Source organism: Pseudomonas guariconensis, from assembly GCF_040822035.1.
Taxonomy (GTDB): domain Bacteria; phylum Pseudomonadota; class Gammaproteobacteria; order Pseudomonadales; family Pseudomonadaceae; genus Aquipseudomonas; species Aquipseudomonas guariconensis.
Genome location: NZ_CP162012.1, coordinates 1,915,001 through 2,028,748, shown reverse-complemented (window position 1 = coordinate 2,028,748; position 113,748 = coordinate 1,915,001). Strand labels below are relative to the sequence as shown.

The window sequence follows — 113,748 nt, the reverse complement described above, 5'->3', positions numbered from 1 at the left end:
GGGCCAGAGCGCCTACAGCCCCAGCACCCCCGAAGAACTGCTGCTGATCGCCATCGACTTGTTGGTCCGCGACCGCGGCAGCGAAGCAGCGCGCAGCTTCATCGAGCAGGTGTTCGAGCGCTACGCCCCGCACGCCGCTATTGCAATCGAGCCAAGCGCTCGCTGAGCAGGTCGAAAAAGCCCTGGGCATCGCCCTCGTTCAGCCACAGCACATTGGCCGGACGCTTGAGCACCGCGTACCAGTCAACGACGGTCTGGCCAAAGGTCGGGCCTTCACGGCTGTCGACCTCCAGGTGGGCCCGCCTGCCGCTGAACAGCTCGGGCTTGATCAGGTAGGCGATGACACTGGCATCGTGCACCGGGCCTCCGGGCATCCCGTACAGGTCCATGTCGTGCTTGACGTAGGCGTCGAGGATATCCACCACACGCTGGCTGGCCTGATTGTTGATGGCTGCCAACTGCTTGAAGCGCGCTTCACTGGTGATCACCTTGTGGGTCAGGTCCAGGGGCACGTAGGTCAGCTTGACGCCGCTGGCCAGCACCACCTGCGCAGCATGGGGGTCGGCGTAGAGGTTGAACTCGGCCACCGGGGTGATGTTGCCGCCATTGAAGTGAGCACCACCCATTACCACCACTTCCTTGATGCCTTTGGCGATCTCGGGCTTCTGGATCAACGCCAGGGCCAGGTTGGTCTGCGGACCGAGCATGGCCAGGGTGATGCTGTGAGGCTCGGCGTGGGACAGCGTATCGACCAGGTACTGCACGGCATTGCCCTGGGCCAGGCCCTGTTTGGGCTCGTGGACCTTCACCCCTTCCAGGCCCTCCCGACCATGGATATCGTCAGCGTAGATCGGCTTGCGCACCAGCGGGCGCCCTGCCCCGGCGTAGACCGGGATGTCTTCGCGCCCAGCCCATTCCCGCGCGAGGCGAGCGTTGCGTGAGGTCTTGTCCAGACGCACGTTGCCGGCCACGGTGGTGATGGCGCGGATGTTCAAGTCCTCGGGCGAGGCCATGGCGAGCAGCAGCGCGACGACGTCGTCGGCACCCGGGTCGGTGTCGATGATCACATCCCGCGTAGCGGCCTGGAGGGAGGTGGTGACCACGGCTGACATGAGGACGACTCCTTTGAGGAGGTGTTTGAACATAGGGCACTCCTTGTTGCCTTCGATAGTGGGGCCGCGTTGCGGCCTTTCGTGGGTAAACCCGCTCCCACAGGGTTCGGCGCAGGACCGGGTTTACCCGCGAGTGGGCCTTGACCTCAGAACGTGACACCCGCCACTAGCGCGATGTTGCTGTAGGGTTTGCACTCCCCGGTTCGCACCACGGCCTTGGCCTGGCGGCACAACTCTTTGAACGCTTGATGGCTCAGCAGCTCGCGCACGCCCAGCTGTCCTTGCAGCCCCTGTACCTGCGCCAAGGCTGGCGGCGCTACCTCGAGCATCTGCTCGGCCAGCACATGCCGCTCCACTTGCATCTCTCCCAGCACCGCCTGCAACACACTGGCGAAATCCGGCACACCGGGGGTCACGGCCAGATCGATCAGTTCTACGCCCGGCGGCACCGGCAGCCCGGCATCGCCGATCACCAGGATGTCACCGTGGCCCAGCCCGGCGACCACCCTGGACAACGCCACGTTCAACAATCCGGTCTTCTTCATGGCGCAAGCTCCGCCAAATAGGGAATCGAAGGCTGGGCGCCCACGCGGGTCACCGACAACGCCGCGGCCCGCTGGCCGAAGGCGATGGCCTCGCCCTCCTCCAATCCGCGCACCAGGCCGGCAGCGAAGCCGCCGATGAAGGTATCCCCTGCCGCGGTGGTATCCACGGGCTTGACCACCGGGGCGGGAAAATGCCGGCTACCCGCAGGGCTGAGGAACAACGCACCCTGCGCCCCCAGCGTGACGATCACCTTGCCCGCGCCCAGCTGCAACAGCCGTTCACCGGCGCGGCGTGCACTGTCGATATCGGTCACCGGCAGCCCGGTCAAGGCTTCGGCCTCGCTCTCGTTGGGCGTGAGGTAATCGATATCGGCGAACCAGTCCGACGGCAGCGGGCCGGTGGCAGGCGCGGGGTTGAGGATCACTGTCTTACCCAGTTCACGCCCACGGGCCAGCGTCCAGGCCACCGTGGTCATGGGCACTTCCAGCTGGCAGATGATCACCTCGGCCGCTTGCAACAGAGCGTCGTAACGCTGCACGGACGCCGGCGTCAGCTGGCCGTTGCCGCCGGGGATGATGACGATGGAGTTCTGGCTGGCGGCATCGACCATGATCAGCGCCACGCCGCTGGAGACGCCTGGGCATACGCCCACCGCTTGGCAATCGATGCCCTCATGCTCCAGGGCCTTGCGCAGTTGATGGCCATAGGCGTCGTCGCCCACGTTGCCGACCATGGCCACCCTGGCCCCAAGCCGAGCCACGGCCACCGCCTGGTTGGCGCCCTTGCCGCCGGGCACGGTGAAGAAGCTGTCGCCGGCCAGCGTCTCGCCGGGCCGGGGCAAACGCTGGGTGCGGGCCACCAAGTCCATGTTGAGACTGCCGACCACCACGACCTTGGCGCTCATGGTCACTCCTTAGCGGTAATCATTGAACAGGTCCGGGCGCGGCCCGGTGGATTCACGCAGCACGATGCGCGGGGCGACGATGCGCTGCTCCACGCCGCCGCTGCGGGGGGTGGCGATGCGCGAGAGCAGCAGCTGCGCGGCGCTTTCGCCCAGCTCGCGGATCGACTGGCCGACCGTGGTCAACGGCGGATACACATAGCGGCTGAGCTCGATGTCGTCGAAGCCGACCACCGACAACTCGCCCGGCACGTGGATGTTGCGCTCGGCCGCCGCACGCAACACGCCAAAACCGATCATGTCGTTGCCGGCGAAGATCGCCGTGGGCCGCGGGCCGTCGAGCAGGTGCACCGCGGCGTCGTAGCCACCGGGGCTGCTGAAGTCACTGTGCAGAATGCGATTTTCACCCTCCGCCACGCCCTGCTCGGCCATGGCCCGACGGTAGCCCGCCAGGCGTAACTGGGCAGGCCCTGAGTCGGCCGGCCCGCCGATGCAGGCGATGTCACGGTGGCCCAGGTCCAGCAGGTGCCGGGTGGCGAGGTAGCCGCCCTGTTCGTGGTCGATGCGTACCAGGTCGGCATCGATGCCATCCAGGGCGCGATCGACGATGACCATTGGCGTGCGCACGCAGGCCAGGCTTTCCAGCAGGTCGCTGTCCTGGCCGACCGAGGCGACGATCAGGCCGTCGATGCGCTTTTCCAGCAACACCCGCAGGTAGCTGCGCTGCTTTTGCGGGTTGTCGTCGGAGTTGCAGAGGATCACGCAATAGCCATTGCGCTCGCAGCCGTCCTCGATACCCCGGGCCAACTCGGCGAAGTACGGGTTGACGCTGTTGGGCACCAGCAGGCCGATGGTGGCGGTGCTGCGGGCCTTGAGCGAACGGGCCACGGCGCTGGGCACATAGTCGAGCTCGGCGATGGCCGCCTCGACCTTCAGGCGCACATGCTCGCTGACCGGGCGGGTCTTGTTCAGTACATGGGACACGGTGGTATAGGAAATACCTGCCAATGCCGCGACGTCTTTGATGGTTGCCATGGGTTCAGTTCCGCCGGCCTGCGCGCCGGCTCCGGTAAGTGTCGAGCACCACGGCGATCACGATGACCGCCCCGGTGATGATGCGTTTGGTGGGTTCGGAGGCACCGATCTGCGCCAGCCCCGCGGCCAACACAGAGATGATCAGCACACCGAAGAAAGTGCTGATGACCGAGCCGCGCCCGCCCATCAGGCTGGTGCCGCCGATGACCACGGCGGCGATGACCTGCAGCTCCAGGCCAGCGCCGGCATTGGGGTCGGCGGCTTCCAGGCGGGAGATCTGGAACAGCGCGGCCAGGCCCGCGAGCAGCCCCATCAAGGCGAACACCAGCACCTTGTAGAGGCGCGGGTCGATGCCTGCCAGGCGCACGGCCTCCTCATTGGTGCCGATGCCGATCAGGTAGCGGCCGAACACCGTGCGGGTCAGCGCCAACTGGGCGACGACGATGACCAGCAAGGCGATGATGAAGGCTGGCGAAATACCGAAGGCGATGGGGTTGGAGAACCAGGCGAAGGCATCGCCGATGTAGGCGGTGCGCGAGTCGGTGAACTGGTAAGCCAGGCCTCGGGCCATCTCCAGCACGCCCAAGGACACGATGAACGATGGGATGCGCCAGGCCACGGTGATGCCACCGGTGACGCTGCCGGCCAGCGCCGCCACGGCCATGCCCAGCAACGCCGCAGGCAACGGGCTCCAGCCCCAGCCCAGGATCGCCACGCTGACCGCCGAGGCGGCCAGGGCCAACACCGAGCCCACCGACAGGTCGATGCCGCCGATGATCAGCACGAAGGTCATGCCCACCGCCAACACCATGAGGTCCGGGATCTGGTTGGCCAGGGTACTGAAGGTGGCGTAGGACAGGAAATGGCTGCTCAAGAACGAGAACAGCACGATCATCGCCAGCAAGGCGCCAGCCAGGCCCAGGTAAGTACCCAGGCCGAAGTAATTGGCGCTGCGGCGCGCGGGGGCGCGGCCCGGGGTGTCGAGGGGTGTGGTCTTCATGGGTCCATCCTGGGAGCTGCTTCATGCAGCAGTGCGTCACGTTTCTGATAGCCGGCGAAGGCGGCGGCGAGCAGTTGATCCTGGCTCCAGCGCTCGCGGTCGAAGGTGTCGATCAGCCGGCCCGCCGAGAGCACAGCGATGCGATCGCAGATCAGCATCAACTCGCGCAGGTCGCTGGACACCACCACCAAGGCCTTGCCCTGGCGCGCCAGCTCGGCCAGCAGGCCATAGATGTCGAACTTGGCGCCGACATCGATGCCCCGGGTCGGCTCGTCGAACAACAGCACCTGGCAATTGCGCTCCAGCCAACGGCCGATCACCACTTTCTGCTGGTTGCCGCCGGAGAGCTCGCCCACGGCCTGGGCCGGGCTGGCGCTGCGGATGCGCATGGCATTGATCTGGCGCAGCGCCTGGGCGCGCTCGGCTTCGGCGTCGAGTATGCCCGCGCGGGACACCGCCCCCAGGTTGCCCAGGGCAATATTGGCGCTGATCGATTGAGTGAGCAGCAGGCCTTCGCCCTTGCGGTCCTCGGTGATCAACGCGATGCCCGCGCGCACCGCCGCCTTGGGCGAATCGAGGGTGACCGGCTGCAAGGGCTGGCCAAGTTCGATCTGCCCGCTGTCGGCGCGGTCGGCGCCGTAGATCAGGCGCAACAGCTCGGTGCGTCCGGCGCCGATCAGGCCGGAAATACCGAAGATCTCCCCTGCCCTGACCTCGAACGACACCTCGCGCACCTTGTCACCACGGCTGAGCTTGGTGACCTTGAGCAGCGTCTGGCCGATCTCGCGACGACCGAGGTCGATATGCTCGCCCAGCTCGCGACCGACCATGAGGTTGACCAGCTCGGCGCTGCTGTAGCGCTGGATCGGCTCGACGCACACCAACTTGCCATCGCGCAGCACGGCGATGCGCTGGGCCACGCGCTGCAGCTCTTCCAGGCGATGGGAGATATAGACGATGGCCACGCCGCGCTGGCGTAGGCGTTCGATCTGAGTGAACAGCAGCTCCACTTCGCGAGCGGTGAGCATCGCCGTGGGCTCGTCGAAGATCAGCACATGGCAATCGCCAATGAGGTTGCGGGCGATCTCCACCATCTGCTGATGGCCGATGCCCAACTCGCCGACCGGGGTGTCCGGGTCGATGGCATCCAGGCCGACCTGGGCCATGGCGGCGGTAGCCAGTTGGCGCAGGCGTTTCTGACTGATCCAACCGGCGCGGCTGGGCAGGTTGTCGAGGAACAGGTTCTCGGCCACGGTCAGGGTGGGCAGCAGGTTGAGCTCCTGCATCACCATGCGCACGCCCAGGCGCTCGGCCGCGCTGCGACTGCCGGGCGCGTAGGGCTCGCCGCGATAACGCATCTGCCCTGTGGTGGGCGTTTCCAGGCCGCTGATCAGCTTGGACAGCGTGCTCTTGCCCGCGCCGTTCTCGCCGGTGAGCGCCAGCACTTCGCCGGCGCGCAGCTCCAGCGTCACATCGCCGAGCACCGGCTGGGTGTAAGTCTTGCCCAGGCCGCTGACGGCAAGGGTGACCTCATTCGCTTCTTTCATGGCAGACACCCCGCCCCAGGGAACGCAGCGGTCTTGTATTGGCTGTGCTGGCCTCCTCGCGGATGAGCCGGTGCCCACAGACCTTGCGCAGGCCTGGAAAACCCTGCTGTACCTGTGGGTGCGGTCCTACCGGCGAAACCGGCGCCGCGATGCCGCATCTTCATTCGGTAACCAGTTCGACCGGGGTCTGGATGACGTTGTCGGCATCCACCGCAGGCTTTTCGCCCTTGAGCATCTGCAAGGCCGCCTGGATGCCGAACACTGCCTGGTCGGCGCCATGCTGCTCGAGGGTGGCAAGCACACGGCCGTCCTTGAGCATGGGCTTGATGGCGCGGATGTTGTCGTACCCAACCACTTGCACCTGGCCAGTCTTGCCTGCCGCCCGCACCGCCGACACAGCGCCCAGGGCCATGCTGTCGTTGCCGGCCAGCAATGCCTTGAGATCGGGGTATTCGTTGAGCATGGCGGCGGCGACGGCGTTGCCCTTGTCGATCTCCCAGTTGCCCGACTGCACCGAGACCACGTTCATCTGCGCAGCTTCCATGGCGTCCTTGAAGCCTGCGGTGCGCTGCTGGGCGTTGGTGGTGGTCGGCACGCCTTCGATGATACCGACCTGGTCCCCGGCCTTGAGCTTCTGCTGGGCCAGGTAGTCGCCGACCAGGCGAGCGCCCTTGCGGTTGTCGGGGCCGACGAAGGGCACGCTCAGGCCTTTGCTCTTGAGCACGTCGGGGTCGAGGCGGTTGTCGATGTTGACCACAGTGATGCCCGCGTCCATGGCCTTCTTGATCACCGGCACCAGGGCTTTGGAGTCGGCCGGAGCGATGACCAGGGCGTTGACGCCGGAGACGATCATCTGCTCGACGATGCGGATCTGGTTGCCAGTATCGGATTCGTCCTTGATGCCGTTGGCCACCAAGTCGAAATCATCAGCGTGGGTTTTCTGGTAGGTCTTGGCGCCGTCTTCCATGGTCAGGAAGAACTCGTTGGCCAGGGATTTCATGACCAGGGCGACCTTGGGTTTGTCCTGGGCCTGGGCGGCGGACACGGGGAGTGAGAGGGCAAGCGTGGAGAAGACAGCCAGGGCCAGCAAGCGGCCAGGGAATGGCAATTTCATGAATTTGACTCCGAATCTTGTGTTTTTTATCGGATCGCAAACGTTTGCGTTGCCTAACTATGGAAACAAGACCTGCTTTTGTCAAATCCCTCACGCGGTTTTGCCCAGGCCGCGTACGTCGGGATTATCCGGAAAATTTCCGAAAAACCGAACACCTTTTCCTACTCTCATTCGGGATACCGAACGGAACAGGCTGTCATGCAGCCCGAACCAGTCTCACAGGTTTGTCGTAACGCGCCCTGATCACGGCTTCATCCAGCCCTTGCTGGGGCCACGGCCCCCGCTGGTACGAAACCTGCCTGCTCTAGGGCGCGACACAGCCAACCGTCTCATTTGGAAGAGAGAAAATAAAAACATGAATGCTGCAGTGAAAACCTTCGCCCCAAGCGCCCTCGCCCTGTTGCTGATCCTGCCGACCGGCCTTAGCGCCAAGGAAGCCGAGCAACAGCAGAAACTGGCCAACGTGGTCATCCTCGCCACCGGCGGCACCATTGCCGGCGCCGGTGCCAGCGCCGCCAACAGCGCCACCTACCAGGCCGCCAAGCTCGGTGTCGACAAACTCATCGCCGGCGTACCGGAGCTGGCCACCTTGGCCAACGTGCGCGGCGAGCAGGTGATGCAGATCGCCTCCGAGAGCATCAGCAACGACGACCTGCTCAAGCTTGGCAAACGCGTCGCGGAGCTGGCCGACAGCAAGGACGTCGACGGCATCGTCATCACCCACGGCACCGATACCCTCGAAGAAACCGCCTACTTCCTCAACCTGGTGGAGAAGACCGACAAGCCAATCGTGGTCGTCGGCTCCATGCGCCCGGGCACTGCCATGTCCGCCGATGGCATGCTCAACCTGTACAACGCCGTAGCAGTAGCCAGCGACAAGCAGTCCCGCGGTAAAGGGGTGCTGGTGACCATGAATGATGAGATCCAGTCCGGCCGTGACGTGAGCAAGTCGGTCAACATCAAGACCGAAGCGTTCAAGAGCGCATGGGGCCCGATGGGCATGGTGGTCGAAGGCAAGTCCTACTGGTTCCGCCTGCCGGCCAAGCGCCATACCGTCAACTCGGAGTTCGACATCAAGCAAATCAGCGCCCTGCCCCAGGTGGACATCGCCTATGGCTACGGCAACGTGACCGACACCGCTTACAAGGCGCTGGCGCAAAATGGCGCCAAGGCTCTGATCCACGCCGGCACTGGCAATGGCTCGGTATCGTCGCGGGTGGTGCCAGCCCTGCAAGAGCTGCGCAAGAACGGTGTTCAGATCATTCGTTCGTCCCACGTCAATCAGGGTGGTTTCGTGCTGCGCAACGCCGAACAGCCTGACGACAAGAACGACTGGGTCGTGGCCCATGACCTGAATCCGCAGAAGGCGCGGATCCTGGCGATGGTGGCGATGACCAAGACCCAGGACAGCAAGGAGCTGCAGCGGATCTTCTGGGAGTATTGATTCGTTGCCATGACGTCGGGCCGGCGCGTTGTATGAGCCGGCCCCTTCGCGGGTAAACCCGCTCCCACAGGGTCCAGAGCGGACGTGGGAGGAGCGGGCTTACCCGCAACTGCATTCACCCGTGAGTGAACCAATTCCATCCCTGCGGTCATAGACGCTTTCGACTTACACGCTGTTGCGAAATGCCTTACAGTGAAATACTGTATGCACATACAGCAAAACAAGGAAAAGCCCCGTGGCCAGTACCTCTGCAGCATCCCCTAGCACCTACGAACAACTGGGTCTGCGCATCCAGAAGATCATCAACAGCCCCATCGCCCAGCGCAGCCGCGCGGCCTTGATCTTCCGCCTGGAGCACGAGTCGCCCGACGACTGGGAAACCCTGCTCGAGGAAATCGCCGAAAACGACAACGTCACCCTCGCCCACCGCGATGACGGCGGCGTGCAGATCTTCTGGACTGTGCCCAAGGAAGACTGACCGCGCATGAGAGTTTCGCTTTTCGCAGGCCTGTGCCTGCTGTTCACCGCTGTCACTGCCCACGCCGACGCCCCACGTACCTTCCAGGAAGCCAAGAAGGTCGCCTGGCGCCTGTATGCACCGCAATCCACCGAGTTCTACTGTGGTTGCAAGTACAAAGGCAACAAAGTGGACCTGGCCTCTTGCGGCTACACCCCGCGCAAGAATGCCCAACGCGCTTCGCGCATCGAATGGGAACACATCGTGCCTGCCTGGCAGATCGGCCATCAGCGCCAATGCTGGCAGAATGGTGGACGCAAGAACTGCTCGCGCCACGATGAGGTGTACAAACGCGCCGAAGCCGACCTGCACAACTTGGTACCGAGCATCGGCGAGGTCAATGGCGACCGCAGCAACTACAGCTTCGGCTGGCTGCCGCAGCAACAGGGCCAGTACGGCAGCTGCCTGACTCAGGTGGACTTCAAGGCCAAGAAAGTGATGCCGCGCCCGTCGATCCGCGGGATGATCGCGCGCACCTACTTCTATATGAGCAAACAGTACAACCTGCGCCTGTCCAAGCAAGACCGGCAGTTGTTCGAGGCCTGGAACAAGACCTATCCACCGCAGACCTGGGAGTTGCAGCGCAACCAACAGGTGGCGTGCGTGATGGGCCATGGCAACGACTTCGTCGGGCCGGTGAACATGCAGGCCTGTGGCTGATCAGTTGAGGGTCTGCAGGTAGGCGCTGGCCTGCTGGTAGCGGCAAAGCCGGGCCAGGTCCGCCGGGCCCGGGCATGGGATACGCGACAGGTCACTGTTGTCGGCCAGGTCCGCCAGCTTGACCTGCCGCGCCAGCGGGTCGCCGCCAAGGCGCACCACGAACGCTTCGTAGCTCTCGCCTTCACGCCGGCTCAACGCCAGCACGGCGGCGAGGATCTTCAGGGGGAAGCCTTCGCGCGCGAGGTCCGACAGGGTCAGCGGGGTGTCCTCCAACACGTCGTGGAGCACCGCGACGATCCGCTGCTCGGGCGTCGAAACCCGCATCATCACCCGCAACGGGTGGAGAATGTAGGCCGCCCCACCCTTGTCGTATTGCCCTTCATGCGCCCTGGCAGCGACGGCAATGGCCCGTTCCAGCGTAGACATGAGGCCTTTCCCCCTCAACCACCTGCTTCCCTGCAAGCATAGCCGCACACGCCCCGGACATGCATTTTTGACGCCCTGGAGCCGCTGTGCGGCCCGTGCCTTAGCGCTGTGCGCCGTGCTGGATGACGATCGAGTCCGTGCCCAGGCGCGCCATGACATCGGCCTTGCGTGCCTCGGCCTCGGCCTTGGTGGGGAATGGCCCCATCAACACCACCGGCTTGCCATTGCGATACTCGACCGAGGACGGGATGCCCTTTTCGATCAGGCGGGCAGTCATGTCGGTCAAGGCGCCCATGTTGGCCCCTTGGATCACTTCCACATCCCAGCCTTCCGGGGCCGGCTGGTCAGCCAGGGCATCGGCGCGGCGTTGCAGCTCGGCACCGCCGCAGACCTCACGGATGCGCAGGTTGTTGCCGGTGTCATCGACGAGGATTTCATACTGGCCATCGTGCTTGATCGCCACATAACTGCGGTACGCCTCGTACTGCCCGGCGTCGTCCTTGCCGCGCACCTGGCCGCAGATCGAGCCCTGGGTGTCGATCCGCACGTTGGCGAACTTGGCCGTCTTGGGGTTGTGCAGGTGTTCGGCCACCTGTTTGTGGACACCCTCGACCTCGTTCTCACAGCCCGCCAGGGCCAGCACTGCCATTACCACTGCCAGTTTGCGCACGCGTCTACCTCCTGATTCGAAGCGGCGGATTCTAGCATGAGCGACACCTTGATCTGACTCAGCAACAGGACATCGACCCGACAAATGCACTGTCGGACAACACTTTGTCCGGCAACTTCGGCAACTGTGCGCTACATATCATTGGAGGGCGCGCGACCTGGCGTTTCCACGACACCGTCACACGAACTCGAAACCAAGGCCACCGCGCACTGCCAATGTCCCAAGGAGAACCTGAATGAACTTGAAGTCGTTCGCTACAACCTTGTGCCTGTCCTCGCTACTGCTCTCCGGTTGCGCGAGCAAATACGTGGAGTCCGATCAGTATTCCGGCTTTCTGAAGGACTACAGCATCCTCAAGGAAGAAAAGTCCCCCTCCGGTGCGCCGGTGATGCGCTGGATCAAGCCTGGCGTCGACGTCAACGCCTTCCGCAGCGTCTACATCGAGCCCAGCCAGCTCTATCCGCGGCCGCAGCCGACCGAGAAGGTTCCGCAGTCCACGCTTCAAGGCATCACCCAGTACTACGACCAGACCTTGAAATCACACTTCTCCAAGGTCCTGCCGCTGGCCACCAGCCCAGGCCCAGGCGTGTTGGTCGTGCGCCCGGCGATCACTGCGGTCAGCGCCTCCACCAAGAGCCTGCGCCCGTATGAAGTGATCCCGATCGCCCTGATCGCCGCGGGTATCAGCACCGCCACCGGCATTCGCGACCAGGACACCAGCATCGCCACCGAGGCGGCCTTCATCGATGGCAGCAACAACCAGGTAGTGGCCGAGGTGGTGCGCAAAGGCGCCGGCACAGAGCTGGAGAACTCATCGCAAGTCATGCAGGCCAAAGATGCCAAGGCCGTGCTCGACGGTTGGGCGCAGGACATGGTCAAGTCGTACCAGGCCCTGAAGAAATGATCCTTGTCGGCGCTGCCCTTCTGCGTGGCGCCCGCTTCGCGGGTGAATCGGTTCGGTGTCCGGTTTACCCGTGAAACCTGCATGACCTCACGGTTTTGTCGCGGGCACGGCTTCGAGAAGCGCGCTCACGGCATCCAGATCACAGGCTTCGGCCAATGCACACATATGGGCCGCCAGCATCTCGAGCTCCTGCGGAAGACCTTGCACCCATTCGAACAGGTCCGTGACCGCCCCCGCCTCGAGCAACACACGTAACTCCCGCAAACGATGCGCCTCCAGGCTGCTCAATTGGTGGATCAGCAGCACCCGGTCGCACGGCACATCCTCCCTGCCTTCTATGCGATAACCCAGCCCCAGTAGCTGCGCCAGCGTCTGGCGCAATGTCGCCAGATTGACCGGCTTTATCAGCGCAGCGTCGAAGGCGGGGTGCGGTGGGCTGGGCAGATGCTGGCTGTGCTGGGTCGCCGAAATCAACACCACAGGCAGCGCGGGCCAACGCTCGCGCAATGCTCGCAGCAACTGCGCGCCGTTGAGCTTGGGCATCAGGTAATCGGTCAGGACCAACGCTGGCGGCTGGGAAACGGTCGCGGCGAGCCGTGCCAGGCAATCCTCGCCATCCACCGCCGCCTGGACAGCGAACCCGCAAGTGAGCAGTTCATCTACCAACAAATTGCGGATGTCGTCGTTGTCTTCGACCACCCACACCGTGCGCCCCTCCCCCAGGACCGGCGGTACGGCAATCGAGAAATCCAGCCATTGCGGCTCGGTGATCTGGCTCTCGCAAGCGACATTGACCGTCAGGCAAAACCCGATGCGCGTCCCTTCTCCAACGGCGCTGTCGACCTCAACGTTCGCGCCCATCAGCCCCAACCAGTGATCGACGATGGCCAAGCCCAGTCCACTGCCCTCCACTTCGTGGGCGTGGCTGCGAAAGAAAGGCGCAAACAGGTTCGGCAAGTCTTCTTTGGCGATGCCAAGGCCGGTGTCGTGCACGCAGAAATGCAGGTCCACGCAGCTCGCCTTGCCCGGTGTATCCGTCGCACGCACCTTCAGGCCGATCATGCCGTCTCGGGTGAACTTGGCGGCGTTGTCCAGCAGATTGATCAACACCTGGCGCAGGCGCTTGGCATCGACTTCCACAACGGGCGGCACAGCCCCGGACAGGTCGAACGAGAATTTGTTGTTGCGTCGCAGGGCCAGGACTTGCGCCTCCATGACCACCGAGTCCAGCACACCATGAAAGTACACCGGCGCCACGAGCAAGGTTTGTCCCGAGGTGCCTTTGGCGTAATCGATCAGGTCGCTGACCAGCGCCAGCATGTGGTTGGCGCTCTTGAAGATCACCCCCGCCTTTCGTGTGATCGCGCCCCCTTCGGCTTGCAACAGTTGCGCGTAGCCGATGATCGAGGTCAGCGGCGAGCGCAGATCATGGCTGACCCGACCGAGAAATTCGATTTTTGCCTGGCTGGCGTTGTTGGCTTCGACCACGGCGGCCTGAAGCGCCCGTGTACGCTGGGTCACGGCCTTTTCCAAGCGGTGCTTTTGCTGGCGTTCGCTCTCGAGCAGCTCCTGCTCGATCTGCTTGCGCCTGACCTGCTGCTCGAGGGCGAACAAGCCAATGATGCCGATAATGATGCCCAACCGGATGAGCATGGCCGAGATGTTGAACAGCCCGTCATAGTTGATGGCAAAGGTGTAGTTGAAGGTGAACCACAGGCTTTCCAGCCAGCTGAACAGGAACAGCACCAACAGCACCTGGCGATAGGGGTTGCCGCGCAAGGCGACGCGCGATAACGAGAAAGGCCATGCCAGCAGCACGGTCAGGCTCAGGTAGGCGCTGAGCGTGCGCAGCGTATTGTTGTCCCACAATGCCTGGCTCAGGACCAACGCCCCTATGAGCACCACGCTCGGCCAATAGAAGTACCGCCACGCCCGGCGCTGGCGAAGGTCGAGCAATAGCAGCGCCGAGGTCAGGAAGCTGAACAGCGCGATCTGCCAGAACGTCGTGCGCAGGGCCAGCCCCATGGATTGCAATCCATCGAACAGCTGAAAAGTCAGGTAGCCTTCCTGTTCGGCCTGCATGGCGAAGGTTGCCAGCAGCCACAGGGCAAGTGTCATGAAGGCCAGCTTCAGCCGCAGTAGCAGGATCGCCACCAGCGCCAGCACACACCCGAACAGCACGGCATGCTGCAACTGCTCGAGGCGGTCCTGGGCCTGCACGGCGTCCGCCTCCCATAACCTGAGTGACAGCGTGGGCCTGTGTTCGCTTTGCACCCGAATCAACAGATCGCTCGGCGTTGCGCCGACGAAAGTGATGGGCAGCAGATTCCGCTGACTGTGAATCGTCCGCGCCTCGATGGGCAGCGAAGGGCCGGTGCGCTGATGGTCGATCACTTCGCCGGTACGGGCATCGAGTTGGTAGAGATCGATGTCTCCGACTCGCCAGGGCGCAACTTCCAGCCAGCGCTCGGTGACCGGCAAGTCCGGTGCCTGGACCTTGAGCCTCAGCCAGAGCGCGGAATGACGACGCGGCGCGCTCAGAAGCGCTTTGCTGGCTGGACGCCAGCGTGCCTGTTGCAGGGCCTGCTGCGCTTCGAGGGCCTGTCCGGGGGGCTCTTCGAAGACTTGGGCACTACCAGTGAGCGCTTGGAACGGGGCGTGGAAACTGCGCTGATCGAACACCGCCACCGAGCCGAAGGCCAGCAACAACAGCAAGGCCCCGAAAAAGACCGTGCATGCGCTACGAGCGTCAGTCGACATCGCCCGACTCCAAGTTGCCGCGCGACTGGCGAAACTGATTGGGCGAGAGCCCGTAACGGTCGCGAAACGCCGTCGAGAAGCTGGCGCCGCTGGTGAATCCCACCTCCAGGGCGATCGCCTGGGAGGCAAGGCCGGTGTTGGACAGCAGGCGGCACGCCTCCTTCATGCGTTCCTCTCGCAGGAATTCGAACACCGTCACCCCGGCGCACTGGCGGAAGGCTTCGTTCAGGCGTTTGCTGTTGGTGCCCACCTGCGCGGCCAGCTCGTGCAGGTCAGGGGTCGTGCTCAACGCATTCACCAACACGTTGCGCGCGGTCTGGAACAGTATGTTGTCGAGGTTGCGCACTGGTGCGGCCTGATGCTCATTCACCGAAGCGTTGTCCAGTTTGCGTCGAAGATGAATCACCAGCCGCAGACGGATCTCTTCCAGCCTGAAGGGTTTGACGATGTAGTCGACCGCGCCGCACAGCAGGCCTTGCACCCGCTGGTCAGGCATGCCCGCGCCTGTCAGGAAGATCACGGGGATCTGCCGGGTCAATGCCGAGGCCTGCATCATTCGACAACAGGTCAGGCCATCGCAAACCGGCATCAGCACATCCATCAACACGATGTCCGGATTGATCAGCTGAACCTTCTTGAATGCATCCTGGCCGTTGCGTGCCAGATACACGCGGCAACCTTGCTGCTGCAGGTAGTCGGCGAGCAGCATCCGCTCATTGTCGACATCATCGACGACCAGGATACGCTGCCCTTGGAGAACGTCTGGCGCAAGATTTAGCGTCTCGATGAAACTCCCTCCTCTACCGGCCGATTACAGAGCCGGCCCGCACCATCACGCAGGCCTGTACAGCCGTTTTATCGCATGCCACTTTTGCGCGCTTCAACTGCGGATACTTCGCGAGCGCGTCTGCGCCAACAAAAATTTCCCGCCAGCGAAAGACGCGGCCCTCCGGGCAAAAGCCACGCCCACCCAATGGCTTGATAATCCACGGTACACCGTGCTCGAAGTGCGACGTCCTCTTGACCGTGGAGCCTCTCCCCATGAATTTACGATCCCTCGCCATCGGAAGCCGCTGCGCGCTTATTTTCTCGCTCATCGCCTTGTTGACGCTGGCGATCGGCGTGACTGCCATCCTGCAAACCCGATCCATGAACGCCTCGGCCGAACAAGTCCGCCAGCACTGGCTGCCCGGTGTGATGGCCACCGGCGATATCAGCAACCATCTGGGGCGGATACGTTCGCTGGCCCTGCGCAATTTCATCGAGCAAGACGTTGAAGACGTGCGCAGGATCGAATCGCTCAAGGGCGATGTTTCCAGCGCGTTGGCCGAATACGAGAAAACCCTCCACAGCGAAGAAGACCGTGCCCTCTTCACCGCCTTCAGCCGCGAATACGCAAACTACCTGACGATACTGGACAAGGTCCTCGCAGCCCAGGGCGACAAGGCGGCGACCATGAACACCATCAAGCATGAGCTGTCCCCTCAGGCCGACAGCATGATGGCCGCCCTCAATGCCCTGCGAATCTTCAACTCCGACAGCGCCGACCGCGCAGCCGAAGCCAGCGAAAAGGCTTACTACGAGGCGTTCTTCGCCATCGTCGTAGCCTTGGTGGTCATCCTGCTCGTGATGCTGCTCTGCTCGTTCTTGCTGACCCGTAGCATCGTGCGCCCGCTGGCGGATGCCATTGCGGTCGCCCAGCGGATTGCCGGCAACGACCTGACCCAAGAGCTCCGTATCAAGGAGCGCGACGAGCCGGGCCAATTGCTGGCATCGCTCAAGCACATGCAGGACAGCCTGCGCCAGACCTTGCAGCACATCGCTCAATCCTCCGACCAGCTCGCCTCCGCGGCCGAAGAGCTGCACGCGGTGACCGAAGATACCAACCGTGGATTGCACCAGCAGAGCGCGGAGATCGAACAGGCCGCAACCGCTGTCAACGAAATGACCGCAGCCGTCGAGGAAGTGGCCAGCAATGCAGTCAATACTGCTCAGGCCTCCGAGGACGCCGACAGCACCACGCGCCAGGGCCGCGAGAAAGTCGAACAGGCACTGGGTTCGCTCCAGCAACTGGTGGGCGATGTCAGCACGACCTCTGGGCAGATCGCCGAGCTGGCGCACCGCGCCAACGAGATCAACCGCGTGCTCGAGGTGATCGGTGAGATCGCCGAGCAGACCAATCTACTGGCCTTGAACGCCGCGATCGAGGCGGCGCGGGCAGGCGAAGCCGGGCGTGGCTTCGCGGTGGTAGCCGACGAAGTACGCGCCCTCGCCCATCGCACCCAGCAGTCCACCGGCGAGATCGAACAGATGATCAGCGGCATCCGCTCCGGCACTGCGCATGCGGTCGATGCCATGCGCGCAAGTGAAAGCCGCGCCAACAGTACGCTGGAAATCGCCCAGGCGGCGGGCCACGCCCTGACGGTTATCTCCCAGTCCATGTCCACCATCAACGACCGCAACCTGGTGATCGCCAGCGCCTCCGAACAGCAGGCTCAGGTCGCCCGGGAAGTCGATCGCAACCTGGTCAATATCCGTGACCTGTCGATGCAGACCTCCGCGGGCGCAAACCAGACCAGCGCGGCCAGCCAGGCGTTGTCCCAACTTGCAATCGAACTCAACGGCTTGGTGGCGAACTTCAAGATCTGACCACGGAAGGGTTTGCGACGATGAACGACATTCAATCACCGGAATTTGCCTTGTGGTCGTCAAGGCACGTGCACTTGAAGGGGTTCACCGAATCCGAGTACGACGAGGCCATCCTGGAGGCCCAGTTGCTCCGGCAGAAGAGGTTGGTGACCGAGCAGGAGTGGATTCAAATGGTGAAGACGGCAAACCTTCTCCTGGCCCGGGCCACATCCTGAACGTGCTCTGGGTCACGGCTCACGGCGGTGGAATCAAATCCAACGTGCGCTCCACTTCCTCGATGTCGATCCTGAAACCGTCGCCATCGGGGGTACCGACCACATAAGCGAAGTGCTGGTTGTCTCGGTCGGTGTGGTACTTGTAGTAGCTGACGAAGCGATTGGGCGGTTGCAGGGCGAGCAAAGCACCGCCCGGTTGCAGGACATTGACCCCATGCACCAGCTGGCTGCCCTCGACACCGATCACCACCTGCGCCCCGGCGCAGGCCGCAACGATGGACGGCACGTCGCTTTTCAGCGGATCGACCACGTGAAAACCACGGGTTCGACGCAGGTGCTCGGCCAACTCCAGTTCGTTGCGCAGCAAGCGCAGGTCGCCGTCGCCACCGCGCAGCAAGAACACGCCGGGGTGAGCCTGATAGTTCACCCGCGACAGCAGCTTGTCGCCCATGGCGCGAAAACGCAGATACTTGTTGCGGTTGTTACAGAAGTCATCGAACAGCACCAGTTCATGGAAGTAGGCGCCACTCAGGCGCCTTGGCTTCATGCCGAGCCAGTCTTCGTAGGGCGGCGCCTGGGTGTAGATGGGAAACCGCACCGACGGCCCGACAGTGACCGGCACACCTTCCTCGGCGGCCAGGGGATAGGTCACGCAGTCTTCGACCATCCAGTTGCCGAACCAGGTATTGCCGTTGACCGAACAGTAGATCGCCCCGCGGTCGATCTCATGCTCCACGACCACAGGCGGGAATGCCCTGGGCCGTTGGGAAAGCCAGAAACTGGCCCGCCCCTTGTACAGCACTCCGTCGATCAACCAGACGTCCTTGAGCAGATAGCCCCGGGTCGGGCCCTGCACCACTTCGCCCAACCCTGCCATGGTGCGGGCCGGGTGCTCATATGGATAGAAGCGTTTTTCCTCCCAGCCGGTGACGCGCTCCAGCTGGCCGGGCAGCGCAATGGCTGGCGGAGAGAACGACAGGCAACCTGGGGCGATGTCCCAGCTTTTTTCCGCGATGCTTTTCAGGCTGATATCGACATGACGAGCCAGCCGTTTTCGCGCGATGTATTTATACGCGGCCAATGTCCAGTGCCGACGATGATGGGAATCCAATTGACTGAACGCCGACACCTCACTTTCCATGAACAGTCCTCCCCACTGAGCGGGACCCGTCAGGAACGGCAAACCCATAAAGGATGTAGCCACCCTTTATGAACCTGACAAATAGGCCGGAATATCAACGCGAAACGTCAATGCACCCTTTAACTCATTGATATGAAAGCCACGCTTCATTGAAACAGCGCCCCTTATATCCAGTAACAAGTAAAGGTGCCAACAAATGACTTTGCAAGCGCTCTACCTCGGGTATTTGCCAATTATTTTATGGCGTCAAATTAATCACCCGACTTAAATAGTTTGCACTTGCAATGAACATTCAGACTCCGCTTCGCGCCGTCAGTCGATATGAGGATGCTGTTGCGCCAAACGTGCGCGCTGGGCTTGAAGCTCGGCAATCTTCGCGTCGATGTCTTCGATCTTCTGCTCCAGCGTGTCGTGGTGTTCCTGCAGCAGCTCGCGCGCTTCTTCGATGTCCGAGGCAGCGGGGGCAGCGCCGTGCAGGGGCTTGTTGGCCGTCTCCTTCATCGACACGCCCGTGGCCAATCCCACCAATGCGATCACCATCAGGTAGTAGGCCGGCATGTACAGGTTTTCGGTGCTCTCCACCAGCCAGGCGGCGATGGTTGGGGTCAGCCCGGCGATCAGCACCGAAATGTTGAAGGCGCTGGCCAAAGCGCTGTAGCGGATATGGGTGGGGAACATCGCCGGCAAGGTAGAAGCCATCACCCCGATGAAGAAATTGAGCAGCACGGCCAGGATCAGCAAACCGGCGAAGATCACCCCGAGCACGCCGCTGTTGATCAGCATGAACGCCGGAATGGCAAGCACCAACAGCCCCACGCTGCCACCGATGATGAAGGGCCGGCGGCCGACCTTGTCGCTCAACAGGCCAATGATCGGCTGCACGAACAACATGCCGACCATGATCGCGATGATGATCAGCACCCCATGGTCTTCGCTGTAGTGCAGGTTATGGGACAGGTAGCTGGGCATGTAGGTGAGCAGCATGTAGTAGGTGACGTTGGTGGCGATGACCACACCCACGCAGGTCACCAGGCTGCGCCAGTGCTGGGTGGCGACCTCCTTGAACGACACCTTCGGGCCTGAAGCCAGGCCCTCGCGATCGCCCTGCTCCAGCTTGTCGACATGCTGCTGGAAAGCTGGCGTCTCTTCGAGGGCGTGGCGCAGGTAGAGGCCGATCAGGCCCAGCGGCAAGGCCAGGAAGAACGGCAAGCGCCAGCCCCACTCCAGAAACGCCGCCTCGCCCAGTGCAGTGGAGATGAGCACCACCAGGCCCGCGCCCAGCACGAACCCTGCGATCGAACCGAAGTCCAGCCAACTGCCGAGAAAGCCCCGCTTGCGGTCCGGTGCGTATTCGGCCACGAAAATCGACGCCCCGGTGTATTCGCCGCCCACCGAGAACCCTTGGGCCATCTTGGCCAGCAGCAACAGGATCGGCGCCCAGATGCCGATCGAGGCATAGGACGGGATCAGCCCGATGGCGAACGTACTCAAGGACATGATCACGATGGTCGCCGCCAACACCTTCTGACGCCCATAGCGGTCACCCAACGCGCCGAAGAACAGCCCACCCAGCGGGCGGATCAGGAATGGCACCGAGAACGTGGCCAGTGCCGCGATCATCTGCACCCCGGGGCTTGCGTTAGGAAAGAACACCTTGCCCAGTGCATAGGCAACGAACCCATAGACACCGAAGTCGAACCACTCCATGGCATTGCCCAGCGCCGCGGCGGTGATCGCCTTGCGCATCTTGGCGTCGTCGACGATGGTGATGTCCTGCAAGCCGATCGGCTTGACGGTCTTTTTCCGTGATTTCATGGTCGCTCCCTGTCGCGGATGCACGTTCTATGGCATCAGATACAGCGGAACGTAAAAAAATTCACCGTCAGGCTGTGCAGTCCCCGTGGGGCAGGTTTACCGGCGAATGCCGTTGATGAAACCACTGTCGCATTGGCGGGTAAATTCGCTTCCGCAAAGGGCAGTTTGCGCCCCCTGCAGACCGCAGCACCGGCTTCGTCACGGGCCATCCTGGTTACAGGCATATCGCCAGAGTCTGGCTATGCTTGCTAGGCGCGTGCGCAGCGCACGCCTAACCGGAATCGACGACATGGAAAGAAGCCCGATGAAACTCACCCGCTCCCTCGCCCTTGCTTCGCTGACCTGCGCCGCCAGTTTCACCGTCGTTGCGGCCCCGCTGCCGCTGGGCAGTGAAGCCCTGGAAAGCCACGTCTCCACCCATGTACTGGCGGTGGATGCGCCGAACTACCAGGTCACCGTCGAAGGCCCCAACCAGAAACCTGTGACCTTCCAGCTCACCGAGAAAGCCAAGGCCTTGCCCAACCTCAAGGTGGGGGACAACGTGGACATCTACGTGACCCGGGCGGTCGCCTACGAACTCAATACCGAGGTCGGTGGTGCGCCGAAGATGAGCGAGGAGTCCGGCACCATCCGCGCCACCAAGGACAACCCCAACCCCGGCGGCGAGGCGTTCCGCCAGGTCAAGGTCACTTCCAAGATCAGCAAGATCGACCTGAAGAACCATGAAGTGACCCTGCTGCCGCCGGAAGGCAAGGTGCAGGTGGTCAAGGTCGAGAACCCTGATCTACAAGCGCGCATGAAGAACCTCAAGGTCGGCCAGACGGTCGATGCCATCTACACCGAGGTGCTGCGCGTCGAGACCTCACGCTGAAGGTGTGGCGGTGTTGCAGCCCATCGTAGGCTTTGCCCCACAGGTCCAAGCGCGACGTGGTACCTGTGGGCCTTCATTCGGCGCTCGGCCATTGCGCCTGCAAGAACGCCATCAACGCCCCCGCCGCCGGTGACAGGCTGCGCCCCTTGCGGGTGAGCATGCCGATCTGGCGCTCCACCTTGGGCGCGGCCAAGGGCAGGAAGGCGAGTTTTTCGTTTTCCAGCGGAAACGCCAGGTACGGCAGGGTACTGATCCCTACCCCTTCTTCCAACATCGCGATCAACGAAATCATGTTGGAGACGAACAACCGCCTGTGCTCCAGCAAACACGCTGCATCCGTGCCTTCCAGTAGCCGCGAGGTGCCGTTGCCGATCATCGGCAGGCCCTGCAGCTGCGACCAATGCAAGGCCCCGCCCACTTGCACCAGTGGATGATCGGCCCGGCACACCACGCCCACCTGGTCATGGGCGATCGGCATGAACTCGATCTGCTCGTCCTCCATCCACAGGCTACTGATCCCGAAGTCCACCTGCCCCTTGGTCAACAGTTGCTGGACACTTTCGGCCGTGCCGTCCTGGATGCTGACTTGCACGTTCGGGTGCTCGGCCACGAAACGCGCCAACGGCCCTGGCAGCAAACGGCTGGCCACCGAGGGCACGGTGGCGATGCTGACCTGGCCAATCTCGTGCCGGGCCAGCAAGGTGGCCTCGCGGGCGATGCGGTCGTGGTGTTCGATCAAGCCGCGAAACAGCGGCAGGCAATGCTCGCCGAACGGCGTGAGCTCCACGCGGCCACCGCCCTTCTCGACCAGGGCCTGGCCCAGTTTCTGCTCCAGCTCCCGCACCGCCAGGGAAATGGCCGGTTGGGTGCGAAACGCCTGGCGTGCGGCGGCGTGGAAGCTCTTGAGTTCGGCGACCAGCACGAAATAGCGCAGTTGGGCAATCTTCAGTTCGGGCAGCATGGTTAGCGATCCTTATCAAAGCATTTTTTTTATTAATTTTTATTTGCTGCATATTGCTCGCAAGATGAGAGCCAGGCAAACGGAGGCTTTCATCCATGACGTACAAGAACTACATCGATGGCCAGTGGTGCGAAGGCCAGGCCACCCTGGCGAATCACAGCCCCTCGGATACTCGCGACCTGATCGGCGAGTACCACCAGGCCAGCGCCGAACAGGCCCGCCAGGCGATCCAGGCTGCCCGCGCCGCACAACCCCTGTGGGCCGCCTCGGGCCTTGAGGCCCGCCAGCAGGTGCTGATGGCCATCGGCGACGAGCTGATCGCCCGCAAGGAAGAACTCGGCGAGCTGCTCTCGCGTGAAGAAGGCAAGCCGCTGGCCGAAGGCATCGGCGAGGTCAACCGCAGCGGCCAGTTCTTCCACTACTACGCCGCCGAAGTGCTGCGCCAGATGGGCGAGACCGCCGCCTCCGTGCGTCCAGGGATCGACATCGAAGTGCACCGCGAGCCAGTGGGCGTGGTAGGCATCATCACCCCGTGGAACTTCCCCATGGCCACGGCGGCCTGGAAGATCGCCCCGGCCCTGGCCTTCGGCAATGCCGTGGTGTTCAAACCGGCCAATCTGGTGCCGGCCAGCGCCTGGGCCTTGACCGAGATCATCAGTCGCCAAGGCCTGCCCGCCGGCACCTTCAACCTGGTCATGGGCAGCGGCGCCAGCGTCGGCGAAACCCTGGTCAACTCGGCCGACATCGACGCCCTGACCTTCACTGGATCCCTGGAAACCGGCCGCCGCGTCGCCGTTGCCACCGCCGGCAACCTGGTGCGCTGCCAGCTGGAGATGGGCAGCAAGAACGCTCTGGTGGTGATGGACGACGCCGACCTGGACCTGGCGGTGGAATGCGCGCTCAACGGGGCGTTCTTCGGCACCGGGCAGAAGTGCACGGCGTCTTCGCGCTTGATCGTCTGCGAGGCAATCCACGACCGTTTTGTCGAGGCCCTGCGCCTGCGCATGCGCCAGCTCAAGGTCGGCCATGCCCTGCAAGCCGGGGTGCAGATCGGCCCGGTCGCCGATGCGCGCCAGCTGGAGCAGAACCTGGAGTACCTGCACCTGGCCCAGGCCGAAGGCGCCACCTTGATCGAAGGCGGCGAACGCCTGCAGCTGGACACCGACGGCTATTACATGCGCCCGGCGCTGTTCATCGACAGCCGCAACGACATGCGCATCAACCGCGAAGAGGTCTTTGGCCCCATCGCCTGCGTAATCCGCGTGCGCGACTTCGAAGAGGCCCTAGCCACGCTCAACGACACCCAATACGGCCTCACCGCCGGCATCATCACCCAGTCCCTGCGCCACGCCAGTGAGTTCAAGCGCCGCGCCCAGACCGGCTGCGTGATGGTCAACCTGCCCACCGCCGGCACCGACTACCACGTGCCGTTCGGCGGTCGCAAAGCGTCGAGCTTCGGCCCGCGCGAACAGGGCCAGTACGCCCGCGACTTCTACACCGTGGTCAAGACCACCTATCTGCGGCCCTGAAGGAATACGCGCCATGCACGACCTCTTGATGATCGACGGCCTGCAGTACTCCAACTGGGGCCCGGAGATATTCCAGCAAATGCAGGCCGGTGGCCTGAGCGCGGTGCACGCCACCATCGCCTACCACGAGAACGCTCGCGAAACCCTGTCGCGCCTGGGCGAGTGGAACCGCCGCTTCGAGACCTGGCCCGAACTGATCCGCCCGGTACGCTCGGCCAGCGACATTCGCCTGGCCCATGAAGAGGGCCGCGTGGGGATCTTCTTCGGATTCCAGAACTGCTCGCCGATCGAGGACGACATCGCCTTGGTGGAAGTCTTCCGCCAGCTCGGGGTGTTCGTCATGCAGCTGACCTACAACAACCAGAGCTTGCTGGCCAGCGGTTGCTACGAGCGCGAAGACAACGGCATCAGCCGCTTCGGGCGCCAGGTGATCGCCGAGATGAACCGCGTCGGCATGCTGATCGACATGTCCCACAGCGCCGAACGCAGCACGCTGGAGGCCATCGAGCTGTCGACCCGGCCAGTGATCATCTCCCACGCCAACCCGTCGAGCTTCCACGCCGCCAAGCGCAACAAGTCCGACGCGGTGCTGTGCGCAATCGCCGAGTCCGGCGGGCTGCTGGGCTTTAGCACCTACCCGTTCCACCTCAAGGGCGCTTCGGAGTGCTCCCTGGAGAGCTTCTGCGACATGGTCGCGCGTACCGCCGACCTGATGGGCGTCGAGCACATCGGCATCGGCACCGACCTGTGCCAGGGACAGCCGCTGTCAGTGCTCGAATGGATGCGCAACGGCCGCTGGAGCAAGGAGAAAGACTACGGCGAAGGCTCCAAGGACAACGCCAACTGGCCAGCGCCGTTGCAATGGTTCCGCGACAGCCGCGACTTCCCCAACATCGCCCAGGGCCTGCGCGCCCGTGGCTTTGCCGAGGAAGACGTGCGCAAGATCATGGGGCTGAACTGGTTGCGCCTGCTGGAAACCGCCACCACGGCGCAGGCCTGAGCCCCTCGCACGGACAGCCTTACAAAAACAACAATCACAGGTTCCGGAGGCTAAATGAAAAACCCAACCACCCTGCCGGCTGACGACCAGACCCTGCGCCTGCCGCTGTCGCGGGACATCGACTGGCCGCTGTTTCTGATCAGCGGCGGTTTCCTTGGCGCATTTCTGTTGGCGGCCCTGATCGACATCGATGTGGTCTCGGCCCTGGTCAACACGTTGTTCGCCTGGTCGACCAAGGCCTTTGGCCTGTATTGGCAGGTCTTGATGCTGGCGACCTTCGTGGTCAGCCTGGCCATTGGCTTTTCCAAGTGCGGGCGCGTACGCCTGGGCGGCGTGACCCAACGCCCGGACATCAGCACCTTCAACTGGATCGCCGTGATCATGTGCGCCCTGCTGGCCGGCGGCGGCGCCTTCTGGGCCGCGGCCGAGCCGCTGATGCACTTTGCCAGCCCGCCACCGCTGTTCGCGGGCGTGCAACCGCACAGCGAAGCGGCGGCCACCGCAGCCCTGGCGCAGTCCTTCCTGCACTGGGGTTTCCTGGCCTGGGCGGTGCTCGGCAGCTTGCTGGCGATCGTGCTGATGCACCTGCACTACGACAAAGGCTTGCCACTGGCTCCGCGCACCCTGCTCTACCCGCTGTTCGGCGAACGCGCGCTCAAAGGCCCGATCGGCACCCTGGCCGACGCCACCTCGATCATCGCGGTGGTCGCCGGCACCATCGGCCCGATCGGTTTCCTGGGCTTGCAGATCAGCAGCGCCTTGCATGCGGTGTGGGGTGTCCCCAACGGCATCGTCACCCAATCGATCACCATCGTGCTGGTCACGGCGATGTACACCGTCTCCTGCCTGGTAGGGCTCAAGGGCATCCGCTTCGTCAGCGAAATCAACGTCTGGCTGATGATTGGCCTGGCGGTGTTCATGGTGGTGTTCGGGCCGACGCTGTTCATCCTCGGCGGTTTCCCGCAGGCCTTCGCCCTGCATGTGGAGCACTTCATCCCGATGACGATGTTCCGCGCCGATCCCAAGTGGCTGGACTGGTGGACGGTGTTCTACTGGGGCTGGTTCATCGGCTATGCGCCGATGGTGGCGCTGTACGTCGCGCGGATCTCGCGGGGCCGCACTATCCGCGAGATCATCATGACCCTGTCGATCATCGCACCGTTGGTGACCATGTTCTGGTTCACCGTGGTCGGCGGGACCGGCATTGGCCTTGAGTTGCAGACCCCAGGCATTGTCACCGCTCATGGCGCCCAACCCGAGGACCTGCTGCTGGGCGTGACGCAGAACCTGCCGCTGGGCGGCTTGATCAGCGCGCTGTTCCTGTTCCTGAGCTTCATCTCGGTAGCCACCAACGGCGATGCCATGGCCTTCACCGTGGCGCTGGCGATGTCCAGCAACGATAAACCGAAGAAATGGCTGTGCGGCTTCTGGGCCATCGGCATGGGCCTGGCGGCGGTGGTGCTGATCACCATCGGCGCAGGCGGCGTGACCGCCCTGCAGTCCTTCATTGTCATCACCGCGGTGCCGGTGTCGCTGGTGATCCTGCCAGCGTTGTGGGATGCGGTGCGCATCGCCCGGCACATGGCCCGCGAACAAGGCGTCTGAACATGATGCATCCAGGTACGACAACAATGTCCAACACCGTGCTTGCCACCCCCACGCTGCGCCCTGCCGACCAGGTCATGGACTTGGCCCGGTTGGGCAGCCACTTCCAAAGCCCGCTGAGCTTCGTGCGCAGCAGCATGCGGCGGATGATGAACCAGCGCTGGCAGATCCAGCGCAGCCGCTTCGACCTCGATGGCGAAGGTTTCGGCACTGTGATCTACCGCATCGACACGCCGAGTGCCCATTACCACTGCGTGATCTTCTCGGCCTACCTGCCGCCGGAAAAGCGCAGCGACCGGGTGATCGCCGACCAGTGGGACGTGACCTTCGTGCTGGTGGCCGGGGATGTCGACGCGGCGCAACTGGACGACCTTGCGCGCAACGTGCCGCTGCAGGAAGCCGGTCGCTTCGATGCCCGCGTGCTGGTGCTGTCCCGGGCCAACCGCAGCCTGCGCAACTTCGACCGGTTCCTGGCGGCGCTGGCCGAAGGACAGCAACCGGACCCGCGTCAGCTGGCCGAGGTGGGCTACCTCTACCGCACCACCGCCGTCTACGGCAACGGTAAGTTCGGCATCGCCGACTTTGGTTGCCTGCAAGACAACCCGGACTTCAACCAGCCGTTCAGCGCGCAGATGTTCACGGTGTACCTGCTGCGCCATTTCAGCATCGAGCAGATCGAGCACATGGCCCGTGCGCTCAACCCACAACGGGCGGTACAGCTGGCCCCGGCACTGCAACGCTACCTGGGCGTAGGCAATGCCACGGGCCTGGGCATGGCGCCTTTTTTGATCAATCACCCGCAGCTCGTGGAGCGCTGGATCAGCACGCGGGAAACCGCCCTGGCGCAGGTACTGGCACGATCGGCCGAACCTGCGCATCTGGCCCGCCTTCAGCGGTTGCTCAGCCGCGCCCACCTGCACCTGAGCCAGACCCAGACCGAAGATGTGCGCCAGCACGAGCAAAACCTGCGCACCCTCGCCGAGCTGTCGGCGTTGGCCGACTGGCTCGGTGGCCAGCCGGCGGGCGACGATCTCTGGCCGCGCCTGCTGGCCTGGAGCGAAGCCCACGCCGGGCTAGGTTGCCAGGAACTGCTGGTGAGCCTGTTGCTGGAGCTGTACCCCGAGCAAGTCACGCCGCTGGCCGAGCAGATGGGTGTGGTCGAAGGCCTGCGCCTGGATGCCCAGATGCCCCTTGCGCAGTTGCGTGAACTCATCGAGCGGCAGTACGCCTGGGCCCTGGCCTACGACTTCGGCAATGTCGAAGCCGAGCATTTCTTCTGGTACCGCTCGGCCGAAAAAGAAGAGCCGCGCCTGGGCATGCGCGCCGAGGAGCCGGGCGCCGAAAAAGAGATGCAACTGGGCATCGCCCGCAACATCCAGCGCTGTCATGGGGCGTTAGTAGAGCACCTGCGCGAGCAACCCCAGGCACTGACCGCGCATTTCCTCATCGCCCAACCGGCGTTCAAGGGCACGGTGCGCCGCCTGCAAGGCATGGCGCATACCAGCTATGGCGAAATCCGCGCCAACCTGCTGGCCCAGGACATGCTGCCGATCCACCTGCTGCGCTGCAAACTGGCGTTCTTCGGCGCGGGCAAGTTCGACCCCAAGTCCAGTCGCTGGGTACGCATCACGCTGTTCCAGGGCGCGCCGCTGGTCAGCGACATCGGCCAGCCGTTCGATGACGACTGGAACTTCGCGGTGATGCCGCAGGAGGGGCTGTGACCATGCGCGTATCGCTCAACGAAATCCAGGTGATGTGCCGCAAGGCCTTCGAAGGCATGGGCTTTGCCGCTGGCGACTGCGAGGACGCCGCCGACCTGGTCGGCTGGTTGCACCTGCAGGGGCTGGACGGCATCGGCACGCTGGAAAAAGCCCTGGACTATCTGCAAAGCGAAGCCGAGCAGCCGTTCACCCTGTGCTACGAAGACAGCGCCCTGCTGGTGATCGACGCCAAGGGCCAGAGCGTGCTGCGTTGCGCCGCGACCGTGGTGGAACTGGCGCTGGGCAAGGCCCTGCGCAGCGGTCAGGCGGTGCTGCGTATTCACCACTGCCACAACCGCCTGCTGTTGCTGGGCTACCTGAGCCGGGCGGCCGAAATGGGGCTGCAGGTGCAGGCCCGCTGGGACGATGCCCGCCAGCGCCATGTGGCCAGCTTCGCCGCAGGCGCCAACCATCCTCAACTGCACTGCGACGCCCCGCCCGGTGCCGGGGATGCGATCGAGCAGAGCATCACGGTGTTGTTCAGTCGGCCTGCCCGGGCCATCGCTCCGGTCGCCGCGACCCACAGCCTGCTCAACCAAGGGTTCACGGTCAGCGAACACACCTGGCGCAGGCTCAAGCAGATGGCCGATCACATCCTCGTCGAAAGCACCGAAGCCTCCCGCCGCCATGGCGCGGGCGGCGGCAGCGATGCCGACTGACCCTTACCGAACACTCAGGAATTTCCTTCATGAAACATGCGATCAAGACCAACCTGTTCGCCTCCAAGGCCCCATTGGAATGGGCGATCGTCGGCAATGGCACTCTGTACACCGCACAGATTCCCATCGACGCCCACGGCCAGGTCGTCGCTGGCGGCATCGAGGCCCAGACCCGCCAGACCCTGGACAATCTGCGGCACACCCTGGAGGCGGCCGGCAGCTCGCTGGACGCCGTGACCCAAGTGCTGATCTACGTCACCGACCGCAGTTACCTGGCCACGGTCAACAGCCTGTACACCGATTATTTCCAAGCGCCCTACCCCAACCGTGCAGCCGTGGTGGTGGCCGGTTTGGCGCGGGAGGAAATGCTGGTGGAACTGGTGGTCTACGCCTGCGTGTAAACCCACCCTGAGGCTGCCTGGCAGCCTCGCTCGCGCAAGGCACCGGCCGTGCCGTTCACGGCAGTTCGGTTAACCCGCTCGCACAGGATTCACCGGGACCAGGTGGGTGTCGATTTACACGCGAATGGGCCTCGAAAACCCTGCAAGAACAGGAGTTGGATAGACAGATCGCGCACCGCGCAGACCAATCGCGCACTCATCGTCGTCGCCAGGGGCCTGTGCAATATCGCGGCCCAAGGAACGCGCTAATAGTGGCTAGCCCCTACACAACAACGAGGCTAGATCCGTGTATTCACGCGTCCTGTGTTCCCTGTCCCTGCTCACCCTCGCCATTGGCGCCGCTCACGCCGCCGACCCGCTCAACACTCCGCGCCTGGTGGGCATGGACAACTTCCGCGACCTTGCCGGCACCACCACCGCGTACAGCACCGCCCACAATGGGACCCTGCGCGCCGGCGTGTTCTACCGCACCAACGCCGTGACACCGACCAACGCGGACATGGCCACCCTCACCAGCCTGAACATCGGCAAGGTGTTCGACCTGCGCACCCCCAACGAGATCGCCGTCACGCCTGACCGCCTGCCGCCCGGCGTTCGCTACCAGAACATCGACATCATCGGTGCGACCACCTCGGGGGTGGACATCACCAACACCACGTTCCACAACGCCGACGAGGCGATTGCCATGATGAAGGAGACCAACCGCGCATTCGTCTATGACGCGGGCATGCGTAGCCAGTACACCGTGCTGTTCAACGAACTGGCCAGCGCCGAAGGCGCGACATTGTTCCATTGCACCGCCGGCAAGGACCGCACCGGCTGGACCGCTGCGGTACTGCAAAGCATCGCCGGGGTGGACGACGCCACCATCATGGCCAACTACCTGGCCACCAACGACTACACCGCTGACCGCATCGCGGCGACGCTGGCAGCGCTGCCGCCGAACCTGGCGGCGATCTACGGGCCGATGATCGGCGTGGACGCCAGCTACCTGCAGGCTGGGCTCGATGAGGTCAAGGCGCGCTACGGCACCATGGACAACTACCTCAAACAGGGCCTAGGCCTGTCCCAGGAAACGATCTACGTGCTGCGCGGCAAGATGGTCCGCTATAACAGCCTGCCCGGCCAGGCCAGCCTGCAAGGCAACGCTGCCGCCGGCGCAGGTCTGTTGCAGGACCTGCAGGACAGCTCGCTCTCTGGCACTTACAGCGCCTACAACTACTACCTGCAATCGGCCATCGATGCTGGCACCTTGGGGGGCTTGGAATCCACTGTCGGGGGCCAGGTGCATGCGGATGCGGCCAGCTACCTGCTGCGCCAGGGCGCGATGATCGACCAGGCAGCAGCGCCCTTCACCCATGGCGCGGACCTCAAGCCTGGTCAGTCGCGCCTGTGGAGCACGGCGCTGGCCGGCTATGTGGGCACCGACGGCTCGTCCCACGCACAAAGCAGCAACGAGCACAGCCAGGGTCTGATGATCGGCGTGACCCAGCGCGTTTCCGAGCAGCTCAGTGCCCATGCCGGCTTCGGTTACAGCAACGGCAACGTCGGCGGCGCTGGCGGTGAGGCAGACACCGACCTGACCTTCCTCAGTGCAGGTGCCCGCTTCGCTCCCGGCAGCCTGGAGCGAGGGCTGTTCATCGATGCCAAGGCCAGCGCCGGGTGGTTCGACTATCAAAGCAAGCGCGATCTGGGCGGCGGCCTGGGCCGGGCCAAGGGCGACAGTCACGGCAACCTGGCGGGGGCGAGCGTTGCCTTGGGCTATCGCCTGAACAGCGGCGCGCTGGTGCTGGAACCGAGCCTGGGCGTGAGGGTCAGTCATGTGGACCTGTCGGGGTTCACTGAAAAAGGCAGCGAGCTGGCCCTGGACGTCGATGGCATCGGGCAGACCCGACGCAGCGCCGTGGCCAACCTTCAGGGCAACCTGGCGGCGGTGCACTTGGACAGCGGCTGGCAGCTGGTGCCGGGCTTCTCGGTGGGTTACGAGCATGTGCTTGGGGATCATCAGGTGGACAGCGAAGGTCATCTGCTGGGGCTGGATATCGAACAACGCGCCGCGTTCGACAATCGCGACCAGTTCACCGGCGCGGTCAACCTCATGGCCAACCTGGGTGCGTTCAGCGTGGGCGGTGAAGTGGCGGCCATGGGGGGCGGTGACAGCCATGGGGTGAGCGGGAGCCTGAAGGCCAGCTACGCGTTCTGACCCCCACTGCTCTGCAGAGCGGGGGCTTACACTCCCCGCAGCACCTGAGCGGGGCTCACGCCATAGGCCTGTTGGAAGTAGTGCGAAAACCGCCCGGCGTTGCTGAACCCATGACGCAACGCCACCTCCGACACCGAGCCGGACTCCCCACGTGCCAGGGCTTCATAGGCCCGCTCCAGGCGTACCTGGCGTTGATAATCGACGATCGATGCCCCCACGAACCGCTTGAAGCCCTGCTGCAGAGCCCGCAGGCTGACGTTGGCCAGCGCTGCCAGCTCGGCCCCGCTGGTCAGGCTGTGGGGGTTGGCGCGGATGTAGTCCATGGCCAGCTTCACATGCCGCGGCGCGATTTGCGGCGAGGGCCGGCGCAGCGCTTCGCTGTGGTTGTGCGGCCAGGCCTCGAGCACCGCGTCGACCAGCATTTCCTGCAAGCGCACTGGCATCAGCACGCCCGCGTGGATCAACGAGTCGAACGCGTTCCCCGTGGCCAGCTCGAGCAACGCACGAATGCCCTGGAACGCCGCGACACCCAGGTCCACCACCGGCTCGAAGCGGATCGGTTGTAATACCGGACGGCCCAACAGGATCGCCAGCCGCTCGGTGATCAGCCCCCGGCGGATCGACATGCCGCACTGGGCATGGTCGTCGGCAAAATGCAGGGTCCGGATCGCTCGCTTGTCGATGGCCAGGCCCATACCGGGCCGGCCGGTCGTCTCGACGCCGTGCTCGAAGACGACCCGCCCGGCGCTGGGCAGCACGAAGGTGATCTCATCTTGCGGGGCGCCAAAGGTGATGGAGCAATCGCCCCGGTAGTGCATGCGGCGAAAGCTGACGCCCTCGTGCCGCCCATAGACGCCACTGATGACGATGTCGTCCGACAGCGCCAGCGAGTCGGCATAGAGGTTGTCGAACATCTGCGAGAACAACGCACCGAAAGCGTCGCTGCGCAGGCCTCGGGAGCGGAGGATGATCTGTTTGCGGGGCGTGCCGGAAAACACCTTAGGGTCACCTTCTTGTTGTTTGGACGCATGGGCGCCTGACCTTACCAAGGGGGCATGACAGCGACGTGACCTGCACATGGCCAGGGCTTGAGCAAAACAAAACACAACCGCGGCAACATTTCGAAGTAAATTCCTACAGAAAGTAGCGAATTACCCTCGTAGAATTGTCGCCTGGCGTGTGCTGCGTGCGCCCGGGAGCCTTCCCGAATACGGAGAACATTCATTTGTTTTCCGAGAGCTATTTTCATGTTGCATGCAGCCTCCACACTGTTTTGGCGTTCCCCGCTCCGCCGTGTCTCGGCCGGGCTTTCCAAGCGCCATCCCCTTCCCTTCCTCCCATCCTTTGCTGCAGTGGCCCGGAACGTCCGGGGCCATCGTTTTGCTGTGTCCGCATTCCGACGCGCCGCTGCCCTCGCGAAGGTGACGTCATGAACGAGGACTCCCGTATGAATGCACCTGTGCCCACCCTTGCGCGGCCGTCGCTGCTGCACCGCCTGCTGACCAGCGAGGCCGCTGGCGGCGTGCTGCTGATGATCACCGCTGCCCTTGCCATTGTCCTGGCCAACAGCCCTTGGGCCAGCACTTACCAACATCTGTTGCACTTGCCCGTGGGGCCCACGCTCAGCGACAAGCTCGGCCCGATGACCGTTCACCTGTGGGTCAACGACGGGTTGATGGCGGTGTTCTTCCTGCTGGTGGGGCTGGAAATCAAGCGCGAGCTGGTCGATGGCCGTCTGGCCACCTGGGAGCAACGCCGCCTGCCGGCGTTGCCGGCCTTGATGGGCATGGCCGTCCCGGCGCTGATCTTCCTGGCGGTCTCGCGCAGCGAACCGGGCCTTGCCAGCGGCTGGGCCATCCCCGCGGCCACGGACATCGCTTTCGCCGTCGGCGCCCTGGCGCTGCTGGGGCGGCACGCACCGCTGTCGCTGAAGGTGATGCTGGTCTCGGTGGCGATCATCGATGACATGGGCGCCGTGGCGATCATCGCGCTGTTCTACACCTCGTCGATCAACCTGCTGGCCCTGGCTGCAGCAGGCGGGATCATCCTCGTGCTGCTGGCGTTCAACCGTCTGCGCGTGGTGTCGCTGTGGCCGTACCTGCTGGGTGTCGCGGCGCTGTGGTACGTCACCTTGCTGTCGGGTGTGCACGCCACCATCGCTGGCGTGGTCGGCGCACTGTTGATTCCCTACAGCGCCGGGGTCGGCAAAGCCAGCCCGCTGCTCAAGCTCGAGCACGCCCTGGCGCCATGGGTCGGGTTCTTGATCGTGCCGGCCTTTGGCTTTGCCAATGCGGGGGTTTCCTTCAGCCACTTGAGCGTGAGCGATGTGCTCGCCCCGCTGCCACTGGCCATTGCCCTGGGCCTGTTGCTGGGCAAACAGCTGGGCGTGTTCGCAGGCGTCTGGCTGGCGGTCAAGACCGGCCTTGCGGCCAAGCCGCGCGGCGCCAGCTGGCTGCAGATCTACGGGGTGGCGATGCTGTGCGGCATCGGCTTTACCATGAGCCTGTTCATCGGCGAGTTGGCTTTCCCAGGGCAGCCCGAGCGGATCGACGAGGCCAAGATCGGCATCCTGCTCGGCTCGCTGGTGTCGGCGCTCGTCGCCTGCGCCATCCTGCGCTTTGCGCCCAAGCGCCAAGCCTGAAGCGCGGCACTCACGCGCGCACCGTTCGTCGAGGGCCGCACACATGCGGTCCAACCCCCGATGCCAATGCCCTTCTAACGAGCACGTGTTCAACACTGCCTTGGAGGGCAACCGACGATGAACGAACGATTCCTCGAATCGCTGACGACCACGACGCTCTTTGGCATCTCTGTGCTCAACCTGATGCTGGCCCTGGCGGTCAGCATCCTCACCTTCCTGATCGCTCGCTGGGCGATCAGCTTCGTCAAGCGCCGGGTCCAGCATTGGTCCTCCCACGATGGGCATTTCGCCCAAGTCCTGGCCAAAGTCCTCGATGGCACCAGCAACGTGCTGTTGCTGCTCGCCGCGCTGCTGGTGGGCCTGGGCGTGCTGGACCTGCCCGAGCGCTGGCTGGACCGGGTCGGCAGCCTGTGGTTCGTGGTCGCCGCCCTGCAGATCGGCCTGTGGGCCAACCGCGCCATCGCCCTGGGCCTTGCCCGCTATTTCGCGCGGCACAGCGCCGAGGGCTTCTACCAAGGCAGCGCCCTGGCCACCCTGTCGGCCTGGGGCGCGCGGGTGCTGCTGTGGTCGATGGTGTTGCTGGCGATGCTGTCGAACCTGGGGGTGAACATCACCGCCTTCGTCGCCAGCCTCGGCGTGGGCGGGATCGCCGTGGCGCTGGCGGTGCAGAACATCCTCGGCGACCTGTTCGCTTCCCTCTCCATCGCCGTGGACAAGCCATTCGAGGTGGGCGACTTCATCGTCATCGGCCCACTGGCCGGCACGGTCGAACACATTGGTCTGAAGACCACGCGCATCCGCAGCCTGGGCGGCGAGCAGATCGTCATGGCCAACGCCGGCATGATCAGCAGCACCATCCAGAACTACAAACGCCTGCAGGAACGGCGCATCGTCTTTGAATTCGGCCTGTCCTACGACACGCCCACCGAGGCGGTGAAAAAGGCGCCGGGCATCGTCGCCCAGGTGATCAAGTCCCAGCAGCAGGTACGCTTCGACCGCGCGCACCTGCGCGGCTTCGGCAAGGAGTCGCTGGAGTTCGAATGCGTCTACATCGTGCTCGACCCCGGCTACAACCTGTACATGGACATCCAGCAGGCGATCAACTTCCAGTTGCTTGAGCAGTTCGCCAGCATCGGGGCCAAGTTCGCCGTGCCGGCGCGAGCGATCAAAGTGACCTCCCTGCCCCAGGCTTCGAACCAGATGGGCCGCGAAGCCGGCGTGTTCAAGGCCAAGGACTGATCGGTCCGGGCTTTGGCCGCACCACTTCGAAGTGCCCGCGAAATACCGTTTCGACGATGCGCCACTGACCCGCCTCTCGTCGGTAGCGGTCCTGGTAGAAGCCACCAAGCTGGCGGGTCACGCCGGTTTCAGCGTCGCGGTTCTGGTAGTGCAAGGCCCAGCGCGCCTGGGCGTTGTCTGGGTCTTGGTAGTCGATCTGCGGGTTGGCGGCGTGGTGCAGATCGATCACCCGGGGCACACAGGCCAGTTCGCGGTATAGCGCCAGGAACGGTTCGCGGTCGTTGAACACGCCCAGCGGGCCGTAGTCGATCAGCACCGGGCCTTGAGCGAAACAGTCGCGAATCGCGGCCACGTCCTTTAGATCGCATGCGTTCAAGTAACGATGCTTGAGCTCTCGGATGGCCTCCAGGGCCTCGAGGCGGGCGATGCGTTGCTCCAGTGTCATTGCATCTTGCATGAGGTTCTCCCTGGGATGGTTGCCACCAGACGCTGTTTTCATCTGCTGCACCTTGGGCAGGTGCGCGCCCTCGCAGCCCCCTGCCCTTGAACGTTCCGGGGGCCGCCTGCTGCTTGTCCTGTCGCGGACGGTGCTAGCAAACCTATCCTTACGCGAACGCCCGATGCACCCTCCATTTGGACTAGGTCTGTAGCACAGACCCCGACACCCTCCAACGACATCCCTTTGCCCACTCTCGCCATGCGTCAGCATTCGATTGAGTGCGCGCTTCTTTACACTTGCTTTACATTTGTGAATCGTTACTATTTGCGACAGAAAACAACAACGCGAGTGATTCGTAATGGCAAAAAAGTCTGTCGCCCCAGCATCGCTGTCGATGCTGGGCCTGTTGGTAATCCCTGCCGCCTACGCTGAAACCCAGCAAACGCTGGCCTTGCCAGCGACCCCGGTCACCGGTGCCTACGAGCAGCAAAGCTACAAGGCCAGCGAAAGCAAGAGTGCCCTGAAGATCGATGCGCCCCTGCGCGACATTCCCCAGACGGTCAACGTGGTGCCAGAGAGCGTGATCAAGGATCAAGGCGCACAGTCCATGGAAGACGTGCTCAAGAACGTGCCCGGGGTCGGACTCTCCAACGGCGATGGCCAACGCGACCAGGTCACCATTCGTGGCTTCAGTGCTATCGGCGATATGTACATCGATGGGGTTCGCGACGACGCCTTGTATTTTCGCGATCTGTCCAATATCGAGCGCGTCGAGGTCATCAAAGGCCCGGCTGCCGTGCTCTACGGCCGTGGTTCGTCAGGTGGCTTGATCAACAGCGTCAGCAAGAAACCAGGCTTTGCGCCCAAACACGAAGTGGGGATGACCTTCGACACCGAAGGCAAGCGCCGCACCCAGTTCGACACCGGCTATGCCGACCCGCAGGGCAACCAGGCCTATCGCCTCACCGGCGCGTTCGAGGACAGCGACACCTTCCGCGACGATGGCTACATTGATCGCAAGGCCATCGCACCGTCGGCGTATTTCCGTCTTTCTGACGACTTGGAATTGAACCTGGGTGCCACCTACCTGTACGACAAACGCCTGATCGACTTCGGTATCCCGGCCCTGGGCAACCGCCCGGTGGATGTGGACCGCGACAAGCGCTTCGGCTCCGGCGACGCCGACCAAGACTACGCCCGCAGCGAAGTGTTTTCCTTCACCGCGAGCCTGGACTACCGCATCAACGACGACTTCACCCTGACCAACACCAGCCGCTACTACCACTACGATCTGGACCGCAACAACACCCTGGCCGACAGCAGCCCGACCCGCTTCGTCACCGCGCCGGACGGCGAGCTGTTGGTCAAACTCAACCGCGGCAACGTGGCCCGCGACGAGTACGGCGTGTTCAACCAGACTGAGCTCAAGCAGCAGGCGCAACTGGCCGGCATGCAGCACAACCTGCTGTATGGCGTGGAAGTGGGCTATCAAGACAAGTACCAACGCGTGTTCAGCCAGAACAACGTCGCTCAGGTACCGGTGTATCGCGACGGCCTGGTCCCGGTCCCGGAGCATGCCGCCAACCTGACCTCCAAGGGCACCAATTACCAGCAGACCGCAGGCTTTTACGTGCAGGATCTGATCGAGCTGAACGAGCACTGGAAAGCGCTGGTCGGCGTGCGGTATGACATCTTCGGCCAGGAGTACGACGACATCCGTGCCGACGACGTCGACCTTGACCGTACCGACAAGACCTGGAGCCCACGCGTGGGCCTGGTGTACCAGCCCGACCAGATCCAGTCGTACTACGTATCCGTCAGCCGCAGCTACCAGCCTTCAGGGGAAATGTTTGCCGTCAACGCCAGCAACGCGGATTTGGAGCCTGAGAAAACCACCAACTACGAGTTGGGCGCCAAGTGGGACTTGCTGGACAACAAGCTGGCGGTGACTGCAGCCATCTTCCGCCTGGAGCGTACCAACATGCGGACCCCAGACCCGGTCGTCCCAGGATTGACCATCCTGGCCGGCGAGCAGCGTACCGACGGCTTCGAGGCGACGGTCACCGGTCAGCTCTCGGACAAATGGCAGGTCTATGCCGGCTACGCCTACCTGGATGCAGAAATCATCAAATCCAACGCCAAGACCAACGGCGTTGCCAACGAAGGCCAGACCCCAACGCTCACTCCACGCAACAGCGCCAACCTCTGGCTGGTACGCAGCCTCAACGCACAGTGGCGCGTCGCCGCCGGCGCCAATTATGTGGACGAGCGCTACACCGCCTTGGACAACCGTGTGGTGATGCCTGGCTACACCACCTTCGATGCCGCGCTGCTGTACAGCGAACAGCACTGGGACATGGCGCTGCGCTTGAAGAACGCATTCGACCGCGACTACTACGCCTCTGCCCATGGCTCGGTGGACCTGATCACCCCAGGTGCCCCTCGTACCCTGGAAGCCAGCCTGGCCTACCGCTTCTGATGCCACAGGCTGTCCTGGTGCCTGACCAGGACAGCCTGCCACTTGCCACTCACCCCGACGCCAGCCACCGCTCATTGGCTTTCAATGTCCGGCTGGAAGGCTCCAGTTCCCCGATCCGCTCCAGCCGAGCCCGCACGATGTTGCGGCTGATGCCCAGCAGCCGTGCGGTCTGCAACTGATTGCCATGGCAGTAGCGATAGGCCGTGCGAAACACGGCCTCCTCGATGTGCTCGTAGAGGTCCGGCAGGTTGCGCTCGTACAACGCCAGCAACGCAGCATCCAGGCTCGCTTCGAGGGGCGGGGCGGGCAGCGCCTCATGGCGTGACGCAGGGGTGCGCATGTCGGCCAGGTGCAAGTCGCCCGGCTGAACCCGCTGCTGGCGGCAGACCAGCAGCGCATGGTGGATGGCGTTCTCCAGCTCGCGGATGTTGCCAGGCCAGCTGTGCCCGAGCAGCTTGCGTTCGGCCTCGGGGCTCAAGATGGCGCGCTGGTAGCCCAGACGCTGGCAATGCTCCTCGACGAAGAACCTGGCCAGCGGCAGGATGTCCCCGGGCCGTTCGCGCAACGGCGGCAGGCGGATGGTCGCCACGTGCAGGCGGTAGAACAGGTCCTCGCGAAAATGCCCGGCCACCACGGCATCGGCCAGGTTGACGTTGGTCGCCGCCACCAAGCGTACGTCGATGGGGATAGCGTTGCGCGAACCCAGGCGCACCACTTCGCGCTCCTGCAGCACCCGCAGCAGCTTGACCTGCATGTTCAGTGGCAGATCGCCGATCTCGTCGAGAAACAGCGTGCCGCCATTGGCCGCCTCGAACCAGCCGGCCTTGCTGGAGGTGGCCCCGGTGAAGGCGCCCTTCTCGTGTCCGAACAGCTCGCTCTCCACCAGGCTCTCGGGGAACGCGCCGCAGTTCACGGCAACGAACGGCGCCCGGGCGCGTCGGCTCAACTGATGGATATGGCGGGCGACCAGTTCCTTGCCCGTGCCCGTCTCGCCGATGATCAACGCATTGGCTTCACTGGGGGCAAGGCGCTCGATGCGGCTGAGCAGTTCGCGCGAGCGCGGGTCCTCGAAGACCAACACGGTGGCACGCACCGATTTGCTCAGTTCACGGGCGTGGGGATGGGTGAGCAGCGACATGGCGGCAAGTCCTTTGGCAGGCAATGGGTCGATAGTGCCCGAAAATCCTTATTACAAAATAATTATAAATATGCATTTGCTTATAACCTTAGTGGCACTGTTGCACCAGCAGCACAGCAGCAGCAACCCTTGCTGCCAGCGCAGATCCCCCCAGCCCATGCGACAAGCCCGCCAAAATCAAGAAAATCACAATAAATTCAATTAGTTATCCAACAAAAACAAAAACCGGTACGGTTGTTGCCCTACCCCCAAGGTGTCCTGCCAGACCAGGACGCGCCGGATGCCATGCGCGCCAGCCAACGGACGCACGCACCGTCATTACGACAACGCAGCCACACCGCTGCACGACGTCCGTTCCGAATGCCATTGGGGATCAGCATGTTCAAACGCACCGCACTTTCCATCGCCGTCGCCCTGGGGGGGCTGCCCGCATTGACGGCGCTGGCTGACGAAAGCCTTACGCCCAGTGAGTCGACCACCGTCGACAGTACCGGCTCTACCTTGTCCAAGGTGGTGGTCACCGCGCAGAAGCGCGAGGAGACCGCCCAGGAAGTTCCAGCTTCGATTTCAGTGCTCAGCGGCGACAAAATCCGCGACAGCTCGCTGCAATCGGCCAACGAGGTCACACGCTTCATCCCCAACGCTTCGGCCGGTACTACCGAGGGTCATGGCCGGCCGCGCTGGTGGATTCGCGGCCTGGGCACCGGCGATCAAGGCGCCAATACCGTGAGCCCCGTGGGCATCTATGTCGATGACGTATACATCGCCAACATCAGCGCCACAGGTTTCCCGCTGTTCGACCAGGAGCGCGTCGAGGTCCTGCGCGGCCCCCAAGGTACCCTCTGGGGCAAGAACACCACCGCCGGCGCAATCAACTTCATCTCGCGCAAGCCGACCTTCGAACGCTCTGGCTATGCCAAGGCCGGCTATGGCGACTATGACGATCGTGTGCTCGAAGGCGCCATCAGCGATGCCCTGGTGAGCGATCGCCTGGCCGCACGCCTGTCGTTCCGCCATCAGGGCCGCGATGGCTACAACGAGAACATCGCCGACCACAACGACCAAGGGGCGCTCGAGGACGACGCCGCGCGGTTGCAGTTCCTGGCTTACATCAACGATGATCTGGAGGCCAACCTCAACCTGCATGCCCGCAGCTATCACGACACCGGCGGCTACAGCACCGTGAGCTATGGCCTGCGTCCCGATGGCAGCAACCAGTTCGGCTACCGTATCGATCCCAAGCAGGGCAAGGTCAACTACAACGCCAAATACCAAGTGCAGATCGACCAGGTCGGCACCAACCTCAACCTCAACTGGCAGTTGGGCGACTTGACGCTCACCTCCATCAGCGCGTTCGAGCACTTCACACGCGACGGTTTCAGCGATTCGGACAACACCCCGCTCGAGCTGCAACGCAGCTACGCCTATGCCGACAGCCAGCAGTGGTCCCAGGAGCTGCGCCTGGCCTCGCCGCGCGAGGACCGGCTGAACTGGGTGGTGGGCCTGCACTACTTCAACGAGGACCTCGACTCGCGCAACGCCAGCGCCGCCCTGGACAACCCGTTCATCCCTCGCTACTACAACAACCTCAGCTACAACCAGGGCACCGAGAGCTACGCGGTCTTCGGCAGCAGCACGTTCCGCTTCACCGAGGACTTCAGCATCACCGCCGGCCTGCGCTGGACCCGCGAAACCAAGGACATCGACCTGCGCCGGGTGCAGAACCAGGGCCAGGCTGACTTTTCCAACGGCGACTGGTGGAAGCCTGGCAGCGTGTCCAGCCCGCTGGTGGTCAACGCTGTGCAGGACGAGCACAACACCTGGAGCGACTGGACTTACGATCTCACCCCCGAGTACCAGATTTCCGACAACGCGCGGGTGTACCTGCGCTACGCCTATGGCTTCCGCTCCGGCGGTTACAACACCGGCGCGACCAGCCAGGCGACCGTGGCCACGGTGAACCCGGAATACCTGACCTCCTACGAGCTGGGGGTGAAGTCCGAGTGGCTGGATGGGCGGCTGAACGCCAACGCCGCGCTGTTCTACTACGACTATGAAGACATCCAGCTGAATATCGTCAGCGCGGTGAACAACCAGACCGTCTCGCGCCTGGCCAACGGTGCCGAGGGCGAGGCGTACGGCGCGGAGTTCGAGCTCGAAGCGGTGCCAGTGCAAAACCTGCACCTGAACTTCGCCCTGGGTCTGTTGCACACCGAGTTCACCGACTACACCTCCGGCAGCAACGACTATTCGGGCAACAAGTTCGTCCGCGCACCGAACGTCTCGGCGGTGATCGGCGCGGACTACCGCATCCCGCTGCAAGTCGGCGGCGCACTGGTGCTGGGCACCGACTGGAACACCCGCAGCCGCCAGTACTTCTTCTCCAACGACCAGAGCCAGAACATGCGTAGCGGCGGCTATACCCTGGGCAACGCGCGGATCACCTACGAGCTGCCCGGCGACACCACTCAAGTGAGCGCCTATGTCAGCAACCTGACCGACAAGGAGTACCGCAACCACACCCTGCCGGGCGGCTTCCAAACTGCCGGAGTGATGTTCGGCGACCCGCGCACCTTCGGCGTTTCCGTCACCACCGAATTCTGACCCCAACGCCCGCGGCATGTGCCGCGGGCCTGCTCGAGGAGCCCATCATGCCCATCGCTACCCTGCCCCGGCTGCTGCGTCACCTGCTGCTGCCCGCCGCGTTGCTCACGGCCCAGGCCCAGGCGGCTGAACCACAGACCGTGCGCATCGCCACCGTGGCCTATGCCAATGCCGGCAAGACCATCTTCAATGGCCCGTCCTACGTCATGGATCGGGACAAATGGCTCGAACAGCAGCTGGCCCAGCGCAACATCAAACTCCAATGGGTACCGGCCGCCACTGCCTCGGTGGGGACATTCGTCAACGAAGAGTTCGCTAACCGGCGTATCGATTTCGCCTTCTATGGCGACCTGCCGTCGATCATCGCCAATGCCTCAGGCGTCTCGACCCAACTGATCGTGCCTGGCGGCAGCGGCAACAACGTGTACTTGGTGGTGCCGCCGGGGTCATCGGCCAAATCCATCGCCGACCTCAAGGGTAAGCGCATCGCCCTGCACCGCGGGCGGCCCTGGGAGCTCTCGTTCGCCAAGTTGCTCGACGCCAACCAGCTGCGGTTCGATGACTTTCGCATCTTCAACCTCAACCCCCAGGCCGGTGCCGCAGCGCTCAGTGCGGGGCGTGTCGATGCGCTCTTCACCCTGAGCGATGCGTATCTGCTCGAAGACAAGCAGGTCGGGCGCATCATCTGGTCGAGCAAGCAGGCCCCCGCTGACTGGCGGATGCGCGCCGAACTGTGGGGCGCCAAGGATTTCATCGCCCAGCAGCCTGAGATTACCCAACTGGTGGTCGATGCCTACCTCAAGGCCGCCCACTGGACCGCGCAGCCAGAGAACCAGGCGGCGTACCAGGCCTACCAGGCGCAGTCCGGGCAACCTTTGAGCGTGTTGCAGCGCGAAGCCGAGGGCCAGCCTTGGGCGCAGCATTTCAGCCCCCTGTACGACCAGGCGCTGCGCCAGCATTACACCGACGCCATTGCCTATGCCCTCAAGGCTCGGTTGATTCGCGGCGAGGTGAACGTAGAGACCTTGCTCGAGCCGAAATTCGTGCAGCAAGGGTTGCAGAATCTGCAGTTGCAGCAGTACTGGACAGTGCCTGTGGCTTCGGTCGCCACCCAGCCCTGATCAACACCGCCGGGGCTGCTGCGCAGCCCATTTGCGGGTAGGCCCGCGAATGGGCTGCGCAGCAGCCGCCGGGATCAGGCCACGCGTTCCAGCAACTTTTGGCCCTGTGCCCACAGCCCGGTCATCTTCCACTGCTGCTCCAGCACGCCCGGGCCGAACTCCTGGGAGCCGCCGAACAGTTCAGCCAGCCCTTGGAAGTGCGCGCCCTCCTCGATCAGCAAAATCAACTTGGACACCTGCAACAACGACTCACCCCAGAACGTGGCGCCGCCATTGGCTTCGAGAATGGCCGGTGTATACGGGTTCTGCTCGATACGCTCGACGATGAACGCTTGTTCAGGCTGGCGACGGTCGATGTAGATCGGCAGCTCGCGGGCCAACGTCACGCGCTGGGAGGCGGCATAGCGGATCGGCAGTACCCGGTGCGCACTGGCCCAGCCCCCCAGGTACGGGGTATGCACGTGAATCACCACATTCACCTCAGGACGCCGCTGGAACACCTGGGCGTAACGCTGGCCATTGCCGCCGGCCTTGCGTCCGCTCAAGGGGGAACTGCCGTCGGCGGTCTCGTCCAGCACCACCTCGCCATCGTAACTGGCAACCACTGCGCGAATGGTCGGGTCATCGGCCCAGGGGCTTGGGGCGTGCAGGGCGATCACCAGATCGCTGTCCGGCACACGCAGGTAGGCCTGGAAGGTATTGGTGGCGCTCAGCGTGCGGGTATCGCGCAACACCTGGAAGGCCTTGGCGAAATCGTGCCGCACGCGATCGAGCTGGGCGAGCAGTGCCGGGGTGATTCGATGGGACATGGTGCAACTCCTGTGTAGCGCCTCGGAAAGTCGGGCTAGCACTGTCTGAGCAGAAGTTGTGCCACTCCTGAATTTCAAGTTTTTTCAATCACTTATCCGTTACAAGATCAATTTCCACGGCACGTACGGCCCGCATCTGCTGCGGCGCCAACAGCCGTTGCTGACCAAGTGTTGCTGGATCAGCAATCGCGCTCATGGATGCGGCTTGAACCACGCTGCACCCCTTGCTGCACAAGGCTTCCAGACTTTCGGCACAGCCCTTGCTCAATGACTGGCAAGCCCACGCTGGATGCGTTCGGGCCTTCCTTCATGCAGCCACTGGAGCACAGCCATGAGCACCGAATTCTTCTGGCGCCTACCCTTGGGTAGCGACGGCCCTTACCTGGCCACCGACAAGAACAACCGCGGCGCCCCGACTTACCGTCCGGGCAACATTGCCCCCGGGCGTCTGCCCAACGGCGAGGCCGACGGCTTCACGTACATCGACTACATCGCCCAGGTGGCCAAGGCCGCCGAGCTTGCAGGCTTCGAAGGGGCCCTGCTGCCCACCGGGCCGGAGCCGTGGATCGCCGCCGCGGCTTTGGCCCGGGAGACCCGCCGCATCAAGTTCCTGGTGGCCTTCCAGGCCACCTGGACGCTGCCGGCCTATGCCGCCCAGCAAGCCGCGATCCTGCAGAACCTCAGCCACGGCCGCCTGGAGTGGAACATCATCACCGGTGGCAACCCTGCCAGCCAACGCGCCAACGGCGACTTCCTCGAACACGACAAACGCTATCAGCGCACCGGTGAATTCCTCGACATCATCGAGGGTCTGTGGCGCAACGAACAGTTCAGCTACCAGGGCGATATCTACCAACTGGAGAACGGCGCGCTGCCACCAGGGCTCAAGCACGAGCGCAAGCCGAGCATCTACTTCTCCGGCTTCTCCGACGCCGCGCTGGACGTGGCCGCGCGCCACGCCGATGTCTACCTGAACTGGGCAGAGCCGGTGGACAAGCTCAAACCCCACTTGGACCGTGTCCGCGAGTTGGCCGACAAACAAGGCCGCCAGGTGCGCTTCGGCATCCGCATCGACCTGTTCGCTCGCGAAACCGAAGACGCCGCCTGGCGCGAGCTGCGCCAGCAATACGAGCGGATCGACACCCGCACCAGTGCCGCAATTAAGCACTTCGCCAGCGGCTCCGACTCGGTGGGCGCCGCCCGCCAGAGCGCCTATCACCAGCACCTGGAACGCTTCGACGACCTGATCCTGGGCCCTAACCTCTGGGCCGGTTTCGGCAAGGCCAAGCCAGGGCCCACCGTGGGTCTGGTGGGCAGCCACGAGAACGTCGCCGAACGCCTGGCCGAATACCGCGACGCCGGTTTCTCGACCTTCATCCTGGCCGGCAATCCGCACCTGGAAGAAGCCCTGCGCATCGGCCAGGAAGTGCTGCCGCTGGTGCAGACCCGCCGTCACTCGCAAGACGACCACCCCACCGCGCTGAAGGCCAGCGCCTGACCCTGCAAGGAGCTGCACATCATGAGTCAACCGCTCGATACCCTCTGGTACACCCGCTGCCCCGTGCCCACCGGGCTCGGCATTGCCTTGCAGAAAGGCTGGCTGGAACAGGCCCTGGGCGACCAGGGCACGCGCATCCAGTCGCTACGTGAGTCCGCCAGCCAGGCAGTGCGTGAGTCGCATTTCGATCACAGCCTGCAGAACTCGGTGCGCCACGGGGGCAGCATTCCGGCCATCTGGGCCCGCGCCAGCGGGCGCGAGACTCGGGTGATCGGCTTGTCTTGGGCCGACGAGGTGCAACTGATCCTCAGTTTGCCGGACAGCGGCATCCGCTCCGTCAAGGACCTTAAGGGCCGGCGCTTCGGCCTGCCCCACTGGACTGGCGCACAGATCGACTTCACCCGCGCCCAGGCCATCCGCGGTCTGGAAAATGCCCTGCGTCTGGAAGGCCTGGAGGTCAAGGACGTGGAGTTGGTGGACTTCATCCAGGGCGGCACCTTCAGCGATGAAGCGCCCCAGCGCATCGCCGGTCTCGGGGCCTTCGGCGGCAGCCGCCGTGGCGGGCAGAACCCGGAGCTCACCGGGCTGCTGCGCGGTGAAGTGGATGCGATCTTCCTCAAGGGGGCTCATGCGGTGCAGCTGGCCCAGCAGTTTGGCCTGCACACGGTGATCGACACCGGCTCGCACCCTGAGCCGCTGGTGCGTTCGAACAACGGAACGCCGCGCACCCTGAGCGTCGATCAGCACCTGCTCGACCAGCACTTCGACAGTGCCGTGGGCATCCTCGGTGCGGTGCTGCGCGCTGAGCAATGGGCCCATGCTCACCCGGAGGACACCCGCCGCTACCTCGCTCGCGAAGCCAACAGCAGCGAGTATTGGGTGGTCCAGGCCTACGGCGAGGACGCGCACCTGCGCCTGCACACCGCGCTCGACGAGCGCGCCGCCACGGCCTTGCAGGACTTCACCGACTTCCTGCACCGCTGGGGCTTCATCCCCGAGCGCTTCGCGGTGCGCGACTGGATCGACCCGCGCCCGCTGGACGCCCTGCGCAGCGCCGTCGCCAAGCGCGCCAGCTGAGCATCATCTGGCCCCGGCGCAGGCTGGGGCCGACTGCCCATCCGCACAAGGCTCTTGCATGAACAACCCACTCGACACCCTCTGGTACACCCACAGTCCGGTACCCACGGGGCTCGGCATCGCTGTCGAATCCGGCCGACTGGCCCGGGCCTTCCAGCCCTGGGGTACGCGCATCCAGGCCCTGCGCGAATCCTCCGACCGCGAGGTGCGTGAGGCGCACTTCGACCATCATCTGCACAATTCGGTACGCCATGGCGGCAACATCCCGGCCATCTGGGCCCGCGCCAGCGGGCGCGATACCCGCGTGCTGGGCCTGTCATGGAGCGACGAGGTGCAGTTGATCGTCACCACCGCCGATAGCCCTGTGCGCGGTATTCGCGACCTGCGCAACCGCCGCTTCGGCCTTCCCAAGTGGGCCAACGTGCAGATCGATTTCACCCGTGCCCAGGCCATCCGGGGCCTGGAAAACGCCCTGCGCCTGGAGGGCCTGAGCCCCCATGACGTGGAGCTGGTGGACTACCCCTATGGCGGCACCTACAGCGACGACCCGGTGCGCCACGTGCACGGTGCCCAGGTCAGCCTCGGCGACCGTGTGCGCCAGCGCAACAACGAGTTGATCGGCCTGCTGCGAGGCGATATCGACGCGATCTTCCTCAAGGGCGCCCACGGCCTGCACCTGGCCGACGAATTCGGCCTGCGGGTGGTGGTGGACATCGGCTCGCACCCCGATCCGCTGGTGCGCGCCAACATCGGCACCCCACGCACCCTGACCGTCGACCAGCACCTGCTGGACCAGCACTTCGACGCCGCGATGCTGATCCTCGACAGCGTGCTGCGTGCCGAGCAATGGGCCTGGGCCCACCCCGAAGAGACCCGCCGCTTCCTCGCCCGCGAGCTGAACACCAGCGAGTACTGGGTCGCGGCGGCCTATGGCGAAGACGCCCACCTGCGCCTGCGCACCAATCTGGCCGAGCGCTCCATCGAGGCCTTGCAGGACCTCACGGACTTTCTCGAACGCTGGGGGTTCATTGCGCGCCGCTTCGATGTGCGTCAGTGGATCGAACCCCGGCCGCTGGCGCACCTGCTGGAGAACGTCAATGTCGCCATCTAGGCCGCACGGCTTCATCGCCAGCTTCATGTTCCTGGCGACCTTCAGTGGCGCCACCATCGGCATGGCGAAGATCGTCACCACTCTGTACGCCATGCACCTGGGCGCCAGCCCGTTGCAGTTGGGGGTGATCTCGGCCATGGAGTCGCTGGGCATGGTGCTGCTGACCCTGCCGGCGGGCTTCGTCATCGCCCGCGTCGGTGCACGCCGGGTGTACTTTCTGGCCAGCCTCGGGCCGCTGCTGCTGAACTTGGCGATCCCGCTGTTCGCCCATTGGACCTGGCTGGCCGTGGCTCGGCTGCTGATCGGCCTGTGCATCCCGTTTCGCATCGTGGCCATGAACAGCGCCTTTCTGCGTCAGTTGCGCCACATAGGCCGCGACAAGGCCGGCTGGTATCGCGGCGCGCTGACCCTGGGCATGGGCTTGCTCGGCCCGTTACTGGGCAATGCCCTGAGCGGTGGCAGCTTTACGTTGGGCTTCGTGGTGATCGGGCTGTGCTTCGGCTCGATGGCGGTGTACAGCCTTGGCTTTTGGGAGCACGAAAACCCGGCCGAGACCGCCCTCGAGATTGACGGCGGCATCCTCGCCCAGTCCCGTGCCTTGCTCGGCCATGCCGAGGTGGCCGAGAGCTGCCTGATCGAACTGTTGTCCGGCGCCACCGGTGCGTTGTTCGGCACCTTCGTCATCGTGCTGGCCATGGAGGTCGCACACCTGAGCCAGGAGCGTGCCGTGAGTCTGGTGATGATCCAGGGCCTGGCGGCGGTGCTGGGCCTGTTCAGCCTTGGCCGCTTGGTAACGCGCGCGGGGCGGCGCCTGACCTACCTTGCAGGGCTGGGCCTGGCAGTGACGGGCCTGCTGCTGCTCGGTCGTGGCCAGGGCTATGCCTGGCTGGCCGCGGGGGCAGTGCTGCTGAGCGTGGCCAGCGCCCTGGCGCACTTGGTGAACATGGCGCGGATGAGCGACTCGCCGCTGGACAAGAGCAAGCTCTCGGGCCTGTTCAACCTGGCCGGGATGCTTGGCGGCAGTACCGGTGCCTTGCTAGGTGGGGTGATCAGCCACTGGATCGGCACGGCCAACCTGTTTTTGGCGTGGACCCCGCTGGTGCTGCTCACCGCCCTGTTCTGCTGGCTGCGCCACGTGCGGCGCGGTACGACCCCTGTCATCGTCGTGGAGGGCTGACTCGATGCGCACACTCCCTTGGCATCACCTGACTCTGCTCGTCTCGCCGCTGGCGCTGCTCGCGGCGTGGATAGTGCTGGCCGACAGCGGCGCCTTCCCGCGCCAGCTGCTGGTACCACCGCGCGAGGTCTGGCAAACCTTCGAGCAGTTGCTGGCCAGCGGCGAGCTGCGCGAACACCTGGGCAGCAGCCTGTCGCGCTTGGCCCTGGGCTTCGTGTTCGGCGCCGGCGCAGGCCTTGCCTTTGGCTGTGCCATGGCCCTGTCGCCCGGTGTCGAGGCCTATTGCGGGCTACTCTTCCATACCCTGCGCCAAGTCCCGTCGATTGCCCTGATCCCGATGTTCATCCTGTTCTTCGGCGTCGAGGAGACGTTCAAGATCGTGATCGTCATCAAGGCCACGTTCTTCCCTGTGGCCCTTGCGACCTGCGAGGGCGTGCGCGGCATCCCGCGCAGCTACTTCGAGGTCGCCCAGGTGCAGCGCCTACCCCTGCCGACCCTGCTCACGCAGGTCGCCTTCCCGGCCGCCGCGCCACCGATCCTCACTGGCCTGCGCATTGGCCTGAGCCGCGCCTGGATGGTGCTGGTGGCTGCTGAGCTGCTGGCCGCCGACAGCGGCCTGGGGCAGATGATCGAGATGAGCCGGCAGATGCTGCGCATCGATGTGGTGATGGTCGGTGTGCTGGTGACCGGGCTGGTGGGCTTCACCCTCGATCAAGGTCTAAGACTGCTGGAGCGGCGCGTGCTGCGCTGGAAACCCCTATGAACCGACTGATTTCATTGGCCCGCCGGGGCCGCGGGCTGGTACTGCCCCTGCTGTTGATCGCGGCCTGGGACATCGCCTCGCGCCAAGGCGCCAGCCAGGCCTATGCCTTCGTACCGCTCGAGCGCATCGGCCAAGGCCTGGTCGAGCTGCTGGCCAGCGGCGAGCTGTGGTTGAGCGTGCAGGCCAGCCTGCAACGCACCTGCCTGGGGCTGCTGTTCGGCGTGCTGGCAGGCTTCGCCCTGGGCGCCGGGATGGCCTCGTCGCGCTGGCTGGAGCGGCTCTTCGCGCCGTTGTTCCATGGCCTGCGCCAGGTTCCCATCCTAGGGCTGATCCCCCTGTTGGCGTTGTGGTTCGGCAGCGGCGAAGCGACCAAGGTATTGATCGTCTCTCTGGCGGCGTTCTACCCGATGACGCTCAACGCCTTCGAAGGCTTCAGCCACGTGGAGAAACGCTACCGGGAAGTCGGGCGCCTGTATGCCCTGTCGCCCTGGCAGCAGTTCGCGCAGATCCTCCTGCCTGGCGCTCTGCCCAGCTTGTGCAACGGCGTGTTGCACGCGCTGGCCTTCGCCTGGGTCAGTTCGGTGGGCAGCGAGCTGTTCCTCTCCACCGGCATGGGCCTGGGCAACCTGATGATGAACGCCGAGACCGGCTCGCGCATGGAGGTCATCGTGATCGGCGTGCTGTGCATCGGCTTGCTCGGCTATGCCATGAACCAACTGTTCTCCCGCCTCAGCCGGCACCTGCTGCGCTGGCGCGCTCTTCGTCGATAGGTGACCGTGATGACCGCATTGCTCAATTCCGTTCTACCCGCCTACACCCTCGGCCAACCCGGCGCCTTGCAGATTCGTGGGCTGAACAAGCACTACCAGATCGACGGCAAGCCGTTGCAGGTGCTCAAGGACATCGATCTGCAGGTGCTGCCGGGCGAGTTCGTCTGCATCGTCGGCGCCAGCGGGTGCGGCAAGTCCTCGCTGTTGCGGCTGATCGTGGGGCTGGAGCAAGACTACGCCGGGCACATCCATCTGGATGGCGAACGCGTACAAGGCACCAGCCTGGACCGGGGCCTGGTGTTCCAGGATCACCGCCTGTTTCCCTGGAAAACCGTCGAACAGAACGTGGCCCTGGCCCTCAAGCCCCTGCGCCTGGGCAAACGGGAAAAAGCCGAACGGGTCGCCGAGCATCTGGCGTTGGTCGGCCTGCAAGGCTTCGAGCACGCCTACCCGCACCAACTCTCCGGCGGGATGGCCCAACGCGCAGCCATTGCCCGGGCGTTGATCACCCGGCCTAAGCTGCTGTTGCTCGACGAGCCCTTCGGCGCCCTGGATGCCCTGACCCGCATCCACCTGCAACGCGAGCTACAACGCATCTGGCTGCAACAGGGCAGCAGCATGATCATGGTGACCCATGACGTGGAGGAAGCCCTTTACCTGGGCGACCGGGTCATCGTGATGGACCCTCGCCCTGGGCGCATTCGCCATGAAGTGCGCGTGGAGCTACCGCACCCGCGCGAACGGCACGCGCCGCGATTGCAGAAGCTGCGCGACGAGCTGCTGGCCGAGCTCACGGGGGCCTGACGATATGGCGCCAGGTTGCTACCCAATTGCGTCACCGCGATTGAGACAGCCGCCCGGCTTGTGTTACGAGGTTCCTAGGCCCGCCGACCCGCAGCGGGTGAGACAAGGAATCTCGTACATGCCCACGCCAAGAACAATAATCGCCACCACCGCTCTGCTACTCGCCGCGCCCTTCCAGTTGGCGCTGGCCGATACCGCCCCCGCCAAGCCCAACCTGCTGACTGCCGCCGTCGCCTGGCGGCAGACTGCGGCCGAATACCGTGCCTTGTACTACCAGGGCTTCAACTTGGCCAAGCTGCGCCTGGACCAGGCCCTCGCCGAGCGCAAACCTGGTGCCAAGCCGCCAGCGATCATCAGCGACCTGGACGACACGATCCTCAGCAGCAACACCTACTGGGGCGCGCTGATGAACGAGGATAAGGACTTCTTCGACGATGCCCTGTGGGACCGCTGGGTCGCCGCCAACGGCCCGACCCTGACACCAGGTGCACTGGCGTTTCTCGAATATGCCAAGTCCAAGGGCGTGGAAATCTTCTATGTATCCAGCCGCGATCAGGGCGACAAGACCGACGCGTACGCACTCGAAAACCTGCGCGCACTGAAGGTGCCCTTCGCCGACAAAGAACACGTGACCATCCTGCGCGAAAGCTCCAACAAAGAGCCTGCGCAAAAGGCCATAGCCGAGCACCACGACGTGCTGCTGATGCTGGGCGACAACCTCAACGACTTCAAACGCCGGTACTACGTCGACAACGTCCAGCAGCGCGCCACGTTGCTCGATGAAGACCGTGCCCAGTTCGGCGATAAGTTCATCGTCTTCCCCAACCCGACCGACGGGCACTGGATGAAGGCGATCTTCGGGGAGTCCGAGCCTGCCGACACGCCCGAGAATCGCGCCAAATTCCGCGCGGCAGCGGCCTCGGGTGCCTGGAAGGCCAAGCCATAGGTGCTCGCATTGGGTGGACGCGCAGTGCATGTGCGCACAGTTGAGCGGCGTTTGCCTGCCCCAGAGGCATGACCTTCGGGTAGCTGAGCGCTTCATTGGCTCTCGTTCAAACGGACGATGCGAGGGTTCGACCTCTGGGTCATGGTGGGTGCCTGCGCAGGTAGGCGTCCACTCTCAACCCGACAGAAAACCGAAGATGACGACATCCATTCGTTTCGAAGGCGGTACCGCGGTCATTACCGGCGCGGCCAGTGGCATCGGCAGTGGGCTGGCGCGGCATGCCGCCAAGCTTGGCATGCGCGTGGTGCTGGCCGACTTGGACCGCGACAAACTCGAGGCCGTCGCGGCCACGCTCGACACCGAGACGCTGTGCGTACCGACCGATGTGCGCAATCCGCAAGCGCTCGAGGCGCTGGCCGAGGCCACCTGGCAGCGTTTCGGCGGTGTCGATCTGCTGTTCAACAATGCCGGCATCATGGCCACGGGCTTTAGCTGGGAGATCTCACCGGAGCGCTTCGAAAACAGCTTTGCGGTCAATGTCCATGGCGTGCTCAACGGCCTGCGCAGCTTCGTGCCACGCATGCTAGAGCGCAATGCGCCGGCGCGCATCATCAACACCGCATCGGTGGGCGGGTTTTTGGCAAGCCCACTGATGGCGCCCTACTCGGCGACGAAGTTCGCCGTCGTCGCCCTGACCGAGTCGCTGCATGGCGAGTTGAAAATGCTCGGCACGCCCGTGGGGGTGTCGCTGCTCGCACCGGGCCCGGTGCGTAGTGGCATCTTCGACAATCCCTTTGGCGATGCGCTCGACCGCCCCGAAGTGCGAGGGTTCGTCGACACCATGCGTCAGATGCTGGACGCGCATGGGCTGACCCCGGACCAGTTCGCCGAACGGGTATTCGAAGGAATTCAGGAGGAACGTTACTGGCTCATTCCACAACCGCAGGTGCTCAATGATGCCCTGCAACGACGTGTGGAAGATATTCTCGCCGGACGTGAGCCGGTGATGCCGACGCTCTGACACTTACCATACGCACCGCCAACGGCACGAACGTCCAGGCGGTGCCCATCCCCCTGGTTCAGCCGGGAGCTTGCGCCTATGAATGGCGTGGCGGTATTGGAAACGGGAAAAACAAAAAAGGCCAAAGATACAATCTTTGGCCTTTTCTGGAAGCGTTCCGGGATATCGGGTTACACCCCATGAACGCTGAATTTGGAGCGGGAAACGAGACTCGAACTCGCGACCCCGACCTTGGCAAGGTCGTGCTCTACCAACTGAGCTATTCCCGCGTCGTGATGGGTGCCATTGTAGCGATCTGCAAAACAACGTCAACCCTTTGATTCAAAAAAACTTTTACTTCTGCTCCGAGCCTTCGCGCAGGTGCGGCCAGGCAGCGACCAGGTAGTGGACCATCGACAGCAGCGTCAAGCCAGCGGCGACCAGCAGCAAGGCGTAGCCGAGCACCACCCAGAAGGTCAGCACCGGTGGATTGGCCAGCAGAATGACCAGCGCCAGCATCTGCGCGGCGGTTTTCCACTTGCCGAGGTTGGACACGGCCACATGCGCCCTCGCCCCCAGTTCCGCCATCCATTCACGCAGCGCCGAAACCACGATCTCGCGACCGATGATCACCGCAGCCGGCAACGTCAGCCAGAAATTGGCATGCACCTGCACCAGCAACACCAAGGCGACCGCAACCATCAGCTTGTCCGCCACCGGGTCCAGGAAGGCACCGAATGGCGTGCTCTGCTGCAGGCGACGGGCCAGGTAGCCGTCCAGCCAGTCAGTGGCGGCGGCAATGGCGAACACCGTGCTGGCGGCAATGTAGCTCCAGTGATAGGGCACATAGAACAGCAGGATGAAGATCGGGATGAGCAGGACGCGTAGAACGGTGAGCAGGTTTGGAATATTCATCGGTACGACTGGCTGCGGGTTGAGGGTGGCATTCTACTCGCTATGCAGGCTGGCATAAATCGACTCGGCAAGCTTTTTACTGATGCCTGGCGCCTTGGCGATTTCATCGATGCTGGCGCGGTTGAGCTCCTGCAGGCCGCCGAAATGTTTCAGCAGGTCACGGCGGCGCTTGGGCCCGACCCCGGCCACGTCCTCCAGGCTCGAGGTGCGCCGAGCCTTGCCGCGCCGGGCACGGTGGCCGGTGATGGCAAAACGGTGGGCTTCGTCGCGGATCTGTTGGATCAGGTGCAAGGCCGGTGAATCCCCCTTGAGGGTGAACTCGTGGGCCACGTCGTTGAGGTACAAGGTCTCGAAACCAGCCTTGCGCGTCACACCCTTGGCCACGCCGAGCAAGGTCAGGTCGGTCAGGGCAAGCTCCTGCATGACCTCGCGGGCCATGTTCAACTGTCCCTTGCCGCCGTCCACCAGGAGCACGTCGGGCAGCTTGCCCTCGCCGTCCTTGATGCGACCGAAGCGGCGCGTCAGGGCCTGGTGCATGGCGGCGTAGTCGTCGCCGGCGGTCACGCCTTCGATGTTGAAGCGTCGATAGTCGGACTTGAGCGGTCCTTCCGGGCCGAACACCACGCAACTGGCCACGGTGGCTTCACCGCTGGAATGGCTGATGTCGTAGCATTCCAGGCGCTGGGGCACTTCATCGAGGCCCAGCACCTGGGCCAGAGCCTCGAAACGCGCGGCCATGTGCTGGCGGTTGGCCAGGCGGGCGTTGAGGGCCTGTTCGGCATTGGTGACCGCCAACTGCTGCCAGCGTGCCCGCGTGCCACGCACCCTATGGCTGATGGCCAGTTCCCGGCCACGCAGGGTCTGCACCGCCTCGCTGATGGCGGCAAAGTCTTCGTGGGTCACGTTGACGATCAATTCGCCCGGCAGTTCGCGCTCGGCATTGCCCAGGTAGTACTGAGACAAGAACGCGGCCATGACCTCGGCCACCTCCTCCTCGATGCCCACCTGGGGAAAGAAGTTCTTGCTGCCCAGTACCCGCCCGCCCCGCACGCTGATCAAATGCACGCAGGCGCCACCCGGGTTGACGAAGGCGGCCACGACGTCGACATCCCCCGAGCCACCTTCCATGTACTGTTGGTCCTGCACTCGGCGCAGCAAGGCGATCTGGTCGCGCAACTCTGCCGCCTTCTCGAAGTTCAGGGCCATGGCGGCCATTTCCATTTCGGCATTGAGCTCATTGCCCAATTGCTGGCTGCGGCCTTCGAGGAACATCATCGAATGGCGCACATCCTCAGCGTACTCCTCTGGCGTCACCAGGCCGACGCACGGGCCTTTGCAGCGCTTGATCTGGTATTGCAGGCATGGCCGGGTGCGGTTGGCGTAATAGCTGTCCTCACATTGGCGCACCGAGAAGGCTTTTTGCAGCAGGCTCAGGCTCTCGCGAATGGCGCCAGCGCTAGGGTACGGACCGAAGTAACGCCCCTTGGCCTTCTTGGCGCCACGATGAATGCCCAGCCGTGGGAATTGACCGTCGGAAAGAAAGACATAGGGGTAGGATTTGTCGTCGCGCAGCAGGATGTTATAGGGCGGACGCCATTCTTTGATCAGCGTCTGCTCCAGCAGCAACGCCTCGGTCTCGTTGGCGGTGATGGTGGTCTCGACCTGGGCGATGCGCCCCACCAGGGCTGCCGTCTTGGGCGCAAGACCCGTCTTGCGAAAATAACTGGCCAGGCGTTTCTTGAGGTTCTTGGCTTTGCCCACGTAGAGCAGCCGCGCCTCGGCGTCGAACATTCGGTAGACGCCTGGGCGACCGCTGCAGGTCGCCAGGAATGCACTGGCATCGAAGATTTGAGACATGGGGCCTTACAGACTTGCGTCAACCATACCGTGGCGAACGGCCAGCAAGGTCAGTTCGACGTCGCTGGTGACCGAGAGTTTTTCGAAGATCCGATAACGGTAAGTATTGACGGTCTTGGGCGACAGGCACAACTTGTCGGAGATGATCTGCACTTTCTGGCAGCCCACGATCATCAACGCGATCTGGATCTCCCGCTCCGACAAGGCATCGAATGGCGAGCCCTGGGGCTGGAACGACTTGAGCGCCAGCTGCTGGGCGATCTGCGGGCTGATGTAGCGCTGGCCGGCAAAGGCCAGGCGGATAGCCTGGACCATTTCGTCCAGCCCTGCCCCCTTGGTCAGGTAACCGGCCGCCCCGGCCTGCATCAGGCGCGTGGGGAACGGGTCGTCCTCACACACGGTGACCGCGACCACTTTGATGTCCGGATGGCTGCGCAACAACTTGCGGGTCGCCTCCAGGCCGCCGATGCCTGGCATTTTCACATCCATCAGGACGACGTCCGGCTTAAGCTCCCGGGCCAGCTTCAGTGCCGACTCGCCGGAATCCGCCTCCCCCACCACCTGCAGGCCATCGATATCGGCCAACATGCGCGTGATGCCGGTACGCACCAGATCGTGATCATCGACCACCAAGACCCTAATCAAACAGACACCTCGTCAATGGGGCGATTGGATCCCGCCACCTTAACAAAATTTTTCACTGCTGACCTAGTGACCTGGTTGGCTATTTCGCCTCCTAGCGCGCAGCGGTCACTAGGTCAATGCATCGTCGAAAATCACAGACCGACCCGATGTGCGTACCTGGCCACCATCGCGCTCGCCCGCCTCTCCAGCCAGACGCTGCAACAGGTGGCGCAAGGCAACCTGATCAGCCTCAGGCAGTCGGCGGAAAAGCGCCAGCACGCGGTCTTCATCGACGGTCAGGCTGTCCAGTGGGGCTGGGGTATGCGCACCACTGAGCACATAGAGCGCATCAACGCCCCGCTTGGCCAGCGCGGCCAGATAATCGACCCGCGGCGTGCGCTCACCACTTTCATACTTGCCCTGGGCATTGGGCTCGACACCGCCGATGTCGCCGAACACCCGCTGGGTGAGGCCAAGGCGCTCACGCTCTTCCCGCAGCCGCGGACCAATTCCACTCATTCGACTCCCTTCCCTTGCTGTCCATGAATCCCACGGAAATGGTGACCTTCGAGCAAGTGGCCATCACCCCGGATGGCACTATGCCAAGTGGGATCCAATCCTGGCAAGCCATCATTGCGCCATTGGTCACGATCCGTCTCGACAGTCAGCTTTTCGGCGCGACCCCGCGTTGCATACGCACGAAACAGTCGTCCTCGCCCATCTCGACGAAACCATGTCGCCGATAGAGCTGACGCGCAGGATTGCTCTTGAACACCATCAATCTGAGCAAGGGCAGCCCCCGTTGCCCTGCCCACTGGGCCAGGGTCTCCAATACCCAAGCGCCGACACCACGCCCCCTGTGCTCCGGCAGCAGGTGCAACTCGCGGATGAACAGGGCCTGACGATCCTGGCTGAGGCTGCAAAAACCCAGCACTTGCCCCTCCTGCGTCACCAGCCACTGTTCGCGCCAACCCCAGGCTTCGTCGAAGGCTTCCTCGATCCACAGCAGGTCGAACTCCCGGTAGTAAGGCAGCATGGCGCGCCGGGTCAGATCGCGGGCGAAGGTGCGGTAGGCGTCGGTGGCGGGGGTCAGTTCGAACGGCATGTGGAGTGGTCTTCCAGTCAATCTACGGGGCATAGCACACCGGTGAACTACCCGGTCCACGGCGCTCCAGTTCATCCTCCAGCCACCCGGCCAGCACCACGGCGTTATTGTGCTTGGTGTCCTTGCCGGCATAGAGCAAGGTCAAGTTGCCCTTGGCCGCCAGATCCAGCAGGGGGTACCAATGCTCGGGATGGGCCGCGAGCTCCTGCTGGTAGCGCTGGGTGAAACCGGCGAAATCAACCTCGCCATGATGAAACGCCTTACGCAACTCATCGGAGGGTGCGACCTCTCGCAACCATCGGCCGTGAAGGTCGTCCTTGCGTTTGTTGCGTGGCCACAGGCGATCGACCAGCACCCGCTGACCGTCCTCGGCCTCCATTGGATCGTAGACACGTTTGCAACGGATCACGACGTTCTCCTACGCCAGGCTTTCCCATCAGCCTAGGGCCTTCATTGACCAAGGTCACGTGCAGACTCTGAATTGCCTTCTATGCTTTGCCCGCCTGGCATCTTTGCCCGACGCCACCCGGAGCCCTCCATGGCAACCTCGTCACTGGCCAACCAGACCGACCTGGCCCACTGCGACGTCCGCCCGCCGTTGTCGCACAGACCCGGCCGCGGCACCCTCACGCTGTTCATCGGCCTGCTGCTGGCCGCTGTGGCTTACACCGCCTGGAGCCTGAAACAGGATGTCAGCGCCAGCGGCACCGTCGTTACTACCTTCACTCCCTTCCTGCTGCTGGGCCTGGCGCTGCTGATCGCCCTGGGCTTCGAGTTCGTCAACGGCTTTCATGACACGGCCAATGCGGTCGCCACGGTGATCTACACCCATTCGTTGCCTGCGTCGGTGGCGGTGGTATGGTCTGGCCTGTGCAATTTCCTTGGGGTGCTGCTGTCCAGCGGTGCCGTGGCCTTCGCCATCATTGCGCTGCTGCCGGTGGAGTTGATTCTGCAGGTCGGCTCAACGGCCGGCTTTGCCATGGTGTTCGCCTTGCTGCTGGCGGCAATCATCTGGAACCTGGGCACCTGGTGGCTGGGTCTGCCAGCCTCGTCCTCACACACCTTGATCGGCTCCATCATCGGCGTCGGCGTGGCCAACGCCCTGATGCATGGCCGCGCAGGCACCAGCGGGGTGGACTGGGCCCAAGCCGGCAAGGTGGGCTATGCCCTGCTGTTTTCGCCGCTGATCGGCTTCGCCTGCGCCGCCTTGCTGTTGCTGGCAATGCGCCTGCTGATCAAGCGTCGCGAGCTATACCAGGCACCGCAAGGGCAGACACCTCCCCCCTGGTGGATCCGCAGCGTGTTGATCCTGACCTGCACCGGCGTGTCGTTCGCCCATGGGTCCAATGATGGCCAGAAAGGCATGGGGCTGATCATGCTGATTCTGGTGGGCACCTTGCCAATGGCCTACGCGCTGAACAAGACCATGCCCACCGAGCAGGCACAGCAGTTCTCTGTCATCGCCCAAAGCACCCGTCAAGCGCTGGTGCGCAGTGCGCCTCAAGCAGCACCGGGCGACCCCCGTCAGGCGCTGGTCGCCTTCATTGCCGAGCCCAAGGCGAGCCCCCAGCTGGTCCCCGCCTTGGCCGCACTCAGCGGGATGATCGGCGAACAGGTCAAAGGCTATGGCTCGCTCAACCGAGTGCCAGCCGAAGCCATGGCCAACATACGCAACGACATGTATCTGGCGAGCGAAACCATCCGCCTCATCGACAAGCAACAGTTGGCACGCTTCGACGCCGATACCCACCGCCAGATAACGGTGTTCAAACAGCAACTGGACGATGCCACCCGCTATATCCCGCTGTGGGTCAAGGTGGTGGTCGCCATTGCATTGGGCCTGGGCACGATGGTGGGCTGGCGACGCATCGTGGTCACGGTGGGGGAAAAGATCGGCAAGACCCACCTGAGCTATGCCCAGGGCGCCTCGGCAGAAGTGGTGGCCATGTGCACCATTGGCGCGGCGGACCTGTTCGGTCTACCGGTGTCGACCACCCACGTGCTCTCATCCGGTGTCGCGGGGACCATGGTGGCGAACGGCTCAGGCGTCCAGCGCCGGACGCTGTTCAATCTGTTGATGGCCTGGGTGTTGACCTTGCCGGCAGCAATGTTGCTGGCCGGATGCCTGTACTGGCTGCTGTGCCAGGTATTCTGAAGGTTCAGGGCCGCGTCGCGACCCTGAACACCTGCAGACTCAGCCCGGAATCTTCAGGCCCCGCTGCACGGCAGGCCGGGCCAGGAAGGCCTCCAGCACTCGCTGCACCTGCTTGAACTCATCGAACCGCACCAGCTCCCGTGCGTTGTAGCGCTCCACCAGGTTGCGCACCCAGGGGAAGATGGCGATGTCGGCGATGCTGTAGTCATCAACCATCCATTCGCGTCCGGACAGATGCCGGTCGAGCACGCCCAGCAGACGCCGGGATTCATTGACGTAGCGGTCCCGCGGGCGCTTGTCCTCGTACTCCTTGCCCGCGAAGAAATGGAAGAACCCAACCTGGCCGAACATCGGCCCGATCCCGCCCATCTGGAACATCAGCCATTGCAGGGTCTGGTAACGGGTGGCCGGGTCCTGGCTGAGCAATTGGCCGGTCTTCTCAGCCAGGTACTGCAGGATCGCGCCGGACTCGAACAGCGGCAATGGCTGACCGTTCGGCCCGTTGGGGTCGAGGATGGCAGGAATCTTGTTGTTGGCGCTCAAGGAGATGAACTCAGGGCTCATCTGGTCATCGTTGTCGAAACTGACCTTGTGCACTTCATAAGGCAGGCCGATCTCCTCCAGCATGATCGAGACCTTGACGCCGTTGGGCGTGGCCAAGGAATACAACTGCAGGCGCTCGGGATGACGCGCCGGCCATTTGCGGGTGATGGGAAAAGCGCTGAGATCGGTCATGGGCACTTCCTGAAAACGAGGAAATGACCACTGTAGGGGTAACCCGGTGGTTTGGCCATCGGTTGTTACTGGGGATTTCGCCGCCATGCGTGGGAGTGGGTTTAGCCGCGAATACGTTGGTGAATCCACTACCGCATTCGCGGGTGAACCCGCTCCCACAAAGACCGTGCAGTGTTTCCGATGGCGCGCCCGTGGATGCGCCATCCGTCACATCAGTAGCGCGTCGGAACGCGCTCTGCACCCTTGGAAATGATCACTTCCACACGACGATTGAGCTGCCGGGAATGCGCATCGGCATTGGAGGCAACCGGGTATTCCTTACCATAACCGCCAGTGGTGATGCGGCCAGGCTCCACGCCCTGACGGCGCAGCGCCATCGCCACGGAAGCGGCGCGCTGTTCGGACAGCTTCTGATTGAACGCATCGCTGCCAGTGGCATCGGTGAAGCCTTCTACCAGCACCTTGCGTTCAGGGTTGTCGTTGAGGAATGCGGCCAGCTTCTGGATATCGCGGTCGCTGCTCGGACGCAGTTGCGCTCGCCCGGTGTCGAACAGCACATCGCCGAACGTCACGACGGTGCCACGCTCGGTTTGCTGGGACTTGAGCGATTGCAACGCCTTGAGCTGGGCGGTACGCACCTGAAGGCGCGCCTCGGTACGCTGGGCCTCGATACGCTGAAGACCGGCCTCGGCCTGACGCAGCACGATGGTCTGCTCGGCCGTCTCGATCTTGCGGTTGGCCAGGTAGGCGAGCTGCTCGACCTGCATGTCCTTGCGGTCCTTGAGCGAGGCCAGCTCCGCCTTGCCAAGGGCACGGTAGGCTTCCTGGGTCTCCAGGGCGGCAAGGCGGCTGGCGTCAGGCTTGCTTTGCAGGACCGAATACGCCTCGCGGGCCTCCAGCAAGCTTGGGTTTTCTGGCGTCGCGCTACAACCGGCCAACGCCAGTGCGAGTACCGAGACACAAGGCAACAGATACGATTTCGACATGGTCAGCTCCTTATTCGGCGGTCACGGCAGGCAGTGTGTCGGGTGCTTCGAGCATTTCCCGCTTGAGCACTTCGATGCCTTCGCGGGCGGCACTGAGTTGTGCCTGTGCCTTGCTCGCCTGGGCCTTGCGCTCGGCGAAGCTGGCATCGGCCTCGGCTTGTTCGGCGAGGGTGCGGACTTGAGCCATGTCCTGCTGGCCCATGGCCCGCTCCATAGCATTGAGTTTGTCTTGGGCCGCACGCATTTCGACGGGCGCATACTGGGTCGCATCGGCAGCCACGGCACGATTGACCGCATTACGGGTCAGCTCGATCTGTTCTGTCGGCACGACAACACTGGCGCAGCCGCCCAGGGCCAATAACAGGCCGCCCAGAGGCATGAGATTGCGGATGGATCTGGCACGCATGAAAACAACTCCTCGGTGCAAGGCGCATGGGCACGGAGCTCCCGCCGCGATCACGCACGCGTTTGCATCAGGGGGGTAGGAAAAGTCTCGGATGCTCAGCAGAACCTCGCCTGCGTCGCAAAGGCGAGAGTGGGAGCTTTATGTGGGATTAAACGAACATCCAAGACCGTCGGTTGCGAAAACCAGACCAGCCTATTCGTAACCCTGGACGAGCCGCATAGGACTCACCTGACAAGCCCGTAAGGTTTTTCAACGAATTGGGGCATTAACCACTCGGCAGACGGCTCAGGACCGTCTGCCGATAGCAGCACTCAAGACAAACCATGGGCCTTGAGCTTGAGCTTCTCGGTATCCACGCGCACGAACACCGAGTCAGCCGTCACGGTCAGTACATCGCCTGCCCAGACTTCGCAGATGACCCGGGTCTTGCGCCCGACTTCACCTTCGACACGTGCTTTGAGCACCAGCTCCACGCCCATCGGCGTGGGTTTGAGGTACGTCAGGCTGAGGGTGCCGGTGACACAATCGATTCGCGGCAGGCTCCCCGCTTCGCGTCCTTCGGCCCGGTAGTGATAGGCCATGGCCGTCCAGTTGGAATGGCAATCCACCAGCATGGCCAGGAAGCCACCATAGACCAGCCCCGGCCAGCCGATGAAGCTGCTGTCGGGCGAGTGGCGACAGACCAGGTGAATACCATCGTCATCCCAATGACTCTTGATGTGCAGTCCGCTGGGGTGCGAGCAGCCACAGCCGTAGCAGGTACCCTCAGGGGCCGCCAGCTCCTGCTGGGAAAGTACGTGTTCGTTCATACGCGTCCTGTGCTTGTTGGTATGCGGAGAAGACGCCACCGATGGTAGCGCCCCACCCTTCCCCCGCCAACGACGAGACTGCGCTGGCAGCCTCGTTTTGCGCTACCGATCCGTTGCCGGGGCCAGCACCGAGATACCACGCCTGCGGGTCAGGGCAATCAGCAGGATGAAGCAGGTCACCCCCGCCGTCATCAGCGTCTCGTAGCGATAGGCATCGCTGAACAGCATGTAGCCAAGCACCATGACGATCAGCCCGATCACCAGCCAGGTCAGCCAAGGGAACAACCACATCTTCAGCGCAAGCTCCGTGCCTTCGCGCTCGGCACGCGCCCGCATGCGCAACTGCGACACGGCAATCACCAAGTACACCAGCAAGGCGATGGCGCCGGTGGTCGACAACAGGAAGCCGAACACCTTGCCAGGCAACACATAGTTGACGAAGCAACCGGCGAAACCTGCCAGGGTCGACAGCACGACTGCCACGGTCGGCACGCCATTGCCGGAGATACGCTTGATCATCCGCGGCGCCTCGCCCCGTGCACCCAGCGAATAGAGCATGCGTGAGGCGGTATAGAGACCGGAATTCATGCAACTGGTGACCGCCACCAGCACCACCAGGTCAACCATCAACTTGGCACCCGGCACGTTCAGCACCTCGAGTACGCGCTGGAAGGACCCCACTGCTTTAAGGCCAGGGTCGTTCCAGGCCACCAGCGACACCACCAGGAAGATCGAGGCCAGGTAGAAGATGGCGATGCGATACACCACCAGGTTGGTAGCGCGGCGAATCTTGTCTTTCGGGTTGGCGGTCTCGTCGGCCGCAATGGTGACGATCTCGGCGCCGAAGAACGAGAAAATCGTAATCAACACGCCGCCGAGCACCGTGCCAAAGCCGTTGGGCATGAAGCCGCCGCTGGCCCACAGATGGCTGACACCGGAGACTTCCGCCAGCGGCCAGACGCCGAACACGGCCATGCTGCAGATGCCGATGAACGCAAGAATGGCGATCACCTTGACCAGCGCGAACCAGTACTCGAATTCACCGAAGTTCTTCACGCTGATCAGGTTGGTGGCCGACAGCACGACCATGATCAGGAACGCGAACAACCAGGACGGCACGCCGGGGAAGTACGCATGGAGGATATCCGCGCCGGCAATCGCTTCGACCGGGATGATCAGCACCCAGAACCACCAGTACAGCCAACCGATGGTGAAACCCGCCCAGGGTCCGATGGCCTCGGCGGCATAGGTGGAGAATGAACCACTGTTGGGGTTGGCAATCGCCATTTCGCCCAACATGCGCATCACCAGCAAGACCAGCAGGCCAGTCATGGCGTAGGAAATCAGGATCGCCGGGCCCGCGGTGGCGATGGCGTTGGAAGAACCGATGAAAAGGCCGGCTCCGATGATGCCGGCGATGGAAATCATGGAGACCTGACGCGAGGTCAGGCCATGTTGCAGCGAGCGTTGTTTTTTTGGGTGTGGCGATGCCATGGGGAACCCTCGAATGGGTCGGCCGCCGCCAGCGGCGGCTGAAAAGGGAGCAGAAGGCAAAATCGTTGCTTTCGTGTTCTTGTTGTTTTCGGTCCGATCAGGCGCAGGCCCTTATCGATGCCGTGCAGTCGGACGCTGGCATTTGCCGATGGCAAATAACATTTCAGCCGCGCCGAGACGTTCGAACGCGTCGACAGTCATTGTTCTTCTCCTGTTTCAACAGCGGGTTGTCATCGTTGATACAGGTCAGTATTAATCTAATAAGACGAGGTCAACAAACGACCTTTTCGAAGCACATGATTCCGTTGCGGAATGAAATCCTTCCAAATTCACGGGGTACTCACCGCTCATGTCAAAACGACTGATGCCTTCTTCCACCGCCCTGCAGTGCTTCGAAGCGGCCGCTCGTCATCTGAGCTTCACGCGGGCGGCGCAGGAACTGCACCTGACCCAGAGCGCCGTGAGCAAGCAAGTGGCGCAACTGGAGGACATGCTGGCGCACCCGCTGTTCCAGCGCATCCGCAGGCGCCTGCAGCTGACACCGGCCGGCGCGCTGTACCTGACCGAAGTGAACAAGATCCTCACCCAAATCGACATCTCCAGCCGCTACATCCTGAGCTACGGCGATGAAACCGAGGTGCTGCGCATCGCCACCCAGCCGACGTTCGGAGCCCGCTGGCTGGTGCCCAGGCTCAAGGGTTTCGGCGATCGTCACCCACGTATCCACCTGGACATCCGCAACGAGCTGGAACCTTTCGACCTGGTCCAGTCCAAGGCGGACATCGCCTTTTTCTTCGGCCAGGGCACCTGGCCTGGCGCGACGTGCATCGAACTGTTCAGCGAGGCAGTGGTGCCGGTGTGTGCGCCATCGCTACGGGCCCAACACCGCTTCGACAGCGCCGAAGCATTGACCCAGCATCGCCTGTTGCAATGCGCTTCGCGGCCCGAGGCTTGGCATGAGTGGTTCCTGGGCCTTGGGTTGCATAGCGAAAACAGCTATCACGGCCCACGTTTCGACACGTTCTACCTATGCATCCGCGCCGCCATCGCAGGTTGCGGCATCGCCCTGATCCCGCGATACCTGGTCGCCGAAGAGCTGGCCGAAGGCAAGCTGGTGGTGGCCTGGGACCACCCGGTACCCAGCAATGGCAAGCACTTCATCGCCCATGCCGAGCATGCGGCGGAGGTACCGAAGGTGCGGGCGTTCGTGCAATGGATCCTGGAGCGGGTGGCACAGGGGGACTGAAGTTTGTCGTGGCCGCTGGTGACAGACCGCGCTGGCGCGCAGGAGGCTAGCCCTGGAAAAGCAAGAATTTTTGGAATGACCGCAATCGAATAATTCGTTTGCGAAACGACACTTCGCCGCGCTTGGATAATAAGAAAATCAAACCAAGGTTTGCGTGCACATGAATCAGGAAAGTATCAGTCAGTCCATTGCAATTGTTCATCCGATTACACTTTCCCATGGCCGCAATGCCGAAGTCTGGGACACCGACGGCACACGTTACATCGACTTTGTCGGCGGTATCGGCGTTCTGAACCTGGGCCATTGCAACCCAGCCGTGGTCCAGGCCATCCAGACCCAGGCCACACGCCTGACCCACTATGCGTTCAATGCCGCCCCCCATGGTCCTTACCTGGCGCTGATGGAGCGTTTGCAGCACTTCGTGCCGGTGAGCTACCCCCTGGCGGGGATGCTCACCAACAGCGGCGCCGAGGCTGCGGAGAACGCGCTGAAAGTGGCCCGTGGCGCCACCGGCAAGCGCGCCATCGTCGCCTTCGACGGTGGTTTCCATGGTCGCACCCTGGCCACCCTCAACCTCAACGGCAAGGTCGCGCCGTACAAGCAACGCGTGGGTGAATTGCCCGGGCCGGTGTACCACCTGCCCTACCCCAGCGCCGACACCGGCGTCACCTGTGAGCAGGCGCTCAAAGCCATGGACAGGCTGTTCAGCGTGGAACTGGCGGTGGAAGACGTCGCAGCGTTCATCTTCGAGCCCGTGCAAGGCGAAGGCGGCTTCCTGGCGCTGGACCCGACCTTTGCCCAGGCACTGCGCCGCTTCTGCGACGAGCACGGCATCCTGATCATCATCGACGAGATCCAGTCTGGCTTCGGCCGCACCGGTCAGCGCTTCGCCTTCCCTCGCCTGGGCATCGAGCCTGACCTGTTGCTGTTGGCCAAGAGCATCGCCGGTGGCATGCCACTGGGCGCGGTGGTCGGCCGCAAGACAGTCATGGACTCGCTGCCCAAGGGCGGCCTGGGTGGCACCTATTCGGGCAACCCGATCGCGTGCGCGGCAGCTATGGCCAGCCTGGAGCAGATGACCGACGAGAATCTCGCGACCTGGGGAGAGCGCCAGGAGCAGGCCATCGTGGGCCGCTACCAGCGCTGGAAGGCCACCGGGCTGACGTCGGCGCTAGGTCGCCTGACCGGCACCGGAGCGATGCGCGGGCTGGAGCTGGTCAACGCCGACGGCAGCCCCGCGCCAGCGCAACTGGCCAAGGTACTCGAGTCGGCCCGCGCCAAAGGCCTGCTGTTGATGCCAAGCGGCAAGGCGCGGCACATCATTCGCCTGCTGGCACCGCTGACGATCGAGCCGCAGGTCCTCGAAGAAGGCCTGGATATCCTCGAACAGTGCCTCGCCGCGCTGGGCTGACGCGTTAGAGGCCCAACTCTTCCGGGGTGAGCATGTCGGACTCGAAGGCGATCCAGCCGCCTTCGAGTTCGGCGTGGCCATTGACGATCGGGCCGTAGTAGGTCAGGCCGTTCTCCAGCGTCACGCAGATGTGCGTGGCAGACTTTTCCGGTGCGGCCAGGGTGCCGACGAAGTGCACCTTCTTCAGCGTTTCGGTGACCGCTTCCAGGCCCACGCGCATGTTGGGGTTTTCCATGGCTTCGGCATCACCCCCACGGTCTTCGGCGCTGACGGTCACGGTGGCGATGTAGGGGTACTTACTCAATCGGGTTGCCTCATAAGAAAGGGACGGCGCATCGGGCGCCAAGGGTGCGTAGGTTACGGCAGGCGATGCGCGCGCGCGAGTACCGCGCGCGCATTTGCCCGGGCAAACCGCTCGTTCAAAGGCATCCGCCCGTCCCGAGACCGCAGCCCCGAAATCTGTTAGGGTGCCCGCCGATGCACGCCCCACCACACGAGGATCCCGAGTGAGCGCCGAAGAACCCCTGATCGCCGACCTGTTCGAAGTCGACAAACGCCTGAGTCTCAAGCCCGTCGTGGACTTCAACGCCTACCTGCGCAATGCCTTCGGCGAAGGCGCCTGCCGCTGCCACCGCTGCCTGGAACGGGGCGGCGACGAAAGTGACTACAGCCACCAGCACACCTTCGCACTCGAAGGCCGTACCATGCACCGGCGCTTCGCCAACACCGCGGGGAGCGATGTCCTGCTGGTGCTGAAGAAGGCCTGGCTGTCCTACACCAAGAACGATCTACCACTGACCGGCGCGCTGGACCTGGCCACCGTCAAGACGTTCACCGAAACCGCCCTGCACGAGCGTCTGCTGGCCCTGCTGCCAGCCAGCGGCCTGGCCCGCGAAACCGACGGCCAGTGGCACTTGCAAGCCCTGGCCGACTGACCCGGGCGCTTGGCCGCCGGGCTTAGCGCCCCTGGCGGCCATGCACGATGGCACGGCCTTTTTCCAGGTAAGCGTCCATCTCCTCACGCGGCACCATGCTGCCGCCCGTCGCCCAGACTAGGTGGGTGGCATTGGCCATGCGCCGCTCATCCAGGCCCAGACGCTGACGATAGCCTTGGTTTTCCTGCAACACCCGGCCCATGCCCGGCACGCCCGCCAGCGCCGAAGGCTCCAATGCCAGCCCTTCTAGCTTCTCCACCAGCGCCAGCAAGCGGAACAATTCGGCATCGCTGACGGTGTAGTAACCGTCGATCAGGCGCTGCATGGCACGCCCGACAAACCCTGAAGGCCTGCCGACCGCGAGCCCGTCGGCGGCGGTATGGTTGTCCAGACCAAAGTCATAGACCGACACCTGCTCATGCAAACCGGTGTACACCCCCAACAGCATGCACGGCGAGTGGCTGGGCTCGGCGAACAGGCAGTGCACCGCATCGCCGAACGCCTGCTTCAAGCCAAAGGCCACGCCCCCTGGACCACCGCCCACGCCACAGGGCAAATAGACGAACAGCGGATGCTCGGCATCGACGACGATGCCCGCCGCCTGCAACTGCCCGCGCAAGCGTTCGGCCGCCACGGCATAGCCCAGGAACAGGTCGGTGGAATTTTCGTCATCGACGAAGTGACATTGGGGATCGGCATCGGCTTCGCGCCGCCCCTGCTCGACCGCGACGCCGTAATCGGCGTCGTATTCGCGCACCTCGACACCACAGGCCCGCAAGCGATCCTTCTTCCATTGACGGGCATCGGCGGACATGTGGACCGTCGTGCGCAACCCCAGGCGCGCCCCCATGACGCCGATGGACAACCCCAGGTTGCCGGTCGAGCCGACGGCGATGCTGTACTGGCTGAAGAAGACCCGTGCCGCCTCGCTGTCGAGCGTTGCGTAATCATCTCCAGGCTTGAGCAGGCCGCCAGCCAAGGCCAGACCCTCGGCGTGCTTGAGCACTTCATAGATACCGCCACGGGCCTTGATCGAGCCTGAGATTGGCAGCAGGTTATCTGCCTTGAGCCACAGCGTGCCGAGCGGCGCGATGTCGAGCTCATCGCACAACGCAGCTTGCAGGCCGGGCAAAGGCAACAGTGGCGATTCGATCAACCCACCGGCGGCTTGGGTCTGCGGGAAGGCCGAGGCGATGAACGGTGCAAAACGCGTCAACCGTGCGCTGGCCTCGGCGATATCGCCTGCCCCCAGCGGTACATCGCCCAACGCCTGGGCACTCGGTGCGACGCCAGGATTGAACCAAGTGACCGGGGCGTGGCGCACCAGGTCGGCGATCAACGGGTGCTGCTGGCACCAGGTCTGCAGCGGAACTTCGAGGGCCATGGGCGACTCCAGGCAGATCATTAGGCAGGGCCTGGATTAGGCGGCACATCAGCCCCCCTTGGCAACCGTCGGATACTTGGCCTGGGCCCCATCAGCAGCGCCATCGTCTGCTACCTTGGGAGAACCCGCTCACCCACAGGTGAATGACCATGGCCCGCACGACTCCCATCGAGCTGTACCGCAACATTGGCATCGTCGCCCACGTCGACGCCGGCAAGACCACCACCACCGAACGCATCCTGTTCTACACCGGGGTCAACCATAAAATGGGCGAAGTTCATGACGGCGCCGCCACCATGGACTGGATGGCCCAGGAGCAGGAGCGCGGCATCACCATCACCTCGGCGGCGACCACGGCGTTCTGGCAAGGCTCGACCAAGCAGTTTGCCGACAAGTACCGGTTCAACATCATCGACACCCCCGGCCACGTCGATTTCACCATCGAGGTGGAGCGCTCGCTGCGCGTGCTCGACGGCGCGGTGGTGGTGTTCAGCGGCGCCGACGGCGTCGAGCCGCAGTCCGAGACAGTCTGGCGCCAGGCCAACAAGTACCATGTGCCGCGCCTGGCCTACATCAACAAGATGGACCGCCAGGGCGCGGATTTCCTGCGGGTGGTCAAGCAGATCGACCAGCGCCTGGGCCACTACCCGGTACCGATCCAGCTGGCCATCGGCAGCGAGGAGCACTTCGCCGGGCAGATCGACCTGGTGAAGATGAAAGCGATCTACTGGAACGACGCCGACCAGGGCACCAGCTATCGCGAAGAGGAGATTCCCGCTGAGCTGCGCGCGCTGGCCGATGAATGGCGCGCGCACATGGTCGAAGCCGCCGCCGAAGCCAATGACGAGCTGACGATGAAGTTTCTCGAGGGTGAAGCGCTGAGCGTTGACGAGATCAAGGCCGGGCTGCGCCAACGCACCTTGGCCAACGAGATCGTGCCGACCATCCTCGGCTCGTCCTTCAAGAACAAAGGCGTGCCTCTGATGCTCGATGCCGTGATCGACTACCTGCCCGCCCCCAGCGAGATTCCCTCGATCAAGGGCGTCGACCCAGATGACGAGGAAAAGCACCTGGAGCGCCACGCCGACGACAACGAACCGTTCTCGGCCTTGGCCTTCAAGATCGCCACCGATCCGTTCGTGGGCACCTTGACGTTCGCCCGCGTCTACTCTGGCGTGCTCAGTTCCGGCGACGCCGTGCTCAACTCGGTCAAGGGCAAGAAGGAACGGGTCGGACGCATGGTGCAGATGCACGCCAACCAGCGCGCCGAGATCAAGAATGTCTGCGCCGGCGACATCGCCGCACTGATCGGCATGAAGGATGTCACCACCGGCGACACCCTGTGCGACATGAACAAGCCGATCATCCTCGAGCGCATGGATTTCCCCGACCCGGTGATTTCCGTGGCCGTTGAGCCCAAGACCAAAGCCGACCAGGAAAAAATGGGCATTGCCTTGGGCAAGCTGGCCCAGGAGGACCCCTCGTTCCGGGTCAAGACCGACGAGGAGACCGGCCAGACGATCATCTCAGGCATGGGTGAGCTGCACCTGGACATCATCGTCGATCGCATGCGCCGCGAGTTCAACGTCGAGGCCAATATCGGCAAGCCGCAGGTGGCCTATCGCGAGAAGATCCGCAACACCTGCGAAATCGAGGGGCGCTTCATCCGCCAGTCCGGTGGACGCGGCCAGTATGGCCATTGCTGGATCCGTTTTGCACCGGGCGACGATGGCAAGGAAGGCCTTGAATTCATCAACGAGATCGTCGGCGGCGTGGTGCCACGCGAGTACATTCCCGCCATCCAGAAAGGCATCGAGGAGCAGATGCAAAATGGCGTGCTGGCCGGTTACCCGCTGATCAGCCTCAAGGCCGCGGTGTACGACGGCTCGTACCACGACGTGGACTCCAACGAGATGGCCTACAAGATTGCCGCGTCCATGGCCACCAAGCAACTGGCCCAGAAAGGCGGTGCCGTGCTGCTGGAGCCGGTGATGAAGGTCGAGGTGGTCACGCCCGAGGAATACCTGGGCGACATCATGGGCGATCTGAGCCGTCGGCGCGGCATGATCCAAGGCTCGGAGGACAGCCCCGCCGGCAAGGTGATCCGTGCCGAAGTGCCATTGGGCGAGATGTTTGGCTATTCCACCGACATGCGTTCGATGACCCAGGGCCGGGCCAGCTACTCGATGGAATTCACCAAGTATGCAGAGGCGCCGGCAAGCATCGCCGACAGCATCGTCAAGAAGAGCAAAGGGGAGTAATCCGCTGTAGCGGCAAGTGGCCAGACACCTTCGCGGGCTCACCCGCGAAGGGGCCGATGCGGGCAAAAGCCCTGCTCAATGCTGCTCCCCTGCCCGCTTGAGCAGCTTCTTGCAGCGCTCCGACAGGTGCACCACGCGCAGGTGCTTGCCAGCCTTGGCATAGCGTTCGCGCAGGGTCTTCAACGCCGCGATCGCCGAGTAGTCGACAAAGCTCAGGTGCTTACAGTCCAGGGTAACGCTGGCTGGATCCTGCGCCGGGTCGAACTGATCGAGAAACGGCGTGGTCGAGGCGAAGAACAGCGTGCCGTGCACTTGATAGACCTTGCCGCCCGCCTCGTCCAGATGGCTGTCGGCATAGAGTTCGCGGGCGTGCTGCCAGGCAAAGTTGATCGCGGCGATGACGATGCCGAACAGCACGGCAGTCGCAAGGTCAGTCAATACCGTCACCACCGTCACTGCGATGATTGCCAGCACGTCGCTGACCGGCACCTTGCGCAACACTCGAAGCGATGCCCAGGCGAAGGTCTGCTGGGCGACCACGAACATCACGCCAACCAACGCCGCCAGCGGGATACGCTCGATCAGCGGCGAGAGGAACAACACGAACAGCAGGATCATCCCGCCCGCCACCACGCCCGACAGCCGGCCGCGGCCATTGGAGCTGAGGTTGATCACGGTCTGGCCGATCATCGCGCAGCCACCCATGCCGCCACATAGCCCCGAGACCATGTTGGCCGCCCCGAGCGCCACGCATTCGCGATCGGGGTAGCCACGGCTTTCGGTGATCTCATCGGTGAGGTTCAAGGTCAACAGGGTTTCCAGCAGGCCGACCATTGCCATCAACACGGCGTAGGGCGCGATGATCTTCAACGTCTCAAGGTTCCACGGCACCTCTGGCAGGGCCAGTCGTGGCAGACCGCCGGCGATGTGCGCCATGTCGCCCAACGTGCGGGTCGGCAAACCAAGCAGATAGACCAGCAGACCGACACCAAGAATCGCGACCAGCGCCGGAGGCACGGCGCGGGTCAGGCGCGGCAGCACGTAGACCACCAGCATGGTCAGCGCCACCAGGCCGACCATCAGGTACAGCGGTGAGCCGCTGAGCCAGTGCTCGCCGTCCTTGAAGTGCTCCAACTGGGCCAGGGCAATGACGATCGCCAGGCCATTGACGAACCCGAGCATCACCGGATACGGCACCAGGCGCACCAGTTTGCCCAGGCGCAGTACGCCAAACAGGATCATCACACCCCCACCGAGTAGCACCGTAGCCAATAGATACTGGGCACCGTGCTGCACCACCAGGGCGACGATCACCACCGCCATGGAGCCTGCGGCACCGGAAATCATCCCGGGGCGCCCACCGAACAGCGCGGTCAGGGTACAGATGATGAAAGCACCGTACAGGCCCATGAGGGGGTTGAGGTGTGCCACCAGGGCGAAGGCAATACATTCAGGCACCAGGGCGAAAGACGTGGTCAGGCCAGCGAGCACGTCGGCGCGAAGTCGGGCGGGTTTCATGGGGTTCCTGTGTCGTGTCCGGATGCAGAAGCGACCGGGATGAAAAATCGAGGGGCGCGATGTTACGAGATTTGTCCGATAGCGACCACCGATCGGCAGTTCAGCGCACGCGCTCGCGACTCTGTACCGCCAGGTCCAGTGCCCGCAGCATGTCCAGACGCGCCGAACGCCCCAAATCCGGATGCTGCAACTGGCCATTGCGTTCGGAAGGCAGGATTGGCGCGGTCAGGTCTTCGGCGTCCATGGCTTCGAAATCCTGCTGCGGGCCCAAGGTCAGCGCACTGCGGCGCAGCAGCATGCGCACCTGGTCGGGGGTCAGCTGTGGGTTGATCGACAGCATGGCAGCCACTGTGGCAGTGACCAGCGGGGTCGCATAGGAGGTACCGCAATGGACCCGGCCTTGCGGCGCAGGACGGATGCAGGCAGCAGCACTGATATCCACACGCATGTCGACATTGGAGCTGCGCCGCTTGGTCACGTGGGTCGGGCTTTCGAGCGCAACGGCTTGGTCGCTGCGTTGGTGGCCGCCGACCACCAGCAACTGATCGGTGATGAATGACGACGGCAGGCGATACTCATCCCTTCCAGACCAGGAAGCACCGTTGCCTGCCGAATTGACCACTACCACATCCGGATGTGCCTTGCGCAACTACAGGAAGAATTCCTCTAGCAGTTCTTCATAACCGCTCATGGCGAGCCCTGAGCGTACCAGCGAGTCCACCTCATCGCCCCGTACGTCCCTGGCCCCGACGCGGTGGATACCCCAGCTCCAGTTCAGCACCCTCACGCCATCCTCGACCAGATTCACCGAGGCGGCGATGTTGGCAGTGATTCCAGCATCGGCATTGCGCTCGACGATCACTTCGAAGCCCGGGGCGGCCTTGCCCAGCCCCGTGAGAAAGCCGCCTGGCGCGCCCTCGCCGCCTCGTCCGGCGAGAATCCCGGTGACCTGCGTGCCATGGCTTTGCGCCTGGTCGCCATCACGGGCGTACACACAGGTTTCGCCCGCACCGCAAGCGCCGCGGTAGGCCATGAATGCCGGAGCATCGAAGTCCACCGCCCGCTCGATCACGCCGATCCGCAATGGCTTTACGGGCACCTTTGAGGCCGGGATACGGCGCTGGTAGTAATACAAGGCATCCATGAAGCGATTGGCAGCCCATTCCTGGGCCTGATCGATGGGCGGCTTGGCGACTTGCACAGCGCCTTCCTCGCCGCGTTCGGGCGCGGACTCCTCGACGATCACTGCATCCACACTGGTTTCGCTGCCGATACGCAGGATCATCGCGTCCCGCTGCACCAGGTCATGGACTGGCAAGCGCAACTGATAGACGTTGAGCGGAGCAATCGCGCCGACGACCTGGGCGCCATATTTGTCGGCGATGCGCTGCGCTTGACGCAGACCGTCGTGATGTTCCTCGATCAATACACTGACCAAGTTCAGGTAGGTGGTCAGGCCATCCATGTTCTTCGCCACTTCGTCGGGCCCTGCGGCCAGCACATGGCTGCGCTGGCGCGTGAGCCAAACCGGATTGCTCCTCTGGCCGCGGGCTTCGAGCCACAACGGGGCGCTGCGCTGGCGGGGCGGATCGAGGGTCAATGTGAGCGTGTCGCCCTGACGCACCACATGCGTTTCGGACAACGGCTGGTCACCGAGCCACACCGCAGGCTTGCCTTGCTCCAGCCCCTGGACCCGCAGACACCATCGCTGCGGGCCTTCGCCCAGCAGATCGCCACAACGTTGCAGTTGCTGGATGCGCAAGGGTTGCTGCGCGGCCACGGCCGCGCTCAAGGGCAGACAAATCAACAAGACGAGCAAACGCAGCATCAGGGCAGTCCTTTGGGCTTCTTGTGCTGCGACTGCCAGGCCCTGTCAAAGGTTCAGGCAGCCTGCTGCGGGGCCTTCGCAAGCCTGCAAGCAACATGAGCTGCCCAGCCTGTGATCCAGACCCAGCAGAGGCGCGACAAATTTGCCATCATGATCATTCCACCTGCGGAGATCATGGACATGCCGCTACGCCCCTTCATCACGTCTTTTCTGTTGGCCATCAGCCTCACCGCCCAGGCGGCCACCGAGGTGCTGCCACTGCAACATCGCACCAGCGCCGAAATGCTGCCTACCGCTCAGTCATTCCTGGGCAAGGACGGCACGGTCAGCACCTTCGAGAACAAGCTGATCGTCAATGCCAGCCCCGAGCGCATCGATGACCTGCGCGCACTGTTGCAACAGCTCGACACTGCGCCCAAGCGCCTGTTGATCAGCGTCGACAACGACGACAGCAACTTCCAGGACAACCGTGGCAACGCCCGCATCATCCATTACGGCACGAGCAACCGTGAGGGCGGGATGCAGCAGATCCAGGCCAGCGAAGGCCAGCCGGCGTTGATCCAGATCGGTCAGAGCATTCCCATCACCAGTACCAGCACCGACGGCTACGGACGCATTCAAAGCGACACTGAATACCGCAATGTCACCCAGGGTTTCTATGTCACGCCGAGCCTGAGCGGCGATACGGTTCGTCTGCAAATAAGCACCAATAATGACCGAATGAGCCTTGAACGTCAGGATGTAGTAAAAGTTCAAAGCACCGACACGACCGTCACCGGCAAGCTCGGCGAGTGGATCACCCTGGCCGGGTTCAATCAGCAGAGCCAAGCCGAACGTAGCGCCTCAAGCTACACCTACAGCACCCAACGGGGTGAAAACATGACATTACGCGTCAAAGTCGACCTTCTTGACTGATCCCAGGCAATTCAAGGCCTCGACCAAAGGCCTTGAAACTGACCGAAGAGTCTCATTAGACCAAAGATGTAGTAAGCGAAAAAAACCACTACAAAACATTTGACAGGTACTTTTTTCCAAGGGCATGATGGCCTCGCTCCCGCTAATCAGAGGCCCTGGCAAGGGCCTTCGAGACGCGCTCCTCCTTACCCCTGGGGGCGTCTCGTGTCTATACGGCCCACAAGGCGGTTCGACGGGATAGTGACTGCAACGAAGAAGTTGTCCCGAGGGACGGAAGCGCATCACCGCAGTACCTGGCAGTCCTGTCGCACCGCAGCAAGGCATCCACGAGCCGACCTGCCGCCACACCTCGCCCGGCCCTGCACCTCTTCCCCTTCGAGCCTCCCTCGTACGCACTCACCTTCCGCCGGACAGGACAGCCGCCAGGCTTCTGAACCGCAGAGCACAAGCACTTACTTCAAAGACTGATGCGACGAGGTTTTATTTCCATGGCACTGACACGCGAACAGCAAATTGCAGCCCTTGAGAAAGACTGGGCCGAGAACCCGCGCTGGAAAGGCGTGACCCGTACCTATACCGCCGCCGATGTCGTCCGCCTGCGTGGTTCCCTGCAGCCGGAGCACACCTTCGCTCGCCAGGGTGCAGAGAAACTGTGGAAGCTGGTCACCGAAGGTGCCCACCCGTCCTTCCGCCCTGAAAAAGATTTCGTCAACTGCATGGGCGCCCTGACCGGCGGCCAGGCAGTCCAGCAGGTCAAGGCCGGCATCCAGGCCATCTACCTGTCTGGCTGGCAGGTGGCCGCCGACAACAACTCGGCCGAGTCCATGTACCCTGACCAGTCGCTGTACCCGGTCGATTCGGTTCCGACCGTGGTCAAGCGCATCAACAACGCCTTCCGCCGCGCCGACCAGATCCAGTGGAAAGCAGGCAAGAACCCAGGTGACGAAGGCTACATCGACTACTTCGCACCGATCGTGGCAGATGCCGAAGCCGGTTTCGGCGGCGTGCTGAACGCCTACGAACTGATGAAGAACATGATCGAGGCAGGCGCAGCCGGGGTTCACTTCGAAGACCAGCTGGCCTCGGTGAAAAAATGCGGCCACATGGGTGGCAAGGTACTGGTCCCAACCCAGGAAGCCGTGCAAAAACTCGTCGCTGCCCGCCTGGCTGCGGACGTCGCTGGCGTACCGACCATCATCCTGGCCCGTACCGACGCCAACGCCGCTGACCTGCTGACCAGCGATTGCGACCCGTACGACCAGCCGTTCGTGATCGGCGAGCGCACGCGTGAGGGCTTCTATAAAGTCCGCGCCGGCCTCGACCAAGCCATCGCCCGCGGCCTGGCCTATGCCCCGTATGCCGACCTGATCTGGTGTGAAACCGCCAAGCCGGACCTGGAAGAAGCTCGCCGCTTCGCCGAGGCGATCAAGAAGGAGTACCCGGACCAGATCCTGTCGTACAACTGCTCGCCATCCTTCAACTGGAAGAAGAACCTGGACGACGCCACCATCGCCAAGTTCCAGCGCGAACTGTCGGCCATGGGCTACAAGCACCAGTTCATCACCCTGGCAGGCATCCACAACATGTGGCACGGCATGTTCAACTTGGCGCACGACTACGCCCGCAACGACATGACCGCCTACGTCAAGCTGCAGGAGCAGGAGTTCGCTGACGCCAGCAAAGGCTATACCTTCGTGGCGCACCAGCAGGAAGTCGGCACCGGCTACTTCGACGACATGACCACCGTGATTCAAGGTGGCGCTTCGTCGGTAACCGCCCTGACCGGCTCGACCGAGGAAGAGCAGTTCCACTGAGTGTGACGCCCTTCGAACGAGGCCCGACCCTGCAAAGGTGTCGGGCCTTTTTCTTTATCGAGTGGCAACAACGTTGTTCCTACACGTATTTCTGATTACCACGTAGGAACCCGCTTAGCCCTCAGCGTTCGCAGCACAGCCGGCAACATGGGTCTATGCTTGTGGCTACCCAGCAGCAAGGACCGCCCATGCCCCGTCCAAGCCATCTGATCGCCATCGCCCTCACGGCCGCCGCCTTCTATATATATGCATTGGCCAGCGACAATACCCTGCTCGCATTGCTGGCCAAGCCATTGCCAGTGCTGGCATTGATTGCCTGGCTATGCAGCGCTCCTGCGACGCCCTACACGCGCTGGATCAGTATCGGACTCGGTTTTTCGGTACTGGGCGATATCATTTTGGCCGTTCCACGCGATTGGTTCGTTTTCGGCCTTGCAGCCTTCTTCTGCGCACACCTGGCCTACCTGCATGCCTATTGCCGCATCACTCGGCGCCCCGCCCTGGCCACACTGGCGGTATGTGTACTGCTCACCTGCGCGCTGTTCGCACTGCTGGCCAGCCACGGCCTGGGGTCCTTGCTGATACCCGTGGCGCTTTATGCCTTGGCGATTGGTGCAATGCTCTGGCGCGCCCTCGCCTGCGGTGGGCTGGCTGCAATCGGAGCCGGCCTGTTCGTGTTCTCCGACAGCCTGATCGGCATCGACCGCTTCGTCATGCCATTCGCCGGCGCCCAATTCTTGATCATTCTCGCCTACTGGCTGGGCCAATGGGCAATCGCCGCGTCGGCTTATCGTGGCTCAATCGATAAACTGTTGATTCAGAGCGGTGCAAGACGCGAGCCCAGCTGCTAGAACGAGAGGCTTTCTTATTTGCAAGATACACGCTGGAAAAATGAACTTTGCAAGCGTCAGGCCAGGTTTAAAACAACACATCAGGCCAAATGATATTAATTATCATTACTGGCGCAAAGGTCGTTACATGATGCAAGAAACATAATTAACAAAAGCGCGTGCAATGCCCGAAACTCAAGGGTTTCAGCCATTTAGGAGATTTTTTTGTTCTTAATCCTACGAATAAATTTGCCACAGAAATTTTACTTGCACCGGGTTTACCCATAAAATCAGCCCGATTGATTCAGCTGCGACATTTGGTCACTGCAACCGCGACACGCGTCGCCGCTCTACTTATTTCAGACTGCAGAGCTGGGTCTCTGTATAAGGATTTCTAGCATGTCCGATTCGGTAGGACTCATCGCCCACAACTGGGGCTTTGCCATCTTCCTCCTGGGTGTCGTCGGCCTGTGTGCCTTCATGCTCGGCCTCTCCAGCCTGCTCGGTAGCAAGGCTTGGGGTCGCGCCAAGAACGAACCCTTCGAATCCGGCATGCTGCCCGTCGGCAGCGCCCGTCTGCGCCTGTCCGCCAAATTCTATCTGGTCGCGATGCTGTTCGTGATCTTCGATATCGAAGCCCTCTTCCTGTATGCATGGTCTGTGTCCGTCCGCGAAAGCGGCTGGACCGGATTCGTCGAAGCACTCGTTTTCATTGCAATTCTGTTGGCTGGTCTTGTCTACCTATGGCGCGTCGGGGCGCTCGATTGGGCTCCCGAAGGTCGCCGCAAGCGGCAAGCGAAGCTGAAACAATGAGGCTTTGGCATGCAATACAATCTCACCAGAATCGATCCGGATGCGCCCAACGAGCAGTACCCGGTCGGTGAACGGGAAACCGTCACCGATCAACTGCTAGAGGACCAGGTCCACAAGAACATCTTCATGGGCAAGCTCGAAGATGTGCTGCGTGGCGCGGTCAACTGGGGTCGCAAGAACTCCCTCTGGCCGTACAACTTCGGCCTGTCCTGCTGCTACGTGGAAATGACCACGGCCTTCACGGCACCCCATGACATCGCCCGCTTCGGCGCCGAAGTCATCCGGGCCTCGCCCCGTCAGGCCGACTTCATGGTCGTCGCCGGCACCTGCTTCATCAAGATGGCGCCGATCATTCAGCGCCTCTACGAGCAGATGCTCGAACCCAAGTGGGTGATCTCCATGGGCTCGTGCGCCAACTCCGGCGGCATGTACGACATTTACTCGGTCGTTCAGGGGGTCGACAAGTTCCTCCCCGTGGATGTCTACGTGCCTGGCTGCCCGCCTCGCCCCGAAGCCTTCCTGCAGGGCCTGATGCTGCTGCAGGAGTCGATCGGCCAGGAGCGACGCCCGCTTTCCTGGGTTGTGGGTGATCAAGGCATTTACCGTGCCGAGATGCCCGCCCAGAAAGACCTGCGTCGTGAACAGCGCATCCAGGTCACCAACCTGCGCAGCCCCGACGAAGTCTGATCCAGCGACATGCCGCCCGCTCCGGAAGGAGCCGGCGGCCTGGCTTCATTCTCTACGTTGACCCAAAGCGACCGAGACCATGACAGCGGACACCGCTATTTATATTCCGCCTTACAAGGCTGACGACCAAGATGTGGTCGTCGAACTGCACAACCGTTTTGGCGCAGACGCATTCGTCGCCCAGGAAACCCGCACCGGCATGCCGGTCCTGTGGGTAAACCGCGCCCAGCTCAAAGACGTCCTCTCCTTCCTGCGCAACGTTGCCAAGCCGTACAGCATGCTGTTCGACCTGCACGGCGTGGACGAGCGCCTGCGCACCCAGCGCCGCGGCCTGCCGGCTGCCGATTTCAGCGTGTTCTACCACCTGCTGTCGGTCGAACGTAACAGCGACGTGATGATCAAGGTGGCCTTGAGCGAAGGCGACCTGAACCTGCCGTCGGTCACCGGCATCTGGCCAAACGCCAACTGGTACGAGCGCGAAGTCTGGGACATGTTCGGCATCGACTTCGCCGGCCATCCGCACCTGTCGCGCATCCTCATGCCACCGACCTGGGAAGGCCACCCGCTGCGCAAGGACTTCCCGGCGCGCGCCACCGAATTCGATCCGTACAGCCTGAACCTGGCCAAGCAGCAGCTTGAAGAGGAATCGGCGCGCTTCAACCCCGAAGCCTGGGGCATGAAGCGTCACGGCGCCAACGAGGACTACATGTTCCTCAACCTGGGTCCCAACCACCCTTCGGCTCACGGTGCCTTCCGTATCGTCCTGCAACTGGACGGCGAAGAGATCGTCGACTGCGTTCCGGACATCGGCTACCACCACCGTGGTGCAGAGAAGATGGCCGAGCGCCAGTCCTGGCACAGTTTCATCCCCTACACCGACCGCATCGACTACCTCGGTGGGGTGATGAACAACCTGCCGTACGTCCTGGCTGTCGAGAAGCTGGCCGGCATCAAGGTGCCGCAGAAGGTCGACACCATTCGCGTCATGCTGGCCGAGTTCTTCAGGATCACCAGCCACCTGCTGTTCCTGGGTACCTACATCCAAGACGTGGGCGCCATGACCCCGGTGTTCTTCACCTTTACCGACCGCCAGCGGGCCTACACCGTGATCGAGGCGATCACTGGTTTCCGTCTGCACCCGGCCTGGTACCGCATCGGTGGCGTCGCCCACGACCTGCCACGCGGCTGGGACAAGCTGGTCAAGGACTTCGTCGAATGGCTGCCCAAGCGCCTGGACGAGTACGAAAAGGCTGCGCTCAAGAACAGCATCCTCAAGGGTCGTACCATCGGCGTCGCCGCGTACAACACCCAGGAAGCGCTATCGTGGGGTACCACCGGTGCCGGCCTGCGTGCCACCGGCTGCGACTTCGACCTGCGTAAAGCCCGCCCCTACTCCGGCTACGAGAACTTCGAGTTCGAAGTACCGCTGGCCCACAACGGCGATGCCTACGATCGCTGCATGGTCCGCGTCGAGGAGATGCGCCAGAGTATCCGCATCATCGACCAGTGCCTGCGCAACATGCCGGAAGGCCCGTACAAGGCGGATCACCCGCTGACCACGCCGCCGCCCAAAGAGCGCACCCTGCAGCACATCGAGACCCTGATCACCCACTTCCTGCAAGTCTCGTGGGGCCCGGTCATGCCGGCCAACGAGTCGTTCCAGATGATCGAGGCGACCAAGGGCATCAACAGTTACTACCTGACGAGCGATGGCGGCACCATGAGCTACCGCACCCGGATCCGTACCCCGAGCTACCCGCACCTGCAGCAGATCCCATCGGTGATCAAAGGCAGCATGGTCGCGGACCTCATCGCGTACCTGGGCAGTATCGACTTCGTTATGGCTGACGTGGACCGCTAAGCATGAACAACACGCTTATCCAAACCGACCGTTTCGTCCTGAGCGAAACCGAGCGCTCGGCCATCGAGCATGAGATGCACCACTACGAGGATCCGCGCGCGGCGTCCATCGAAGCCCTGAAGATCGTTCAGAAAGAACGTGGCTGGGTGCCGGACGGCGCCATCTACGCCATCGGCGAAGTCCTGGGCATCCCAGCCAGCGACGTCGAAGGCGTGGCCACCTTCTACAGCCAGATCTTCCGCCAGCCGGTCGGTCGCCACATCATTCGCGTCTGCGACAGCATGGTCTGCTACATCGGTGGCCACGAGTCGGTGGTCAGCCAGATCCAGAGCGAGCTGGGCATCGGCCTGGGCCAGACCACTGCCGATGGCCGCTTCACCCTGCTGCCGGTCTGCTGCCTGGGCAACTGCGACAAGGCCCCGGCACTGATGATCGACGATGACACCTTTGGCGACGTGCAACCTGCCGGCGTCGCCAAACTGCTGGAGGGTTACGTATGACCATCACTTCCTTCGGCCCGGCCAACCGCATCGCGCGCTCGGCTGAAACCCATCCGCTGACCTGGCGCCTGCGTGACGACGGCGAGCCGATCTGGCTCGAAGAGTACCAGGCCAAGAACGGCTACGCCGCCGCCCGCAAGGCGCTGGCGCAAATGTCTGCGGATGATATCGTCCAAAGCGTCAAGGACTCCGGCCTCAAGGGCCGTGGTGGCGCAGGCTTCCCCACTGGCGTGAAGTGGGGCCTGATGCCCAAGGACGAGTCCATGAACATCCGCTACCTGCTGTGCAACGCGGACGAAATGGAGCCCAACACCTGGAAAGACCGCATGCTGATGGAGCAACAGCCCCATCTGCTGGTCGAGGGCATGCTGATCAGTGCCCGCGCCTTGAAGGCCTACCGCGGCTACATCTTCCTGCGTGGCGAATACACCACCGCGGCCAAGAACCTCAACCGCGCCATCGAGGAAGCCAAGGCCGCAGGCCTTCTGGGCAAGAACATCCTCGGCAGCGGTTTCGACTTCGAACTGTTCGTGCACACCGGTGCCGGCCGCTACATCTGCGGTGAAGAAACCGCACTGATCAACTCCCTGGAAGGCCGCCGCGCCAACCCACGCTCCAAGCCGCCCTTCCCTGCCGCCGTCGGTGTGTGGGGCAAGCCGACCTGCGTGAACAACGTCGAGACCCTGTGCAACGTTCCGGCCATCGTCGCCAACGGCAACGACTGGTACAAGTCGCTGGCCCGCGAAGGCAGCGAAGACCACGGCACCAAGCTGATGGGCTTCTCCGGCAAGGTGAAGAACCCTGGCCTGTGGGAACTGCCGTTTGGCGTCACCGCCCGCGAGCTGTTCGAGGACTACGCCGGTGGCATGCGCGATGGCTACAAGCTCAAGTGCTGGCAGCCAGGCGGCGCCGGTACCGGTTTCCTGCTGCCCGAGCACCTCGACGCACAGATGTATGCCGGTGGCATCGCCAAGGTCGGCACCCGTATGGGTACGGGCCTGGCCATGGCGGTCGACGACAGCATCAATATGGTCTCGCTGCTGCGCAACATGGAAGAGTTCTTCGCCCGGGAATCGTGCGGCTGGTGCACCCCGTGCCGTGACGGTCTGCCATGGAGCGTGAAGATGTTGCGCGCCCTGGAGAAAGGCCAAGGCCGTGCCGAGGACATCGAGACGCTGCTGGGACTGGTCAACTTCCTCGGCCCAGGCCGGACCTTCTGTGCTCACGCACCGGGTGCCGTCGAGCCTCTGGGCAGTGCCATCAAGTATTTCCGGTCCGAGTTCGAGGCCGGTGTCGCCCCAGCCAGCGCTGGCGACGCCCTGCGCCCGAACCTGGCCAAGCCGATACCGACCGGGCCGGTCGTGGTCGGCGCATAACAAGATGAATCGCGGATGGTCCGTGCCATCCGCCAGCCTGCAGGCCGGCCCGAACGATTCGTGGCTGGCCGCAGGCTCACCGATTTCCATTAGCCACGCCTGCTCACGCGGGCCAACGAAGAACTTTGAACCATGGCCACTATCCACGTAGACGGCAAAGCGCTCGAAGTCAATGGTGCGGACAACCTGTTACAGGCCTGTCTGTCGCTCGGCCTCGACATCCCCTATTTCTGCTGGCACCCGGCGCTCGGTAGCGTCGGCGCCTGCCGGCAGTGCGCGGTCAAGCAGTACACCGACGAGAACGACACCCGCGGTCGTATCGTCATGTCCTGCATGACCCCTGCCTCCGACGGCACCTGGATCTCCATCGACGATGAAGAATCCAAGGCGTTCCGCGCCAGCGTCGTCGAATGGCTGATGACCAACCACCCGCACGACTGCCCAGTGTGCGAGGAAGGCGGTCACTGCCACCTGCAGGACATGACGGTAATGACCGGCCACAACGAGCGCCGCTACCGTTTCACCAAGCGTACCCACCAGAACCAGGACCTCGGCCCGTTCATCGCCCATGAGATGAACCGCTGCATCGCCTGCTACCGCTGCGTTCGCTACTACAAGGACTACGCAGGCGGTACCGACCTGGGTGTCTACGGCGCCCACGACAACGTGTACTTCGGTCGCGTCGAAGACGGCGTGCTGGAGAGCGAGTTCTCCGGCAACCTGACCGAGGTCTGCCCGACCGGCGTGTTCACCGACAAGACCCACTCCGAGCGCTACAACCGCAAGTGGGACATGCAGTTCGCCCCGAGCATCTGCCACGGCTGCTCCAGCGGCTGCAACATCAGCCCCGGTGAGCGCTATGGTGAACTGCGCCGTATCGAGAACCGCTTCAACGGCTCGGTCAACCAGTACTTCCTGTGCGACCGTGGCCGCTTCGGCTATGGCTACGTCAACCGCAGCGACCGTCCACGCCAACCGCACCTGGCCGACGGCACCAAGCTGGGCCTGGACGCTGCCCTGGACAAAGCCGCCGACCTGCTGCGCGGTCGCACCATCGTCGGTATCGGCTCGCCACGCGCCAGCCTGGAAAGCAACTATGGCCTGCGTGAGCTGGTCGGCGCCGACTATTTCTATTCGGGTATGGAAGCCGGCGAGTTGGCCCGCGTGCGCCTTGCTCTCGAGGTGCTCAACAATAGCCCGCTGCCCGTGCCGACCCTGCGCGACATCGAAGACCACGACGCTGTGTTCGTCCTCGGTGAAGACCTGACCCAGACCGCCGCCCGCGTCGCACTGGCCGTGCGCCAGGCCACCAAGGGCAAGGCCGAAGCCATGGCCGACGCCATGCGCGTACAACCGTGGCTGGACGCTGCGGTCAAGAACATCGGCCAGCACGCGCTGTATCCGCTGTTCATCGCCTCGCTAGCTGAAACCAAGCTCGACGACGTCGCCGAGGAGTGCGTGCACGCAGCGCCGGCGGACCTGGCTCGCCTGGGCTTCGCCGTGGCCCACGCCATCGATCCGAGCGCACCTGCCGTTGACGGCCTGGACGCCGAAGCCAAGGCTCTGGCCCAGCGCATCGCCGATGCCCTGGTCGCAGCCCAGCGTCCGCTGGTAGTCGCCGGCACTTCCCTGGCCGACCCCGCACTGATCGAAGCCGCCGCCAACATCGCCAAGGCCTTGAAGCTGCGTGAGAAGAACGGCTCGCTGAGCCTGGTGGTGCCAGAAGCCAACAGCCTCGGCATGGCCATGATGGGCGGTGAGTCCGTCGACGCCGCGCTGGATGCCGTCATCAGCGGCAAGGCCGACGCTATCGTAGTGCTGGAGAACGACCTGTACGCCCGCGTGCCGGCCGCCAAGGTTGACGCTGCCCTGGCCGCGGCCAAGGTGGTGATCGTCGCCGACCACTCCAAGACCCCGACCACCGACCGCGCCCATCTGGTGCTGCCGGCGGCCACCTTCGCCGAAGGCGACGGTACCCTGGTCAGCCAGGAAGGCCGTGCACAGCGCTTCTTCCAGGTGTTCGACCCGCAATACCTCGACAGCAGCATCCTGGTTCACGAAGGCTGGCGCTGGATGCACGCCCTGCGTGCGACCCTGCTGAACAAGCCGGTCGACTGGACCCAACTGGATCACGTCACCAGCGCCTGCGCCGAAGCCGCCCCGCAACTGGCCGGCATCGTCAACGCAGCGCCTTCGGCCGCGTTCCGCATCAAGGGCTTGAAACTGGCCCGTGAACCGCTGCGCTATTCCGGTCGTACTGCCATGCGCGCCAACATCAGCGTGCACGAACCGCGTACCCCGCAAGACAAGGACACCGCCTTCGCCTTCTCCATGGAAGGCTACTCGGGCTCGGCCGAACCGCGCCAGCAGGTGCCATTCGCCTGGTCGCCGGGCTGGAACTCCCCACAGGCCTGGAACAAGTTCCAGGACGAGGTCGGCGGCCACCTGCGCGCTGGCGATCCAGGCGTGCGCCTGATCGAGCCGCAAGGCGATCGCCTGCACTGGTTCACCACCATCCCGGCGGCCTTCAACCCGGCCCGCGGCACCTGGACTGCCGTGCCGTTCTACCACCTGTTCGGCAGCGAAGAGTCTTCTTCCCGCGCCGCCCCGGTGCAAGAACGCATCCCGGCCGCCTACGTGGCACTGGCCAAGTCCGAGGCCGACCGCCTGGGCGTCAACGAGGGTGCCCTGCTGAGCCTGAACGTGGCAGGCGTCTCCCTGCGCCTGCCGCTGCGTGTCAATGAAGAGCTGGGCGCTGGCCTGGTCGCGCTGCCGAAAGGCCTGGCCGGCATTCCGCCTGCCATCTTCGGAGCATCCGTCGAAGGTCTGCAGGAGGCAGCACAATGAGCTGGTTCACCCCCGAAGTGATCGATGTGATCCTCACCGTCGTCCGGGCCATCGTGGTCCTGCTGGCGGTGGTGGTCTGCGGCGCGCTGCTCAGCTTCGTCGAGCGTCGCCTGCTGGGTTGGTGGCAGGACCGCTACGGTCCGAACCGTGTCGGCCCGTTCGGCATGTTCCAGATCGCTGCCGACATGCTGAAGATGTTCTTCAAGGAAGACTGGAACCCGCCTTTCGTCGATCGCATGATCTTCACCCTGGCGCCAGTCGTGGCCATGAGCGCCCTGCTGATCGCCTTCGTGGTCATCCCGATCACCCCGGTCTGGGGCGTGGCTGACCTGAACATCGGTCTGCTGTTCTTCTTCGCCATGGCCGGTCTGTCGGTGTATGCGGTGCTGTTCGCCGGCTGGTCGTCGAACAACAAGTACGCCCTGCTCGGCAGCCTGCGTGCTTCGGCCCAGACCGTGTCGTACGAAGTGTTCCTGGGCCTGGCACTGATGGGCGTGGTGGTTCAGGTCGGTTCGTTCAACATGCGCGACATCGTCGACTACCAGGCACAGAACCTGTGGTTCATCATTCCGCAGTTCTTCGGCTTCTGCACCTTCTTCATCGCTGGCGTCGCCGTGACTCACCGTCACCCGTTCGACCAGCCAGAAGCGGAACAGGAACTGGCTGACGGCTACCACATTGAATATGCCGGCATGAAGTGGGGCATGTTCTTCGTCGGTGAGTACATCGGCATCATCCTGATCTCGGCGCTGCTGGTGACCCTGTTCTTCGGCGGCTGGCACGGCCCATTCGGCCTGCTGCCACAGGTTCCGTTCCTGTGGTTCGCCCTGAAGACCGCGTTCTTCATCATGCTGTTCATCCTGCTGCGCGCGTCGATTCCGCGCCCACGCTATGACCAGGTGATGGACTTCAGCTGGAAGTTCTGCCTGCCGCTGACCTTGATCAATTTGCTGGTGACCGCTGCGATCGTGCTCTACAACACGCCAGCCGTCGCGGCCCAGTGAGGATTTGACCCATGTTCAAATATATCGGCGACATCGTTAAAGGCACCGGCACCCAGCTGCGCAGCCTGGTGATGGTGTTCTCCCACGGGTTCCGCAAGCGCGATACCCTGCAATACCCCGAAGAGCCCGTGTACCTGCCGCCGCGCTACCGCGGCCGCATCGTCCTGACCCGCGACCCCGACGGCGAGGAGCGCTGCGTGGCGTGCAACCTCTGCGCGGTGGCCTGCCCGGTTGGCTGCATCTCGCTGCAGAAGGCCGAGACCGAGGACGGCCGCTGGTATCCGGAGTTCTTCCGCATCAACTTCTCGCGCTGCATCTTCTGCGGCCTGTGCGAGGAAGCGTGCCCGACCACCGCGATCCAGCTGACTCCGGATTTCGAAATGGCCGAGTTCAAGCGTCAGGACCTGGTGTACGAGAAGGAAGACCTCCTGATCTCCGGCCCCGGCAAGAACCCTGACTACAACTTCTACCGTGTTGCGGGTATGGCGATCGCTGGCAAGCCTAAGGGCGCTGCACAGAACGAAGCCGAGCCGATCAACGTGAAGAGCTTGCTCCCATAAGGACAGAAAGATGGAATTCGCTTTCTACTTCGCATCCGGGATCGCCGTGGTTTCCACCCTTCGGGTGGTGACCGGCACCAACCCCGTGCACGCCCTGCTCTACCTGATCATTTCCCTGATCTCCGTGGCGATGATCTTCTTCTCCCTGGGTGCGCCGTTTGCCGGCGCCCTGGAAGTAATCGCCTATGCTGGCGCCATCATGGTGCTGTTCGTCTTCGTGGTGATGATGCTCAACCTCGGGCCGGCTTCGGTCGCCCAGGAGCGTGGCTGGCTCAAGCCGGGTATCTGGGCAGGGCCCGTGTTCCTGGCCGCCCTGCTGCTGCTTGAGCTGCTGTACGTGCTGTTCGCCGAGCCAAGCGGCGCGGCCATCAGCGGTACTACCGTGGACGCCAAGGCCGTGGGCATCAGCCTGTTCGGTCCTTACCTGCTGGTGGTCGAACTGGCTTCGATGCTGCTGCTGGCCGCGGCCGTCACCGCCTTCCACCTGGGCCGCAACGAGGCGAAGGAGTAAATCATGGGTGCTATCCCTCTCGAGCATGGGCTGGCGGTCGCCGGCATCCTGTTCTGCTTAGGTCTGGTTGGCCTGATGGTCCGCCGCAACATCCTCTTCGTGCTCATGAGCCTGGAAGTCATGATGAACGCCGCTGCCCTGGCGTTCATCGTCGCCGGCGCCCGTTGGGTTCAACCCGACGGTCAGGTGATGTTCATTCTGGTGATCAGCCTGGCAGCCGCCGAGGCCAGCATTGGCCTGGCGATCCTGCTGCAGCTGTATCGCCGCTTCCACACTCTCGACATCGATGCTGCCAGTGAGATGCGCGGATGAACCTTATCTTCCTGACTTTCGTCTTCCCCCTGATCGGCTTCCTGCTGCTGTCGTTCTCGCGCGGGCGGTTCTCGGAGAACCTGTCCGCGCTGATCGGCGTCGGTTCCGTCGGCCTGTCGGCCGCCGTGGCCGCCTATGTGATCTGGCAGTTCAATGTCGCGCCGCCTGAAGGCGGTGCGTACAGCCAGCTGCTGTGGCAGTGGATGTCGGTGGACGGCTTTGCGCCGAACTTCACCCTGTACGTGGATGGTCTGTCGATCACCATGCTCGGCGTGGTCACCGGCGTGGGCTTCCTGATCCACCTGTTCGCGTCCTGGTACATGCGTGGCGAAGCCGGTTACTCGCGCTTCTTCTCGTACACCAACCTGTTCATCGCCAGCATGTTGTTCCTGGTGCTGGGCGACAACCTGCTGTTCATTTACTTCGGCTGGGAAGGTGTGGGCCTGTGCTCCTACCTGTTGATCGGTTTCTACTACAGTAATCGCAACAACGGTAACGCTGCACTGAAGGCCTTCATCGTCACCCGTATCGGCGACGTGTTCATGGCCATCGGCCTGTTCATCCTGTTCGCCCAGCTGGGTACTCTGAACGTCCAGGAACTGCTGGTGCTGGCACCGCAGAAGTTCCAGGCAGGCGATACCTGGATGGTGCTGGCGACCCTGATGCTGCTCGGCGGCGCCGTCGGTAAATCGGCCCAACTGCCACTGCAGACCTGGCTCGCCGATGCGATGGCCGGTCCGACTCCGGTCTCCGCGCTGATCCACGCCGCAACCATGGTGACCGCGGGCGTCTACCTGATCGCCCGTACCCACGGCCTGTTCCTTCTGGCGCCGGACATCCTGCACCTGGTGGGTATCGTCGGTGGCGTGACCCTGGTCCTGGCCGGCTTCGCCGCGCTGGTCCAGACCGACATCAAGCGTATCCTCGCCTACTCGACCATGAGCCAGATCGGCTACATGTTCCTGGCCTTGGGCGTCGGTGCCTGGGAAGGCGCGATCTTCCACCTGATGACCCACGCCTTCTTCAAGGCCCTGCTGTTCCTTGCCTCCGGTGCGGTCATCGTTGCCTGCCACCATGAGCAGAACATCTTCAAGATGGGTGGCCTGTGGAAGAAGCTGCCGCTGGCCTACGCCAGCTTCGTGGTCGGTGGTGCCGCCCTGGCCGCCCTGCCGATCCTGACCGCGGGCTTCTACTCCAAGGACGAGATCCTCTGGGAAGCCTTCGCCAGCGGCCATACCGGCCTGTTGTACGCTGGCCTGGTCGGTGCGTTCATGACCTCGCTGTACACCTTCCGCCTGATCTTCATCGCCTTCCACGGCGAAGCGAAGACCGAAGCCCACGCCGGCCACGGTATCTCCCACTGGCTGCCACTGGGTGTGCTGATCGTGCTGTCGACCTTCGTCGGCGCCTGGATCCACCCGCCTCTGGCGGGTGTACTGCCACAGAGCGTCGGTCATGCAGGTGGCGAAGCCCAGCACTCGCTTGAAATCGTCTCTGGCGCCATCGCCATCGCCGGTATCCTGCTGGCTGCGGTGCTGTTCCTGGGCAAACGCACCCTGGTCAGCGCGATCGCCAACAGCGGCATCGGTCGCGTCCTGTCGGCCTGGTGGTTCGCCGCCTGGGGCTTCGACTGGATCTACGACAAGCTGTTCGTCAAACCTTATCTGCTGATCAGCCACATCCTGCGCAAGGATCCGGTTGACCGCAGCATCGGCCTGATTCCTCGGATGGCTCGCGGCGGTCACGTCGCCATGAGCAAGACCGAAACCGGCCAGCTGCGCTGGTACACCGCCTCGATCGCCGTGGGTGCCGTTCTGGTACTCGGCGCCGTGGTAGTGGCCGCGGTATGACTATGAACCTTGCGACTTTGCGAAAGGAAACGAACCCGTCATGATTCTGCCTTGGCTGATCCTGATCCCCTTCATCGGCGGCCTCCTGTGCTGGCTGGGTGAGCGCTTCGGCGCCACCCTGCCCCGCTGGATCGCGCTGCTGACCATGTCCCTGCTGCTTGGCATCGGCCTGTGGCTGTGGGCAAACGGCGACTACACCCTGGCCCCTGCCCCGGGCGCGGAACCGGCCTGGACCCTCGAATACAAAGTCGAGTGGATCAAGCGCTTCGGCATCAGCATTCACCTGGCCCTCGATGGCCTGTCGCTGCTGATGATCCTGCTCACCGGCCTGCTGGGTGTGCTTTCGGTCCTGTGCTCCTGGAAAGAGATCCAGCGCCACGTCGGCTTCTTCCACCTCAACCTGATGTGGATCCTGGGCGGTGTGGTCGGTGTGTTCCTGGCCCTGGACCTGTTCCTGTTCTTCTTCTTCTGGGAAATGATGCTGGTGCCGATGTACTTCCTCATCGCGCTCTGGGGTCACAGCTCCGCCGACGGCAAGAAGACCCGGATCTACGCTGCCACCAAGTTCTTCATCTTCACCCAGGCCAGCGGCCTGATCATGCTGGTGGCGATCCTTGGCCTGGTACTGGTGAACTACAACAGCACCGGCGTCATCACCTTCAACTACAGCGACCTGCTCAAGGCCGAACTGCCAGCCGGTACCGAGTACCTGCTGATGCTGGGCTTCTTCATCGCCTTCGCCGTGAAGCTGCCGGTGGTGCCGTTCCACTCCTGGCTGCCTGACGCTCACGCCCAGGCACCGACCGCAGGCTCCGTGGACCTGGCCGGTATCTTGCTGAAGACTGCGGCCTACGGCCTGCTGCGCTTCGCCCTGCCGCTGTTCCCGAACGCTTCGGCCGAGTTCGCGCCAATCGCCATGACCCTGGGCCTGATCGGTATCTTCTACGGGGCCTTCCTGGCCTTCGCGCAAACCGACATCAAGCGCCTGGTGGCCTTCTCCAGCGTCTCGCACATGGGCTTCGTGCTGATCGGCATCTATTCCGGCAGCCAGCAAGCACTGCAGGGCGCGGTGATCCAGATGCTGGCCCACGGTCTGTCGGCCGCGGCGCTGTTCATCCTGGCCGGCCAGCTGTACGAGCGCATGCATACCCGTGACATGCGCGAAATGGGCGGCCTGTGGCACCGCATCGCCTATCTTCCTGCCATCAGCCTGTTCTTCGCCGCCGCCTCCCTGGGCCTGCCAGGTACCGGCAACTTCGTCGGTGAGTTCCTGATCCTGATCGGCAGCTTCGTCCATGTACCCTGGATCACCGTGATCGCCACCACTGGCCTGGTCTTTGGCTCGGTCTACTCGCTGATCATGATCCACCGCGCCTACTTCGGTCCGGCCAAGTCCGACACCGTACTGGCCGGCATGGACGGTCGCGAACTGATCATGGTCCTGGGCCTGGCCGGCCTGCTGATCCTGCTCGGCGTGTACCCGCAGCCGTTCCTGGACACCTCTGCCGCCACCATGAGCGGTGTGCAGCAGTGGATCGGTTCCGCTTTCACTCAACTCGCTTCGGCCCGGTAAGAGCGCTATGGAATTCACCACTCAACACTTCATCGCATTGGCGCCGATGCTCATCACCACCGTCACGACGGTGGTGGTGATGCTGGCGATCGCCTGGAAGCGCAATCACTCGCAGACCTTCCTACTGTCCACCGTGGGCCTGAACCTGGCCCTGCTGTCGATCCTGCCGGCGCTGAAGGTCGCGCCGCTGGCGGTCACCTCGCTGGTGACCATCGACAAGTTCGCCTGCCTGTACATGGCGATCATCCTGGTGGCAACCCTGGCCTGCGTCACCCTCGCCCATGCCTACTTGGGCGAAGGGTCCAAGGGCTACCCGGGCAACCGTGAAGAACTGTACTTGCTGCTGCTGATGTCCGCCCTGGGCGGCCTGGTGCTGGTCAGCGCCAACCACCTGGCTGGCCTGTTCATTGGCCTGGAACTGCTGTCGGTACCGGTCTATGGCCTGGTGGCGTATGCATTCTTCAACAAGCGTTCGCTGGAAGCCGGCATCAAGTACATGGTGCTTTCTGCGGCAGGCTCTGCCTTCCTGCTGTTCGGCATGGCCCTGCTGTACGCCGATGCCGGCAGCCTGACCTTCGACCAGATCGGCAAGGCACTGGCTGCCACCAGCATGCCGAGCCTGCTGGCCCAACTGGGCCTGGGCATGATGCTGGTGGGCCTGGCCTTCAAGCTGTCGCTGGTACCGTTCCACCTGTGGACCCCGGACGTGTACGAAGGTGCTCCGGCGCCGGTCGCCGCGTTCCTGGCCACTGCCAGCAAGGTCGCGGTCTTCGCCGTGGTCGTTCGCCTGTTCATGCTCTCCCCTGCCGCCAGCAGCGGTGTGCTGAGCACCGTACTGGCCGTGATCGCCGTCGCCTCGATCCTGATCGGCAACCTGCTGGCGTTGACCCAGAGCAACCTCAAGCGTCTGCTCGGTTACTCGTCCATCGCCCACTTCGGCTACCTGGTCATCGCTCTGGTCGCCAGCAAGGGCCTGGCCCTGGAGGCCATGGGTGTTTACCTGGTGACCTACGTCATTACCAGCCTGGGCGCCTTCGGCGTGATCACCTTGATGTCTTCGCCCTATGCCGGTCGTGATGCCGATGCCCTGTACGAGTATCGCGGCCTGTTCTGGCGCCGTCCGTACCTGACCGCGGTGCTGACCGTCATGATGCTGTCGTTGGCAGGTATCCCGCTGACCGCAGGCTTCATCGGCAAGTTCTACATCATCGCCACTGGCGTCGAGTCGCACCTGTGGTGGCTGGTCGGTGCCCTGGTCATCGGTAGCGCCATCGGCGTGTACTACTACCTGCGCGTCATGGTCACCCTGTACTTGGTAGAGCCAAACCTGCGTCGCCACGACGCTCCGCTGAAGTGGGAACAGCGCACTGGCGGCGTCATGCTGCTGGCCATCGCTATCCTCGCCTTCGTCCTGGGCGTGTACCCACAGCCTCTGTTGGAACTGGTCCAACAAGCCGGCCTGCAATTGATCGGCTGATCAATCTGCAAAAACAAAACACCCCGCACATGCGGGGTGTTTTGTTTTCTGCTCCATGTAGGCGAAGGCGGGTGTCATGCTGTGCTTGGTGTATTTTTGCCATTGCGCGCCGGCTTGCGTGTACAGCCCGGGTTGTGAGCGGCGCGCCGCAACTCACCATAGGCGCTCGGCAGGTGGACATCTGGATTTGGCATACCGCTGGGGGAGAGTTCATGGGTCATCTCGAACTGGGCACGCACCGACCAGCCGCAGGCCTCGTTGACGCATTGCAGGTAGGCGATACGGAGGAAGATATGACGCCCTTCACTGGTGCGAATCCGCATTTTGCCGGTGCAATGAGGGCATACCAATTTGTAGCTGCTCACAGGCACCTCCTTTTAGGTACCCTCGCCGCGTGTAAGACACCGTGACGATCACAGTCAGTGTCCGCCCCCACCGATTTAAGACTTCTCGATAAATTCATGTTACTTACCATCCGACGCTGAGTGGAGCTTCACCCATCCATCCAGATGGGTTCGGCTCATGGGCTTACAGAAACATTTACTCGTATTGAGTACTTTCTCCGTCCTGCGATAGCCGAACCAAGCGTCCTGCCTGACTATCTTTTGCCTGAGATTTGTCCATAAGCTTGATTGATTGTTGTTGTAGGTATATAGCTGAGCAAATGTAGGCATTTTCGCTGCGATCATCATTCATTCCGTTACCGATTTGTTTGGTGCTCCCAATATATTCTTATCGCATATTTTTGCCTACAGATCTCATACATAGTCCTTTTTTGGTATTCATAATGAGTACACTTTCCCTGTCTGCGATATTGCATCGAATGAAGGACCTCACCGGCGCCAGAACCGATGCCGAACTTGCCAAAGCATTGAGTATCAGCCCGCAAACCTTGAGCAGTTGGAAGATACGCGGGAGTATTCCTTACGCGTTGTGCATGGAGTTGGCGCAGAAACAAGGGGTGTCCCTCGACTGGCTGCTTCTAGGGGACGGGCAACAAAACCGAACATCCAGCGCATCCCTCCCTCAAGGGCATCCCTCTGCTTGGGAGGCGGATCTGCTCGATCAGTTGCGGGCCCTGTCGGCACTGGATCTGCAAGCCATCCGCGCGACCATCGAGGACAAGTTGCGCATCTCTCAGCTGGAACGTCGCCTCGAAGAATTGACCCATCGCCCTGTCAAGCATTGATCCCCCTGCGCTTCGCTACCGGCACCGCTCACCGTCGTTTCCCTGACCTGTTGGGCCAGGCTCCAGCGGGTCCGGGCCTCCACCAGACGCAGATAGCAAATCGAAAGTGCACGCCCCTGCTCATGACTGTCGACATCGATCAGCCGCCGATAGCCACGCTCGCGCAGGCAACGGCGCCAATCAGCGAACTCTCGCGCTGCAACCTCCATCGAGCTCCTGGCGGCGAGCTCCAATCGCGTATCGCTGACCTGCGATGACAACCCCAGTCGCTCACGCAACCGCCCAAGCTCTATCCGCGGCCAGAACGGATCGTGGTAGACCAGATAGCGCTTGGGCCGGCACTCAAATGGGACGTATGAATCCCGACTCACGGCTCGCCCTCCACTCACTGATTGTTCAGCATGCCGTAACGTATCGCCTTGATCACCGCCGCTACCCGGGTGTTCACGGCGAACTTGCGCAAGATATTGCTGACATGGAAATTGACCGTTGACTCCTTGCAGCCCACGATTTGGCCGATTTCCCAGGAGGTCTTGCCGTAGGCGCACCACAGCAGCACTTCCCGTTCTCTGGGGGTAAGGTGGATGGGCTGATCGGCGTCGACGTCAGGTACCAGTTGGCGTTGCAGGTTCATGAGGCACTCTCCTACGGTCATAAGAGCCCAAAGGCATTTACGTTTGATGTGCTTGAACCTTACGAAGCCGTCGCCGCTTGATTCCAGCGCCCAGGGTTGTAGATCGGCGCCCTACACAAAACGTCCTACATGCAGAGGGGCACTTTTTCCCCATAAAAGCGACGTGCTCTGAAGGATTTTGCGTACGTCTGACACCTGTTACCCGCCCTACTGCCCGGAGTTGTACGATGCGTCCCGTTTCATCTTTCCCTTGCGCTGTCGGCCTATGGGTCGTTGCTACCGGCCATTCGACACTGGCCGCTGCGCCTTTGGAGCTGGAGCAGGTCGTGATCGAAGGCCAGCAGCAAAGTGAGCTGGAGTCTGCCGCCCAGCGCCTACGGGAGGTCCCAGGGGCTACCAACCTCATCGACATGCAACGTGTCGAGCAAGGGCCCGTCGCCACCAACCAGGACGTGCTGGCCTATCAGCCTGGTGTCTTCGCCCAGTCGGCCGGCAACGATGGCATCAAACTGTCGATCCGCGGCTCAGGCATCAATCGCGCACCCGGTGCCCATGGCTCTGGTGTCTACACGATGTTCGATGGCCTGCCGTTGACGGGCCCAGGGGGCACGCCCTACGAGCTGTTCGAACCCCTGTGGCTGAGCCGTGCCGAAGTGCTGCGTGGCGCCAATGGCTTCGACCGGGGGGCATTGGCCCTCGGCGGCGCGATCAACTATGTGACCCACACAGGCTACGACGCTGCGCCTGCTCAAGTGCGCTATGAAGTGGGCAGTCGCGGATACGCCCATCGGCACGTGAGCTCCGGACAGGTATTGGGTGACCTGGATTACTACGTGGCCTTGACCGACGCCGAATACGATGGCTATCAGGAACACAGCAGCGGCAGCGCCAAGGGTTTCGCCGCCAACGTCGGCTATCGCTTCAATCCCAACCTGGAAACACGCTTCTACCTGCGCTACCGCGAAACAGAGAACGACCTGGCTGGACGCCTGACCAAAGAACAGGTCAAGCATGATCCACGTGCAGCCAATCCAGCCTACTTGGCCCGAGACGACAGTCGTCCGCAGCCGGGTAGCACTTGGGTCGCCAACAAGACCACCTTCTACCTGGAGGATGACGCTCGCCTGGAAGCGGGACTGGTCTACCACGACTACCCGATGGACCTGCGCGAAGGCCCCATGCGTCTCAAGGTCGCCTACACCGATGTCAGCGGGACCCTCAACTATGTGCGCCGCGACACCCTGTTCGGGCATCAGAGCAACACCACCATCGGTTGGCGCACCACCAAACACTTGCCCAACAGCGGCGCCTCGCAGTTCGTCCGCGATGGCGATGCCTTCGGCCCACGCACCCGGGACTTCAGCTACCAGGGCTCGGACACCGTACTGCATGTCGGCAACGACCTGGAACTCATGCCTGATCTATGGCTGACCAGCGGCCTGGCGATGATCTATACCCGCCGCGAAAGCGATGTGACCTACCCGCAGGATGGCGGCAAGGTCAGCCAGCATGACTGGGACTATGCGCCTCGCCTGGGCTTGCGGTACGACATCAGTCCGCAAGTGCAGGTGTATGGCAACCTCAGCCGCTCCGTGGAACCTGCACACCCTTGGTCGCTGATCTGGAGCTCGACAGTCCCTACCCAGCCGATCGAAATGCAAAACCAGACCGCCACCACGCTGGAGCTGGGTGCACGGGGCGATTCGCAGCTGGGGCGTTGGGACCTGGCCTGGTACTACTCGCAGGTACGTCACGAACTGCTGGCCGTAGAAATCGTGCAAGGCGCCCTGCCCAAGGAGTTCAACGCCAGCCCCACCGTACACCAAGGCGTCGAGGCTAGCCTGGACAGCACGCTCTGGGAACAGGCCGGCATCGGCAGGGTATCCCTGCGCCAGGCCTATACCTTCAGCGACTTCCATTACCGGGACGACGACACCTTCGGCGACAACCGCCTGCCAGGCATCCCGATGCACTATTACCAGGCCGAGGTGCGCTACGACTGGCCAAGCGGCTTCTATGCAGGCCTCAACACCCAGATGGCCTCCAAAGTCCAGGTCGACTACGCCAACAGCTACCATGCCGATGCCTACGCCCTGCTCGGCGCCCGCCTGGGCTGGAATGCTCCGAAGCAGGACTGGCAGACCTGGCTGGACCTGCGCAACCTGACCAACAAACGCTATGCCGCCACGGTGACGCCTGGGTATGACGATCAGGGCAAGGACAACCCACGCTCCACGCCGGGCGAAGGTTTTGCTGTCTACGCCGGCGTTTCCTACAGCTTTCTCTGAAAGGTCATGACGGCAACTGTACCTGCAACCGACTCGTGAAGATCGCCCAGCTGGACATGAATAGCGCGGCGATCAGCGGACCGATGACGAATCCGTTGAGGCCGAACACCGCCAGGCCGCCCAAGGTCGAAATCAGGATCAGGTAGTCGGGCATCTTGGTGTCCTTGCCCACCAGGATCGGGCGCAGCAGGTTGTCCACCAGGCCAATCACCAGTACCCCAAAAGCGATCAACACAATACCCGGCAGTATTGCGCCGGTGGCCAGGAAATAGACCGCCACCGGCGCCCAGACAATGCCCGCCCCCACCGCTGGCAACAACGACAGAAACGCCATCAACACGCCCCAGACCAACGCACTGGGAATGCCCAGCACCCAGAAGATAAGACCACCCAGCGCCCCCTGGGTAATGGCCACCAGCAGATTGCCCTTGACCGTGGCACGTACCACACGGCTGAACTTCAATTGCAGGCGACGCTTTTGCTGCTCGGGAAGCGGCACGGCCAGCCGTACCTTGCGCGCCAGCTCGCCGCCTTCTCGCAGGAAGAAAAACAACAGGTACAGCATGATGCCGAAACTCACCAGAAAATCGAACGTACCCTGACCAAAGCTGAACGCCTGGCCCGCCAGGAACTGGCTGCCTTGCGTGGCCCACTTGGTGATCTTGTCCCGCAGCCCTTCCAGATCGCCCATGCCCAGGCGCTCCAAGGCGTTCTGGACGAAGGCCGGCAACAATGACTTGAAACCTTCCAGATGACCGGCGATATCCAGCTCGCCCTTCTCGATGCGCTGATACAGGCTAGCGCCCTCCTGCACCAGCAAGGTACCAATGATGATCACCGGCAAGATGGCGATCAGCAGGCACACCAGCAACGTCAAGGCTGCCGCCAGGTTGCGCCGTCCTCCCAAGCGCAGCATCAGGTCACGCTGCAACGGGGAGAACAGGATGGCAAGGATCACTGCCCAGAACACCGCACCGTAGAACGGCAGCAAGATCCACAGGAAGGCGATGGTCACCAACGCCAGGAGGACAGTCAGGGCCTTGTTCTGCAGTGCGGTCTGGTTCATGGAGTTTTCTCGCGGGGGTCATCCCTTTAGTGCCCGCCGCTTGGGCAAAAGTGCCGTTGATCCAGATCAATGTCGCATCGACGTGCTGGCTTTAGCATCCGCGCCTTTGCCCCGGTGCGCACATGACCCCTCCCGCCAAGCCCGAACTGCTGGCTCCCGCCGGCACCCTCAAGACCCTGCGCTACGCCTTCGCCTACGGTGCCGATGCGGTCTATGCTGGCCAGCCGCGCTACAGCCTGCGCGTGCGCAACAACGAGTTCGACCACGCCAACCTGGCGCTGGGTATCCGCGAGGCGCATGCCTTGGGCAAGCGCTTCTACGTGGTGGTCAACATTGCGCCGCACAATGCCAAGCTCAAGACCTTCATCAAGGACCTCGCCCCGGTCATCGAGATGGCGCCCGACGCCCTGATCATGTCCGACCCGGGCTTGATCATGCTGGTTCGCCAGCACTTCCCGCAGATGCCGATCCACCTCTCGGTGCAGGCCAACACGGTGAATTGGGCCAGTGTCGAGTTCTGGAAGCAGCTCGGCCTTAGCCGGGTGATTCTCTCGCGCGAGTTGTCGCTCGAAGAGATCGAGGAAATCCGCCAGCACGTGCCCGACATGGAGCTGGAAGTGTTCGTCCACGGTGCCCTGTGCATGGCCTACTCCGGTCGCTGCCTGCTGTCTGGCTACCTGAACCGTCGAGACGCCAACCAGGGCACCTGCACCAATGCCTGCCGCTGGAAATACCAAGCCACCCCAGCCACAGAGAACGCCACCGGTGAAATCGTCCAGCAGGTCGAGCCGACCCTGGGCATCGGCGCGCCGACCGAGCAGGCGTTCCTGCTTCAGGAAAGCAACCGCCCAGGCGAAGAAATGCCAGCCTTCGAAGACGAACATGGCACCTACATCATGAATGCAAAGGACCTGCGCGCCATCCAGCACGTGGAGCGGCTCACCCGAATGGGTGTGCATTCGCTGAAGATCGAAGGCCGGACCAAGTCGCACTTCTACTGCGCCCGCGCCGTCCAGTCCTACCGTCAGGCCATCGACGATGCCGTGGCCGGACGGCCCTTCGATCGCGGCTTGATGGGCAATCTGGAGTCCCTCGCCCAACGGGGCTACACCGAAGGCTTCCTGCGACGCCATGTGCACGATGAGTACCAGAACTACCAACGCGGCAACTCGGTCTCCGAGCGCCAGCAGTTCGTGGGCGAACTGACCGGCGCACGGGTGGAGGGTCTGGCCGAGGTCAAGGTGAAGAACCGTTTTGCCGTGGGCGATCACCTGGAACTGATGACCCCGCGGGGCAACTATCACTTCGACTTGAATCACCTGCGCGACCGCCATCAACAGACCATCCAGGTGGCGCCAGGCGATGGCCATGTGGTTTACCTGCCCATTCCCGAACAAGTCTCTCTGGAATACGGGTTGCTGATGCGCGACCTGGAATTGGAGCACAAGCGCCTGACAGATCTGTAATGCTGCGTTCAGGCCGCTGACAGCTGGCGAAGGCGAACATCGTGCAGGCCGCCGGTACAGGTGGCAACCGACTGCGCTGCGCCAGAAGGCCGGTTACGCTATGCTGCGGGTCAATTCAGGGTTACGGGCCGCCCTTCCAGACCACGCTGTTCGCGCGTGTCCCAGCACATCGCGGACATGCAAGCGGCCCATCCAGACGCCAGTATCTGCCTGCGTATCTAGAGGACTATCACCATGCTGCGCAAACACCTGTTCTCCCTCGGCCTGCTGGCGATTGCCGGCCTGGCCCAGGCCGCCGAGACCATCGACGTCTACCGCGACCCCAATTGCGGCTGCTGCAAGGAATGGATCAGCCACCTGCGGGAAAATGGCTTCACGGTCAACGATCACGTCGAGCCGAACATGAGCGAGGTCAAGCAGCGCCTGGGCGTAGCCCCACGTCTTGCGTCCTGCCATACCGGAGTGATCAACGGCAAGTTCGTCGAAGGTCATGTGCCGGCCGAACAGATCCGCCTGCTCGCCAAGCGCAATGACCTCAAGGGCATCGCCGTGCCGGGCATGCCCATGGGCTCGCCCGGCATGGAGATGGGTGACCACAAGGACGCCTACCAGGTCATCGGCCTGACCCAGGAAGGCAAGGACGAAGTGCTGGCCAACTATTGATGCTCAGTCTCTGGGCGCTGTTTCTCAGCGCCTTCGGTGCCGCCACCTTGCTGCCACTGCAATCGGAGGCGGTGCTGGTGGGGTTGCTGCTGCGCCAACCCGAAGCCTGGGCGACGTTACTGCTGGTGGCCACCCTCGGCAACGTGCTGGGCTCGATCGTCAACTGGCTGTTGGGGCGGGCCATCGAGCACCTGCGCGATCGACGTTGGTTCCCCTTCAGTGCCCATCAGCTGGAGCGCGCCCAGCAGCGTTACCGGCGCTGGGGGCAATGGTCGCTGCTGCTGAGCTGGATGCCGGTGATCGGCGACCCATTGACCTTGATCGCCGGCATCATGCGTGAACCGTTCTGGCGCTTCGTGCTGCTGGTGACCTTGGCCAAGGGCGGGCGCTACCTGGTACTGGCGATGATCACCCTGGGCTGGATGCACGGGCGCTGACCGTAGTCCGACGTTGAGCCTTGCAAGAGCAGTCTCGCAGGAGAACCGCCGCCCTTACGAGCGTCCCCAGACCAACGCCTCGCTCCATCCCAACTCGGCGAAGTCATCGGCCCGAAGGCAAGCCTCCTCTTCACAGAAGAACTCGTCCAGCTGAGGCGGACGCACCGTCGTATCACTGAGCATGGCGTGCACCTGGCCACGATGATGGATCTGATGCTCGAACAGGTGCGACAGCAAGCGCAGGCGCTGTTCACGCTGCAGGCGATCCGGACGCACGATGCTCACATAACGTTGCAATTGGTCATCGCGCAGAAGCTGGCAATAGGCAATCAGCCGGTGGTCGGCCTGGGCCTGCTCGGCATGCAGGTCTGCACAGGTGGCAAAAGGCTGCTCGGGCTCGAAAAATCGCTCGCCGTCCGGGTCCGGTGCCTCCCCGCGCTGCTCGCACTCCAGCGCATGCAGGTAGAACCAGTCCACCGTCAGGAGGTGGTTGAGCGTGGCCTTGATCGAAGGAAAAAAGCTGCAACGAGGGGCGACGAACTCGTCCTGGGTCAGTTGCAGGCATGCCTTGTACAGGCGGTGGTTAGCCCAGCCATTGTTGTAGGCCTGGGTCAGCAGATGATGCGACAGCGGCTCCATGGTCGACTCCTTCAGGCGAAGCGTTGCAGTTGCATCTCCCGTAGCCGGCTCAGGGTCCGCTGGTACGGGAACGCCAGATACCCTTGAGTGTAGAGCGCTTCGAGCGGGACTTCGGCTTCCAGGTACAAGGCGACCCGACGGTCGTAGCATTCGTCGACCAGGGCGATGAAGCGACGCACGCTGTCATCCTTGGGTGCCAGCGTCGGCAAGTCGCGGTCTCCGGCCACCACTCGCTGGGCCCCATCTTCGGTGCCACGTGCAATGCGTCCCGCCCGCTGGGCACCGCCCAATGCCGGGATGCCTTGGACCAGAATCGCCGAAAAGCGGTCGCACAGCCCCATGAACTCCAGCGCCGACAAGGGTTGCTCGCACACTTCGCTGAAATGGCACCAGATCGCCTGCTCGCTGCGACGAATCACGCGGATTTGCCGCGAACCGATCGACAACGGCTGGTCAGTGGCAGGACCGTCCTGGCTCAGTTGACCGAACACAGCCCCCAGGGCCGTGGGCCGCCCGGGCTCAGCGACCCAATAGCGTTGTCGAAGGGCGCCTGGATGCAGGCGATGATCCTGCTCGCCCGCCACGTTCAGCACACGCATGTGCCGCCCGATGGCGGCGATCGCCGGCAAGAAGCGCTCACGGTTGAAACCGTCTCGGTAGAGCTGCTCCGGCGGCTGGTTTGAGGTGGCGACGATCGTCACCCCCTGGTCGAACAGGGTCTGAAACAGGCGCCCCAGGATGATTGCGTCGCCGATGTCGCTGACGAACAGCTCATCGAAGCACAACACGCGAATCTCGGTCGCCAGGGCCTTGGCCAAGGCCTGCAAGGGGTCACGGGTGCCATTGAGCTGGAACAGCCGCTGGTGCACCCAGGCCATGAAGTGGTGGAAATGCTGGCGTCGGGACGGGACCTGCAGACTGCGGTGGAACTGATCCATCAGCCAGGTCTTGCCTCGCCCGACCGGGCCCCAGAGGTACACGCCCAAAGTGGGCTTGCCCAATCGCAGCGCCTCGAAACACGCCTGGAGCGCGTCCACTGCCAGAGCCTGGGCGCCGTCATGGACGAACCCATGCTCGTCGATAGCCTGGCGATAAAGGGTTTGCGGATCGAAGGACATGCCCTGACGCTCGATAAAAGAACGCATCCTACGCATTCGGGCTTGCTGGGGGCAAACGCCCGTCAGTCTTCGCTCAATCCCACCTTGAGCAGCGCCCCGTCCTTCGCATCGGTCAACACGTACAGATAACCATCCGGCCCGACCCGCACGTCTCGGATGCGCGCCTTGAGCTCACCCAGCAGGCGCTCCTCATGCACGATCTTGTCACCCTTGAGCTGCAAGCGAATCAGCTCCTGCGTAGCCAGGGCACCGATGAACAGGTTGTGGTCCCAGGCCTTGAAGGTCGGGCTGTCATAGAACGCCATGCCGCTGATGGCGGGCGACTTTTCCCAGACATGATGGGGGGGCTGGGTGCCCTCCACGTGCTGGCCCTTGGCTTCGGGGATCGGTAACAGCGAGTAGTTGATTCCATGGGTCGCGATAGGCCAGCCGTAATTCTTGCCGGGCTCAGGGATGTTGATCTCGTCACCGCCCCGGGGCCCGTGCTCGTGAGTCCAGAGCTTGCCAGTCCAAGGGTTGAGCGCGGCACCCTGCTGGTTGCGATGGCCAAAGGACCAAATTTCGGGCCGCACATTGGCCTGACCGACGAAAGGGTTGTCCTTGGGAATTTCGCCATCCGGGAGGATACGTACGATCTTCCCTTGGAGTTTATCCAAGTCCTGAGCAGTGGCACGCTGGTTGTTCTCACCCAACGCGATAAAGAGATAGCCGTCACGGTCGAATACCAGGCGTGAGCCGAAGTGGATGCCTTCAGAGAGCTTCGGCTGCTGGCGGAAGATCACCGTGAAATGCTCCAACCGGGCGAGATCCTGGGACAGCTGCCCACGACCGACCGCGGTACCGGCCTTGCCGTCGGCGCCTTGCTCGGCATAGGAGAGGTATATCGTGCGGTCCTTGGTGAACTCGGGGGACAGCACCACATCAAGCAGTCCGCCTTGCCCCTGGGCCCAGACCACAGGCACACCGCTCAGTGGCGGACCGACCTTGCCCTCGGCACTGACCACCCGCAGGTTGCCGGGGCGCTCGGTCACCAGCATGCCCTGGCCGCCTGGCAAAAAGACCAAGGCCCAGGGGTTGCGCAAACCTTCGGCAATCGTGCTGACCGTCAGTTCCCCCTCCTCGCTGGGCAAGCGCTGTTCAGGGGCCGCTTGGGCCAACAGGGGTATCAGGGCGAAGGTGGCCAGCCAGGTTCTACGGTTCATGCTCGGTTCCTTCCAGTGGGGCTCAGGGCGCGCGTTGGTTATCACGCGGCGGCCGAGTAGGTTCCAGGTTCGGGCTTTGCTGCTCGCGCCGCAGGTTATCGCCATTGCCTATGCCACGGTTGTCCAGCGTTGGAGGCCGGATGATCGGCTGAGTGGACGGCCCGCGGACCGGAGGTGTGGCCTGCATGCTGCCTTGGCGACTATTGGGGTTGGCGCGCTGGATCGGGCTGTTGTAGGGATTGTTGCGGTCGGCGGCAATGAGCAACGGTTCGGGGAACGGTGCGGCCGACAGTGGCAGGCTCAGCGAAAGGCCGATAACCAGAGCGGATATCGTGGGATTCATGCTCCACCTCCTATACGCAACCGCGCGCTAAAGCGTTGGATAGCCTAAGACGCGACAGGTTCGCGGCAAAGGTGCGAATCCAGGGAGAGAGGTTTCCTGATGTTTCAGTATGAGCCCAGGGGATTGCCCCGCTGGGCTTTCGCGACACAAGGACCACTCATCGCTCAATGGCGCGAGCGGCCTTGATCGAGGTGCTCAAACCTTGGCGTCGACCTTGTGCCGAGCGGCATACAGGCAAAGCATCTCCATGGCCAGCGTGGCGCCAGCCAAGGCGGTGATGTCGGCGTGGTCATAGGCCGGCGCCACTTCCACCATGTCCATCCCCACCAAGTTGATGCCGCGCAGCCCGCCCAGAATCTCCAGCGCCTGCACCGTGCTCAGGCCGCCACAGACCGGCGTACCCGTGCCAGGTGCGAACGCAGGATCGAGGCAGTCGATGTCGAACGTGAGATACACCGGTCGATCTCCCACCCGCTGGCGGATCGCCGCGATCACAGCCTCGGTGCCCTGACGGTGCACCTGGCGCGCGTCGAGGATGGCAAAACCCTGGGTGTCGTCATTGGTGGTGCGCAAACCGATCTGCACGGAACAGGAGGGGTCTACCAGCCCCTCACGGGCTGCGTGCCAGAACATGGTGCCATGATCGATACGCTTGCCCTCCTCGTCCGGCCAGGTATCGCTGTGCGCGTCGAAGTGGATCAGCGCCAAAGCTCCGTGGCGCTCGGCATGGGCCTTGAGCAGCGGGTAACTGATGAAATGATCGCCCCCGAGGGTCAACATGGCGCACCCAGCGTCGAGGATCTGCCTGGCATGGGCCTCGATGCTGGCCGGGACCGACTCGGGTGTACCACTGTCGAAAGCGCAATCGCCATAGTCGATCACCGCCAGATGATCGAAGGGGTCGAACGTCCACGGCCAATGTCTGGCCCAGGCCTGCTGCACCGAGGCGGCGCGGATGGCCCGTGGCCCGAAGCGGGCGCCAGGACGGTTGCTGGTGGCGGTATCGAACGGCACACCGCTGACCACCACATCGACGCCGCGCAGGTCACGGCTATAGCGGCGCCGAGAAAAACTGGTAATGCCGGCGTAGGTGCTTTCCGCGGCAGTGCCGTAAAGGCTATCGCGGGTCATGGCCTGGTCATTGTTATGGGCGTGTTCCACGGTCAAGCTCCTGGTTGTCATTGTTCGTTACTGACGGCTGCGAAACGCAGTCCACATCCGATTGCGCTGGCGCAAGTCAGACAGCGCCATGCCGCGGTCGCCATACAAACGCTGGCGGACCTCGGCGGATGGGTAGATGTCCGGGTCGTTGCGCACGGCATCGTCCACCAGTGGCGTGGCAGCCCGGTTGGCATTGGCAAAGAACAGCGTGTTGGTCAGTTCGGCCACGGATTCAGGACGCAGCATGAAGGCGATGAAGGCGCGAGCAGCCTGCGGGTGCGGGGCGTCCTTGGGGATGACCAAATTATCCTGCCAGACCAACGTTCCCTCGCGCGGGATGCGGTAGATCACTTCGAAGGCCTTGCCGGCACGACGCGCCTGGTCAGCAGCCATCGCCGCATCGCCGTTGTAGGTCAACGCCAGGCATACGCTGCCGTTGGCCAGGTCATTGATCTGCCGGCCGTTGGCCACGTAGCTCACCGAGGGCTGCAACTGACGTAGCAAAGCCTGAGCGGCATCCAGATCGGCCTTGCTCTGGCTGTATGGGTCTTTGCCCAGGTAATTGAGGGTTACCCCGATCACTTCCTGAGGCGAGTCGGGCAAGGCGATGCCACAGCCTTTTAGGCGACTGGCGTATTCGGGTTTGAACAGCAGATCAAGGCTGTCCAGCGGTACGTCCCCCAGACGTTCTCGCACCGCCTCGACATTCACACCCAACCCCAGGGTGCCCCAGGTGTAGGGCACCGCATAGCGATTGCCGGGATCGGTCTCGGCCAGCTTGGCCAGCATATCCGGGTCGAGGTTGCTGTACCCGGGCATTTCCTGGGCCTGCAAGGGCTGCAACGCATTGGCCTTGAGGGCCCTGGCCAGAACCGTGGATGAAGGCACCACCACGTCATAGCCGCTACCGCCGGTGAGCAGTTTGGTCTCCAGTACTTCGGGCGTGTCGAAGGTGTCATAGCGCACCTTGTAACCGGTCTGCTGCTCGAATCGCTTGAGCGTCGACTCCGCGACATAGTCGGCCCAGCTGTAGAGGTTGACGACCTTCTCTTCGGCCTGGAGCGGCAAAGCCAGGACCAGGGACAGCAGACACAGCGATCGACGCATGGCGAACACCTCGGCAAATGAATGGATGCCGTCAGCATGCCAGCCGGGTTACATTGAAAAAATCGCAAGTTTGCAAAGCTGACATTCACCAGGAGTGATGTAATGCTCGGACAACTGCACGACCCAGACCTGCACCTGCTGAGGCTGTTCGTCACTGTAGTCGAGGCCGGCGGCTTCAGTGCCGCCCAAGGCGTGCTGGGCCTGAGCCAGCCCAGCATCAGTCAGCAGATGGGGCGCCTCGAAACCCGCCTGGGATACCGCCTGTGCAGTCGTGGCAAGGGTGGATTTCGCCTGACCGAAAAAGGCGAGTTGCTGCTCAAGGCTACCCGGGAGTTGCTGGTCCAGATCGAGCAGTTCCGTCAGCAGGCAAATGGTGTAGGCGGACGGCTGCTGGGGTCTGTACGCATCGGCATGGCCGAGAACCAGGACGCCAGCGTCACGCTTCGTCTGGCCAATGCCATCGCACGCTTTCGCCAACGCGAGGAGTCGGTGCAACTGGAGTTGATCAGCGCGCCGCCGGCTGAGCTCGAGCGGCTGCTTCTCGAGCAGCGCCTGGACTACGCCATCAGCTACTTCTCCGGTAGCCAGGCTGCGTTCGATTACCAGCCGCTGTTCAACGAAACCCAACGGCTGTATTGCGGCCAGGGACACCCGTTGTTCGCAGTTATGCAGGTGTCGGCGGAGGAGTTGCTCGAAGCTGACCAGGTCCGCCACCCCTACCGCTTCCTCAAAGCGGGTGAGCCCTTCCAGAGCCGACGCAGCTCTGCCTTGGCCGAGCAGATCGACAGTGCCTTGACGTTCATCCTTTCGGGGCGCCACATCGGCTACCTGCCCCTCCATTGCGCCGCGCCCTGGGAGACGCGCGGGCTGCTACGGGCGTTGGATCCGGGCCTGGATTTCAGCGTGCCCTTTACCCTCGCCCGGCATCGTGCCCAAGCACCGGGTGAGGCGCAGCAAGCCTTTGCCGAAGACCTGCGGGAGGCCTTCGCCTGAGTCTTTCGGAGGACTCTGTACAGAGGGTCTTTCAACGCCTGCACCCTTTTGCCACACTGCGGGCTTGATCGTTACGCCAAGGCCATTGCCATGACCACTCGCCGCCTCCGATTCTGGCTGATTGCCCTGTTGGCCTTCACCCTCAATGCCTGCGCCCTGTTCCAGGCGCGTGATCCATTGAACATCAGCGTCGTCGGGATCGAACCACTGCCGTCCGCGGAGCTTGAAATGCGCATGGCAGTGAAAATCCGTGTGCAAAATCCCAACGAGGCGCCTGTCGATTTCAACGGCATTGCGCTCAAGCTTGAGGTCAACGGCCAGCCCCTGGCTGCCGGGGTCAGCGATCAGAAGGGGCACATTGGCCGCTACGACGAAGCGGTCATCGTCGTGCCCATGAGCGTCACGGCCTTTGCGATGGTGCGCCAAGCCTATGGTTTGGGAAGGCTGGGCTCACTGCAAGGGTTGCCCTACGTGCTGCAGGGCAAGATGGCTGGCGGCCCCTTAGGGACCGTGCGCTTCACCGACAAGGGCAAGCTCGACCTGCCCACTGTCGGTAGCGCGACCTGGTGATCGCGCAGGCGGTGTGGCTCAGCGATTGCTGCTGGCCGCGGCCATCATCTTGTTGACTTCGCTGCGCACCATGTTGGCGAACTCAGGGGGCGACATGCCATCGAGTTCGGCGCGAACCCATTCCGCCCATTTGCTCTTGCGCCGTGGCTTCTCACCGATCAACCGCGCAGCCTCGCCCTTAGCCTTGCCGAGGTTGTTCTGCCAATGTTCGAACAGCCGGGCCTTCTCTGCCTCGATCTGTGCCCGTTCCTCGAAGCTTCTGTTGGCCAGATTGAAACTCATGGGATTACCTACCGCTTGAAAATGGCCGCTATCTTACACTGTAGCGGCGAGCAACCGTTACGCCGCGGCAACTTTCCGCACGGCGCGGCATCCATTGCTCAACCCCCTACGATCGAGGACACATTCATGGCCAGGAAAATCGCCGCGCACAGCGACAACGAACAAATCAAGGACCAGGTTTTCAGCGAACTGCAGGCCTTGATCGAAGAATCGGAGCGTCTGCTCCAAGACAGTGCTGCGCTGGTGGGGGACGAGGCCGATACGTTACGGGCACAGGTCGCCCTCAAGCTGCGCCAAGCACGCCAGGCCGCGGATACCCTGCGAGGCAAGGCACAGCCTGCGATAGACGCTGCTGAGCACTATATGGGCGGACACCCATGGCAGACGGTGGCAATCTCTGCGGGTGTGGGGCTGGTGATCGGCCTTGTGTTGGGCCAGCGACGCTGACTCGCCCGATCACCGGACCGCTCAGGCCGCCATGGCCATTGGGATACCGCTGTGGAAGCGCAGTTCCTGATCTGGCGAACAGATCAGTTCCGCCTCGGCTTCACGCACCTGTTCTACGACCCGGGCGATGTCAGTGGCCTCGCCATATTGGTGGGCCAACTTGAGGTAGCCTTGGTAATGGCGCGCTTCGCTCTTGAGCAGGCCGTGATAGAAGGTCCCGAGTTCTTCGTCCAGGTGCGGCACCAACGCTGCGAAACGCTCGCAACTGCGGGCCTCGATGAAAGCACCGACCACCAGCGTATCGACCAGCTTGACAGGTTCGTGAGCCCGCACCAGGCGCCGCAGACCGGACGCATAACGCCCCGCCGACACCGGTCGCAACGGAACACCACGACGCTTCATCAGGCGCAGGACTTGCTCATGATGCACCAACTCCTCACGGGCCAGGCGCGACATCATGTTTATCAAGTCAAGATGGGTGTTGTACTTGGCGATCAGGCTCAGCGCGGTACTGGCGGCCTTGAACTCGCAGTTTTTGTGATCGATCAACAAGGTTTCCTGGTCGGCGAGCGCCGCTTCGATCCAAGCGTCGGGGGTAGGACAGCCCAGGAAGGCATCGATTTCAGGAATCAGGGACATAAGCTCACAACGACAGGCCAACGGCAGGATTGGCGATTATACCGGCGGTGGCGCTGATCGCCAGCGACTATGCTGATACATATCAAGCGGCACTGCGCGGGATGCTGACTATAGTCAGCCATTGGCAGCCACCTACCAAGGGAGTTAATGCCCATGCAAGCCGTCCGCAGCATACTCGTCGTCCTAGACCCCGAACACGCCCACAGTCGCGCCTTGACACGCGCCAAGCTCATCGCCGGGGTGACAGGCGCACGCATGCACTTGCTAATGTGTGACAAGCGCCAGGACCACAGTGCCCTACTCAGCCTGCTGAGCAGTCAGCTACACGATGACGGGTACGACAACATCACCCATGAACAGACCAGGCATGAAAGCCTGCATGAATCCATCATCGAGGTGCAGCAGGCCGAAGGTTGCGAACTGGTCATCAAGGAGCACCGGCCAGACAACCCACTGCGCAAGGCACTGCTGACCCCTAGCGATTGGAAACTTCTGCGCTATTGCCCCTGTGCAGTCCTAATGGTGAAGAACGAGCGGCCCTGGACGGGAGGCGCGATTCTTGCCGCTGTGGATGTAGGCAACAACGATGAAGACCACAGGCGTCTACATGCCAGCATCATCGACCATGGCTATGCGATTGCCGGCCTGGCCAAGGGTGACCTGCACGTCATCGCCGCCCACCCTTCTCCCATGCTTTCGGCGTCTGACCCGACTTACCAGCTCTCCGAAACCATCGAGCAGCGATATCGCGAAGCCTGCACGGCCTTTCAGGCCGAATTCGGTATTTCTGATGATCACTTGCACATTGCCGAAGGCCCGGCAGACGTTCTTATTCCTTACACCGAAAAACAGCTCGATGCGGTGGTGACCGTCATGGGTACTGTGGCCCGCACAGGCATTTCCGGTGCTTTGATTGGCAATACTTCGGAAGTGGTTCTCGACGCCTTGGAAGGGGACGTGTTGGTCCTCAAGAGTGAAGAGGCGACCGCACACCTGGCAGAGCTGGCGCGTGGCTGACGGAGCCAGGGAAGCGACGCGATTTGTATAGGCGTTTATTTCAGGGACCCAAAAGACAAAACCCCTACCTGCTCGCGCAGATAGGGGTTTTGCGAAATGAATCTTGACGATGACCTACTCTCACATGGGGAAGCCCCACACTACCATCGGCGATGCATCGTTTCACTACTGAGTTCGGGATGGGATCAGGTGGTTCCAATGCTCTATGGTCGTCAAGAAATTCTGTTGCCAGACTGTCTCATGACACTCCAGCCAATTCGGATATGTGATCGTTGTGGTTGCGAACTTTCGGTTCTCTCGTCTTCACCACCGCAATCTGCAGAAGCAAATTGCTTGGGTGTTATATGGTCAAGCCTCACGGGCAATTAGTATCGGTTAGCTCAACGCCTCACAGCGCTTACACACCCGACCTATCAACGTCGTAGTCTTCGACGGCCCTTTAGGGGATTCAAGATCCCAGTGAGATCTCATCTTGAGGCAAGTTTCCCGCTTAGATGCTTTCAGCGGTTATCTCTTCCGAACATAGCTACCCGGCAATGCCACTGGCGTGACAACCGGAACACCAGAGGTTCGTCCACTCCGGTCCTCTCGTACTAGGAGCAGCCCCTCTCAAATCTCAAACGTCCACGGCAGATAGGGACCGAACTGTCTCACGACGTTCTAAACCCAGCTCGCGTACCACTTTAAATGGCGAACAGCCATACCCTTGGGACCGGCTTCAGCCCCAGGATGTGATGAGCCGACATCGAGGTGCCAAACACCGCCGTCGATATGAACTCTTGGGCGGTATCAGCCTGTTATCCCCGGAGTACCTTTTATCCGTTGAGCGATGGCCCTTCCATACAGAACCACCGGATCACTAAGACCTACTTTCGTACCTGCTCGACGTGTGGGTCTCGCAGTCAAGCGCGCTTTTGCCTTTATACTCTGCGACCGATTTCCGACCGGTCTGAGCGCACCTTCGTACTCCTCCGTTACTCTTTGGGAGGAGACCGCCCCAGTCAAACTACCCACCATACACTGTCCTCGATCCGGATCACGGACCTGAGTTAGAACCTCAAGGTTGCCAGGGTGGTATTTCAAGGATGGCTCCATGAGAACTGGCGTCCCCACTTCAAAGCCTCCCACCTATCCTACACAAGCAAGCTCAAAGTCCAGTGCAAAGCTATAGTAAAGGTTCACGGGGTCTTTCCGTCTAGCCGCGGATACACTGCATCTTCACAGCGATTTCAATTTCACTGAGTCTCGGGTGGAGACAGCGCCGCCATCGTTACGCCATTCGTGCAGGTCGGAACTTACCCGACAAGGAATTTCGCTACCTTAGGACCGTTATAGTTACGGCCGCCGTTTACCGGGGCTTCGATCAAGAGCTTCGCTTGCGCTAACCCCATCAATTAACCTTCCGGCACCGGGCAGGCGTCACACCCTATACGTCCACTTTCGTGTTTGCAGAGTGCTGTGTTTTTAATAAACAGTCGCAGCGGCCTGGTATCTTCGACCGGCATGGGCTTACGGAGCAAGTCCTTCACCCTCGCCGGCGCACCTTCTCCCGAAGTTACGGTGCCATTTTGCCTAGTTCCTTCACCCGAGTTCTCTCAAGCGCCTTGGTATTCTCTACCCGACCACCTGTGTCGGTTTGGGGTACGGTTCCCAGTTATCTGAAGCTTAGGAGCTTTTCTTGGAAGCATGGCATCAACCACTTCGTCGCCTAAAGGCAACTCGTCATCAGCTCTCGGCCTTGAAATCCCGGATTTGCCTAAGATTTCAGCCTACCACCTTAAACTTGGACAACCAACGCCAAGCTGGCCTAGCCTTCTCCGTCCCTCCATCGCAATAACTGGAAGTACAGGAATATTAACCTGTTTTCCATCGACTACGCTTTTCAGCCTCGCCTTAGGGACCGACTAACCCTGCGTCGATTAACGTTGCGCAGGAAACCTTGGTCTTTCGTGCGAGTTTTTCACTCGCATTGTCGTTACTCATGTCAGCATTCGCACTTCTGATACCTCCAGCAAGCTTCTCAACTCACCTTCACAGGCTTACAGAACGCTCCTCTACCGCATCACCTAAGTGATACCCGTAGCTTCGGTGCATGGTTTGAGCCCCGTTACATCTTCCGCGCAGGCCGACTCGACTAGTGAGCTATTACGCTTTCTTTAAAGGATGGCTGCTTCTAAGCCAACCTCCTAGCTGTCTAAGCCTTCCCACATCGTTTCCCACTTAACCATGACTTTGGGACCTTAGCTGACGGTCTGGGTTGTTTCCCTTTTCACGACGGACGTTAGCACCCGCCGTGTGTCTCCCATGCTCGGCACTTCCAGGTATTCGGAGTTTGCATCGGTTTGGTAAGTCGGGATGACCCCCTAGCCGAAACAGTGCTCTACCCCCTGGAGTGATACATGAGGCGCTACCTAAATAGCTTTCGAGGAGAACCAGCTATCTCCGAGCTTGATTAGCCTTTCACTCCGATCCACAGGTCATCCGCTAACTTTTCAACGGTAGTCGGTTCGGTCCTCCAGTCAGTGTTACCTAACCTTCAACCTGCCCATGGATAGATCGCCCGGTTTCGGGTCTATACCCAGCGACTAAACGCCCTATTAAGACTCGCTTTCGCTACGCCTCCCCTATTCGGTTAAGCTCGCCACTGAATATAAGTCGCTGACCCATTATACAAAAGGTACGCAGTCACCTAACAAAGTAGGCTCCCACTGCTTGTACGCATACGGTTTCAGGTTCTATTTCACTCCCCTCTCCGGGGTTCTTTTCGCCTTTCCCTCACGGTACTGGTTCACTATCGGTCAGTCAGTAGTATTTAGCCTTGGAGGAT

103 protein-coding genes, 1 tRNA gene, 2 rRNA genes and 1 pseudogene (2 of these 107 only partly in view) are annotated in these 113,748 nt (G+C 62.8%); 59 read left to right on the top strand and 48 right to left on the bottom strand.

Annotated features, from left to right (window positions below; all coding sequences use genetic code 11):
- Window positions 1-166, top strand: the 3' portion of a protein-coding gene (locus AB1N67_RS09190; RefSeq protein ID WP_043214792.1) for a hypothetical protein. The gene continues 47 nt to the left of window position 1, outside the view; only the last 166 of its 213 coding nucleotides appear in the window; the start codon falls outside the window, past its left edge; the stop codon is at window positions 164-166.
- On the opposite strand, the gene AB1N67_RS09185 is transcribed toward AB1N67_RS09190, so the two are convergent.
- The 7 genes from AB1N67_RS09185 to AB1N67_RS09155 all read right to left on the bottom strand — a co-directional run bounded on the left by AB1N67_RS09185 (window position 138) and on the right by AB1N67_RS09155 (window position 7,255).
- Complete coding sequence (locus AB1N67_RS09185; RefSeq protein WP_367863689.1) at window positions 138-1,145, bottom strand: nucleoside hydrolase; 1,008 nt, start codon at window positions 1,143-1,145, stop codon at window positions 138-140. The two genes, AB1N67_RS09190 and AB1N67_RS09185, sit on opposite strands and share 29 nt — an antisense overlap.
- A gap of 113 nt (window positions 1,146-1,258) precedes the next feature.
- On the bottom strand, window positions 1,259-1,657 hold the full coding sequence (gene rbsD / locus AB1N67_RS09180; protein WP_043214794.1) for a D-ribose pyranase: 399 nt from the start codon (window positions 1,655-1,657) through the stop codon (window positions 1,259-1,261).
- Window positions 1,654-2,562: a ribokinase gene (rbsK, locus tag AB1N67_RS09175; RefSeq protein WP_102081997.1), complete on the bottom strand. Its 909-nt coding sequence runs from the start codon at window positions 2,560-2,562 to the stop codon at window positions 1,654-1,656. The genes rbsD and rbsK overlap by 4 nt, the downstream gene beginning before the upstream one ends.
- 9 nt (window positions 2,563-2,571) lie before the next feature.
- The gene (locus AB1N67_RS09170; protein ID WP_043214798.1) at window positions 2,572-3,594 is read right to left on the bottom strand and encodes a LacI family DNA-binding transcriptional regulator; all 1,023 of its coding nucleotides are present in this window, start codon (window positions 3,592-3,594) and stop codon (window positions 2,572-2,574) included.
- Window positions 3,595-3,598: 4 nt separating this feature from the next.
- A complete protein-coding gene (locus AB1N67_RS09165) occupies window positions 3,599-4,594 on the bottom strand; it encodes an ABC transporter permease (RefSeq protein ID WP_367863688.1) in 996 nt (331 codons plus the stop codon).
- Window positions 4,591-6,141: a sugar ABC transporter ATP-binding protein gene (locus AB1N67_RS09160; RefSeq protein WP_253132463.1), complete on the bottom strand. Its 1,551-nt coding sequence runs from the start codon at window positions 6,139-6,141 to the stop codon at window positions 4,591-4,593. The genes AB1N67_RS09165 and AB1N67_RS09160 overlap by 4 nt, the downstream gene beginning before the upstream one ends.
- A 160-nt stretch (window positions 6,142-6,301) precedes the next feature.
- Entirely contained in the window at window positions 6,302-7,255 is a 954-nt protein-coding gene (locus AB1N67_RS09155; protein ID WP_197853591.1) for a sugar ABC transporter substrate-binding protein, read from the bottom strand.
- 355 nt (window positions 7,256-7,610) lie between these two features.
- Between AB1N67_RS09155 and AB1N67_RS09150 the strand changes: the two genes are divergently transcribed.
- The 3 genes from AB1N67_RS09150 (at window position 7,611) to AB1N67_RS09140 (ending at window position 9,876) form a co-directional block, all read left to right on the top strand.
- Window positions 7,611-8,699 (top strand): asparaginase, encoded by a 1,089-nt coding sequence (locus AB1N67_RS09150; protein ID WP_043214809.1) that lies wholly within the window; start codon window positions 7,611-7,613, stop codon window positions 8,697-8,699.
- 235 nt (window positions 8,700-8,934) lie between these two features.
- Window positions 8,935-9,177, top strand: coding sequence for a DUF1654 domain-containing protein (locus tag AB1N67_RS09145; RefSeq protein ID WP_043214811.1), 243 nt, complete (start codon window positions 8,935-8,937; stop codon window positions 9,175-9,177).
- Window positions 9,178-9,183: 6 nt separating this feature from the next.
- Window positions 9,184-9,876, top strand: coding sequence for an endonuclease (locus AB1N67_RS09140; protein ID WP_070571888.1), 693 nt, complete (start codon window positions 9,184-9,186; stop codon window positions 9,874-9,876).
- On the opposite strand, the gene AB1N67_RS09135 is transcribed toward AB1N67_RS09140, so the two are convergent.
- Window positions 9,877-10,302, bottom strand: coding sequence for a GTP pyrophosphokinase (locus tag AB1N67_RS09135; RefSeq protein ID WP_043214816.1), 426 nt, complete (start codon window positions 10,300-10,302; stop codon window positions 9,877-9,879).
- Window positions 10,303-10,402: 100 nt separating this feature from the next.
- On the bottom strand, window positions 10,403-10,972 hold the full coding sequence (locus AB1N67_RS09130) for an SPOR domain-containing protein (RefSeq protein ID WP_043214818.1): 570 nt from the start codon (window positions 10,970-10,972) through the stop codon (window positions 10,403-10,405).
- A 235-nt stretch (window positions 10,973-11,207) separates the two neighbouring features.
- On the opposite strand from AB1N67_RS09130, the gene AB1N67_RS09125 reads away from it, so the two are divergent.
- Window positions 11,208-11,876 carry a DUF3313 domain-containing protein gene (locus tag AB1N67_RS09125; RefSeq protein WP_070571886.1) on the top strand — a complete coding sequence of 223 codons (669 nt, stop codon included), beginning with the start codon at window positions 11,208-11,210 and terminating at the stop codon, window positions 11,874-11,876.
- Between the two features lie 87 nt (window positions 11,877-11,963).
- On the opposite strand, the gene AB1N67_RS09120 is transcribed toward AB1N67_RS09125, so the two are convergent.
- Window positions 11,964-14,636: an ATP-binding protein gene (locus AB1N67_RS09120; protein WP_367863687.1), complete on the bottom strand. Its 2,673-nt coding sequence runs from the start codon at window positions 14,634-14,636 to the stop codon at window positions 11,964-11,966.
- Window positions 14,626-15,375, bottom strand: coding sequence for a DNA-binding response regulator (locus AB1N67_RS09115; RefSeq protein WP_269475583.1), 750 nt, complete (start codon window positions 15,373-15,375; stop codon window positions 14,626-14,628). The genes AB1N67_RS09120 and AB1N67_RS09115 overlap by 11 nt, the downstream gene beginning before the upstream one ends.
- Before the next feature lie 302 nt (window positions 15,376-15,677).
- Here AB1N67_RS09115 and AB1N67_RS09110 point away from each other — a divergent pair, with 302 nt between their 5' ends.
- Both AB1N67_RS09110 and AB1N67_RS09105 read left to right on the top strand, forming a co-directional pair.
- The gene (locus tag AB1N67_RS09110) at window positions 15,678-17,285 is read left to right on the top strand and encodes a methyl-accepting chemotaxis protein (protein ID WP_197853596.1); all 1,608 of its coding nucleotides are present in this window, start codon (window positions 15,678-15,680) and stop codon (window positions 17,283-17,285) included.
- A gap of 20 nt (window positions 17,286-17,305) precedes the next feature.
- Entirely contained in the window at window positions 17,306-17,500 is a 195-nt protein-coding gene (locus AB1N67_RS09105; protein ID WP_182818513.1) for a hypothetical protein, read from the top strand.
- Between the two features lie 19 nt (window positions 17,501-17,519).
- Here the strand turns inward: AB1N67_RS09105 and AB1N67_RS09100 are convergent, their stop codons facing one another.
- A complete protein-coding gene (locus AB1N67_RS09100; protein ID WP_367863686.1) occupies window positions 17,520-18,641 on the bottom strand; it encodes a glycosyltransferase 61 family protein in 1,122 nt (373 codons plus the stop codon).
- Between the two features lie 312 nt (window positions 18,642-18,953).
- The gene (proP, locus tag AB1N67_RS09095) at window positions 18,954-20,456 is read right to left on the bottom strand and encodes a glycine betaine/L-proline transporter ProP (RefSeq protein ID WP_043214829.1); all 1,503 of its coding nucleotides are present in this window, start codon (window positions 20,454-20,456) and stop codon (window positions 18,954-18,956) included.
- Between the two features lie 304 nt (window positions 20,457-20,760).
- On the opposite strand from proP, the gene AB1N67_RS09090 reads away from it, so the two are divergent.
- A complete protein-coding gene (locus AB1N67_RS09090) occupies window positions 20,761-21,327 on the top strand; it encodes a hypothetical protein (protein WP_232092033.1) in 567 nt (188 codons plus the stop codon).
- 73 nt (window positions 21,328-21,400) lie between these two features.
- On the opposite strand, the gene AB1N67_RS09085 is transcribed toward AB1N67_RS09090, so the two are convergent.
- Complete coding sequence (locus AB1N67_RS09085; RefSeq protein WP_182941167.1) at window positions 21,401-22,288, bottom strand: LysR family transcriptional regulator; 888 nt, start codon at window positions 22,286-22,288, stop codon at window positions 21,401-21,403.
- Window positions 22,289-22,383: 95 nt separating this feature from the next.
- Between AB1N67_RS09085 and AB1N67_RS09080 the strand changes: the two genes are divergently transcribed.
- The 7 genes from AB1N67_RS09080 (at window position 22,384) to AB1N67_RS09050 (ending at window position 31,445) form a co-directional block, all read left to right on the top strand.
- Entirely contained in the window at window positions 22,384-23,817 is a 1,434-nt protein-coding gene (locus AB1N67_RS09080; protein WP_102081978.1) for an aldehyde dehydrogenase family protein, read from the top strand.
- 13 nt (window positions 23,818-23,830) lie between these two features.
- Window positions 23,831-24,817, top strand: coding sequence for a dipeptidase (locus AB1N67_RS09075; protein WP_197853598.1), 987 nt, complete (start codon window positions 23,831-23,833; stop codon window positions 24,815-24,817).
- A gap of 54 nt (window positions 24,818-24,871) precedes the next feature.
- Window positions 24,872-26,422 carry a BCCT family transporter gene (locus tag AB1N67_RS09070; RefSeq protein ID WP_367863685.1) on the top strand — a complete coding sequence of 517 codons (1,551 nt, stop codon included), beginning with the start codon at window positions 24,872-24,874 and terminating at the stop codon, window positions 26,420-26,422.
- A gap of 26 nt (window positions 26,423-26,448) precedes the next feature.
- Window positions 26,449-28,143: a hypothetical protein gene (locus AB1N67_RS09065; protein ID WP_043209244.1), complete on the top strand. Its 1,695-nt coding sequence runs from the start codon at window positions 26,449-26,451 to the stop codon at window positions 28,141-28,143.
- A gap of 2 nt (window positions 28,144-28,145) precedes the next feature.
- Window positions 28,146-28,841, top strand: a complete 696-nt coding sequence (locus tag AB1N67_RS09060; protein ID WP_043209242.1) for a DUF3726 domain-containing protein — start codon at window positions 28,146-28,148, stop codon at window positions 28,839-28,841.
- A gap of 29 nt (window positions 28,842-28,870) precedes the next feature.
- Entirely contained in the window at window positions 28,871-29,242 is a 372-nt protein-coding gene (locus AB1N67_RS09055) for a RidA family protein (protein ID WP_197853601.1), read from the top strand.
- A gap of 286 nt (window positions 29,243-29,528) precedes the next feature.
- The gene (locus AB1N67_RS09050; RefSeq protein ID WP_367863684.1) at window positions 29,529-31,445 is read left to right on the top strand and encodes a tyrosine-protein phosphatase; all 1,917 of its coding nucleotides are present in this window, start codon (window positions 29,529-29,531) and stop codon (window positions 31,443-31,445) included.
- A gap of 26 nt (window positions 31,446-31,471) precedes the next feature.
- Here AB1N67_RS09050 and AB1N67_RS09045 read toward each other — a convergent pair whose 3' ends face one another.
- Window positions 31,472-32,443: an AraC family transcriptional regulator gene (locus AB1N67_RS09045; protein WP_043209237.1), complete on the bottom strand. Its 972-nt coding sequence runs from the start codon at window positions 32,441-32,443 to the stop codon at window positions 31,472-31,474.
- A 431-nt stretch (window positions 32,444-32,874) separates the two neighbouring features.
- Here AB1N67_RS09045 and nhaA point away from each other — a divergent pair, with 431 nt between their 5' ends.
- The gene (gene nhaA / locus AB1N67_RS09040) at window positions 32,875-34,086 is read left to right on the top strand and encodes a Na+/H+ antiporter NhaA (protein WP_232095230.1); all 1,212 of its coding nucleotides are present in this window, start codon (window positions 32,875-32,877) and stop codon (window positions 34,084-34,086) included.
- A gap of 117 nt (window positions 34,087-34,203) precedes the next feature.
- Window positions 34,204-35,325 carry a mechanosensitive ion channel family protein gene (locus AB1N67_RS09035; protein ID WP_102081971.1) on the top strand — a complete coding sequence of 374 codons (1,122 nt, stop codon included), beginning with the start codon at window positions 34,204-34,206 and terminating at the stop codon, window positions 35,323-35,325.
- Here AB1N67_RS09035 and AB1N67_RS09030 read toward each other — a convergent pair.
- Window positions 35,309-35,782 (bottom strand): nuclear transport factor 2 family protein, encoded by a 474-nt coding sequence (locus AB1N67_RS09030; RefSeq protein ID WP_232092036.1) that lies wholly within the window; start codon window positions 35,780-35,782, stop codon window positions 35,309-35,311. The two genes, AB1N67_RS09035 and AB1N67_RS09030, sit on opposite strands and share 17 nt — an antisense overlap.
- Window positions 35,783-36,122: 340 nt before the next feature.
- Here AB1N67_RS09030 and AB1N67_RS09025 point away from each other — a divergent pair, with 340 nt between their 5' ends.
- Window positions 36,123-38,243, top strand: coding sequence for a TonB-dependent receptor (locus AB1N67_RS09025; protein ID WP_367863683.1), 2,121 nt, complete (start codon window positions 36,123-36,125; stop codon window positions 38,241-38,243).
- A 49-nt stretch (window positions 38,244-38,292) separates the two neighbouring features.
- Here AB1N67_RS09025 and AB1N67_RS09020 read toward each other — a convergent pair whose 3' ends face one another.
- Window positions 38,293-39,381 (bottom strand): sigma-54 interaction domain-containing protein, encoded by a 1,089-nt coding sequence (locus AB1N67_RS09020; protein ID WP_367863682.1) that lies wholly within the window; start codon window positions 39,379-39,381, stop codon window positions 38,293-38,295.
- 378 nt (window positions 39,382-39,759) lie between these two features.
- Here AB1N67_RS09020 and AB1N67_RS09015 point away from each other — a divergent pair, with 378 nt between their 5' ends.
- Window positions 39,760-41,985, top strand: coding sequence for a TonB-dependent receptor (locus tag AB1N67_RS09015; protein ID WP_197853606.1), 2,226 nt, complete (start codon window positions 39,760-39,762; stop codon window positions 41,983-41,985).
- Window positions 41,986-42,032: 47 nt separating this feature from the next.
- Window positions 42,033-43,106 (top strand): ABC transporter substrate-binding protein, encoded by a 1,074-nt coding sequence (locus AB1N67_RS09010; RefSeq protein ID WP_043209228.1) that lies wholly within the window; start codon window positions 42,033-42,035, stop codon window positions 43,104-43,106.
- A gap of 74 nt (window positions 43,107-43,180) precedes the next feature.
- Here AB1N67_RS09010 and AB1N67_RS09005 read toward each other — a convergent pair whose 3' ends face one another.
- Window positions 43,181-43,915 (bottom strand): class II aldolase/adducin family protein, encoded by a 735-nt coding sequence (locus tag AB1N67_RS09005; RefSeq protein ID WP_182941188.1) that lies wholly within the window; start codon window positions 43,913-43,915, stop codon window positions 43,181-43,183.
- Between the two features lie 331 nt (window positions 43,916-44,246).
- Between AB1N67_RS09005 and AB1N67_RS09000 the strand changes: the two genes are divergently transcribed.
- From AB1N67_RS09000 to AB1N67_RS08960, 9 genes are all read left to right on the top strand, one after another.
- Window positions 44,247-45,413, top strand: a complete 1,167-nt coding sequence (locus tag AB1N67_RS09000) for an LLM class flavin-dependent oxidoreductase (protein ID WP_043209223.1) — start codon at window positions 44,247-44,249, stop codon at window positions 45,411-45,413.
- A 21-nt stretch (window positions 45,414-45,434) separates the two neighbouring features.
- Window positions 45,435-46,490: an ABC transporter substrate-binding protein gene (locus AB1N67_RS08995; RefSeq protein WP_090345579.1), complete on the top strand. Its 1,056-nt coding sequence runs from the start codon at window positions 45,435-45,437 to the stop codon at window positions 46,488-46,490.
- 58 nt (window positions 46,491-46,548) lie between these two features.
- Window positions 46,549-47,601, top strand: a complete 1,053-nt coding sequence (locus AB1N67_RS08990; protein WP_367863681.1) for an ABC transporter substrate-binding protein — start codon at window positions 46,549-46,551, stop codon at window positions 47,599-47,601.
- Entirely contained in the window at window positions 47,588-48,778 is a 1,191-nt protein-coding gene (locus AB1N67_RS08985; protein WP_367863680.1) for an MFS transporter, read from the top strand. The genes AB1N67_RS08990 and AB1N67_RS08985 overlap by 14 nt, the downstream gene beginning before the upstream one ends.
- 4 nt (window positions 48,779-48,782) lie before the next feature.
- On the top strand, window positions 48,783-49,541 hold the full coding sequence (locus tag AB1N67_RS08980) for an ABC transporter permease (protein WP_367863679.1): 759 nt from the start codon (window positions 48,783-48,785) through the stop codon (window positions 49,539-49,541).
- A complete protein-coding gene (locus tag AB1N67_RS08975; protein ID WP_178113765.1) occupies window positions 49,538-50,311 on the top strand; it encodes an ABC transporter permease in 774 nt (257 codons plus the stop codon). The genes AB1N67_RS08980 and AB1N67_RS08975 overlap by 4 nt, the downstream gene beginning before the upstream one ends.
- Window positions 50,312-50,320: 9 nt before the next feature.
- Complete coding sequence (locus AB1N67_RS08970) at window positions 50,321-51,115, top strand: ABC transporter ATP-binding protein (RefSeq protein ID WP_043209210.1); 795 nt, start codon at window positions 50,321-50,323, stop codon at window positions 51,113-51,115.
- Window positions 51,116-51,233: 118 nt separating this feature from the next.
- Window positions 51,234-52,061, top strand: coding sequence for a 5'-nucleotidase, lipoprotein e(P4) family (locus AB1N67_RS08965; protein WP_043209208.1), 828 nt, complete (start codon window positions 51,234-51,236; stop codon window positions 52,059-52,061).
- Window positions 52,062-52,257: 196 nt separating this feature from the next.
- Window positions 52,258-53,082 (top strand): SDR family NAD(P)-dependent oxidoreductase, encoded by an 825-nt coding sequence (locus AB1N67_RS08960; RefSeq protein WP_043209205.1) that lies wholly within the window; start codon window positions 52,258-52,260, stop codon window positions 53,080-53,082.
- 193 nt (window positions 53,083-53,275) lie between these two features.
- On the opposite strand, the gene AB1N67_RS08955 is transcribed toward AB1N67_RS08960, so the two are convergent.
- From AB1N67_RS08955 to AB1N67_RS08925, 7 genes are all read right to left on the bottom strand, one after another.
- Window positions 53,276-53,351: transfer RNA gene (locus tag AB1N67_RS08955), tRNA-Gly, on the bottom strand.
- Window positions 53,352-53,415: 64 nt separating this feature from the next.
- Complete coding sequence (gene pgsA / locus AB1N67_RS08950; RefSeq protein ID WP_043209203.1) at window positions 53,416-53,976, bottom strand: CDP-diacylglycerol--glycerol-3-phosphate 3-phosphatidyltransferase; 561 nt, start codon at window positions 53,974-53,976, stop codon at window positions 53,416-53,418.
- 33 nt (window positions 53,977-54,009) lie between these two features.
- Window positions 54,010-55,833: an excinuclease ABC subunit UvrC gene (uvrC, locus tag AB1N67_RS08945; RefSeq protein ID WP_182818479.1), complete on the bottom strand. Its 1,824-nt coding sequence runs from the start codon at window positions 55,831-55,833 to the stop codon at window positions 54,010-54,012.
- 6 nt (window positions 55,834-55,839) lie between these two features.
- Window positions 55,840-56,478, bottom strand: coding sequence for a UvrY/SirA/GacA family response regulator transcription factor (uvrY, locus tag AB1N67_RS08940; protein WP_043209199.1), 639 nt, complete (start codon window positions 56,476-56,478; stop codon window positions 55,840-55,842).
- 108 nt (window positions 56,479-56,586) lie between these two features.
- Entirely contained in the window at window positions 56,587-56,976 is a 390-nt protein-coding gene (locus tag AB1N67_RS08935; protein WP_043209197.1) for a helix-turn-helix domain-containing protein, read from the bottom strand.
- Window positions 56,977-57,121: 145 nt separating this feature from the next.
- Complete coding sequence (locus tag AB1N67_RS08930; RefSeq protein ID WP_043209194.1) at window positions 57,122-57,562, bottom strand: GNAT family N-acetyltransferase; 441 nt, start codon at window positions 57,560-57,562, stop codon at window positions 57,122-57,124.
- A 22-nt stretch (window positions 57,563-57,584) separates the two neighbouring features.
- Complete coding sequence (locus tag AB1N67_RS08925; protein WP_043209192.1) at window positions 57,585-57,971, bottom strand: DUF488 domain-containing protein; 387 nt, start codon at window positions 57,969-57,971, stop codon at window positions 57,585-57,587.
- Window positions 57,972-58,100: 129 nt separating this feature from the next.
- On the opposite strand from AB1N67_RS08925, the gene AB1N67_RS08920 reads away from it, so the two are divergent.
- Complete coding sequence (locus tag AB1N67_RS08920; protein WP_043209190.1) at window positions 58,101-59,717, top strand: inorganic phosphate transporter; 1,617 nt, start codon at window positions 58,101-58,103, stop codon at window positions 59,715-59,717.
- Between the two features lie 39 nt (window positions 59,718-59,756).
- Here AB1N67_RS08920 and AB1N67_RS08915 read toward each other — a convergent pair whose 3' ends face one another.
- From AB1N67_RS08915 to AB1N67_RS08895, 5 genes are all read right to left on the bottom strand, one after another.
- Entirely contained in the window at window positions 59,757-60,452 is a 696-nt protein-coding gene (locus tag AB1N67_RS08915; protein ID WP_043209187.1) for a glutathione S-transferase N-terminal domain-containing protein, read from the bottom strand.
- Window positions 60,453-60,664: 212 nt separating this feature from the next.
- Window positions 60,665-61,438, bottom strand: a complete 774-nt coding sequence (locus tag AB1N67_RS08910; protein ID WP_043209186.1) for an OmpA family protein — start codon at window positions 61,436-61,438, stop codon at window positions 60,665-60,667.
- A gap of 10 nt (window positions 61,439-61,448) precedes the next feature.
- Complete coding sequence (locus tag AB1N67_RS08905) at window positions 61,449-61,844, bottom strand: DUF4398 domain-containing protein (RefSeq protein ID WP_070571846.1); 396 nt, start codon at window positions 61,842-61,844, stop codon at window positions 61,449-61,451.
- 311 nt (window positions 61,845-62,155) lie between these two features.
- Window positions 62,156-62,653: a PaaI family thioesterase gene (locus AB1N67_RS08900; RefSeq protein WP_043209182.1), complete on the bottom strand. Its 498-nt coding sequence runs from the start codon at window positions 62,651-62,653 to the stop codon at window positions 62,156-62,158.
- 102 nt (window positions 62,654-62,755) lie between these two features.
- A complete protein-coding gene (locus AB1N67_RS08895) occupies window positions 62,756-64,147 on the bottom strand; it encodes an amino acid permease (protein WP_102081964.1) in 1,392 nt (463 codons plus the stop codon).
- 349 nt (window positions 64,148-64,496) lie between these two features.
- Here AB1N67_RS08895 and gcvA point away from each other — a divergent pair, with 349 nt between their 5' ends.
- Window positions 64,497-65,393: a transcriptional regulator GcvA gene (gene gcvA, locus AB1N67_RS08890; protein ID WP_043209178.1), complete on the top strand. Its 897-nt coding sequence runs from the start codon at window positions 64,497-64,499 to the stop codon at window positions 65,391-65,393.
- Between the two features lie 160 nt (window positions 65,394-65,553).
- On the top strand, window positions 65,554-66,804 hold the full coding sequence (locus tag AB1N67_RS08885) for an aspartate aminotransferase family protein (RefSeq protein WP_367863678.1): 1,251 nt from the start codon (window positions 65,554-65,556) through the stop codon (window positions 66,802-66,804).
- A gap of 4 nt (window positions 66,805-66,808) precedes the next feature.
- On the opposite strand, the gene AB1N67_RS08880 is transcribed toward AB1N67_RS08885, so the two are convergent.
- Window positions 66,809-67,039: a hypothetical protein gene (locus AB1N67_RS08880; RefSeq protein WP_230387954.1), complete on the bottom strand. Its 231-nt coding sequence runs from the start codon at window positions 67,037-67,039 to the stop codon at window positions 66,809-66,811.
- A 271-nt stretch (window positions 67,040-67,310) separates the two neighbouring features.
- Here AB1N67_RS08880 and AB1N67_RS08875 point away from each other — a divergent pair, with 271 nt between their 5' ends.
- Window positions 67,311-67,739 (top strand): hypothetical protein, encoded by a 429-nt coding sequence (locus tag AB1N67_RS08875; RefSeq protein WP_090345563.1) that lies wholly within the window; start codon window positions 67,311-67,313, stop codon window positions 67,737-67,739.
- A gap of 22 nt (window positions 67,740-67,761) precedes the next feature.
- Here the strand turns inward: AB1N67_RS08875 and dsdA are convergent, their stop codons facing one another.
- A complete protein-coding gene (gene dsdA, locus AB1N67_RS08870) occupies window positions 67,762-69,123 on the bottom strand; it encodes a D-serine ammonia-lyase (protein WP_367863677.1) in 1,362 nt (453 codons plus the stop codon).
- 149 nt (window positions 69,124-69,272) lie between these two features.
- Here dsdA and fusA point away from each other — a divergent pair, with 149 nt between their 5' ends.
- Window positions 69,273-71,384 carry an elongation factor G gene (gene fusA, locus AB1N67_RS08865; protein ID WP_367863676.1) on the top strand — a complete coding sequence of 704 codons (2,112 nt, stop codon included), beginning with the start codon at window positions 69,273-69,275 and terminating at the stop codon, window positions 71,382-71,384.
- Between the two features lie 75 nt (window positions 71,385-71,459).
- Here the strand turns inward: fusA and AB1N67_RS08860 are convergent, their stop codons facing one another.
- Both AB1N67_RS08860 and AB1N67_RS08855 read right to left on the bottom strand, forming a co-directional pair.
- Window positions 71,460-72,902 (bottom strand): SulP family inorganic anion transporter, encoded by a 1,443-nt coding sequence (locus tag AB1N67_RS08860; RefSeq protein ID WP_043209167.1) that lies wholly within the window; start codon window positions 72,900-72,902, stop codon window positions 71,460-71,462.
- 100 nt (window positions 72,903-73,002) lie between these two features.
- Window positions 73,003-74,730, bottom strand: a pseudogene (locus AB1N67_RS08855) (S8/S53 family peptidase).
- Window positions 74,731-74,880: 150 nt separating this feature from the next.
- Between AB1N67_RS08855 and AB1N67_RS08850 the strand changes: the two are divergent.
- The 16 genes from AB1N67_RS08850 (at window position 74,881) to nuoN (ending at window position 93,660) form a co-directional block, all read left to right on the top strand.
- A complete protein-coding gene (locus AB1N67_RS08850; RefSeq protein ID WP_180962721.1) occupies window positions 74,881-75,645 on the top strand; it encodes a secretin N-terminal domain-containing protein in 765 nt (254 codons plus the stop codon).
- Window positions 75,646-76,133: 488 nt separating this feature from the next.
- Window positions 76,134-77,459 (top strand): isocitrate lyase, encoded by a 1,326-nt coding sequence (aceA, locus tag AB1N67_RS08845; protein WP_043209162.1) that lies wholly within the window; start codon window positions 76,134-76,136, stop codon window positions 77,457-77,459.
- Between the two features lie 188 nt (window positions 77,460-77,647).
- On the top strand, window positions 77,648-78,310 hold the full coding sequence (locus tag AB1N67_RS08840; RefSeq protein WP_177343685.1) for a lysoplasmalogenase: 663 nt from the start codon (window positions 77,648-77,650) through the stop codon (window positions 78,308-78,310).
- 378 nt (window positions 78,311-78,688) lie between these two features.
- Entirely contained in the window at window positions 78,689-79,102 is a 414-nt protein-coding gene (locus AB1N67_RS08835; protein ID WP_043209159.1) for an NADH-quinone oxidoreductase subunit A, read from the top strand.
- A 9-nt stretch (window positions 79,103-79,111) separates the two neighbouring features.
- Window positions 79,112-79,789 carry an NADH-quinone oxidoreductase subunit B family protein gene (locus AB1N67_RS08830; RefSeq protein ID WP_043209157.1) on the top strand — a complete coding sequence of 226 codons (678 nt, stop codon included), beginning with the start codon at window positions 79,112-79,114 and terminating at the stop codon, window positions 79,787-79,789.
- Window positions 79,790-79,868: 79 nt separating this feature from the next.
- On the top strand, window positions 79,869-81,650 hold the full coding sequence (gene nuoC, locus AB1N67_RS08825; RefSeq protein ID WP_043209154.1) for an NADH-quinone oxidoreductase subunit C/D: 1,782 nt from the start codon (window positions 79,869-79,871) through the stop codon (window positions 81,648-81,650).
- Window positions 81,651-81,652: 2 nt separating this feature from the next.
- Entirely contained in the window at window positions 81,653-82,150 is a 498-nt protein-coding gene (gene nuoE / locus AB1N67_RS08820; RefSeq protein ID WP_043209152.1) for an NADH-quinone oxidoreductase subunit NuoE, read from the top strand.
- Window positions 82,147-83,526, top strand: coding sequence for an NADH-quinone oxidoreductase subunit NuoF (gene nuoF, locus AB1N67_RS08815; RefSeq protein ID WP_043209150.1), 1,380 nt, complete (start codon window positions 82,147-82,149; stop codon window positions 83,524-83,526). Before nuoE ends, nuoF begins: the two co-directional genes overlap by 4 nt.
- A gap of 132 nt (window positions 83,527-83,658) precedes the next feature.
- Window positions 83,659-86,373: an NADH-quinone oxidoreductase subunit NuoG gene (gene nuoG / locus AB1N67_RS08810; RefSeq protein WP_043209148.1), complete on the top strand. Its 2,715-nt coding sequence runs from the start codon at window positions 83,659-83,661 to the stop codon at window positions 86,371-86,373.
- The gene (gene nuoH, locus AB1N67_RS08805) at window positions 86,370-87,377 is read left to right on the top strand and encodes an NADH-quinone oxidoreductase subunit NuoH (protein ID WP_043209145.1); all 1,008 of its coding nucleotides are present in this window, start codon (window positions 86,370-86,372) and stop codon (window positions 87,375-87,377) included. Before nuoG ends, nuoH begins: the two co-directional genes overlap by 4 nt.
- 11 nt (window positions 87,378-87,388) lie before the next feature.
- A complete protein-coding gene (gene nuoI / locus AB1N67_RS08800; protein ID WP_043209143.1) occupies window positions 87,389-87,937 on the top strand; it encodes an NADH-quinone oxidoreductase subunit NuoI in 549 nt (182 codons plus the stop codon).
- Between the two features lie 10 nt (window positions 87,938-87,947).
- Window positions 87,948-88,448: an NADH-quinone oxidoreductase subunit J gene (gene nuoJ / locus AB1N67_RS08795; protein WP_043209139.1), complete on the top strand. Its 501-nt coding sequence runs from the start codon at window positions 87,948-87,950 to the stop codon at window positions 88,446-88,448.
- A 3-nt stretch (window positions 88,449-88,451) separates the two neighbouring features.
- Complete coding sequence (gene nuoK / locus AB1N67_RS08790) at window positions 88,452-88,760, top strand: NADH-quinone oxidoreductase subunit NuoK (protein WP_023631349.1); 309 nt, start codon at window positions 88,452-88,454, stop codon at window positions 88,758-88,760.
- Window positions 88,757-90,610, top strand: a complete 1,854-nt coding sequence (gene nuoL / locus AB1N67_RS08785) for an NADH-quinone oxidoreductase subunit L (protein ID WP_070091880.1) — start codon at window positions 88,757-88,759, stop codon at window positions 90,608-90,610. The genes nuoK and nuoL overlap by 4 nt, the downstream gene beginning before the upstream one ends.
- A gap of 40 nt (window positions 90,611-90,650) precedes the next feature.
- On the top strand, window positions 90,651-92,183 hold the full coding sequence (nuoM, locus tag AB1N67_RS08780; RefSeq protein WP_102081960.1) for an NADH-quinone oxidoreductase subunit M: 1,533 nt from the start codon (window positions 90,651-90,653) through the stop codon (window positions 92,181-92,183).
- Window positions 92,184-92,190: 7 nt separating this feature from the next.
- Entirely contained in the window at window positions 92,191-93,660 is a 1,470-nt protein-coding gene (gene nuoN / locus AB1N67_RS08775; protein ID WP_043209136.1) for an NADH-quinone oxidoreductase subunit NuoN, read from the top strand.
- A gap of 74 nt (window positions 93,661-93,734) precedes the next feature.
- Here nuoN and AB1N67_RS08770 read toward each other — a convergent pair whose 3' ends face one another.
- The gene (locus tag AB1N67_RS08770) at window positions 93,735-94,025 is read right to left on the bottom strand and encodes an ogr/Delta-like zinc finger family protein (RefSeq protein WP_043209133.1); all 291 of its coding nucleotides are present in this window, start codon (window positions 94,023-94,025) and stop codon (window positions 93,735-93,737) included.
- A 422-nt stretch (window positions 94,026-94,447) separates the two neighbouring features.
- On the opposite strand from AB1N67_RS08770, the gene AB1N67_RS08765 reads away from it, so the two are divergent.
- Window positions 94,448-94,849 carry a helix-turn-helix domain-containing protein gene (locus AB1N67_RS08765; protein ID WP_043209131.1) on the top strand — a complete coding sequence of 134 codons (402 nt, stop codon included), beginning with the start codon at window positions 94,448-94,450 and terminating at the stop codon, window positions 94,847-94,849.
- Here the strand turns inward: AB1N67_RS08765 and AB1N67_RS08760 are convergent.
- Window positions 94,798-95,172 (bottom strand): head completion/stabilization protein, encoded by a 375-nt coding sequence (locus AB1N67_RS08760; RefSeq protein WP_182819103.1) that lies wholly within the window; start codon window positions 95,170-95,172, stop codon window positions 94,798-94,800. The genes AB1N67_RS08765 and AB1N67_RS08760 overlap by 52 nt on opposite strands.
- A gap of 62 nt (window positions 95,173-95,234) precedes the next feature.
- Window positions 95,235-95,483 (bottom strand): helix-turn-helix transcriptional regulator, encoded by a 249-nt coding sequence (locus AB1N67_RS08755; RefSeq protein WP_043209129.1) that lies wholly within the window; start codon window positions 95,481-95,483, stop codon window positions 95,235-95,237.
- A 227-nt stretch (window positions 95,484-95,710) separates the two neighbouring features.
- Here AB1N67_RS08755 and AB1N67_RS08750 point away from each other — a divergent pair, with 227 nt between their 5' ends.
- Entirely contained in the window at window positions 95,711-97,771 is a 2,061-nt protein-coding gene (locus AB1N67_RS08750) for a TonB-dependent receptor family protein (RefSeq protein ID WP_367863675.1), read from the top strand.
- A gap of 4 nt (window positions 97,772-97,775) precedes the next feature.
- Here the strand turns inward: AB1N67_RS08750 and AB1N67_RS08745 are convergent, their stop codons facing one another.
- Window positions 97,776-98,837 carry an AI-2E family transporter gene (locus AB1N67_RS08745; RefSeq protein ID WP_090345546.1) on the bottom strand — a complete coding sequence of 354 codons (1,062 nt, stop codon included), beginning with the start codon at window positions 98,835-98,837 and terminating at the stop codon, window positions 97,776-97,778.
- 122 nt (window positions 98,838-98,959) lie between these two features.
- On the opposite strand from AB1N67_RS08745, the gene yegQ reads away from it, so the two are divergent.
- The 3 genes from yegQ to AB1N67_RS08730 all read left to right on the top strand — a co-directional run bounded on the left by yegQ (window position 98,960) and on the right by AB1N67_RS08730 (window position 101,403).
- Window positions 98,960-100,303, top strand: a complete 1,344-nt coding sequence (yegQ, locus tag AB1N67_RS08740) for a tRNA 5-hydroxyuridine modification protein YegQ (protein WP_070571833.1) — start codon at window positions 98,960-98,962, stop codon at window positions 100,301-100,303.
- Window positions 100,304-100,537: 234 nt separating this feature from the next.
- A complete protein-coding gene (locus AB1N67_RS08735) occupies window positions 100,538-100,966 on the top strand; it encodes a DUF411 domain-containing protein (protein WP_043209122.1) in 429 nt (142 codons plus the stop codon).
- Window positions 100,966-101,403, top strand: coding sequence for a YqaA family protein (locus AB1N67_RS08730; RefSeq protein WP_043209121.1), 438 nt, complete (start codon window positions 100,966-100,968; stop codon window positions 101,401-101,403). The genes AB1N67_RS08735 and AB1N67_RS08730 overlap by 1 nt, the downstream gene beginning before the upstream one ends.
- 54 nt (window positions 101,404-101,457) lie before the next feature.
- Here the strand turns inward: AB1N67_RS08730 and AB1N67_RS08725 are convergent, their stop codons facing one another.
- The 6 genes from AB1N67_RS08725 to AB1N67_RS08700 all read right to left on the bottom strand — a co-directional run bounded on the left by AB1N67_RS08725 (window position 101,458) and on the right by AB1N67_RS08700 (window position 106,973).
- Window positions 101,458-102,042, bottom strand: a complete 585-nt coding sequence (locus AB1N67_RS08725; RefSeq protein ID WP_102081956.1) for a DinB family protein — start codon at window positions 102,040-102,042, stop codon at window positions 101,458-101,460.
- 11 nt (window positions 102,043-102,053) lie between these two features.
- On the bottom strand, window positions 102,054-103,160 hold the full coding sequence (gene zapE, locus AB1N67_RS08720; RefSeq protein ID WP_102081955.1) for a cell division protein ZapE: 1,107 nt from the start codon (window positions 103,158-103,160) through the stop codon (window positions 102,054-102,056).
- A gap of 62 nt (window positions 103,161-103,222) precedes the next feature.
- Complete coding sequence (locus tag AB1N67_RS08715; protein WP_367863674.1) at window positions 103,223-104,362, bottom strand: PQQ-dependent sugar dehydrogenase; 1,140 nt, start codon at window positions 104,360-104,362, stop codon at window positions 103,223-103,225.
- A 22-nt stretch (window positions 104,363-104,384) separates the two neighbouring features.
- Window positions 104,385-104,705, bottom strand: coding sequence for a hypothetical protein (locus AB1N67_RS08710; protein ID WP_043209110.1), 321 nt, complete (start codon window positions 104,703-104,705; stop codon window positions 104,385-104,387).
- Window positions 104,706-104,900: 195 nt separating this feature from the next.
- Window positions 104,901-105,866: an agmatinase gene (gene speB, locus AB1N67_RS08705; protein ID WP_090345540.1), complete on the bottom strand. Its 966-nt coding sequence runs from the start codon at window positions 105,864-105,866 to the stop codon at window positions 104,901-104,903.
- A gap of 27 nt (window positions 105,867-105,893) precedes the next feature.
- Window positions 105,894-106,973, bottom strand: a complete 1,080-nt coding sequence (locus tag AB1N67_RS08700) for an extracellular solute-binding protein (protein ID WP_367863673.1) — start codon at window positions 106,971-106,973, stop codon at window positions 105,894-105,896.
- Between the two features lie 102 nt (window positions 106,974-107,075).
- Between AB1N67_RS08700 and AB1N67_RS08695 the strand changes: the two genes are divergently transcribed.
- Both AB1N67_RS08695 and AB1N67_RS08690 read left to right on the top strand, forming a co-directional pair.
- Window positions 107,076-107,966 carry a LysR family transcriptional regulator gene (locus AB1N67_RS08695; protein WP_182941348.1) on the top strand — a complete coding sequence of 297 codons (891 nt, stop codon included), beginning with the start codon at window positions 107,076-107,078 and terminating at the stop codon, window positions 107,964-107,966.
- Window positions 107,967-108,056: 90 nt separating this feature from the next.
- Window positions 108,057-108,536, top strand: coding sequence for an LEA type 2 family protein (locus AB1N67_RS08690; RefSeq protein WP_043209101.1), 480 nt, complete (start codon window positions 108,057-108,059; stop codon window positions 108,534-108,536).
- Window positions 108,537-108,554: 18 nt separating this feature from the next.
- Here the strand turns inward: AB1N67_RS08690 and AB1N67_RS08685 are convergent, their stop codons facing one another.
- Window positions 108,555-108,818 carry a hypothetical protein gene (locus AB1N67_RS08685; RefSeq protein WP_043209099.1) on the bottom strand — a complete coding sequence of 88 codons (264 nt, stop codon included), beginning with the start codon at window positions 108,816-108,818 and terminating at the stop codon, window positions 108,555-108,557.
- Between the two features lie 126 nt (window positions 108,819-108,944).
- Between AB1N67_RS08685 and AB1N67_RS08680 the strand changes: the two genes are divergently transcribed.
- Window positions 108,945-109,265, top strand: coding sequence for a DUF883 family protein (locus AB1N67_RS08680; RefSeq protein WP_317847319.1), 321 nt, complete (start codon window positions 108,945-108,947; stop codon window positions 109,263-109,265).
- A 21-nt stretch (window positions 109,266-109,286) separates the two neighbouring features.
- Here AB1N67_RS08680 and AB1N67_RS08675 read toward each other — a convergent pair whose 3' ends face one another.
- Window positions 109,287-109,904: a tRNA isopentenyl-2-thiomethyl-A-37 hydroxylase MiaE gene (locus tag AB1N67_RS08675; protein WP_317847320.1), complete on the bottom strand. Its 618-nt coding sequence runs from the start codon at window positions 109,902-109,904 to the stop codon at window positions 109,287-109,289.
- Between the two features lie 153 nt (window positions 109,905-110,057).
- Between AB1N67_RS08675 and AB1N67_RS08670 the strand changes: the two genes are divergently transcribed.
- Complete coding sequence (locus tag AB1N67_RS08670) at window positions 110,058-110,921, top strand: universal stress protein (protein ID WP_197853619.1); 864 nt, start codon at window positions 110,058-110,060, stop codon at window positions 110,919-110,921.
- A gap of 101 nt (window positions 110,922-111,022) precedes the next feature.
- Here the strand turns inward: AB1N67_RS08670 and rrf are convergent.
- Both rrf and AB1N67_RS08660 read right to left on the bottom strand, forming a co-directional pair.
- Window positions 111,023-111,138: ribosomal RNA gene (gene rrf / locus AB1N67_RS08665) — 5S ribosomal RNA — on the bottom strand.
- 127 nt (window positions 111,139-111,265) lie between these two features.
- Window positions 111,266-113,748: ribosomal RNA gene (locus tag AB1N67_RS08660) — 23S ribosomal RNA — on the bottom strand; it runs 405 nt beyond the window's last position.

Bases quoted from the DNA above. Each gene is read 5' to 3' on its own strand.
- AB1N67_RS09185 (WP_367863689.1), bottom strand. From the start codon at position 1,145: ATGTTCAAACACCTCCTCAAAGGAGTCGTCCTCATGTCAGCCGTGGTC.
- rbsD (WP_043214794.1), bottom strand. From the start codon at position 1,657: ATGAAGAAGACCGGATTGTTGAACGTGGCGTTGTCCAGGGTGGTCGCC.
- rbsK (WP_102081997.1), bottom strand. From the start codon at position 2,562: ATGAGCGCCAAGGTCGTGGTGGTCGGCAGTCTCAACATGGACTTGGTG.
- AB1N67_RS09170 (WP_043214798.1), bottom strand. From the start codon at position 3,594: ATGGCAACCATCAAAGACGTCGCGGCATTGGCAGGTATTTCCTATACC.
- AB1N67_RS09165 (WP_367863688.1), bottom strand. From the start codon at position 4,594: ATGAAGACCACACCCCTCGACACCCCGGGCCGCGCCCCCGCGCGCCGC.
- AB1N67_RS09160 (WP_253132463.1), bottom strand. From the start codon at position 6,141: ATGAAAGAAGCGAATGAGGTCACCCTTGCCGTCAGCGGCCTGGGCAAG.
- AB1N67_RS09155 (WP_197853591.1), bottom strand. From the start codon at position 7,255: ATGAAATTGCCATTCCCTGGCCGCTTGCTGGCCCTGGCTGTCTTCTCC.
- AB1N67_RS09150 (WP_043214809.1), top strand. From the start codon at position 7,611: ATGAATGCTGCAGTGAAAACCTTCGCCCCAAGCGCCCTCGCCCTGTTG.
- AB1N67_RS09140 (WP_070571888.1), top strand. From the start codon at position 9,184: ATGAGAGTTTCGCTTTTCGCAGGCCTGTGCCTGCTGTTCACCGCTGTC.
- AB1N67_RS09135 (WP_043214816.1), bottom strand. From the start codon at position 10,302: ATGTCTACGCTGGAACGGGCCATTGCCGTCGCTGCCAGGGCGCATGAA.
- AB1N67_RS09125 (WP_070571886.1), top strand. From the start codon at position 11,208: ATGAACTTGAAGTCGTTCGCTACAACCTTGTGCCTGTCCTCGCTACTG.
- AB1N67_RS09120 (WP_367863687.1), bottom strand. From the start codon at position 14,636: ATGTCGACTGACGCTCGTAGCGCATGCACGGTCTTTTTCGGGGCCTTG.
- AB1N67_RS09110 (WP_197853596.1), top strand. From the start codon at position 15,678: ATGAATTTACGATCCCTCGCCATCGGAAGCCGCTGCGCGCTTATTTTC.
- AB1N67_RS09105 (WP_182818513.1), top strand. From the start codon at position 17,306: ATGAACGACATTCAATCACCGGAATTTGCCTTGTGGTCGTCAAGGCAC.
- AB1N67_RS09100 (WP_367863686.1), bottom strand. From the start codon at position 18,641: ATGGAAAGTGAGGTGTCGGCGTTCAGTCAATTGGATTCCCATCATCGT.
- proP (WP_043214829.1), bottom strand. From the start codon at position 20,456: ATGAAATCACGGAAAAAGACCGTCAAGCCGATCGGCTTGCAGGACATC.
- AB1N67_RS09090 (WP_232092033.1), top strand. From the start codon at position 20,761: ATGAAACTCACCCGCTCCCTCGCCCTTGCTTCGCTGACCTGCGCCGCC.
- AB1N67_RS09085 (WP_182941167.1), bottom strand. From the start codon at position 22,288: ATGCTGCCCGAACTGAAGATTGCCCAACTGCGCTATTTCGTGCTGGTC.
- AB1N67_RS09080 (WP_102081978.1), top strand. From the start codon at position 22,384: ATGACGTACAAGAACTACATCGATGGCCAGTGGTGCGAAGGCCAGGCC.
- AB1N67_RS09075 (WP_197853598.1), top strand. From the start codon at position 23,831: ATGCACGACCTCTTGATGATCGACGGCCTGCAGTACTCCAACTGGGGC.
- AB1N67_RS09070 (WP_367863685.1), top strand. From the start codon at position 24,872: ATGAAAAACCCAACCACCCTGCCGGCTGACGACCAGACCCTGCGCCTG.
- AB1N67_RS09065 (WP_043209244.1), top strand. From the start codon at position 26,449: ATGTCCAACACCGTGCTTGCCACCCCCACGCTGCGCCCTGCCGACCAG.
- AB1N67_RS09060 (WP_043209242.1), top strand. From the start codon at position 28,146: ATGCGCGTATCGCTCAACGAAATCCAGGTGATGTGCCGCAAGGCCTTC.
- AB1N67_RS09055 (WP_197853601.1), top strand. From the start codon at position 28,871: ATGAAACATGCGATCAAGACCAACCTGTTCGCCTCCAAGGCCCCATTG.
- nhaA (WP_232095230.1), top strand. From the start codon at position 32,875: ATGAACGAGGACTCCCGTATGAATGCACCTGTGCCCACCCTTGCGCGG.
- AB1N67_RS09035 (WP_102081971.1), top strand. From the start codon at position 34,204: ATGAACGAACGATTCCTCGAATCGCTGACGACCACGACGCTCTTTGGC.
- AB1N67_RS09030 (WP_232092036.1), bottom strand. From the start codon at position 35,782: ATGCAAGATGCAATGACACTGGAGCAACGCATCGCCCGCCTCGAGGCC.
- AB1N67_RS09025 (WP_367863683.1), top strand. From the start codon at position 36,123: ATGGCAAAAAAGTCTGTCGCCCCAGCATCGCTGTCGATGCTGGGCCTG.
- AB1N67_RS09020 (WP_367863682.1), bottom strand. From the start codon at position 39,381: ATGTCGCTGCTCACCCATCCCCACGCCCGTGAACTGAGCAAATCGGTG.
- AB1N67_RS09015 (WP_197853606.1), top strand. From the start codon at position 39,760: ATGTTCAAACGCACCGCACTTTCCATCGCCGTCGCCCTGGGGGGGCTG.
- AB1N67_RS09010 (WP_043209228.1), top strand. From the start codon at position 42,033: ATGCCCATCGCTACCCTGCCCCGGCTGCTGCGTCACCTGCTGCTGCCC.
- AB1N67_RS09005 (WP_182941188.1), bottom strand. From the start codon at position 43,915: ATGTCCCATCGAATCACCCCGGCACTGCTCGCCCAGCTCGATCGCGTG.
- AB1N67_RS09000 (WP_043209223.1), top strand. From the start codon at position 44,247: ATGAGCACCGAATTCTTCTGGCGCCTACCCTTGGGTAGCGACGGCCCT.
- AB1N67_RS08995 (WP_090345579.1), top strand. From the start codon at position 45,435: ATGAGTCAACCGCTCGATACCCTCTGGTACACCCGCTGCCCCGTGCCC.
- AB1N67_RS08990 (WP_367863681.1), top strand. From the start codon at position 46,549: ATGAACAACCCACTCGACACCCTCTGGTACACCCACAGTCCGGTACCC.
- AB1N67_RS08985 (WP_367863680.1), top strand. From the start codon at position 47,588: ATGTCGCCATCTAGGCCGCACGGCTTCATCGCCAGCTTCATGTTCCTG.
- AB1N67_RS08980 (WP_367863679.1), top strand. From the start codon at position 48,783: ATGCGCACACTCCCTTGGCATCACCTGACTCTGCTCGTCTCGCCGCTG.
- AB1N67_RS08975 (WP_178113765.1), top strand. From the start codon at position 49,538: ATGAACCGACTGATTTCATTGGCCCGCCGGGGCCGCGGGCTGGTACTG.
- AB1N67_RS08970 (WP_043209210.1), top strand. From the start codon at position 50,321: ATGACCGCATTGCTCAATTCCGTTCTACCCGCCTACACCCTCGGCCAA.
- AB1N67_RS08965 (WP_043209208.1), top strand. From the start codon at position 51,234: ATGCCCACGCCAAGAACAATAATCGCCACCACCGCTCTGCTACTCGCC.
- AB1N67_RS08960 (WP_043209205.1), top strand. From the start codon at position 52,258: ATGACGACATCCATTCGTTTCGAAGGCGGTACCGCGGTCATTACCGGC.
- pgsA (WP_043209203.1), bottom strand. From the start codon at position 53,976: ATGAATATTCCAAACCTGCTCACCGTTCTACGCGTCCTGCTCATCCCG.
- uvrC (WP_182818479.1), bottom strand. From the start codon at position 55,833: ATGTCTCAAATCTTCGATGCCAGTGCATTCCTGGCGACCTGCAGCGGT.
- AB1N67_RS08935 (WP_043209197.1), bottom strand. From the start codon at position 56,976: ATGAGTGGAATTGGTCCGCGGCTGCGGGAAGAGCGTGAGCGCCTTGGC.
- AB1N67_RS08930 (WP_043209194.1), bottom strand. From the start codon at position 57,562: ATGCCGTTCGAACTGACCCCCGCCACCGACGCCTACCGCACCTTCGCC.
- AB1N67_RS08920 (WP_043209190.1), top strand. From the start codon at position 58,101: ATGGCAACCTCGTCACTGGCCAACCAGACCGACCTGGCCCACTGCGAC.
- AB1N67_RS08915 (WP_043209187.1), bottom strand. From the start codon at position 60,452: ATGACCGATCTCAGCGCTTTTCCCATCACCCGCAAATGGCCGGCGCGT.
- AB1N67_RS08910 (WP_043209186.1), bottom strand. From the start codon at position 61,438: ATGTCGAAATCGTATCTGTTGCCTTGTGTCTCGGTACTCGCACTGGCG.
- AB1N67_RS08905 (WP_070571846.1), bottom strand. From the start codon at position 61,844: ATGCGTGCCAGATCCATCCGCAATCTCATGCCTCTGGGCGGCCTGTTA.
- AB1N67_RS08900 (WP_043209182.1), bottom strand. From the start codon at position 62,653: ATGAACGAACACGTACTTTCCCAGCAGGAGCTGGCGGCCCCTGAGGGT.
- AB1N67_RS08895 (WP_102081964.1), bottom strand. From the start codon at position 64,147: ATGGCATCGCCACACCCAAAAAAACAACGCTCGCTGCAACATGGCCTG.
- gcvA (WP_043209178.1), top strand. From the start codon at position 64,497: ATGTCAAAACGACTGATGCCTTCTTCCACCGCCCTGCAGTGCTTCGAA.
- AB1N67_RS08885 (WP_367863678.1), top strand. From the start codon at position 65,554: ATGAATCAGGAAAGTATCAGTCAGTCCATTGCAATTGTTCATCCGATT.
- AB1N67_RS08880 (WP_230387954.1), bottom strand. From the start codon at position 67,039: ATGGAAAACCCCAACATGCGCGTGGGCCTGGAAGCGGTCACCGAAACG.
- dsdA (WP_367863677.1), bottom strand. From the start codon at position 69,123: ATGGCCCTCGAAGTTCCGCTGCAGACCTGGTGCCAGCAGCACCCGTTG.
- fusA (WP_367863676.1), top strand. From the start codon at position 69,273: ATGGCCCGCACGACTCCCATCGAGCTGTACCGCAACATTGGCATCGTC.
- AB1N67_RS08860 (WP_043209167.1), bottom strand. From the start codon at position 72,902: ATGAAACCCGCCCGACTTCGCGCCGACGTGCTCGCTGGCCTGACCACG.
- AB1N67_RS08850 (WP_180962721.1), top strand. From the start codon at position 74,881: ATGATCATTCCACCTGCGGAGATCATGGACATGCCGCTACGCCCCTTC.
- aceA (WP_043209162.1), top strand. From the start codon at position 76,134: ATGGCACTGACACGCGAACAGCAAATTGCAGCCCTTGAGAAAGACTGG.
- AB1N67_RS08840 (WP_177343685.1), top strand. From the start codon at position 77,648: ATGCCCCGTCCAAGCCATCTGATCGCCATCGCCCTCACGGCCGCCGCC.
- AB1N67_RS08835 (WP_043209159.1), top strand. From the start codon at position 78,689: ATGTCCGATTCGGTAGGACTCATCGCCCACAACTGGGGCTTTGCCATC.
- AB1N67_RS08830 (WP_043209157.1), top strand. From the start codon at position 79,112: ATGCAATACAATCTCACCAGAATCGATCCGGATGCGCCCAACGAGCAG.
- nuoC (WP_043209154.1), top strand. From the start codon at position 79,869: ATGACAGCGGACACCGCTATTTATATTCCGCCTTACAAGGCTGACGAC.
- nuoE (WP_043209152.1), top strand. From the start codon at position 81,653: ATGAACAACACGCTTATCCAAACCGACCGTTTCGTCCTGAGCGAAACC.
- nuoF (WP_043209150.1), top strand. From the start codon at position 82,147: ATGACCATCACTTCCTTCGGCCCGGCCAACCGCATCGCGCGCTCGGCT.
- nuoG (WP_043209148.1), top strand. From the start codon at position 83,659: ATGGCCACTATCCACGTAGACGGCAAAGCGCTCGAAGTCAATGGTGCG.
- nuoH (WP_043209145.1), top strand. From the start codon at position 86,370: ATGAGCTGGTTCACCCCCGAAGTGATCGATGTGATCCTCACCGTCGTC.
- nuoI (WP_043209143.1), top strand. From the start codon at position 87,389: ATGTTCAAATATATCGGCGACATCGTTAAAGGCACCGGCACCCAGCTG.
- nuoJ (WP_043209139.1), top strand. From the start codon at position 87,948: ATGGAATTCGCTTTCTACTTCGCATCCGGGATCGCCGTGGTTTCCACC.
- nuoK (WP_023631349.1), top strand. From the start codon at position 88,452: ATGGGTGCTATCCCTCTCGAGCATGGGCTGGCGGTCGCCGGCATCCTG.
- nuoL (WP_070091880.1), top strand. From the start codon at position 88,757: ATGAACCTTATCTTCCTGACTTTCGTCTTCCCCCTGATCGGCTTCCTG.
- nuoM (WP_102081960.1), top strand. From the start codon at position 90,651: ATGATTCTGCCTTGGCTGATCCTGATCCCCTTCATCGGCGGCCTCCTG.
- nuoN (WP_043209136.1), top strand. From the start codon at position 92,191: ATGGAATTCACCACTCAACACTTCATCGCATTGGCGCCGATGCTCATC.
- AB1N67_RS08765 (WP_043209131.1), top strand. From the start codon at position 94,448: ATGAGTACACTTTCCCTGTCTGCGATATTGCATCGAATGAAGGACCTC.
- AB1N67_RS08755 (WP_043209129.1), bottom strand. From the start codon at position 95,483: ATGAACCTGCAACGCCAACTGGTACCTGACGTCGACGCCGATCAGCCC.
- AB1N67_RS08750 (WP_367863675.1), top strand. From the start codon at position 95,711: ATGCGTCCCGTTTCATCTTTCCCTTGCGCTGTCGGCCTATGGGTCGTT.
- AB1N67_RS08745 (WP_090345546.1), bottom strand. From the start codon at position 98,837: ATGAACCAGACCGCACTGCAGAACAAGGCCCTGACTGTCCTCCTGGCG.
- yegQ (WP_070571833.1), top strand. From the start codon at position 98,960: ATGACCCCTCCCGCCAAGCCCGAACTGCTGGCTCCCGCCGGCACCCTC.
- AB1N67_RS08735 (WP_043209122.1), top strand. From the start codon at position 100,538: ATGCTGCGCAAACACCTGTTCTCCCTCGGCCTGCTGGCGATTGCCGGC.
- AB1N67_RS08730 (WP_043209121.1), top strand. From the start codon at position 100,966: ATGCTCAGTCTCTGGGCGCTGTTTCTCAGCGCCTTCGGTGCCGCCACC.
- AB1N67_RS08725 (WP_102081956.1), bottom strand. From the start codon at position 102,042: ATGGAGCCGCTGTCGCATCATCTGCTGACCCAGGCCTACAACAATGGC.
- zapE (WP_102081955.1), bottom strand. From the start codon at position 103,160: ATGTCCTTCGATCCGCAAACCCTTTATCGCCAGGCTATCGACGAGCAT.
- AB1N67_RS08715 (WP_367863674.1), bottom strand. From the start codon at position 104,362: ATGAACCGTAGAACCTGGCTGGCCACCTTCGCCCTGATACCCCTGTTG.
- AB1N67_RS08710 (WP_043209110.1), bottom strand. From the start codon at position 104,705: ATGAATCCCACGATATCCGCTCTGGTTATCGGCCTTTCGCTGAGCCTG.
- AB1N67_RS08700 (WP_367863673.1), bottom strand. From the start codon at position 106,973: ATGCGTCGATCGCTGTGTCTGCTGTCCCTGGTCCTGGCTTTGCCGCTC.
- AB1N67_RS08695 (WP_182941348.1), top strand. From the start codon at position 107,076: ATGCTCGGACAACTGCACGACCCAGACCTGCACCTGCTGAGGCTGTTC.
- AB1N67_RS08690 (WP_043209101.1), top strand. From the start codon at position 108,057: ATGACCACTCGCCGCCTCCGATTCTGGCTGATTGCCCTGTTGGCCTTC.
- AB1N67_RS08685 (WP_043209099.1), bottom strand. From the start codon at position 108,818: ATGAGTTTCAATCTGGCCAACAGAAGCTTCGAGGAACGGGCACAGATC.
- AB1N67_RS08680 (WP_317847319.1), top strand. From the start codon at position 108,945: ATGGCCAGGAAAATCGCCGCGCACAGCGACAACGAACAAATCAAGGAC.
- AB1N67_RS08675 (WP_317847320.1), bottom strand. From the start codon at position 109,904: ATGTCCCTGATTCCTGAAATCGATGCCTTCCTGGGCTGTCCTACCCCC.
- AB1N67_RS08670 (WP_197853619.1), top strand. From the start codon at position 110,058: ATGCAAGCCGTCCGCAGCATACTCGTCGTCCTAGACCCCGAACACGCC.